This window comes from Halomicrobium sp. HM KBTZ05 (assembly GCF_041530035.1).
Taxonomy (GTDB): domain Archaea; phylum Halobacteriota; class Halobacteria; order Halobacteriales; family Haloarculaceae; genus Halomicrobium.
Genome location: NZ_CP168057.1, coordinates 1994261 through 2105824, shown reverse-complemented (window position 1 = coordinate 2105824; position 111564 = coordinate 1994261). Strand labels below are relative to the sequence as shown.

Sequence of the window (111564 nt, the reverse complement as noted above, 5' to 3'; positions counted from 1 at the left end):
CGTCGAAGTGGAAGATCGAGGCCGCGAGCCCGGCGTCGGCACCGGCCTCGGTGAACACCTCGTACATGTCCTCGGGACTGCCACAGCCCGAGGAGGCGATCACCGGCGTGGAGACGGCGTCACAGACGGCGCTGGTCAGCGGGATGTCGTAGCCGTCCTTGGTGCCGTCGGCGTCGATCGAGTTGACGAACAGCTCCCCTGCGCCGCGGTCCTCGGCCTCGGTGGCCCACTCGACCACGTCGAGGCCGGTGCCTTCGCGGCCGCCCTTGACGGTACACTCGAACCAGCAGGACTCGCCGTCGACGTCCGCGTAGTGTTCGCCCTGCTCGTCGAATCGTCGCCGCGCGTCGACCGAGATGACGATACACTGGCTACCAAACGCCGCCGCGCCTTCCCCGATCAACTCTGGCCGCTCGATTGCACCGGAGTTGATCGAGACCTTGTCCGCGCCGGCCCGCAGCGTCTCTTTGATGTCTTCGCGGGTGCGGATTCCGCCGCCGACGGTCAGGGGGATGAACACCTCGTCTGCGACCTGCGAGACCGTGTCGAGCATCGTCTCGCGCCCCTCTGCGCTGGCGGTGATGTCGAGAAAGACGAACTCGTCGGCCCCCGACTCGTTGTACTTCTTGGCCATCTCGACGGGATCGCCGGTGTAAGCCAGGTCCTCGAAGTTGACGCCCGTGTACACCGCGGCGTTGCCGTCCTCGTCGAGGTCCACGTCGATACAGGGGATGATCCGCTTCGTGAGAGTCATTTACTACCTGTCCGTTCGTCGCTCCGGGCTTTGTCGGTTTCGGCTGGCGCAGCCGGGACGAGATTCCGACAGGAATAGGTACCACCGCGGGGAACGACCTGACATGAGCGACGACCACGGGCACGACGAGGACCGTCCAGACTACGACCCAGCACACGTCGAACTGCCATCGCGCGAACCGCCGCTTCGCGAGACCGCACCCCAGAGTGACTTCACGATGGGACAGGTCGCCCGCGGGGGCGCGGTCGCCGCCGTCGGACTACTCCTGATCTTCGGACTGGCGCTCGTCCTGGTCTGAGACTGTCGCCGTCACTGCTTGCGATCACCAGCAACAGAAGAGAGCGTGTGCGCCCGCCGTCGACGAATGGGGGCGTCCAGCGGACAGCCGACGACGGCGTCATACGACTCATTGTAGCGGTTCACCGCTGACCGTCTCCGCCGCGGTGCCGATCGTCGGGAAGCATCTACGATAAACCGTATCAGGCCAGTTCGTCGGCGATGATCGACCGAAGGTCGGCGATCGCCTCGGCGTCGTAGCGCAGCGACTCGCCGCCGATCGTCAGATCCAGCCGTCCGCTGTCGTCCGCGGAACCCAGCTCGTAGACTGGTGCGACACCGTCGAAGGCCTCGCGTACCGCGCGGGCGTCCGTCGTCTCGATCACGACGCGTCCCGGCTGTTCGCCGAACAGCAACTCGACTCCAGTGCCCTTGTTCGTGGCGTCGATCTCGACGCTCGCGCCCCCATCCTCGTGGACCATCTCTGCCAGTCCGACGGCGAGGCCGCCGTGGCTCAGGTCGTGGGTCGCGAGCGTCGCCGCGTCGTCGGCTACGTCGGCGAGCGTGTCGACGAATGCGTCGGGGTGGTCCAGCAGCGTCGGGAATCGGTCGCTCCCGCCGAACTGCCCGAGATACTCCGAGCCGCCGAGACGTGGCTCCGCGTCGCCCTCTAGTGCCCGCGCTCCCACGAGCAGGAGGTCGCCCTCGCCCGACAGCGACAGCGGCGGCGCGTCGTACCCGTCCTTGGTGCCGACCATCGCCAGCGTCGGCGTCGGCGGGATCGGACCGCTGACGGAGTCGTTGTACAGCGAGACGTTGCCGCCGACGACCGGCACGTCGAGCGTCGAGCACATGTCGGCGAGCCCGTCGACGATCCCCTTGAACGCGCCGTACACGTCGGGCTTCTCGGGGTTGCCGCCGTTGAGACAGTCGACCGCCGCCAGCGGCGTCGTCCCCTTGGCGGCGAGGTTGGTGGCGTTCTCCAGCGCGACGGCGCGTGCGCCCTCGTAGGGTGCCGTGTCCGTCCAGTTGGGGTCTGCACCGGCCGTGTAGGCCAGCCCGACGCCGCTCTCGCTGTCGTCGTCGCTCGCCTCTGCGCCAGCCTCTCGGATGGCAAGTACCGCCGCGTCGTCGCCGGGCGGAGTCGCCGTCCGGACCTGCACCTCGTGGTCGTACTGGCGGTAGATCCAGCGCTTCGAGGCCGTGTTCGGGCTGGCGACGACTGCCTCGAAGGCTTCTTCCAGGGCGACCTCGGGGAGGTCTCGCTCGGGCTGGGTCGGCTCTTCGGCCGGCAGGTCGTTGAACGGCGCGCCCTCGCCGAGGAACTCGGCGTCGCAGTCGACGACCGTCTCGCCCTCGAACGTACAGACGTAGTCGCCCGTGTCGGTGACCTCGCCGATGACGGAGGCACCGAGGTCGAAGCGCTCGGCGATGGCCTTCACGCGGTCGACGTTCTCCGGCGCGACCTCGTAGCACATCCGCTCCTGGCTCTCGGCGAGCAGGTACTCCATGGCGTTCATGTTGGGCTCGCGCTCGTGGACTTCGGTGAGCTCGATCTCCGCGCCCAGCCCGCCCTTCGCGACCAGTTCGGAGCTCGCACCGCCGAGGCCGGCCGCGCCGAGGTCGCGGGCCGACTCGATCAGTCCCTCGTCGATGAGCTGTTCGTTGGCCTCGATCAGCAGCTTCTCGGTGTAGGGGTCGCCGACCTGAACGGCCGGGCGATCCTCCGTCTCGGCGTCCTCTGCGAGGTCCTCGCTGGCGAAGGAGGCCCCGCCGAGACCGTCCCGTCCGGTGGAGTTGCCCACCAGGACGAGCTTGTTGCCCGGCTGCTGGGCCTCGGCGGTGATCATCCGCTCTTCGTCGACCAGGCCGATACAGGAGACGTTGACCAGCGGGTTCCCCTCGTAGTCCTCGTGGAAGGCCGCGCTCCCGGTGACGGTCGGGACGCCGATACAGTTGCCGTAGTGGCTGATCCCCTCGACGACCCCTTCGAGCAGATAGCGGGAGTGTTCGCGGTCGAAGTCGCCGAAGTACAGCGAGTCAGCCAGCGCGATGGGGTAGGCACCCATCGACAGCGTGTCCCGGACGATCCCGCCGACGCCCGTGGCCGCGCCGTCGAACGGGTCGACGTAGGAGGGGTGGTTGTGGCTCTCGATCCCCATCGTGATGTAGGTGCCGTCGCCCCCGGGCAGTGCCACGACGGCGGCGTCGTCGCCCGGACCGACGACGACCTGATCGCCCTCTGAGTCGAACGCGCCCAGCAGCGGTCGTGACGATCGATACGCACAGTGCTCGCTCCAGAGGTTCTCGAAGAGGGCCGCCTCGGCCTGAGTCGGTTCCCGGCCGAGCTCCTCGACCACGAGATCGTGGTCAGCATCGGAGAGGCTCATTACCTCCTCGTGGCTTCCGGCCGGCTAAATCGCTTTCCATGCGCGCCCGACGCGATCCACTCTGTCCACCCATACCGTCGGCCCCTGCATACTCAGGGGGGTTTTCACCTGGTGGGAATCCCCTTGCTCGGCTATAAGGGAGTACTACCTACGCCAAAGTGTAATGACTGATCGCATCGGAGCCCCCGGAACGAGTATGAGTCGCCGAGAGTTCGTCGCTGCAACGGGCCTGAGCGGTTCGCTGGCACTTGCCGGCTGTCAGGCACCCACGTCGTCCTCGAAGGTCTCGACGACGAGCGAGACGGCGACGGAGACCTCGATGGCGAGTCAGTCCGAGTCGCTGCCGACGACCTCGCCCCCGGAGATCGTCAACGTCGACGAGCAGGGCGGCGAGGTCACGATCTCGACCGTCGCCTCGAAGCACATGGTCCACCCCGAGGAGACGATGGGTGGTCCCGTCGAGCTGCCGAAGGTGTGGGCGTTCCAGGCCGACGACGGCGAGCCCAGCGTCCCCGGTCCGATCCTCCGGACGACCGAAGGTGAGGACATGAAGGTGACGCTCGACAACACCGACGCCAACATGCCTCACACGCTGCACTTCCACGGCGTCCGCAAGACCTGGGAGAACGACGGCGTGCCGACGACGACGGGCATCACGGTCAACCCCGGCGAGAAGCACACTTACGAGATTCCGGCCAACGTCCCCGGGACGCACCTCTATCACTGCCACTACCAGACCCAGCGTCACATCGACATGGGGATGTACGGCATCTTCCGCGTCGACCCGAAGGGGTACGAGGAGGCCGACCAGGAGCTGTTCATGACGTTGAAAGACTGGGACTCGACCCTGAACAAGCAGATGGCCGGCATGGACGCCACCTACAGCCCGCGGGACCGCAATCCCGACGTGTTCACGATCAACGGCAAGAGCGCGCCCCGGACGCTCCACCCAGAAGACGGCTCGCCGGTCATCGTCTCGCAGGGTGACACGGTCCGCATCCACCTCACCAACAACGGGTACATGAGCCACCCGATGCACACGCACAACCACCGCTTCCGCGTGGTCGAGAAGGACGGCTCGGAGGTCCCCGAGGCAGCGCAGTACGAACAGGACATCATCAACGTCGCTCCCGCGGAGCGAAAGACCATCGAGTTCGACGCCGACGCCGACCCCGGCATCTACCTCATGCACTGCCACAAGGTCAGCCACGCGATGAACGGCAACACCTACCCCGGCGGGATGGTCGGCGGGATCGTCTACAAGGAGGCGATGGACTCGGACATCTTCGGCGAGCTGATGGACTACGCCGGCTACGAAGGCTAACCGCCGGCCACGTCGGGCATCACGCGGATCGCAGTCTACGTTCGGGCACGCGGCGTCGCTGTCGGTCTGCCGTCTCCAGCCGCTGACACTGTCGGCGGGCACACTTTCGCATTCTGAAGCTGTGGTAGATGGATTATACTGCTAGCACCGGAACCATCGGGTATGGATTGGTCTCACTCGAACTCGGACGACGACTCGAACCCACAGACGTCGACGCGACGCCGCGTTCTCGCCACGGTCACTGTCGGCGCGGCGACGGCGCTCGCGGGCTGTACGATCTCGGGACAATCGGAACGGGACACGACGGACGTGGAGTACAGCGTCGCCGACGTCGACGCGGTGGCCGTCGACGGCGACGACGGCGAGACGACTGTCGAGCCGTGGGACGGCGACGAAGTCCAGATTCAGGCGACGAAGTACGCCATCGGCGGGACGGAGCTGAGCGACGTCCAGGTCACCAGAAACGTCGACGACGGACAGCTCTCGGTCGGCGTGAAAGACACGACGGGGGTCGCGATCGGGACCGTCGGGGGCGGACTCGAATCGCTCACGGTCAAGGTGCCGTCCGGCGTCCGGGTCACCGAACTCACCGTCGACGACGGTGACGCGACGGTCGGCGACGTGGCCGGGGACCTCGCGCTCTCGGTCGACGACGGCACCGCCGAGGTCGGTCCGCTCGACGGGGGCGTCCAGATCGACGGCGACGACGGCGAGATCGAGATCGGCGCAGTCGACAGCGTCGCGGGGACGGTCGACGACGGCGAGATCTCGGTGACCGAAGCGACCACGATCGGCGACGTCGAGGCCGACGACGGGATCATCGACCTCGCCGTCGAGAACGTCGACGGCCCGGCGACCGTCAGGGCCGACGACGGTGACGTGACGCTCCGACTGTCGCCGTCGCTGGATCTCTCGGTCACCGCCCGCAGCGACGACGGGACAGTCACGGTCTCGGACGGTGTCCTCGACGAGGTCGAGACCAGCGAGGACGAGACGCGCGGACGGGTCGGCGAGGGTGGCGACACGCTGACGGTCGCGGTCGACGACGGATCGATCACGCTCCAATCGCTGTAGTGCGCCGGCCACGAAAAGCCGTCTCAGACCACGTAGGACTGCAGTTCACCGCGAGACTGTACGTCGACGAACCGGTAGCGTCGCCCGTCGTCGAGGTCGCCAGCGAAGTCCGGTCCGTCGACGCCGTCCAGCTCGTAGACCTCGTCGGCCCCGCGACAGTCGTGGGCCAGGATCGACTGCTCGACGGGTTCGGGCAGGCTCTCGCCGGGCGGGACCTCGACGACGAACAGCCGGTCGGTGAAGCTCTTTGCCGTCCAGGCGTCCTGGACGCCGTCGCGGTCGGCGATCTCCTCGGCCAGCGCGCGCAGCTGTGTGGCCCGGTCGCTCATACCCAACGGACGGAGCGTGAGAACGAGTGCTCGGTGCCGAAGGTGTTCGCCCGTCTCAGTCGTCGCTGCTCGCTCGCTCTTCCTCGCCACCGTCGGACCGCAGCTCCGGCGAGGCTCCGCTCACTTCGTTCTCGGAGCCGCCGTCGGTCAGCGCGGGCAGTCGCTCGGACGCGAACCACTCGAACTCGCGGGCTCGCATGCCGTCGCGGCCGAGGTCCCACGGGTCGCTGCTGGTCACTCGCGCCCCCTCCATCCAGGAGGTGACGACGTTCCACAGGAAGAGGAGCTGGCCGACGACGAGCAGGACGACGCCAAGCGTCGCGATCTGGTGGAGCAGCGTGAACAGGTCGATCGGACCGACGGCCACGTCGTAGGTGGCGTACCGGCGGGGCATCCCGGCGTAGCCAAGCAGGATCATCGGGAAGAAGGTGATGTTGGTCCCGATCATCGTGAGCCAGAAGTGGGCTTTGGCGAGCGTGCGCTGGTACCAGCGGCCGGTGTAGATGGGGAACCAGTAGTAGATCCCGGCGAACACCGCGAAGGCGATCCCGCCCATGATGACGTAGTGGAAGTGGGCGACGACCTGGTAGGTGTCGTGCAACAGGAGGTCGACGGGGATCGCCGCCTCGAAGACGCCGGTCATCCCGCCGATGACGAAGTTGGCGATGAAGCCGACACAGAAGAGGAACGGTGCGGTCAGCCGCAGGCGGCCGTTCCACATCGTCGCCATCCAGTTGAACGTCTTGACCGCGCTGGGGATCGCGATCGAGATCGTGATCGCCATGAACGCGCCCCGAAGCCGCGGGTCCATCCCGGTCGCGAACATGTGGTGTGCCCAGACGCCAAAGGAGAGGACCCCGAGCGCCAGCGTGGAGTAGACGACGAACTTGAAGCCGAACAGCTTCCGACCGCAGAACTTCGGGAGGATGTAGCTGATCAGTCCCATCGGCGGGAGCACGAGGATGTACACCTCCGGGTGGCCGAAGAACCAGAACAGGTGTTGCCACAGCAGCGTCCCGCCGCCGTCGCCGATCGCGAAGAAGGTCGTCCCCACGTTGCGATCGAGCAGTAGCATCACGAGGGCGCTCCCCAGCAGCGGGAACGCAAAGAGGATCTGGCCGGACTGGACCAGGACGGTCCAGCTGAAGATGTCGAGGTTGGCCCAGTCGATGTCCTCGCCCTGTTCCGTGAAGATGGTCGCGATGAAGTTGATCGCACCCATCGTCGCGGAGACGCCGGTCAGATGCAGCCCCAGAATCATCAGGTCGATCGCGGGACTGGGCTGGTCCAGCGACAGCGGCGTGTACATCGTCCAGGCCGTCTGTGCGGGTGCGATGCCGGGGATGAAGAAACCGGCCCAGATCAGGACCGCCCCGAAGGGCAACAGCCAGAACGCGATCGCGTTGATCCGCGGGAACGCCATGTCGTCGGCCCCGATCAGGATCGGGACGAAGTAGTTCGAGAACGCCGCCAGAATCGGCGTCCCGAACAGGAACAGCATCGTGATCCCGTGACTCGTCAGTAGCGCGTTGTACATCGCCGGTTCGAGGAAGTTCGAGGTCGGGGTGACCAGCTCGAACCGCATCAACACGACCGCCACGCCGCCCCAGGCGAAGGCCAGCACGGCGAAGGTCCCGTAGAGCAGTCCGATGTCTTTGTGGTCGACCGTCGTGAGCCAGCGGGTCAGTCCACCGGGCTTCTCGCCGTGGTGGACCGTCTCGTCGGCCGTCCCGCCGCCGCCGACGGCCGGCGTGTACGAGCGCCAGTTCTCTAGCCTCGTTACGACCGCGGCCGCACCGGCCACCAGTGCGACCATCACCGTTGTCAGGACGAGCTGCGTTGCTGCCATTGCAGGCCGGTTTCGCCGCTCTCCACATCGGCGTTACTCCGAACACGTTCGTGCGGGCCTTGATGGTCGTTCCCACGACTCACCCTCGCGCCACCTAGAACGGGGTGTCGAACCCGCCTTCGTCGGCCACGTCGTCGCCAGCCGTGGCGTCGCCCGCGTCGATATCGGAGGGGATCTCGCCGGTCTCTCGGAACACCGATTCGAGCTCTCGCAGCTTCGCGTTGATGGTCTCGCTCTGGTGGTGCATCGGGTCGACCCGGACCCGCACGAGGTCGTACTCGTGGGACTCGCGACAGCCGTTCCAGGCCCGGAACGCGCCGACGGTCAGCGTGTCGCTCTGTGGACAGAACTCGGTCGTCGGCGTGAACTCGGCCCGGAGGACGCGCTCGCCGTCGGTCTCGGTCTCGCGGGCGTACCGGAATCCCGATTCGGGATGTCGCCGGTCGAGGTTCAGCCGCGCGAGGTTGTAGCCGAAGGTCATGTCGATGACGCCCCGCCGCTCGAAGAGCGTCCGCGTCGCCCGGTGGAAGGCGGCGTGTTCGCGGCCGGTCAACACCGCGCCGTCGAGGAACGGTCCCGGTTCCGGGAGGTGTTCGGGAGCGAACTCGTCGTAGTCGTCGTACTCGGGACCCTCACCGTCGCGAGCGAAGCCGGAGAGGAGGCTCATACGTCAGCGTTGGGCCGCCAGCCCGCTGTGGTTGCTGGCGAACACGTTCGGGCAAACCCAGACCGCCGTCCCGGCCGACGCTTCGGTCGTGACCGCAACGTCGATCGACGCCGAACGACGCTACGACGACGCACAGTTCTCCGCACAGACGATTCACGAGACCGAGCGCCAGAAGGTCGTCCTGGGATACTTCGAGCCGGGACAGTTCATCCCCGTCCACGCGCCCGACAGCGACGTGGCGATCACGGTCGTGTCGGGCTCGGGCGTGATCCGCGACGGCGAGACCGACCACGCGGTCGAGCCCGGGAGCGTCGTCGCCGTGCCCGCAGGAACGGAACGCGGGGTGAAAGCCGACGACGGCGAGCGACTGGCGGCGACGCTCGTCACCGCGCCACCGCCGACCGACGCCGAACACGAGCCGGTGCGTCGGGGCCTCCAGACGGGACAGTTCGATCCGGACTGACACCGTCGCCACGTGCCGAACACGTTCGGCCAAAGTCCCTCCCGATCGTGGCCACTACCGTCGACTGATGCCAGCCGAAACACTCGATCTGCGCGAGGTACCGCCGCCACAGCGCCACCCCATGATCCACGAGGCGTTCCAGACCCTCGACAGCGGCGAGGCCCTGGAGATCGTCAACGACCACGAGCCAAAGCCGCTGTTCTACGAGTTCCAGGCAGAGGTCGAGGCCTTCGACGCGGAGGGGTACTCCTGTGAGGAACGGGACGACGGCAACTACGTCGCACGGCTCCCGAAAGCATGAGCGACACCGAACTGGTCTCGCTGGACGACCTCGACGACGACGGCCGGGCGACGCTGTTCGAGCACGAACCCCACACGGTCCGGCTCAGCCTCGCGGCCGACGAGGGCGTCCCGGCCCACCAGCATCCAGACCGCCAGATCGTCTTTCACCAGCTCTCGGGGGAGCTGGACCTCCACCTCGGCGACGAGGTGGTGTCGCTGACGGCCGGCGACGTGGTCCGGTTCGACGGCGATCAGGACATCTCCCCCCAGGCCCGGACCGACAGCGAGGCGCTGCTGGTCCTCGCGCCCGCGGCCTGACCTCTCGGTTCGATCGTCCCCGGCTTCATCCCCCGTTCTCGCCGCGAACGCACTCACCGACTGCCAGAGAACAGCTCCAGAGCGGCCGCCAGCGTCTCGTCGTCGCCGTCGCTCGCGGCCCGTTCGAGTTGCGCTTCCGGGACCGCCAGGAGCCGCTCGACGAGGCGGTCGCCGAGTCGCTCGACGGCGTCGCGCTCGTGTTCCGACAGCTCCAGCTCCGACAGCGCTCGCTCGACCTGACGGTCACGGACGGACTCGCCGCGCTCTCTGATCCGTTCGATCGCCACGTTCTCTGCCGACCGCGTGGCGTCGCTCGCTCGCTCTCCCTCCGCTTTGCGTGTCCCGCTCTCTGGCTCGGTCACGCAGTCGGTCATGCCTTCCAGATCGTCGTCACGGTCACGTCCTCGCCCTCGACGGTGTCGTAGGCGAAGCCGCGGTCGTCGAGCTTCGGGTACAGGAACTCCGGCGCGCGATCGTTGAACTGGACGACGACCTCGTCGTCGTCGATCTCCGCCAGCGTTTCGAGGGTGTTTTGCAGTGGCTTCGGCGGGCCCAGCGAACGCACGTCGAGTTCGCGGGTCGGTGCGTCGTCGGGTGCGTCGGTCGTCTGCAGGGCCTCGGTCGCGTCCATACACGAACGGAGGGTCGCCCCCGGAGCAACCGTTGCCCCGAACGTGTTCGGCCACACCGACAGCACGCTGGCGGACGAACGGACGGGTATGAGCGTCATTCCGGCCGCCGTCGACGAGTCGAGCGGTCCGCCGACTGCGATCCCGCTCGCGCACTTCCTCGTGGCACTGGCGTACCTGGTCGCGGGAGTGGCGACTGCCGCGGTGACGACCGGCTGGGCGGGGCAGGTCGCTCACGTCCACCTGTTCGTCGCGGGCTGGATCTGTCTGACCATCCTCGGGGCGATGACGCAGTTCGTCCCGGTCTGGTCGGGCGTCTCGCTGCACTCCAGACGGCTGGCGATCCTCCAGTTGCCCCTCGCGGGGCTCGGATTCGCCGGCCTCGCGGCTGGCTTTCTCACGGGCGCGCTCGGACTGCTCCCGATCGCTGGCGTGCTCGCGGTCGGCGGTGTCTGGCTCTTCGCCTACAACCTCGCCCGGACGCTCGCCGGGGCCCGTCCCTTCGACGCGACGGAGTCACACTTCGCCGTCGCCGTCGGCTGGTTCGTCGTCGTGACCACGCTGGGGATGATGATGGCGGTCGACTTCGCCGCGAGCGCGTTACCCGTCGCGGGCCTCACCCACGCGACCGTCCGCTCGGCCCACGCGACGGCGGCGATCTTCGGTGCCGTGCTCACGACGGTGCTCGGGGCGCTCTATCAGCTGGCGACGATGTTCACCCAGACCGAGCTCGGCCCCGTCGAGCGCCGTTTCCAGCGGGTCGAAACGCTCGCGTACCCGGTCGGCGTGGCGGCGCTCGTCGTGGGCCGGCTGTTCGGCGTCGCCCCGATTGCCCGCGCTGGCGGGGTGGTCGTCGCCCTCTCCGTGCTCGGCATCGCCGTCGTCGTCGCCAACAGGCTCCGCCAGACCCGCGTCGAGTGGACGCCGATGCTCACCCGCTACGGACTCGCGGCCGCGGGGCTGGGCGTGTGGGCGGTCCCGGCGCTGGTCGGCTGGTCGCGGAACGCACTCGGGCCGGCCGTCACCTTCGGCGGTCCGGCGACGGGCTCGCTGTTACTGGCCGGCGGTCTGGCCTTCGTCGTCCTCGGAACGCTGTACCACATCGTCCCGTTCCTCGTGTGGGTCGACCGCTACAGCGATCAGGTCGGCCTCGAACCGGTGCCGATGGTCGACGATCTCTACCTCGACCGGCTGGCGGTCGTCGACGGCGTCGCCTACACCGCCGGGATCGCGCTGGTCGTCCTCGGCTCGGTCGCGCCGACGCTGCTCCCGTCGCCCGCGATCACTGCGGGCTGGGGACTGGCGGCCCTGGGCGCACTCGCCTTCGCGGCGAACCTGCTGCTGGTCGTCGTCGAACACGGCGACTACTCCGTCGGGACCCTCGTCAGTGCGTGATACTACCGGCTGTCCATCTGTGACCGATTTCGCCACCCCGGGGTGGCGAAGCTCTTCACGAAGTGATAGCCGGCAGTATGAGTGGGGTCGCGTCCGCCAGCAGTGTCGTCAATCGACGTACAGCGAGTAGAGGATGATGGCGAAGGCGACCGTCGTCAGCAGACTCTGGACGAAGACACTGACCACGAGCCAGTCCTGGAAGCCGCTCTCGGGGAGCCACGAGAGACGGGCCAGGATCCTGGGGACGAAGATGTCGATGACGCCCCCTATCAGCGCCCCAAATGTCATTATCCCGAACCCCCACGAGAGGGCCTGTAACTCTCTGGCGCTCGTTCGCTGATAGGCCCGGTAGGAGTAGTACGTAATCAGCCCACCGAGGATGAGCGTGAGCGTCTTCGTCGCGACGATACCGACCTGTGAACTGGGGACATGTGGGCTCATGTTTCTTTTCTGACCTCCGACCAGAGGTTTTCGAGGCGTTCGTCCGGCGTCCGAGGCCGGTGAGAGATCTCGACTTCGAACGTCCGGTCGTCGTCCAGCGAGATGACGACGTCTTCGAAGCTGATCGCGTAGCGGCTGGCGTGTTGTCCGTCGGGACGCACCTCGACGCCCTCGTGAAGCAGCGACGCCTCCGTCAGTAGTTCGAGCTTTCGGTAGGTCGTCGACAGCGGCACGCCGCTCTCCTCCGCGATTTCGCTGGCTGTCATCGGCTCTTCCAGGACGCTGACGATCGCCCGACAGTCCTCGTCGTCCAGCGCGTCGAGCACGTCCTCTAGCGCTGGCGACAACTCGTCTTCGAACGGGTCCCGGACCATCCGTGACAGAGTCTCACCTGTCGAGGTGTAAAACAGCACCGACACGGATCGGCGAGTTCGGCCGCCATACTGCGGCTCTTGTCGCTACCGTCGCCGCTCGCGCTGGCGACGAACATGTTCGCCCCGTCGCCCGGTGCTGAGAACCCGAAGCGGATTGATGTAGGGAGTCGGCCAATCGTCACCTGTATGCAAGTACAACGTGCGACGATCGCGAAGATCATCGCGGTGGTCTTCGTGTTCAATCTGATCGTCATGGGCGGTGGTGCGTGGCTCGCGTACCAGTCGGCACCGCCGATCCCCGACGAAGTCGTCGGACCCGACGGCGACACGATCGTGACCGGACAGGAGATCAGAGACGGCAAGAAGGCGTTCCAGAAGGACGGGCTGATGAACCACGGCTCGATCCTGGGCAACGGTGCGTACTACGGACAGGATTACACTGCGGACACGCTGGACCTGAAAGTCCAGCACATGCGGGACTACTACGCCCAGGAGCGCCACGGCAGCGCGTACGACGCCCTCGAAAGCGACGAACAGGCCGCCGTCGCCGACGTGGTCGAACGGGACCTCGACGGCGAGTACGGCGGCGGACCGATCGAGTACTCCGCGGCGGAGGCCTACGCTCACGAGCAGGTCCGCCAGGAGTACGTCGAGCGCTACCACGAGGGCGACCACGAACGGGGCGTACCCGTCGACATGATCGACAGCGAGGAGGAAGCCCGCCAGTTCGCGGACTTCGCGCTGTGGACGGCGTGGTTCTCCCACACCGACCGACCGGGCGGGGATCACTCCTACACGAACGACTGGCCCTTCCAGCCCGGTGCCGGTAACGACGCCACGGCGGCCGCGATGACCTGGAGCGTCATCGCGATGGTCCTGCTGGTCGCCGGAGCCGGCTTCGGCGTCTGGCTGTACAAGTCGATCTCGCTCCCCGAACCGTCCGCGAAGGGCATTTCCGTCCCCGAACCCGGCGACGTGAAGGTGTTCCCCAGCCAGCGGGCCGCCTTGCGCTTCGTGCCCGTCGCCGCCGGACTCTTCCTGGCACAGGTGTTGTTGGGCGGGTTACTGGCGCACTTCTACATCGAACGCGCCGGTTTCTTCGGCATCGAGGAGATCTTCGGCGTCCACATCCTCCAGTTGCTCCCCTTCGCCATCGCCAAGACCTGGCACATCGACCTGGGGATCCTCTGGATCGCCGCGACGTGGCTTGGAGCCGGACTGTTCCTCCCGCCGCTGTTGACGGGCCACGAGCCCGATCGCCAGTCGACGTACGTCAACGGGCTGTTGGCGGCGATCGTCGTGGTCGTCGTCGGCGGTCTCGGTGGGATCTGGCTCGGCTCCAAGGGGTACATCGACGGGAGCCTCTGGTGGATCCTCGGCAACGAGGGCCTGGAGTACCTCGAAGTCGGGAAGCTCTGGCAGTTCGGCATCCTCGCGGGGTTCCTCATCTGGGCCGTCCTCTCGGTGCGCGGTCTGAAGCCGCTGCTGGACAGAGAACCCAGCTACGGGCTCGCACACATGATCCTCTATGCCGGCGGCTCGATCGCCCTCCTCTTTACCGCGGGCTTCCTCTTTACCCCGGACACCAACATCGCCGTCACGGAGTTCTGGCGCTGGTGGGTCGTCCACATGTGGGTCGAAGGGGCCTTCGAGTTCTTCATCGTCGCCATCATCGGGCTGACGCTGGTGTCGATGAACCTCCTGAAGCGTCGCAGCGCCGAGAAGGCGGTCATGCTCCAGGCGCTGCTGGTGATGTCGACCGGGGTCATCGGCGTCTCGCATCACTACTGGTGGATCGGGATGCCCGACATCTGGGTGCCCATCGGGAGCGTCTTCTCGACGCTGGAGCTGATCCCGCTGGTGTTCATCCTCTACGAGGCGCTGGGCCAGTACCGCGCCATGACCGGGGCCGGCGAGAGCTTCCCCTACCGGCTCCCGTTCATGTTCATCATCGCCAGCGGCGTCTGGAACTTCGTCGGTGCCGGGGTGCTTGGCTTCTTCATCAACCTCCCGTTGATCAACTACTACGAGCACGGCACCTACCTCACCGTGGGCCACGCCCACGCCGCGATGTTCGGGGCCTTCGGCTTCCTCGCGCTGGGCATGGTCACGTACATGCTCCAGATCGCCATCGAGCCCGACCGCTGGGACGGCACCTGGCTGCGCTATGCCTTCTGGTGCTGGAACGTCGGGCTGGCGCTGATGGTGTTCGTCTCCGTGCTGCCGGTGGGCTTCCTCCAGCTGGAGGCGATCTTCACCGGGAGCTACGCGGCGGGTCGGAGCCTGGCGTTCTACAACCAGCCGCTGATTCAGGACCTCTTCTGGGCGCGTCTGCCCGGTGACACCCTGATGATCCTGGGGACGGTCATCTACGCGGCCGACATCGTCCGCAAGCGGTTCGTCCTCCGAAAGACCGCGGCGGACCCGGACATCGACGACGTCGCCGTCGCGAAAGGCGTCCTCGACGACGACTAACCGCGCGTTACCGCCGCTCTTTCGCGTGTTACTGCCGGCAGGCATCTCGACGGGTTCTCCTCGGTATGGTCTCTCTGACGAGAGGATAGGCAAGGGTTAAGCGGATCGAAAGCATACGGTTGCTAACCCTTCGATGACCACCGACGACCTCGGGGCCGTTCCCGAGTCGCCCGCCGCACTGCTTGCCGACCCTCGCATTCGCTCCGATCACTTCCGGCTCCTCGAAGACCCGGACGGAGCCGTCCTCCTGATCGGCGTCGTCCACGACCACCCTGCCAGCGTCTACCGGGTCGACAGCGTGATCCGGGCGCTCGACCCCGACACGGTCGCGGTCGAACTCCCGCCACTGGCACTGCCGCTGTTCGAAGCGGACGGCGAGGGAGAGATGAGCGCCGCACTCGCCGCGACCGACGCCGACAGTGTTGCGATCGACGCCCACGGCCCCCGGTTCCTGGCGGCGCTGGCCGACGAGATCCGCGACCGCTCGCCAGGCCGTCAGACGATCGGTCGAATCGCCTCCAACGCGCTCACGGTCGGCCGGCAGGCACTGTCCTGTCGCCTCGCGAGCGTCTTCGGTCGCGATCGGTTCTCGACGCCACTGGCCGACGGGGGGATCGATCTCGACATCGAGCGGCCGACCGATTCCACGGCCGTGGCCGCACACGAACGCCGACACCTCTCGCGGAGCTTCTCTGTCCTGCGGGCGTTCGAGCGCCCGGCGGCTGACGAGATCGTCGACGCCGCTCGCGAGCGCACGATGGCGCGGACGCTGGCCGGAACCAACGGGACCGCGGTCGCCGTCGTCGGCTTCGAGCACCTCGACGGAGTCGCCACGGAGCTACGGGAACGCGGGGCGACGGCACTGCCGGTCGACGCTGGGAGCCTGCGCGAGTACGCGGAAAAATAGACGGTCCGGAACACGACCGGGGTCGGTACGGGGCTTACTGGTGATTCGTGGTCGAGTCCGGACGGTCGTCGGTCTCAGAGGTTCTGTTCGAGGTGCACCTCCTCGTCCGATATCTGGGCGACTGCCGAGTGCGAGAGCTCGTACACGTCTTCGCCCTCTGTCGTCCAGCCCAGCTTGGTGCGGACGCTCTGGTCCAGCGAGGACGACGGCTTGACGTGTGCGTTGCTCCCCTCGATGTTCTCGATCGTTCCGATCATATCGCCGTCGGCTGTCAGTACGTTCTTTCCTCTGTCTTCGGCCATGAAGTCTCGTGGCATGGTGAACTGCCGTCCCGGGATCGCCGGGCGGCAGACGAGGTGTGAGACCAGTCGGCATTAAGTATACGTCCGTTATATTCTCGCGACCGGATCTGGATGTCCGTTCGCTTTCGTTACCACTCCGTCTGACCGCTCTCCGCCGGGCTACCGTTCGTAGGGTCGGCTTTTCGCCGCTGTCTCCCCGAACCGGTACGTCCCGTTCCCAGCCGATGGGAACGCGCTCCCCCGGTTTTGTGGGTCAGGACGTAACCGTCGGGTATGCCAGACGATCCCCTCTCTGTCACCGTCGACGAACCGCGCGAGGCCGTCACCCGCGAGTGGGAGCTGTTCGTCCGCGAGTCGTCCGAGGACACCCTGACGCACGCGGGCAGCGTCAGCGCACCGTCGGCCGACATCGCCCGCGAACAGGCTCGACAGCTGTTCGAGTGGACCGCCGGGGCGCTGTGGCTCTGTCCGGCCGACGAGGTCGAACGCGTCCAGACCGAGGCCGCGTCGCCGGTCGCCGCCACGGAGGTCGACGAGGCGTGATCTCCGTCAGCAAACTCCTCTGTGACCTCGACGCAGAGGGCGACGGCCTGCGCTACGACGCGGCCGAGGAGTCTCGCAAGGAACAGATCCGCGACCGCAAACAGCGCCGTCCGGTCGTCGTCTGGAACGTCACCAAGCAGTGCAACCTCTACTGTGACCACTGCTACGCCGCCGCCGACACCGAGGTCGCGGACGGCGAGCTGTCGACGGCCGAAGGGAAGGCGATGCTCGACGGACTGGCCGACTACGGCGTGCCGGTGGTCCTCTTCTCGGGCGGCGAGCCTCTGGTCAGAGACGACCTCGAAGAACTGATCGCCTACGCCGACGAGCGCGGCGTCCGCCCGGTCCTCTCGACCAACGGGACCCTCATCACCGAGGAGCGCGCCCGGTCGCTGCGCGACGCCGGGCTGAAGTACGCCGGGGTCTCCGTCGACGGGCTCCCCGAGCGCAACGACGCCTTCCGCGGGAAAGAGGGCGCGTTCGACGCCGCCGTCCGGGGGATCCAGAACTCTCTGAACGCCGGGCTGAAGACCGGCCTGCGGTACACGATCACCGAACGCAACGCGCCGGACCTCACGGGCGTCGTCGACCTGCTCAGCGACAAGGGGCTCGATCGGTTCTGCTTCTATCACCTCGACTACGGCGGTCGGGGGACGGAGATCCTCGACGCCGACCTGACGCCCGACCAGCGCCGCGACGCCGTCGAGACGGTCTGTGACATGACCCGGTCGTACCACGAGCGCGGCGAGGAGATCGAGACGCTGCTGGTCGGCAACTACGCCGACGCCGCCTACATCGTCGAGTACGCGCGCGACCACTACGGCGAGGCGAAGGCCCGCACCGTCTACGAGTACCTCCGGACCAACGGCGGCGATCCAACGGGCGAACGGGTCGCCGACGTGGACTACCAGGGCAACGTCCACCTCACGCAGTTCTGGCAGAACTACTCGCTTGGCAACGTCCGTGACCGTCCCTTCGGCGCGATCTGGGAGGACGAGTCGAATCCCCTGCTCTCGGCGCTGCGGGACCGCGAGTCCCGCCTGACCGGGAAGTGCGCCGACTGCGCGTACAAGGCGGTCTGTCGCGGGGGCTCCCGCCTGCGCGCGCTGACCGTCGAGGACGACCTCTTCGCGCCCGACCCGCAGTGTTACCTCACCGACGAGGAGATCCAGACGCCACCGCCGTCGCGGCCCGACACGGGGACGGCGGACTGACAGCGAGAGGCCGTCGCGCGACGACGCGCCGCTGGCCGCGACCGAGGCGCTTTTGCCGACCGCTACAGTACGTTCGCCCGTGCTAACGGTCGAGCTCCACTCCCACTCTGCGCTGTCCTACGACGGCCGCGATCCGGTCGAGCTCCTGCTCGAACAGGCCGAGGCGGTCGGCCTGGACGCGCTGGCCGTCACCGACCACGACGAGATCGACGCGAGCCTCGAAGCCGCCCGGCTCGCGCCCGAGTACGGACTGATCGGCATTCCGGGGGCGGAGATCTCTAGCCAGGCCGGCCACGTCCTGGGGCTGGGCATCGAGGAGCTCGTCCCGGCCGGGCTCTCCTTCTCCGAGACGCTCGACCGCATCCACGAGCAGGGCGGGGTCGCCGTCGTCCCCCATCCCTTCCAGGAGTCTCGCAGCGGCGTCCTGGACAAGATCTCGAAAGACGAGCTGACGGCGGCCGACGCCATCGAGGTGTACAACTCCCGGCTGTTGACCGGGCGCTCGAACCGACAGGCCCACCAGTTCGCCAGTCGCCGCGGGCTGCCGATGACCGCCGGCAGCGACGCCCACATCAGCGAGATGGTCGGGCAGGCGGTGACACACGTCGACACCGACGAGCGAAGCGTCGCGGCGATTCTCGACGCCATCCGGGAAGGACAGACGACGGTCGAGGGCAAGCGCACCCCCTGGCACATCAGCTTCCGCCAGGCCGCTGGCGGGGCCAAGCGCCGGGTGAAGAACCGCTTCTCGCAGCTGATCGAATGATCCGGGGTGCCGACGCGTCGCTCGTCCGGCGAGCGATCCGGGACCGCGATCCACTGCCGGGAACACGGGGGTTCGCCGGACGAGTGTCGGTCGAGGGCCAGCCCACGCTCGTCAGGGACGTGCTCGGCCGGGTCCCGCTGTTCGTCGAGCGCGGGGCCGCCGATCCGACCGCCGACGGCGCGTGGGCGTTCGAACCGACGACGCTCGACGACCCGGTGTCGGTGTCTGCGGGCCACTGTCTGACGGCCGACGAGGACGACGCTCGCTGGACGCTCCCCGAGGGCGACCGGAGCGACGACGACACCGCAGTCGCTGCCGTCCGACGGGCGATCCGGACCGCGACTGACGCCGTCGACGCGGCGTCGACCGCCGTCGCCTTCTCTGGCGGCGTCGACTCCGCGCTCCTGGCCGCGCGCCTCGACGCCCCGCTGTACGTCGCCGGCTTCGAGGGGAGCCACGACATCGAAGCCGCGCGCTCGGCCGCGGCGGCTCTCGACCGCGAGCTGACCGTCGTCGAGTTCACGCACGACGATCTGGTGAGCGCGGTCCCCCGGATCGCCCGCGCGACGGGACGGACGAACGCCATGGACGTACAGATCGCGCTCCCCCTCTTTCTGACCGCTGGGCGCGTCGCCGCCGACGGCTACGACCGCCTCGTCGTCGGACAGGGTGCCGACGAACTGTTCGGTGGCTACGCGAAGGTGGCAAACGCCCCCGACGATCACCGGATCGAGGCCGACACGGTCCGTGGCGCTCAGCGGGAGGTGATCGCCACGCTGCCCGAGCAACTGGAACGGGACGTGCTCGCACTGCGAGGGGCGGGCGTCGAGCCGGTCGCACCGCTGCTCGACGATCGTGTCGTCGCGACGGCGCTGGGGCTGGCCGGCGAGCAGCTGGTCCGGGGCGAGGACGACCGCAAGTGGGCGCTGCGACGGGCCGCCAGCGAGTGGCTCCCCGAGGAGATCGCGCGGCGAGACAAGAAGGCGGTCCAGTACGGCACGTACGCCGCCCGCGAACTCGACCGACTGGCTCGCCAGGACGGCTTCAAGCGCCGGATGGACGATCACGTCACCAAGTACGTCGAGTCGCTACTGTGAGTCCGCGTCATCCGGCGTTCGACACCCCACAGTGCTGCCAACATGTCTAGTCGTGCATACGGCGCTGGTCGCAAAAGTGCGATGCCGACCGATCTGTGAGACGCCACGGCAAGGTCGGGGCTGTCGACAGCGCCAGTTTCGTCAGGCGTCGTCGAGGTCGGCGTAGGTCCGAACCAGTCCACACTCGGGACAGAGTCGCCCCTCGACGGAGTGGTTCTCCGTCATCCCCAGCGAGCCCAGCAACCCCTCGCGGCGCTCGTCGGTGTTGATCTGGAGTTTGAACCCCTCGCCAGTTCGGAGCTCGACCGGTTCCATCGTCACGCCACAGTCCGGACAGCGTCGGTCCATAGCGGCGCTTGTACGACCGCGCCGTTAGGCGTTGTGCTCGCTCTCGACCGTCTCGATCGCTCGCTGGCCGACCTCGGCCACGTCGGCGGGCAGGTCGTCGCGGTTTCGCAACTCGGCCGCAGTGAACCACTCCCAGTCTCCGGCGGGCTGTTCGCCGGGCGCTGGATCGATCTCTCGATGGGGGGCCTCACCGTAGAAGATGAAGTCGACGTGCTGGTGGCCGACGCCCTCGTCGGTGACGTTGATGTCTTCGAGCAGGAAATGCTGTGGCTGCGGGATCGAACGGGCCGTCTCGCTCTCCAGATCGCCCTCGGGTGCGAGCAGGGCCACGTCGAAGCCCAGTTCCTCGCTGGTCTCACGCAGCGCCGCCTCGTGGGGGAGTTCGTCGCGGTCGATGTGGCCGCCGGGCGGGAGCCACATGTCGAGCTTGTCGTGTTCGTGCAGCGCGACGGCACCGCTCTCGACGACGTAGACGGTCGCGACGAAGTGGCGCGTAGTCTCCATACCGCCACAGAAGAGAGAGGGGACCGTCGGCGTTTCGCTCTACACCTGCTGGATCTCTTCTTCGGCTTCCAGCAGCTCGTGGTAGCGGTTGCGGATCGTCACCTCGGAGATGTTCGCGACTTCGCTGACCTGGCTCTGGGTGACCTTCTCGTTGGTCAGCAGTGAGGCGGCGTACACGCCGGCCGCCGCGAGGCCGACCGGGGACTTGCCGGAGTGGACGCCCTGCTCTTTGGCGTTCTGGAGCAACTGGCGGGCGCGTCGCTCGACCTCGTCCGAGAGGTCGAGATCGGAGGCGAAACGCGGCACGTAGCTCTCGGGATCTGCCGGCTGGATCTCCAGGCCGAGTTCGCGGACGACGTAGCGGTAGGTCCGGGCGATCTCGTCTTTCTCGACGCGAGAGACGGCGCTGGTCTCGTCGAGCGAGCGCGGCGTGCCGGCCTGACGGGCGGCGGCGTACAGCGACGAGGTGGCGACGCCCTCGATGGAGCGGCCGGGCAGGAGGTCCTCGTCCAGCGCACGGCGATAGATGACGCTGGCGGTCTCGCGGACGTTCTCGGGCAGGCCCAGCGCCGAGGCCATGCGGTCGATCTCGCCCAGCGCCTGCTTGAGGTTGCGCTCCTTGGAGTCGCGGGTGCGGAACCGCTCGTTCCAGGTGCGCAGGCGCTGCATCTTCTCGCGCTGGCGCGAGGACAGGGAGTTGCCGTACGCGTCCTTGTCCTGCCAGCCGATGTTGGTCGACAGCCCCTTGTCGTGCATCATGTTGGTCGTCGGTGCGCCGACGCGGGACTTTTCGTCTTTCTCGCTGGCGTCGAACGCACGCCACTCGGGACCGGGGTCGATCTCGTCTTCCTCGACGACCAGTCCACACTCTTCACAGACGGTCTCGCCGCGTTCGCTATCGGCGACCAGATCGCCCCCACACTCTGGACAGACGTGCTCTGACTCGTCTTCGGTCTCCTCTGTGTGCTCGTTCTCGTCCGTAAATCGTCGGATGGTGGTATCGGTCATTGGTTGGAGTGACAGCCGGGTCAGGTACCCGAGAAACCTTCTAGCGATTACACTGTTGTTGTTGCGTCGACTTAAAAGTTTTGGCTATCGGCGAATTCAGATTTTCCGAATCACAAAACAAGCTTTGCTGGTGCGATATCGGTTCCGTGGCGGACGGTCGTCGAACTGCGTTCCGAGCGGGCGTTCCCAGGGTATCGAAACCCTTACCGCCGGGCCACCGCTCCGGGGATGTATGAGCGAATCCGTCGTCGATCCAGACGAGGTCCGTCACGTCGCGGATCTCGCCCGTGTCGACCTCGACGACGACGAGGTCGAACGGTTCACCGAACAGTTCGCGGACATCCTCTCTTACTTCGAGACGCTGGACGAGGTTCCCGAAGTCGAGCGGGAGGCCGAACTGACCAACGTCATGCGTCCGGACGAGAGCCACGAGGGGCTCAGCCAGGCCGAGGCGCTCGAAAACGCGCCGGACAGCGAGGCCGGCCACTTCAAGGGGCCGAAGGTGTCGTAAGATGGCGACCGAGTACAACGCCTACATCAGCGACGAGACGATCGAGGGCGCGGACGAGGGGCCGCTGGCCGGGAAGACCGTCGCGGTCAAAGACAACATCTCGACGAAGGGCGTCCAGACCACCTGTGGCTCGTCGATGCTCGCGGGGTACGTCCCGCCCTACGACGCGACGGTCGTCGAACGACTCACGGCGGCCGGCGCGACCGTTCCCGGCAAGACCAACATGGACGAGTTCGGGATGGGGACGACGACCGAGACCTCGGCCTACGGCCCGGTCGAGAACCCCGCCGCTCCGGGCCACGTCCCCGGGGGCTCCTCGGGTGGCTCCGCCGCCGTCGTCGCTGGGGGCGACGCCGACATGGCTCTGGGGACCGACACCGGCGGTTCGATCCGCTGTCCCGCCGCGTTCTGTGGCGTCGTCGGCATCAAGCCCACCTACGGGCTGGTCTCCCGGTACGGGCTCGTCGCCTACGCCAACAGCCTCGAACAGATCGGTCCGATCGCGACGACCGTCGAGGAGGCCGCGGAGCTGCTCGAAGTGATCGCCGGCCCGGACGAACACGACGCGACGACCCGAGACCACGAGGGCGCGACCGAGGGGCTCGCCGACGCCGCCGACGGCGACGTCGACGGACTCTCGATCGGCGTGCCGACGGAACTCGTCGAAGGCGCGGACGAGGCAGTCGTCGAGACGTTCTGGGACGCCATCGACGAACTCGAAGTACAGGGCGCGAGCTACCACGAGGTCGACCTCCCGAGCGTCGAACACGCCGTCGAGGCCTACTACGTGATCGCGATGTCGGAAGCCTCCTCGAACCTCGCGCGCTTCGACGGCGTCCGCTACGGGGTCTCCGCGAGCGAAGGCTACGAGGGCAACTGGAACGAGACCTTCGCCAACGCCCGCGAGGAGGGCTTCGGCGAGGAAGTCAAGCGCCGAGTCCTGCTCGGGACGTACGCGCTCTCGGCGGGCTACCACGACAAGTACTACAAGAAGGCCCAGGACGCCCGCGCGTGGGTCAAGCAGGACTTCGACGAGGCCCTCTCGGAGGCCGACGTGCTGGCCTCGCCGACGATGCCGATCCCGCCCATGGAGATGGGCGAGAGCCTCGACGATCCACTGACGATGTATCTGGCCGACGCCAACACGACGCCGGTCAACCTGGCGAATCTCCCGGCAATCTCCGTGCCTGCCGGCGAGACCGACGACGGACTCCCGGTCGGGCTGCAACTGGTCGGTCCCGCGTTCGGCGAGAAACAGCTGATCCGAGCCGGTAGCGCGCTGGCGTAGGCCGCCACTCGAACGCGGTTCTACGAAGCACGAACGACCGCTGCCCGTTCTCTCATCCTCACCGATACTTTTTCACTGCGGCCGCGCCAAGATTCGGACGATGCCCTCCCACAACGCCCTCGGTATGCGGTTTCGGCTGGCGGCGCTGGTCGCGTTGCTGGTCGCCTTCGATGCGGTCTTCGTCGTCGCCGTCTACTGGCTGGGCCACCTGGCAGTCGGCCTGTTCTCGTGGGCCATCACCTACGAGTCCGTCGGGCTGGTGGCCGACGCGTTGCAGTTCCGGACGCTCCCGTCGCCGCTGGTCGTCGCCGTCGGGACCGCGGCGACGCTGGCGGGCCAGTCGGTGTTTGGCTACCGGATGAGCGCCAACACCGTCCCTGGCGAGCGACAGACGTTCCGGGACCTCTTCGCGCCGGTCACCGAACCGATCGAACCCGGACGGCCTTTCGGCGGCCTGCTGGCCGACCGCTCGCACGCGGTCTCCGAGGACGGTGACGACGAGCGCGATCCACGCGTCGTGCCGACGTTCGACTACGGCGAGTACCGCGAGCGCGTCGCGGCCCGGCTCGCCGGGCTGGCACAGCTCTCGGACACACCGATCCCGGACGTGCGGGTCGTCGACAGCGAGACGCCCAACAGCTACGTCGCCGGCCGGCCCGGCGAGCAGATCCTCGTCGTCACGACGGGGCTGCTTCGCAGGCTCGACGACGAGGCACTCGACGCCGTCCTGGCTCACGAACTCGCCCACCTCAAGCACGGCGACGCGTTCGTGATGACGGCCGCTGGCTTCCTGCCGACGGTCACGGCCCGCGTCAACGGGGGAACGATCGAGTTCCTCCGCCGATCCGGACTCGGGTACCTCCCCGGCGTCGAGCAGCCCGAGGACAGCGACACGGTCGCGTTCGGCCAGTTCCACATCGCGATGCTCGCGCTCTCGCCGATCGTCCTCGCGCTCTCTTCGGCGCTGTGGCTCGCGAGCACGGCCTGTTACCGATCGCTCTCGCGAGTGCGCGAGTTCCACGCCGACGCCGGGGCGGCCGCGATCAGGGGGTCGCCGGCCGCTCTCGTCGGCGCACTGGAGACGCTCGACGACCTGCGTCCGTCCGAGGACCTGCGGACCGCCCAGACCGGCGTCCGCGAACTGTGCGTGTTGCCCGACGCGATCGACGACGGTGACGGGATCGACGGCGACGACGCCGTCGCTCGGACGCGGCGTCGATGGCGCTCGGTGGCCGCTCGCGTCCTCCCCTCCTCGCACCCGCCGATCGAATCACGGGTCGCCGCGCTCCGAGAGCGGGAACGATCGGAGCGGTGAGACGCGGATAGCGCTTTCGCTCTAGAAGAAAAAGAGGCGCTCGGCGGCGTCCTCGGTCAGCGGCGCACCGTACTCGGAGATCTCGACGGCCTCGGCGTGGTCGACCGCGGCACCGGCGTCCTCGCCGTAGCGATCTTTCAGCTCGGCACGGAAGCGGTCGGCGACGTTGATCTCGGTGTTGGCCGAGAGGTGATCGACTCCCGCCTCGGTGAGCCACTCGCGGCGTGCGTCAGCGTCCTCGGGGACGTTCTCCAGTTCGCCGAAGGTGTAGGGGAGCCACTCGTACATCTGGGAGACGTGGCAGTCCATCGCGTCGATCTTCCGTTCTGCCACGTCGCTCACGTCGAGGACCACGTCGGGCTCGAAGGCTTCGGGCTTCTGGAAGTGATCGGCGACGTAGCCGATGACCGGGTTCGACGCCATGGGCTGGGTGTCGGGGACGATGTTGGGGACGATCAGCGAGTACGCGGCGTCCCGGAGCAACTGCGCGGTGTAGCGGTGGTCGGGGTGGTAGTCGTTGGGCCGGGGTCCGAGCACCAGATCGGGGTCGACCCGGCGGATGTAGCGGATGAGTTTCTTGCGGTTGGCGAGCGTCGGTTCGAGCAGGCCGTCGGCGATGTCGAACACGTCGTAGTCGATGCCCAGCGTCTCCGCGACGGCCTCGGTCTCGCGCTTGCGTCGCGCAGCGAGCTTCTTGCGGTTCATCTCGTGGTGGCCGGCACTCCCGTCGGTGACCGAGAGGAAGGTCACGTCGTGGCCCGCTTCCACGTACTTTGCCGCGATACCGCCCGCCTTGATCGAGCAGTCGTCCGGATGTGCACCGATCACGAGGAGGTGCTGTGTCTCGCTCATATCCGTCTCTCGTCGGGGGTGAACGAAACGTTTTGGATATTTCCCGGCGAGAGAACCGTGAGCGTTCCGACGACGAGCGTGTCAGCTGACCTGTTCGTAGATGTCCGCCAGTCGTTCTACGGAGTGCTCGACGCTCGTCTCCTCGCGGCGGTCCAGGCAGCGCTCTCGGAGCCGCTCGGACTCGTCGAGCGCCCGCTCGATCCCGTCGCGGAAGGCGTCGGTGTCGCCCTCGGGGTACTTGTAGCCGGTGACGCCGTCGTCGATCGTGCCACTCAGCGCGCCGCTGTCGACCCCGACGACCGGCGTCCCACAGGCGTTTGCCTCCAGTGCGACCAGTCCCTGGGTCTCGACCGGGCTGGGGAACGCGAACACGTCGAGCGCGGCGTACAGCTCGGGCAGCTCCGCTCGGTCGAGGAACCCCAGGAAGTGGGCATCGACGGCTGCCGCCTCGGCCGTCGCTTCGAGGTCCTCGCGGGCGGGCCCGTCGCCGCCGAAGACCAGCGTCACGTCCAGTCCCTCTGCGGCGGCGACGATGTCGTCGAGGCACTTCTCGTAGCCGTGCCTCCCGGTGTATCCCACCAGCGGGCCGTCTGGGAGGTCGTGGCGCTCGCGAAACGCCGCCGTCTCACTCGGCGCGAAGAAGTCGGTGTCGACGCCGTTGGCGAGCACTTCCACCGTCGTCGAGACGCCGACGGTCTCGCGGAGGTGTCGAGCGGTCCGTTCGCTGGGCGTGATGACGACGTCGGCACCGTTCAGGAACCACCGCTCGTAGCGCGTCGCGCAGTTGCGAATCAGTCGCTCGATGGTGCCGTTGAGTGAGACGTACTCGGCGTACTCGCTGGTCGGTGTGTGGTAAGACGCCACCAGGGGCGCGTCGTTGCTCCGGGCGAAGCGCTTTGCGGCCAGCCCGAGACTGAACGGGGTGTGTGCGTGGACCACGTCGGCCGCCTCGACGGCCGTCGGGATCTGCGGTGCCGCGACGCGAAACCCCTCGTAGAACGGGAACGGGAGGCTCGACACCGGGTGTTCCCCGGCCGTCGCCTGGTGTTCGCTCCGGGGATAGATCACGTCCATCTCGCTGTCGCGGCGGCTCCACTGCTCGCGCCAGGTCTTGACAGTGTAGGTGACGCCGTTGACCGTCGGGAGATATGTGTCGGTGAACGCAGCCACGCGCGGCAGTGCCATCGGCGACGTTTGATCGACCACGCCTTAAACCGTTGCTATCTCTCGCCGACAGCCTCGGGCACGTTCCCGTCGAGGACCTGCCCGTAGATGTCCGTCAGCTGTTCGCCGACCCGGTCGAGTCCGTGCTCGCGAGCGGTCGCTTTCGCGTTCTCGCCCAGCCGTTCCCGGAGGTCGGGGTTCGCTTCCAGCCGTTCGAGCGCGTCGACGAACTCCCGTTCGGACGAGCAGATCAGGCAGTCGTGGCCGTCCTCGTAGTACTCTGCGAAGGCCGGGATGTCCGAAATCACGCAGGCTTTCCCGCAGGCCATCGCTTCGAGCACGACGATCCCCTGGTTCTCGACCTTCGCGGGGAACATGAACACGTCGCCGGCCCCGTAGGCCCCGCGGATGTCGTCGACCCATCCCGAGAACGTGACGTTGTCCGGTGGATCTCCGGTCCACTTGCGCACCGCCGCGGACGCGCTCGGCCCGGTCTCGTAGGTGCCGAACCAGGTGAAGTCGTAGTCGGTCCGCTGGGCGACCCGACAGAAGGTCGAGAGCCCTTTGCGCTCGAAGACGTTGCCGACGGCGAAGACACTCATCCCGTCGATGTCGTAGCGCTCGCGGTACTCCTCGCGGTACTCCTCGTACCCCCTCAGCCGGTCGAGGTCGATCCCGTTCGTGATCGGCCGGATCGGCGCGTCGATCGGATACGACTGCAACACCCCTCTCGTGTACTCGCTGGGACACAGCACGAGGTCGGCCTGCGAGTAGAACCACTTGAGGTACTTCCCCAGGACCGGCGCGACGACGTTGGCCCCGCGGAAGCTGTCCCGGAAGTCCTCGCGAGTGACGTGCGAGTGGAGGATCACCGGCGTGTCGGTCCGCTGGGCGTGCTTGATCGTCGCGGCCGTTCCCGGCCCGATCATGTTGCAGTGGACGAGATCCACGTCGGTGAACGCGCGCCCGCCGGTGAGCTTCGACCGGACGGCGTCGACCGGGTGGTCACCCTCCCACGGCGAGGTAACGACCTCGACGTCTCTGTCGGCGAGCGCCGCTCGCTGGTGCTCGACCGACGTACCGATCCCGCTGCGGTCCAGCCAGCCCGCGACCTCCAGGTAGTTCAGCGTGCGCACAGCGATCTGTCCTCCAGTATCCGACAAAAGGCTGTCGGTCCGATACGAAACGTATTCCCGTCGGGTCGGCGGAGGTGTGGTCGATGACGCCCGGTGAGTCAGAGATCGCTCGCGAGCGGATTCGACGGCTCCACGACCTCGCTCGCGAGGCGGCCGGCGACGGCAACGACGAGCGTGCCCGCGAGTACGTTCGCCGCGCTCGCCGCGTCGCCGAGCGCAACCGTCTCGGGCTCCCGCGGCGGTTCAAGCGGTTCACCTGTGACGCCTGCGACGCCTACCTCCGTCCGAGCGTCAACGCGCGGGTCCGCCTCCAGGACGGCCACGTCGTCGTCACCTGCGACTGTGGGACCCAGGCACGCTATCCCTACGAGTGACGGCCGATTGCCTGCGTTCTCGTTCGGCCCGTTGGCCAAGTGTTTAAGTCCTCAACAGTAAAATCGGGACAGTATGAGTAACAAAGACCGCCGACAGCGGATTCACGAACTCGACGCCACGCTCCGTGTCGGCAAGCAAGGTATCGATCCGGTCGCCGACGAACTCTCGAACCAGCTCGACGACCGCGACCTCGTGAAAGTGAAGTTCCTCCGGTCTGCGCTGGGCGGGACGACGACCGAGGACGAGGCCGACGAACTCGCCGACCTCGCCGGTGGGACCGTCGTCCAGACGAGGGGTCACACCGCCGTGTTCGAACGATGACGCAGGGGACGCCGGTCGTCGACGACGACCCGACGCCACTGGCCCAGCTCCTCGCCGACTTTGGGGTCCCCTACGCGGAGTCGATCGGCCAGGCCATGACCTTCGTGGTCGTCTTCCTCGTGATCTACCTGTTCGGCCGCGCCGTGATCCTCCCGGTGGTCAACCGCGCGCTCAAAGCGCGGGACCTCGACGCCCACGCCCGCAAGCCGCTGAAGAAGATCGTCAGCATCGCCGTCGTCTTCGTCGGGATCTCCGTGGCGTTCGGCATGGCCGACTACGGCGACTTCCTCCAGTCGCTGGCGACGATCGCTGCCGCCGCGACGCTGGCGATCGGCTTCGCGATGCAGGACGTGCTCTCGAACTTCGTGGCGGGCATCTTCATCTTCACCGACAAACCGTTCCGCATCGGCGACTGGATCGAGTGGGACGACCACGCCGGTGTCGTCGAGGACATCTCGTTGCGTGTCACCCGTATCCGGACCTTCGACAACGAGCTGTTGACGGTGCCCAACTCCCAGTTGACCGACGACGTCATCAAGAACCCCGTCGCCAAGGAGCAACTGCGCCTGAAGTTCGTCTTCGGCATCGGCTACGACGACGACATCGACAGAGCGACCGAGATCATCCTCGAAGAGGCCGACGAGCACGAGGGCATCCTCGCCGACCCCGAACCGTCGGTGCGCCTGATCGAACTGGGCGACTCCTCCGTGGGACTCCAGTCTCGCATCTGGATCGCGAACCCCTCGCGGGCCGACTTCGTCAAGATCCGCGGCGAGTACGTCAAAGCCGTCAAGCAACGCTTCGACGAGGCAGGCATCGACATCCCCTACCCGAACCGCACCATCGGCGGCGGTCTCGAACTGGCCAACGTCGACGGCCTCGTGGAACCGACCGACGACGACTGACCACCGTTCCATCCGTTCGTCTTCGCAGTCTCTCGTCGTCGCAGTGATGAACGTTTAACTGCGCCGGCTGTTCGAGTTCGACGAATAGCGCCACTGACTGCACTTTTTGGCACGTAGTGCGCCCAGCGCACCCGCTGTGGAAGGGAGAACGGCGTATGAATGGGATGGACAGCGAGATTGCCCGGCGTTCGGGCGCAGGTAGTCCCGTTTGCCTCCTCCACCCCGCGATCCGACGAGCGACAGGTGTACGAGGGTCCGCTGCTCACTTCCGTGCCTGGCGGAGTGCCCTCGTCTAACCACAGGCGAACGCCCCTGCAGGCGCAGCCGTGTGGACCGCTGTCCCCGTTGGACGAGGCTTCGACGTTAGCTCACGGGGCCTGCGTCCGGCAGACCGGACGCCCCCGAGTTCGGTCCCCGCTCAAGACCGTAGTGCGGGCGAGGAGGGGGGCCTAACCCCTCGACCTAGTCCACTCGGAAATCCGCCGCCACAACTTAAGGACCTTTCGGAAAGACGGGACGGCGTGGTGGTCGTCGCCACGCGGTCGGCTAGATGAGCCGCTGGGTGCGTGCGTACCACGCTGCGGCGGCGGTGACACAGAGCGCGGTGACCACGAGCGCCCCGCGGTGATACCCCAGCACGTCTGCCGTCGTGAGCTGTGTCACCATGCTCTGGGGAACCGTAATGGCCCAGACCGCAGCCAGGACCGTCATGAACAGACCCAGGACGAGCGTCGCCCCGGCGACCAGATCGGGTGGCGACCGGCCCTGTCGACCCGCGGCGAAGACGATGATCGCCACGCTCGCGAAGAGGCCGACGACGAGCGGACTGATGGCCCCGGCGGCGAAGTACGTGCCCACGGCGCTGCTCTGCTCGACGACCGCGTACGGTGCCGCGAGGACCGCGAGGACGGCCAGCGATGCGACGATGCCGACGGTCGGTGCGAGCCGCAACTGCTCCATACTCGGTGGTGGATCTCCCCCGGTCTTATACTGTCGGTTCGTGGCAGGCGCGGCTTCTTTCCACACGTGGTGTCCGGGAGCCGAAAGGGCCACAAGGGTGACTCACGATAGCTCGGCCATGGGACTCGGAAGCACGGCCAAGAAGGTCCAGAAGCTCGCGGATCTGGCCGAGAAGATGTACAAGCGGATCAACCACATGGTCGAGCAGCTTCAGGACCTTCGGGGGACGGTCGACGAGACGGGGGCACGCGTCGAGGAGATCGAACGGGAGCTCGAACAGCACCGCACGCTGCTGGAGGCGATCGCCGAGGAGCACGACATCGACGTCGACAGCGCCGTCACCGACGCCGTCATTCAGGACGCCGAGGGAGCGGACCCGAGCGGCGACGCGGCATCGCCGGACGACCCGGACACTGCCGGAGCGCCGTCGGAGACGACCGAAGACGCCGACGGACAGAGCCCCTAGCTGGACCGTCGTGTCACGGATTCACCGCAGCCGCTCGTGCTCGACTTTGAGACACCGATCCTGGACGACCTGTAGCCCCGCGTTCTCGGCTCGCTTCGCGGCGTCGTCGTCACGGATTCCCAGCTGGGTCCACAGCACGCGCACGTCCTCGCGGTCGAGCGTCTCGTCGACGATACCGGCCACCTCCTCGCTCGGCCGGAACACGTCGACGATGTCGATCGTCGCTTCCACGTCGGACAGCGAATCGGACGCACGTTCTCCGAGGATCTCGTCGGCGAAGGGGTTGACCGGAACGATACGGTAGCCCTGCGATTGCAGGTAGGCCGGCACGTCGTGGGCCGCTTTCCCGCTCGTCGTCGAACAGCCGACGACGGCGATCGTGTCGTAGTCGAGGATCTCCCGGAGCGTGTCGTCAGAGTCGACGGGCATACGGACACCTACCGGCGGCGTCGGCAAAAGCGTGCTGTCGATCCCGTCGGCGTGCCTCCGCTGCCAGCGGTGGCTGTCCTACGGGTTCGCCGACTCGGCCTCGGTCGGGAGATCGACCGCGACGATGCCGCTCTCGTCGAGTTCGACCGTGCCGTCGAACAACTGCTCGATCGTGTGCAGCGTCTGTTCGTCGTGAGCGGTGGACTCGATGACGTGGACGCCGACCGCGTCGACGTCGTCGACACGGCTCGTGATCGCGTGCATGAACTCGAAGACCGTCTGTAGCGTCGCGTACATCAGCAGCGTCGACAGCGAATCGACCATCACGCGGTTGCGCTCTCGGCCGAGGTCGCCGTAGAAGTACTCGATGAAGTTCGAGAACCCCAGCCCGATCCCCGTCATGTCGACCGGCGACGTCGCGTACTTGACCGTCAGCGTGTCGGTCGTCGACCGCCCGACGTGCTCGGTGACACAGTCGACGATCCCGATCGCTCGCGCTTCGTCCTCGTCGTCGAACCCGAACTGCCTGGCGACCCGGCGGGCGCTGTCACGCGTCGTGATCACGATCGCTCCCTGGTCGGCGTCGAGCCCGTGGGCGAGAATCTGACGAGCCAGGCGGCGCTTTCCCGTCAACGGCGGCCCCTTCACGAGGATGTTCGTCCCCGGTGCAACCATCCGTCCGTCCAGTTGTTCCCCCAGATCGTACATCGTAGTCGTCCGTGTGCGACGCTAGCCAGGCGTGCACAGATACGGTACACCATGCTTCCCGTTCAACAGTTATTGCTTTTCGGGATTCGGCAGCAATCGTGGGACGCGAACACGTAACCCGGTGCCCGCGAACCGGGGGGTTTAAACCGGGACGCCCTCATAGCAATCAGTACAGGGCGCTTAGCTCAGCCTGGACAGAGTACGTGGCTTCGGACCACGTTGCCGGGGGTTCAAATCCCTCAGCGCTCGTGATCTTGTGACGAGCAGATACGAGAAACAAACCACGTACAGCTGAGGGTTTGAGCAGGCGAGACGAGCGAAGCGAGTCTCGACGTGGTTCAAATCCCTCAGTGCTCGTCGCTTTTCGCGAACGGACGTGAGTGAAAGCGGAGCGACTGGTCATTTGAGCGGCGGACACGGTAAGTCTCGTCGAGGTTCGAATCTCTCGGTGTTCCTGATCTTTTCGACGAGCGAAGCTGATACTGCCGGCTGTCATTTCGTGAGGATCTTCGCCACTCCGGGGTGGCGAAATCGTTCACAGATGTACAGCTGGTAGTATGAGAGAGTCACACCGAATGTATCGATCGTCCGCTGTGAGCGTGTCCCTCACAGACCGACAAATGCCACACAGTAACATTGTCCATACACCGAAAAATAGCGGCCATTATTATCGAAGCTGAATATTTGGCCCCGATACTTTTATCCGGATAGACGTAGCCAGTGGTATGGTCGACATTTCGGTGTTCGCTCCGATGGAAGTCGTCGGGCTCCTGGTTGCGGTTATCGGGCTGATCCCCGTCCTCACTCAGTACAGAGAGGAGACACGCTGGTTCACGGCCGGGTACTGTCTGCTCGTCGTCGGAATGGTGGCGACGAACCTCGAAGCGGTCGTCCTCGGCGAGGTGCTGAACTTCGTCGAGCACGGGATCGGTATCGGCGTCGCGGGCCTCACCTTCTTCGCGGCGGCGTACCTTCGGCGAAAGAACCGGATCGAAACGGGGAGCTAACCATGGTCGGAATCGCACCTATCTTCGACGGACTCGGCGCACTCGGATTCGTCGGTGCGACGGTACTGGGCTGGCTCAACTACCGTGACACCGACGCCGAATCTGCCTTCTGGCTGACGTTCAGCTTCGCGTCGACGCTGGGGACCGTCTGGACGGTCAGCCTCATGTTCGAGAAGGCGGGCATCTACGAGGAGGTGTTCAACCTCGCGACCGGTCCGTTGATGACGTCGACGGTCGCGGTCTTCGCGATCGGCGGGACGGCGACGCTCTCGCTCGTCACGGAGATGCAGGAACTGGTCGAATCGGCCGAAGCCAAACAGCGGGAGGCCGAGCAAGCGAAAGAGCAGGCGAACGAGCAGCGCGAGCAAGCCAAAGACGCACAGCGTGAGGCCGAACGCGCTCGCGAGGAGATCGAAGAGCGGGAAGCGGAACTCGAAGAGTTGACTGCGGACCTCGAAGCGAAAGCCGGTTCCTACGCGGAAACGATGGAACGGGCAGCAGCCGGTGATCTGACGGTTCGGATGGACCCGGACAGCCAGAGCGACGCGATGGCCAAGATCGGTGCGGCGTTCAACGCGATGATGGACGATCTCGAATCGGTGGTCGCCGACATTCAATCGTTCGCAGACCGAGTCGACACCGAGAGTTCGGAGGTCACTGCCGGCGCGTCGGAGATCCGATCTGCCAGCGCGGAAGTCGCCGAGAGCACCGAGGACATCTCCGCCGGGACCGAAAAACAGAGCGACAAGGTCAACGCAGCGAGTGCAGAGATGAGTGATCTCTCCGCGACGATCGAAGAGATCGCCTCGTCTTCACAGGAAGTCGCCAGCCAGTCACAGCAGGCGGCGGAACTCGGTCAGGACGGCGAGCAGGCGGCCGCCGAGGCGGTCGAGAAGATGGCGTCGCTGGAGTCTCGAACCAACGAGACCGTCGCAGAGGTCACGGATCTCCAGGAGGCAGTCGAGCGGATCGAAGAGGTCGTGAAGCTGATCAACGACATCGCAGAGCAGACGAACATGCTCGCGCTCAACGCCTCTATCGAAGCAGCCAGAGCCGGCGAAGCAGGGGAAGGGTTCGCCGTCGTGGCATCAGAGATCAAGTCACTGGCCGGTGAGACGGCCGACGCGACACAGGAAGTCGAGTCGCTGATCGAGGGGATCGAAGACTCGGCCGACAGCGTCGCAGCCGACATCTACGACACACAGTCGGAAGTCGAAGAGAGTCGCCAGACGATCGACCAGACGGCAGACAAACTGAACGAGATCGTCACGCAGGTCGAGGAGGCGAACACCGCCATCCAGTCGATCAGTGAGGCGACCGACCAACAGGCCGACTCCGGGCAGGAGGTCGTCTCGATGCTCGACGAGGTCACGTCGATCAGCGACCAGACGGCCGACAAAGCACAGGCCGTGTCGGCAGCGACAGAAGAGCAGACCGCCACGATTCAGGAAATCGCGACCAGCGCTGACTCGCTGTCGGACAGCGCCGAGCAGCTCCAGTCGATGGTCTCACAGTTCGACGTGACACAGCGCCAGGATCGGTCGGCCGAGGGGAGCGAACCGGTGACGACTGACTGATCGATTTCGTCGGGTGCCGGCCACGGCAGGGACCTGCCCGACGCCGACTCGCCGTGTTCTCCGCCTGCTCTTTCCGACCCGTTCCCCGACGGATCGAACGCAAGCGCTTTCAGTCGGTCCCGTGATGTCGCTCTCACGACCATTGAGATGGTGGACCGAACCGAACCACCGGAGCCGGCACGGCTCGTCGAGATCGTCGAAACGGAACCAGTCGACCGGGTGCGGGACGCACTGACGGCACTCGCTGCCGCCCCCCCGTCCGTTCGGAAGGACGCGGTACAGGCGCTCGGCGACCTCGCGGACGACGCTCCGTCGCGTTTCGACGGGCTGGCTCCCGTCGTCGCCTCGTTTCTCACAGACGAGGAACGCGCGATACGGCTCACGACCGCGAAGCTGTTCGTCGCCGTCGCCGAGGCCGACCCCGACGCCGTTCTCGGTTCCGTCGACGCCCTCGGTGCTCGCCTCGGCGACGAGGACGAGTTCTACTACGTCCGTGCTCGTTCGGCCGAAGCGCTGGGGTACGTCGCTCTCGAACACCCCGACGCCGTCGCAGCGCCCTCGGTGCTCGCCGATCTGCGCGTCGGCCTCGCGTTCGACGAGCCCGAGGTCACGGCGAAACTCGCCAAGGCGCTGGCGTTCGTCGCGCTCGGCGACCCCGACCGACTCCGGCACCTCGTCGAACACCTCGGCGACCACCTCGACGCCGAGAGCGAACTCGTCAGGTACCACGTCTGTACGGCGCTGGTCGCGACCGGCTGCGAGCACCCGGAGCGCCTGACCGACGTTCGGGGGGCGCTCGCTGCGCGCCTGGACGACCCGAACCCCTACGTCCGGGGTCGTGCGGCGGAAGCGTTCGGCACCGCCGGGGCCGACGTGTTCGAAGACTACCCGACCGCTCGACTGCGGGCACTGACCGACGACGAGGAGTCGTTCGTCACAGAGCGTGGAGCGTTCGCGCTCGCGGCCGAGCGTGGCCGATCAGGCGATCGGCGCTCGGAGGAAAGCGATCTCGGAACGATCGCGTCGCTTCGCCGGACGACCGATTCGGTGATCGAGGAGTTGACGACCGCCGACGCCGTCGACGACTGTCCCCACTGTGGGGCTGCACTGCCCGAGTCGGGGCCGCCGATGTGTCCCCAGTGTGGCGCGCCGCGGTAGTTTCGGCTCGCCTAAAATCCACAACGCATATATGTCTTTTAGGCGAGCCAAATCCTATGGCGCGCAACTCGAACGACGCGAACAGTGCGACCCGACGAGAGTACGTGTTGTCCGGTGGTTCGCTGGTGCTCGCTGGCCTGGTCGCAGGCTGTAGCGGTACCAGCAGCGATCGGTCGACCGAGACAGCCACCCAGACGGACGCACAAACCGAGTCGAGCGACGGGGACGCGTACTCCGTCTCGATGGCCCCCGCTGGCGAAGTGACCTTCGACGCCGTCCCGGAGACGTGGGTTCCCTACGGCGGCGACTTCGCCGACATGGGCGTCGCGCTGGGCCAGGCCGACGGGATGGTCGGGATCGGGCAGTCCGGCGAGTATCACACTGGCGTCTACGACGAGCTCCCTGGCGTCAGTGTCGACTTCGAGCGGATCGCCGCCAACGATCTCGTCGAGGCCGACATGTCCAGGGAACTGTTCTACGAACTCGACAGCGACGTCCACGTCATCGACACGGGCATGCTGCGAAACTGGTTCGACTGGAGCGACGACGACATCGCCGAAATCCGGGAGAACGTCGGCCCGTTCTTCGGAAACATGATCTTCCGGCGGTCCGACGAGTGGCACGACTACCGGTACTACACGCTCTATCAGGCCTTCGAGAAGATGGCCGCGATGTTCCAGGAGCGGGCCCGTTTCGAGGCCTTCGAGACGCTCCACGATGAGTTCCTGGCCGAGCTCCAGTCTCAGCTGCCGCCGGCAGACGAGCGTCCGAGCGTCTTTCTCACCTACGAGGGAACGGACGAGCCGGAGACGTTCTCGCCGTACCGACTCAACGACGACGGCACGAGCAAGAAGCAGTGGAACGACCTCGGTGTCAGCGACGCACTCGCCGGAACGGGTGTCGAGAACCTGAGTACCGAGAACCGGGGCGAACTCGACTACGAGAACCTGCTCACGATCGATCCGGACGTGTTGCTGATTCGCGGCCACGAGGAGAAGTCGGCGACCGAGTTCCGCGAGACCGTCCTGGGCTTCCTCCGTGAACATCCCGTCGGCGGGAAACTGACGGCGGTCGAGAACGGTCGCGTCTACCGCGGTGGGCCGCTCCGACAGGGCCCGATTCAGAATCTGTTCCTCACCGAGCGGGCCGCCAAGCAACTGTACCCGGAGACGTTCGGGCGCGTCACCGACGATGCGGAGCTCTTCGACCGCCAGCGGGTCGCAGACATCGTCACCGGAGAGTTCTGACGATGGGCGAGACGACGCCTGCGAACGGAGCGACCGACCACGAGGTCGTGATCGTCGGCGGCGGCCCCGCGGGCTGTTCGGCCGGCGTGTTTACCGCCCGGTACGGCCTCGATACGGTCGTGTTCGACCGTGGACGGTCGTCGCTCCGGCGGTGCGCTCACCTCGAAAACTACCTCGGCTTCCCCGCCGGCATCGACATCGAGACGCTCTACGAGCTGTGCCACGACCACGTCCGAGCGGCCGGCTGTGAGCTCCGTGCGGACCTCGTCGAGTCGGTCCAGCGCCGTGACGACGGCGGCTTCATCGTGGCACTCCAGTCCGGCGACCCGGTCACGACCGACCGAGTCGTCGCTGCGACGCGGTACGGCGGGGAGTATCTCCTGTCGCTGGACGAGGCGGCGATGGTGACGACCCGCGAGCACGACGGCGAGGTCCACGAGACCTTCGACGACTCCTATCCCGCGGCGGACGGGACGACGCCGATCGACGGGCTGTACGTCGCCTCGCCCTCCGAGGCGTCCCGGCAGGCGATCGTCGCTGCTGGACGGGGCGCGCGGACGGCGCTGAGCGTCGTCGAGGACGTTCGACGCGACCGCGGCGTTCCCGAGCCGGTGGTCGACCACTACGACTGGGTCCGTCGGCGCGCGGAACTCGACGAGGAGTGGGACGATCGGGACCGGTGGCGCGAGTGGTTCGCCCAGCAGCTTCCGGACGACCTCGACCCCGAATCGCCGGCACTGGCGTCCGTTCGCGAGTCCGAGATCGACCGGGTGTTCGAGAGCTACGTCGACGAGTCCGAGATCGAGCGACGGCGCGAACGCGGCCAGGAACGCCTCCTCGATCACGTCGACGACGATCTGATCGTCGAACGGGCCCGCGCCATCGAGGACCGAACCACGGCAGCACACGTCGACGACAACCCACGGTGAGAGACAGATGATCGGGACGACACTCGCAGAGCTTCGAGAACGCGTGGAACGACTCGCCACGGACGACGGCTCGTACCGCGTCGTCTGTGGTCGGACTGGCGAGCGACCGGTCCCCGTCGCGACACTACGCTTCGACAGTCGCTCGACGGCCCGCCTCGCGGTCCGTGCGACCGAACAGTACCGGAGCACGCTTCGCACGTACGATCCCCGGACGCCGCGATACGACCTGATCGTCTGCGAGGAGTCGGACCCGTTCGGCGACCGGGCGCTTTCTGGGGGTCCGCGTCCGGACACCGACGCCGCGGTGTCGCCGGTGTCCGACGACCGCGATTCGAACGAGGGCAAGCAACGGCGCATCGAGTTCTGTCACCGGGTCGCCGCCGCCGTCTTCGAGGCGCTGTCCGACGGCCCGTACGACGATCTGGAGACCGCCGTCGTGGACGCGTACTTCGAACTCGCAGAGACCGTCGACGACCCGGACGACCTCTGTCTGTGCTTGCTGGAGTCACTCGCCGCCGAGTTCGACGCGCGACTGAGCCCCGACCAGCAGGCGGCACTGTTGACCGACGCGGCGTCGCAACTGACCCCCGTCGATCGGAGCGGGCAGCCGGTCGCCACGGCACTGGCGGCGCTCCAGCGTCGCGGCCTCGTCGGGGAGTTCAGCTGTCGCTCGACGTCGATCGACCGGGCGAACCGACGACGGACCGTCCAGGTGACTCTCTCTGCGTACGCACTGTCGGTCCGAGACGGTCGACTGCCGGTGCTCCCGGTGGCGGTCGAGCTGTCGCGCCACCAGCCCGAGTGGTCACTGTCGGGGTTCCGCGTCGTCGACGCGGAGCGTGGCTGGCGTCTCGTCGTCGAACTCGGCGGCAGCGAGCCGATGTCGCTCTCGACCGTGCCAGTCCAGTCGCCGTAGCGTCCCGGACGGTCACCCGCTCCGCATCGACTGCGATCTGGCGTCGTTCTCAGTCGGCAGGAACGCCACGCTCGCTTGAAGGGATCTCACACGGTAGTTACACGTAGATAGGTCGGCGTCCCCGTTGTGCCCCACAGGACGCAGAAACGCAGCAGCCAAACCCACACCAATGTTACCGAACGCCACTACCACGGTCATGGTCATCGTCCTCGTGATCAGCACGGTCGTCTTCGGCGGGCTCATCGCGTATCTCGCACACCGCGCCGCCCGCCGATCACACTCCCGGCCGATGCAGTTGTTCAGCGTCGGGTTCGCCATTCTGACGGCCGGCCTGGCGACCAGCGGCGTGCTCGCAGTGCTCTTTCGGCTCGACGCGAAGGAGGGACTGCTGATTCAGGGCGTGTTCGTCCTCGTCGGTCTCGGTGTCCTCCTCCGGTCGATCTACATGCGCCGCCCGAACGTCGGCGTCTGATGCCGTCGCCCGTCGCTGGCGACGCCCGACCTCGGGCGAACGAACGTCATCGGGTGAAGCTATAGCCCCGTTCACACCCTACAGTCACCTATGGCCCACGAGTACCAGACGGACGCCGACAGACGCCTCGACGCCCGCGAGATCGACGGCGAACCGTTCGCCGACATCATGAATGCGATCGAGTCGCTACCCGCGGACGAGACACTGCTGCTCGTGAACAGTTTCGAACCCGTACCGCTGTACGACGTCCTCGAAGAACGCGGCTTCGAATACACGCCCCACAATCCGTCGTCGGATCTGTGGGAGATAGAGATAACACCTGCATAAACGTTCTGTCTAGTTCGAGGGCTGCGGACTACTCTCTTCTTTATAGACAGCTGTCTGATTTCCTATTTATATTGGCCACATTTGGCAGTCTATTCTCCTCGCTACCGTCGGCCCGACTCGGAGACGAAGCCGTTCGGGACAACCACTTCCTCGAACGGCACAAATTGTCCGACCGATGACCGAAGACTACGACGACCTGCCGCTGGTGTACTCGTGCTCTGGGTGTTCGAGTGCGGCCCAGATGGCCAACGACCTCGCCGTGCGACTCGACCGCGAGCGCGTGGCGGAGATGTCCTGCATCGCGGGCGTGGGTGCAGACGTCGACCCGCTCGTGGAGACGGCGATCGCCGGGCGACCGATGGTCGTGATCGACGGCTGTCCGCTGGAGTGTGCGCGCAACAGCCTCGAACGCCACGACGTGACTCCCGACCGTCACGTCAACCTCGCCAAACGCGGCGTGGCCAAAGAGTACCACACGGACTACGACGACGATCAGGCCGAGCGGCTGTTCGAAGACCTCCGCGCGACGGTCGAAGAACTCACCACGACGGCCTGAGCTACTGGCCAGCAGTGTCGAGTGCGCTTCGAGCCCGGCCGGTGCTCTGCCTCGATCCCGGTGCGTTGAAGCCGTCCCAGTCCTGGGTCCCGATATGCAGAGTCCCGAAGAGTGGACGGCGGCGGACGTACGCGAGTTGCACGACGACCTCGTCTCGCTGTACGAACCGGTCGCACAGACCGAGGCACACGGTGCCGACGCCGACGCGGAGCCGGGCGAGGGCGTCCGACAGCTGGTGACGACGATCCTCTCGCAGAACGTCGCCGACGAGAACACGCGGCGGGCCTCGGAGTCGCTGTTCGAAACCTACGACGACTTCGCGGCCATCGAAGCGGCCGACCACGACGAGCTGGCCGAGACGATCCGCGTCGCCGGCCTCCCGGACCAGAAGGCGGCCCGCATCCAGCGTGCGCTGGCGGCGATCCGCGAGGAGACCGGCGGGGCCTACTCGCTTGCCTTCCTCGACGCGCTGGCGACAGCGGAGGCGAAGGCGTGGCTCACGGACATCAAAGGGGTGGGTCCCAAGACCGCCAGCGTCGTGCTGAACTTCCACTTCGGGAAGCCGACGATGGCCGTCGACACGCACGTCGAGCGCGTGTCCAAGCGATTCGGGCTCGTCCCCGAGGACGCGAGCAACGAGCGCGCCCACGACGTGCTTGACGCGGTCGTGCCGGACGAACTCACGTATCCGCTCCACGTCCTGCTCATCCGCCACGGGCGCACGCACTGCTCGGCACGGAACCCGGACTGTGACAACCCGGTCTGTGAGCGGTACTGCGACTGTGAGGGCTGTGGGAGCGACTGACGGCCGTCGCCTCTCGACCGCCGGGAACAGGGGTCGCCGTTTATGACGTGTGGGTGTGTCTGTCGGAGTGGGAACACTATGTACGACACCGTTCTGGTCCCGACAGACGGCAGCGACCACGCGGAACGGGCCGGTGCCCACGCCGCGTTCCTCGCGCGGGCGTTCGACGCGTCGATCCACCTCCTTAACGTCGTCGACCTCCAGGCAGCGGCCGGCCCGATGAACGCCGGTGGCGTCGACGAGGCCTACGTCGAGCGACTCGAATCCGAGGGCGAGGCGACGATCGGGGCGCTCGAACCGGTCGTCGACGGCCTCTCGGTCGAGACGGCCGTCGTCCGGGGACGGCCCAGCGAGGCGATCCTCGACTACGCCGCGGAACACGACGTGGATCTGCTGGCGATGGGGACCCACGGCCGGACCGGTCTCGAACGGTACATCGCCGGGAGCGTCGTCGAACACGTCGTTCGTCACGCGACCGTCCCGGTCCTGACGACCCGGGCGGTCGAGACCAGCACCGTCGACGACGGCTACGACGAGATCGTGATCCCGACCGACGGGAGCGAGCCGTCGACGGCGGCGGTCGAGCACGGTCTGGCCATCGCCGAGCGGGCCGACGCCCGTGTCCACGCGATCAACGTCGTCAACGTCGCGACGCTGGCTTCGGGCCCGGACCACACCGCACCGACGGAACTGCTAGAGGAACTCACTGCCCGTGGCGAGCGCGTCACCGAGGAGATCGCGACGGCCGCGGCCGAGCGCGGGCTCGACGCCACGACGACGGTCCGCGAGGGATTCCCGGCCCGGGACATCCTCGACTACGTCGAAGCGAACGACGCCGATCTGGTCGCCATGGGGACGGCGGGGCGAAGCGGCCTGAACCGCTTCCTCCTGGGCAGCACCACCGAGCGCGTCGTCCGCCACTCCCCGGTGCCGGTCTGTGCGGTCAACGCTCGGGACACGGAGTAAGCACCGACCCGCCCGACGCTCGATCACAGGGCGTAGGCGAGGCGTTCGCCCACGTCCAGACCGTTGCGCAGCGCCGCGTGGAGCCGTGCCTCTCCGGCGACCCAGTCGCCGACCGGATAGAGCCCGTGCTCGTTGGCCGAGGCGACCGGGCCCGACTGGACGCCCGCGTCCGGGAGCGCGTAGCGCCACCCCTGGTGGTCGGTCCAGTCCGGCTCTGTGAGTCGGTCGTCGCCGACGACGGCCGCGGTCAGTTCGGCCAGCTCGGCGACGTTGTCGGCCGGATCGGCGTCGTAGTTGTCGACCGACCACTCTGGGCTGGCCTGGACGACGAGCAGACTCTCCCCGTCGGGGACGTGGCCGCGCTTGCACTCCTCGCGAGCGATCCAGCCCACGTCGTGGTCGTCGTCGGTGTTGATGAGCGCGTAGTAGGGCCGGTCGAGTTCGAAATCGTAGTGCAGCACGGCCGTCCAGATCGTCCGGTAGGACACGTCTTTCGCGGCTGCGGCCAGCCGTCCACGCACGGGGTGGTCCCACTCCGCGTCGTCGAGCAGCGCCGCGGTCTGGGGTGCCGGCGGGTTCAGCGCCAGCGCGTCGAAGGGGCCCCACTGTCGGCCGTCGGCGTCCGTCAGCTCCCACTGGTCGGTCTCCGTGAGCCGGCGAACGGCCTCGACCCGCGTCCGGCGGTGGACGGTCGCGTCGGTCTCGGCGAACAACCGCTTCGCGATCTGGGTGAGGCCGGACTCGTAGCTCCACCGTTGTTCGTCGGTGTCTCGTCCCTCGGAGACCGTTCCGTCCCCGTCGAAGGTGTCAATCGGCTCGGTCACGTCGACCCGTCCCGCCTCGCCCAGCGTCTCGCGGACGAGGTCCGCGACGCGCTCGTCGTCGGACTTCAGGTAGTTCGCGCCGTAGTCGTAGGTCAGTGAGCCGTGCCGCCGGGTCGCGGCCCGCCCGCAGACGCCGCCGGACTTTTCGAGGACCGTCAGATCCGCCGACGGGTGGGCTCCGTCGACCACGTAACTGAGTGCCGCTGCGCCAGCGCCCGCGCCGACCACGCCAACATCGACCATACGGGTAGCAGGGCCACCAGGCAGATAAAACGGCGACCAACACAGTTGGATCGGTCGCGTTCGCGGCGGCATCGCGACGCCCGATCCGGCCGAAACCGGTGGTAGGATCGGCTTATACTGCCGGCTGTAACTTCGTGAAGATCTTCGCCACCTCGGGGTGGCGAAATCGTTCACAGATTTACAGCCGGTAGTATTACTCGCGTACGAACAGCCGCTGTACGGCGGTGACGAGCCGGGAGGCGGAGTTAGACTCGCTGTGGCCGTCCGCGCTCGTGTCCCCAGTCACCTGCCTGACCGTGTTGCGAACGTCGCGGACGAACGGGCCGGGATCGTCGGTCGAGAGGTAGTCGAAGCGGGGCTGCCCGAGTAGCGACGCCGCGATCTCGCCGGCACGGACCGGGAACGAGGGGCGTTCGACCAGCGGGTACTCCTCGGTCAGGACGCTGTGGAGGTGCAGCGCTTCGCCCCGGAGGAGGTGCCCCCCGATCCCGACCTCGTAGTCGGGTGGGCCGTCGATGGGGCGATCCGTCGCCTGCGCCCAGGCGAGCAGGGGGAAGTCGACGCCGGCCTGAACCGTGAAGGGCAGCGACGACCAGAACCGGGGGTTGATCTCCATCAGCTTGAACGCCCCCGTACGCGGGTCTCGCAGGAACTCCACCATGGCGACGCCGTGCCAGTCGAGTTCGTCCAGCAGCGCCCGCCCGGCCCGCTCCAGGGCCGGGATGTCGACGGACTCGCGGAACGCGCTCGGGCCGCCACAGTACTTCCACCCGCGACGCTGGCGGTGCTGAAACGTCGCGACGGGGCTGCCGTGGTCGTACTGGGCGAAGAAGCCGTACTCCTCGATCGTCGGGACGTACTCCTGGACCAGGGGCACGTGGCCCATCTCCTCGACGATCGCCTCGCCGTCGGGTCGCTCGCCCGGTTCGAGGTACGTGGTCGAACTCCACTGTGTCTCGGGGTCGGCGAAGCGGTCGGCGTACTCGGGCGCGCGGAAGGTGTAGCGTGGCTTGACGATGCACTCTGCTTCCCAGTCGCTCCACTCAGAGAGCGTCCGCGTCCGGGGCGTGGCGACGCCGGCCCGGTCGGCGGCCTCGAACAGCGCCACCCGATCTTGCACCTGTCGCAGGGTCCCAAGCGTCGGCCACGGCGTCCCGACGTGCTCGCGAAACTGGTCGCGGTTGCGCGCCAGAGCGTACACGTCCGGTTCGCGAAACGGGAGGATCGTCGCCACGTCGTCGCGTCGGGCCAGTTCCAGCAGCGCCGTCTCGTAGCCCGGAAAGTCCACCGCCGGATCGGGGACGGTGACCGATTCCTCGCAGTACGCCGACGCGGCGGCCGGTGGGGTGTCGTGCTCGGAGGCGACGATCGCCGGGATCGATCGACGACCGAGCGACCGGACCGCCGCGGTGCTGCTTGCCGTATCGATTCCGGGCACGACCACGCCCTCCCGGCGACCGTCTCGCGTACCTGCCATACGCCACCCGTCGGTGGCCTGTAGTTTTGTTACGGAGTTCCTGTCGGCGCGGGCAGATCTACGCAGCGAGTGCCGACGATCCCGCCGGAGTAAGAGTGCCGTCTGCGGCGAGTAACCGCCGCCTACGACCACTGTAAGCTCCCCGTACCCGAGCGGTGACCGACTCCGCGTCCGAACGCCGCTCCGACTTCGAAACGGCCGTTCTTACCGGTAGCCGCAACCAACCTGCCGGTAACAGCCGTCTATCGCGATCGTATCCGGCGGCTATCGGTGGGCAAAACAGTCAGAACGCTTAGGTGTGTAATCACTCGCTACTCGTACATGGCTGATGAACAGTCTGACCGTACCGACAGTAAGACGACGCTACTGGACCGCCGCGACGCGCTGAAAGTGCTCGGGGGCACCGCGCTCGTCGGGATGGGCGTCGGGTCCGCGACCGGACAGAGCGAGACCGAGTCGTTCGTCATCGACGCCAGCGAGGCGACGTGGAGCTACGTGATCGAGACGACCGGCGACGTGACACGCGTCCCGACCGACGGCGAGGTCGACGACAGCATCTCCGACGGGACGATCCAGGGCACCGTCTCCTCGGGTCTCGCCGCCTACGAGCTGACGGGCGACGTGACGGCGCTGACGATGGACGGCCCGTCGACGTTCTCCTTCGGCCCCGACGCCGGGGGCCAGCTCAAGGAGCGCCACGAGATCGCGATCTCCTCGCCGACGGAAGTCGCCTACGAGCTGACGACCACCGGCGAGATCACGAAGCTCACGGACGTGGGCAAACTGTCCGCCGAGACCGAGAACGACGTGATCACCCAGAACGACGACGGGACGTACACCGTCACCGGCTACACGGGCAACGGCTACGGCGACTCCTACGAGTTCCTGGGCAGCGTCGTCGCTTTCTCGCCGAAAGACGCCGACGCGAACGTCACGCTCGACGGGGACTCGATCTCCCCGTACGATCTCGTCGGCGAGGACGAGCCCAGCCAGACGCTGGCGGTCGTCTCACAGACGGAGGTCTCCTACGAGTTCACCGTCGACGGCTCCGTCGAGAAGGTCCTCGACGCCGGCCGGAACTCCGCCGAGACGGAGAACGACGTGATCGCCGAGAACGACGACGGCACGTACGCCGTCGCCGGCTACACGGGCAACGGCTACGGTGACTCCTACGAGATCACGGGCGAGGTGAGCGACTTCGCCCCGGTCGATGGCGACTACACGCTGTACCTCGACGGTGACCAGATCGCGCTCTCGGAGCTGACCGGCCAGGAGTCGACGGACGAGTCCACGGACTCGACCGAGGACGGCTCCGACGACTCGACGGAATCGACGAGTCCGGTGATCGGCGGCGGTGACGGCTACGCGGACGCCGTCGAGCCGACGCAGGCGACCGTCACCGTCGACTCGGTGTCAGAGCTGGTCGACGCACTGGGCAGTGCCGCCAGTGGTGACGTGGTCTACGTCGACGGGAGCGCCGAACTCGACCTCGGTTCGCGGGACATCACCGTCCCGGCCGGCGTCACGCTGGCGAGTGACCGGGGGGTCGACGGGGCTGCCGGTGGCCACCTCTACACCACGTCGGTCATGTGGCCCCTGGTCTACGTCTCGGGGGGCGCTCGCGTCACCGGACTGCGCGTCAGCGGCCCGAGCTACTCCTACCGCGAGTACGACGCCGACGCGGTCGACATGGGTCTGCGGGTCACTGGCAGCGGCGTCGAGATCGACAACAACGAGATCTGGGGGTTCACCCACGCGGCGGTCCGGCCGGCCGGCGACACGCACGTCCACCACAACCACATCCACCACAATCCGATGGACGGCCTGGGCTACGGGGTCAGCACCACGTCGGGCCAGCCGCTCATCGAGTACAACGAGTTCAACTACAACCGCCACAGCATCGCCAGCGGCGGCGGCAACGGCTACGTCGCCCGCTACAACTACTTCGGGTCCGCGGCCGTCGACCACGTGATGGACATGCACCGACCCGGCGGCACGACCATCGAGATCCACCACAACACCGTCGAGGCCGTCACGCACGTTCAGGACAGCGGCCGCACCGAGGCCGTCGCGATTCGGGGGACGCCGAGCGACGTGGCCGACATCCACGGCAACTGGTTCTACAACCCCAACGAGCCCAAGCCGACGCCGGAGGGGTGGGACGGCAGCGCGATCACGCAGGTTCACACCAGCAGCTGGCAGAACGTCGAGTTCCGGAACAACCACTACGGCAGCGATGAGCCGGCACCGGACATCGGCTGTCCGCGATAGCGAGTCGCTCGCTTCGCGCTGACGGCTCTCTTTTCGGGGAACGCCGGAGACACCCAGCCGAACCGGTACCCGTCCCTTACCAGTTCGTAAGAACTACCATTACAATGACGCCGGGCGGTCACGCTCCGCCCGTGTCACGAGATTCCCAGCCCCGCCGCTCTCGCCGTGCCTTCCTCGCGCTCACAGCGGCAGCCGTCGGCTCGCTCGCCGGCTGTCCGGGTGGTGGTCCAGCGACGGAGACGCCGGTGCCGCCCGACGACGGGACCCGGACGCCGGGGGAGACGCCGGTCCAGACGACCGAGAGACAGTCCCGGTTCGACGAGGTGATCGACATCACCGAGGTCGGCGGTGCGGCCGACGGCTCGGAACCGATCACCGATCTGCTGGCCGAACACGCGGCCGACGATACGCTGATCGAGTTTCCGGCCGGGACCTACGCGGTCGATCACGTCTCGCTGACCGGGCTCCGCAACGTCGGGCTCCGTGCGGTCGACGGAGCCGACGTGTCGCTCGTTCCGACCGCTCCCGCCAGCGAGCTGGGCACGACGCTCCTGCGACTGGTCGATCTCAAGCGGTTCCTCTTCGAGGGGATCGACCTCGACTTCCGAGCCGAGGGGTACGGCGGCATGATGTACGTACTGGGGACCGACGACTTCGCCGTCCGCGATGTCACGGTCAGGGGCCAGTACCCGACCGACGTGTCCGGGTTCCGGTTTGAGGCGGTCACGCCAGACAGCACCGCCCTCGTCGAGAACGTCCATCTCTCCGGTGGCTCGACCGACGACTCAGACTCCGTCGGGATCTACGTCGGCCACAACCACGCCGGGACCCTGACCGTCCGGGACTGCGTGGTGGAGAACTTCCCGAACAACGGCATCTACGCGTCGTCGCCGGGCCGACAGGACGGGCTCTCGGGCTCGAACGGACCCGTCCACGTCCGGGGCGGGCGCTACCGGAACAACAACATCGCCAACGTCAGACTCGGCTCGACCGGCTCGTCGGTCAAGCGCGCGACCGTCGTCGTCGACGAGGTGCCGCCGCGTCACACCAACGGGCTCGATCCCCGCGGGATCCGGATGCGGGCCCGCGAAGGACAGGTCGTCGAGGACTGCGAGGTCCGCATCGAGGGGCAGGTCCCGACGAGCTCCGGCGGGATCGTGCTCCACTCGGAGGCGGGCCAGGCGACGATCAGAGACTCGACGGTGACCGTCGACACCGACGGCGTTCCGGCGATCAACGCCCTCCGTCCCGCCGACAGCCAGCGGGGGCCGGTCGTCGAGAACGTCACCATCAGCGGCCGCGCGGCGACCGAACACGCGATCGACATCACCAGGCGAAACGGCACACGCATCCGGGGCTCGCGGATCGAACAGACGGGGCCACGCCGCTCCGGGATCCGGTTCGAACAGTCGCGTGACTGTCTCATCGCCGACACGAACTTCGACGTGACGGGCGATCCGATCACCGCAATCGACTCCGAAGTCGTGCGACAGAACGTCTCGCTCGAACCGCCGGAAAAGCGATTCGAGTAGCACGGCCCGGCGGCACTTCTCCGAGGCCGACACGCCCGAGAGCGGCGGCTGTCGTCGCGATCTTCGATCGCCGAAAAGAGTGTAGCCGCGTCACCCGATCCGGACGCGCAGCCAGCGAACTGCGTTCTCTCGGGACGGTTCTGCCGGTGGCTCCCCTTCGTAGAGGAGGTAGGTCAGTTCGAGCGGGCGGTCGCCGCGTTCGAGATCGAGTTCGTACGTCGCCGTCCCGGTCCCGCTGTCGCCGAGCGTGAGCGACGTGCGACCGAGGGTCCGCTCCTCGACGAGGCCGCGGTCGGTTGCGATGCCGGTCCGGGCGACGACGGTGTAGTTCGCGCCGGGACGTGCCGGGCTCTCGACGACCAGCTCGTGGACCGACTCGTTGCCGATCGTCTCGGCGGTCGCCATCACCTGTTCCCCGTCGGGCCCGTCGGTAGTGAGGTAGAACTCCGTGACCCCCTGACCGCTGTCGTCCGTCGCGACGACGCCCCCGGCACCGACGGCGGCGACGCTCAACAGGACGGCGACGATCAGGAACACCTGCGTCTTCGGCCGTTCGGTCGTCCCCGCCAGCGCCCGGCGCAGCGGGGTCGTCACCTCGAACCGCTCTCCGGCCGGCAACCGCTCGCGTCGGACGAGCGCGATCACGCTCGCGGCGATCGTCACCGCGGCGACGGTGTCCAGGACGGGGACGAGCGTCAGCGACCAGACGGCGTCGACGGCGACCCCGACCAGCGGGACGACGAACAGGCTCAGTCCGACCGCGAGCGCGCCGCGCTCGATCGCCGTCGGGCTGTCCACGGCCGTCCCGTTCTCTCGATGGGCCGCGGGATAGAGGGCCGCGACGACGGCGTACCCCGGTACGAACAGCAAGAGCGGGACCGCGAGGACGCCCCTCGCGGCGACTGGGAGCCCGAGCGGGAGCGAGAACAGGATCGCCCCCACGAGGGCCAGCAACACGACCGCTGCGACGTCGATCGACGACGCCAGTCGCGGCAGCGCGACCGGCGACGACTGGACAGTTCTGTCTGACATTGGGCTGGATTCCGAATCTCCGCGCATAGTTATGCTCCGTCTATCCCGTCGATACCGGTACAGACGGTGACGTTGCTGTTCGCGTAGAGGCGGTGCATGTCCTCGCGACACACCTCCGAGGGGGCGAGCCGCCGAGTCTGTGACTCGTTGCCGACGAGGACCACCGGTGCGCCGGTCGACTGGTACTGTCGGTAGACGACGGTGTCGTGGACGATCTCGCCGTCCTCGACGGCCAGCATGTTGGCCGGCGTCGCGCCGCTGCGCTCGAACACCGTCCGATAGGGGTGGTCGGTGTAGATCGGATCGGCCACTTCGGGCCGCGTCGCTCCGACCGTCTCGACGGCCGACAGCTCCGTCTCGTCGTAGGCGTAGGTCGGGAACTCCTGGTCGAAGACCGGGCTGTCCGGGGTCCCCTTGTGGTTGATCGCCATCGCACCGGGGACCACCAGCGCGAACACGAGCAGGCCGGTCATCGCCATCCGTGGCGAGAGCCGGCGCACCGCGAACCGGCAGCCAAGCGCCGCGAGCAGCGCCATCGGGACGTACATGAACGCGTACCAGCGGCCGGGCAGGAAGGTCGTGAAGCCAAACAGCGGGAGCCCGAAGGTAAACGTCGCCAGCACCACCGCGGCCACGGCGTAGGTCACCGTCGCCGGAGTGGCGTTGCGTCGGCGGAAGACCGCGACGGTCCCGATCACGACCGCGAAAAACAGCGCGAAGAAGCCGAGCGCGTCCGCGAAGGCGATGTCGATCGGGACGCCCGCAGCGCTGCTGGCACCGCCCGCGCCGCTGGGATCCGGACCGGCGAGGTTGAGGAAGCCGACGGAGGTCGCGATCGCCCGGTCGACGGTGTCGAGCAGTTCCAGGGCGAACACGCTGTCTCGGTACGGCGTGATCGACCAGAGCGCGGCCACGAAAGCGGTGACGAGCGCGAAGACGGGCCACAGCGACCCCGCGCGGTCGAAGTCGCCGGGCAGGACCGATCCCAGCGATCCCACCACGGCACCGACGCCCAGCACCACCAGCAGGATGAACGCCGAGATCTGGTGGGTCAGCGCGGTCGCGATCCCGAACGCCACGACGATCGCGTACGTGGCGCGTCTGGTGTCGCCAGCGAGGAGCCGCGTCGCTCCGGCCAGCGCTCCGAGGAAGAAGACCAGCCCCATGCTGGTCGGGATGATGTGGACGCCCCACCGGATCACGTGATCGGCCATCACGAACAGGCCCGCTGCCAGCAGCGCCCAGCGGCGGTCGAACAGCAGCGTCCCGATCGCGTACAACAGCAGCGTCGACAGCGGGAGCGCGAGCCCCATCGAGACGTACGTGGCCGCCCGCAGGCCGACACCGATGGCGTCGGCAGCGATCACTACCAGGACGTGAAAGAGCGGCGCGGTCCGGTACTTCACGTCGGCGATCGCCGACAGCGAGTCCGTCGCCTGGATGGCCGCCGCGTAGTCCGTGAGGTGCGTCCAGCTGTCGACGCCGATCAGTCCGGGCGTCGAGAGCAACGCGGTGAACCTGACGACGAGCGCCAGCGCGAGCAACTGGCCCAGCACGAGTCCGGGGCCGAGCGCGTCGTCGTCGAGAAACAGGATCTGTGCGAGGATCGCGGTCCCGACGAGCCCGCTGGCGAGCAGGAACGTCGTCGTCCGACCGCCGGCAGTCGCGCCAAACAGTGCGAGCCCGCCGATCCCCAGCGCCGTGAGGCCCGCGACGACACGCCCGTCGACGCCGACGCGTCGACGCTCGATCGCGCGCTCGTACTCGCCAGCACGGACGCGTCCGACGAGATACACCAGGCTCCCGAGGCCCAGCACCGGCGGGAGGACCTGGATGAACAGCTGTCCGGAGAGGAATCGAAGCGGGAAGAGGACGACCGCGACTGCGAGGCCGGCCAGCCCCACGAGGAGATCCGGCTCCGCCGGGAGGCGCTCGCGAGGCGTCGCGCTAGCCATCGACGGTCACCCCCTGTGCGCCGGCTCGTCGATACACCGACGCGATGTTGCGGGCCATCTCCGACAACCCGAGGGTTGCGACTTGCTCGCGGCCCTCAGAGACCGGTGCGGCCCGGAGCGTCGCGACGAGTCGCTCGACGAGTTCGTCGTCGTCGGCACAGACTCCCGAGTAGTCGAGGGCCTCGACGTAGTTGGACACGTCTCCCACGTCGGTCGAGACGACGGGGCAGTCACAGGCCAGTGCTTCCTTCACCGTGTTCGGTGACCCCTCGCGTCGAGAGGTCAGGAGCATCACGTCTGTTGCGTTCATGTATCGTGGTATCTCTCCGTGGTCGACGCCGCTCACCGTCCGGAGCGCGACGTGTGCATCGAGGCGTGACGCCGCCTCGTCGACGACCGCGCGGGCCCGTGGGAAGTCCTTGATCGGGCGCTCGGGGTTGTAGGGAAACAGGACGATCCGGGCGTTCTGATCCCACCCGAGTTCGTCGCGGGCGCTCGCCTGTGCGGTGGGGCTGAACCGTTCCATGTCGACGCCGTGGGGAATGACGTAGGCGTCTCGATCGAGTTCGGTCGCCATCCCGTCGGACATGACGATCACTTCGTCACACCGGTTGGCACACCACGTCGACAGCCGTCCGTAGGCCCCCAGCAGGTCCGACCCCCACAGCGAGAGGACGACCGGGCGACGCCGCTGGGCGAGGGCGGCCGGCGCTGTCAGCCCGTAGTTGGCGTGGACGACGTCGTACTCGGACAGCGACTTGCGAAGCGTCGTCCCGTAGAAGCGCGCGTAGTGGCGCAACCGCCGGGTTCCGTCATCGCTGTTGGGGACTGCCACCGTATCACAGTTCAGCCCCAACTCTTCGAGGGCGTCGACCTGTTGTCTGTAGAACGACGCGTCTTCGTTGGTCACCAGCATGAGCACGTCACCCATCGGCGATCACCTCGACGACCCGCTCGGCCGCGTCACCGTCGCCGTAGGGGTGGCCCCTGTCGGTGGCGTCGACCGGCGTCGCCAGCGCGTCGCGGATCGCCGTCGTCCGTGCGCCGACGAGCCTGTTCCAGCCCTCCGAGACCGTCTCGTCCCACTCGGTCTCCTCGCGCAACGTCACGCAGGGCGTTTCGAGGAAGAACGCCTCTTTCTGGACGCCCCCGGAGTCGGTGACCACCCGGTCGGCGGCGTCGAGCAGGCGGACGAAATCGAGGTAGCCGACCGGGTCGATACAGTGCAGTTCGGACTGGATCGCCTCGAACAACTCCTGATCTCGGAGCGCGGCCGCCGTACGCGGGTGGACCGGAAAGACGACCGGCGCGGGGTGGGTCACCAGCGCCTCCACGATCGCGGTGAGGCGGTCGGGATCGTCCGTGTTGCGGGGCCGGTGTACCGTCGCGAGGACGAACGACTCGTCGAGTCCGAGCCGATCGAGGACGGTCGACTCGTCGCGCGCGATCCGCTCGGCCCAGCGGAGCGCGTCGTACATCACGTCGCCGGTCTCGTGGACCCGATCACCCAGGCCCTCCCGTTCGAGCGTCTCGGTCGCCGCCCGGCAGGGCGTACAGAGCACGTCGGCGACGTGATCCGTGACGATCCGGTTGGTCTCTTCGGGCATCGATCGCGTCCCGCTTCGCAGTCCAGCCTCGACGTGAGCGACCGTCACGTCGCGGTTGGCCCCGACGAGCGCTCCGGCGACCGTCGAGTTCGTGTCGCCGTACAGGAGGACCACGTCGGGCGCTTCCCTGGCGACGATGGGGTCCAGTCGTTCCATGATCCGTGCGGTCTGGACCGCGTGGGTGTGCGAGCCCACCCCGAGGTTGTAGTCGGGCTCGTCCAGATCCAGGTCGTCGAAGAACACCCCCGACAGCTCTTCGTCGTAGTGCTGGCCGGTGTGGACGAGCACCTCCTCGTGGTCGGGTGCGAGCGCACGCGAGACGGGGAAGGACTTGACGAACTGCGGACGCGCCCCGACGACGGTGAGGACCTTCATGTTCCCACCGCCACGAGCACGTCCCGGACGAACGAGGCCACGTCGATGGTCTCTGCGACGAACTCGCCCCGGCGGCGGTCCCAGTCGCCGTCGTCGTCCGCGAGCAGCGTCTCGATTCGGTCGTGGGCCTCCGACTCGTCGTCGGTCGAGAACACGAGCCCGTAGTCTGCGAGTCGCCGAAAGTTCGCCATGTCGTCGTCGCCCGCAAAGGAGTTACAGCGCACGGCCGGCGTCCCGAGCAACGCGGCCTCCGTCGCCATCGTCTGGGAGTCGCCGACGTACAGCCGGGCGAACGCCAGCAGGTGGTGGAGGTCGGCCGGCGCGACCGGGAGTCGGTACTGGTCGAACGGCGCGTCGAGCGGCTCTTCGGACGTGATGTACACCTCGCCGGCCTCGGCGAGTGTCTCGACGATCGCCTCCTTGCCGGCCCGCGAGAGGCCCCCCTCGCCCACGTCGTGCTGTGCGCCCCAGGAGACGAACCGGACCAGCGAGTAGTCGGCCGACGGGTCCACCCCGGCCGCCCTGACTACCTCCCGGTCGGGCTCGAACCGCTCGGGGTGGAGGTAGGCCAGTTCGTGGAGCCCCTCGTAGCGCACGTGGCGCGCGTCGATCTCCCCGTCGTACCACGCTGGCGTACAGACCACGTCGGCGAAGGGGAAGGCGAGGCGATTGGTCAGCGCCGCCGGCTCGCTGTCGGTCAGGACGACGCTCTTGGCTCCGAGAGCAGTCGCGACGTGGGCCGCCGCGACGCCGCCGATCGCGGTGACCACGTCGGGCTGGAAACGGCGCGCCGCCGCCAGCAAGCGCAGCTCGTACAGCGCCTGCACGCCGATCCGCTCCAGCGTCGACTGGCCCGAACCGGCGAGCACGCTGTGCTCGATGTCGAAGGCGGTCAGCAACTCGGTGGCAACGTCTTTCTCGCGCGTACAGACGCGCACCTCGTGCCCGTCGGCGGTCAACTCCTCGATGACGGGGCGATAGAAGTGGACGTGAGCGGGATGCTGAATCGTGATCAGGACCCGAAGCCGCTCGGTCTGTTCTGCTGGTGGCGTCCCCACCCCGTTCTGGTCGGGCGGGACGGTAGCGTTCTGTGGCGTGTCTGTGGCTGTCGCGGCCGAGGCGTGTCTCCGACGCATCACTCGGTGGTGACCGGGTGAGTGTTTTGTTATGGCCGACCTAAGCACCCAGTCCCCAGCAGCCGCCCACTACAGCGTTCGCGGGGACCTCGCCAGTTCTTCGGCGTCGTCGCCTCCGATCGCCGCTCCACTCCATGCGAGCGCGGGCGCGCGATGGGGAGCCAAGGACTGCCGTCGTCGGTCCGTCGTAGCTCGCCGTCGACGAGCGCGGAAAATGGAAGCGGGGAAAGGGGAGTGGGGTGGGGTGGGGGGTGGGCAAGTGGCGACGAGTCGGGGGGACGGAGACAGCCACTGTGTGGGGGATTCGCTCCCCAGATACCACGTATCGGCCCAGGGGTATTGTTAGTCGATTCGTACCTCTCGGGCGTCGATGGGGGAGCGTCGACTACTCGTGGTAAGACCGGTGAAACACTCGTCCGTGCGAAATCGTGACAGTAAGATAATACATAACCTTCCGTATCCGGCCGCCACCTCTCACCGATGACCGAACACGAATCGCTGCCGACCGACGCCTCGGACGACAAGCCAGACCACGTGCTCCGACTGCTCGCCTCGGAGACGCGGCGTGCAGCACTCCGGGAACTCCGTTCGGAGCCGTCTCGATCGCTCGACGCCCTCGCGGACGCCGTCGCCGACAGCGAGGAAGTCTCGGTCGAGTCCACGGAACGACTCTGTCACCGCCTCCATCACTGTCATCTCCCTCGCCTCGAAACGGCCGGCATCTGTCGGTACGATCCCGACGAGTCGCGGGTCGACTACGTCGGCGACGAGACCGTCGAAGCCGTGCTCTCGCTGCTGGAGGAGTGATCGCTCGGCCGTCGGGAGACATCGGCTGTCACGCGAGGGTCCACAAGAGTTACGTCTGTACAATCCAACCTCCTGTCACGTATGCAGTTCGCTCTCGTCTCTTCGCCTGCACGTCTGTGTCGTCCGGACGCGACATCGCCGTCCAGTTCGAGCAGCCGGGCATCGTGCGACAACGTCTCGTTGCGACACCGCGCCCTCCGCCGCGTCCCGCCTGCCAGAGCAGCTACCGCCACCGTCGACGGTTCGAGGACGGTGAGACAAAACAGATGAACGGCGACCTCGTCGTCGAGTACGACGAAGAGTTCGATCGCCACGTCGTCGAGGTCGACGCCGACGACGATCGGTCGACCAGCGAAGTGGTCGTCTACGCGATGTCGGAAGTGTCGGGTGAGGAACCGACAGCACTGCGACCGCTGGGGACGGTGATCGATCCGGACGCGCTGGACACGATCTTCGATAGATGTCCCGACGACGATCGGGGAGACGCCCACATCTCCTTCGAGTACGAGGGGTACGAGGTGACGGTGTTCAGCCACGGCCGCATGACGATCACCGAGCCCCGGTCCTGATCTGTCCGAGATTCCCGATACGGGCTCGCTCGTGTGTGTCACTCGCCAAATCACGAAGAGTACTTACGGGGCCGACGGCTACCATCTGTGCGTATCAGATGCGGTTCTCTTCAACTGACGGCCGGGGCGTGTCGGCCGATACTGTCCGTACCGGTGGGTACCGTGATGGGACGACGAGGCATGACAGCGAACACTGACGACGCCAGGCGGCGGGCGATCGACAAGCTCGAAGGCCTCGGGCTGAGTGCGTACGCCGCACGCACGTTCGTCGCGCTCGTCGAACTCGGGAGCGGCACGGCGAAGTCGATCAGCGCCACCGTGGATGTCCCGCGCACGCGGGTGTACGACGCCGCCGACGAACTGTCCGAGTGGGGGCTCGTCGAGATCGAGTCGGCGACCCCGCGCCGATTTCACGCGGTCTCGATCGAGCACGCGCTGTTCGTGCTGGGGACCGAGTACACCGACCGGACCGACGGCGTGACGGCGGCACTGGAGGCGGTCGGCTCGACGGAGTCGTCGCTGTCGCGAGACGACCTCTGGCTGTCGAGCGATCCGGCGGCGATCACGGAGCGAACGAGTGCGGTCGTTGCCGACGCCCAGGAGTCGGTGTTGCTGGCGACGACCGACGACCGGCGGGCCGAGCCACTCGCGGACGCCCTCGTCACAGCTGCAAAGCGCGGCGTCGAGGTCCGTGCGATCGGTGTCGACGACCGATTCGACGAGAGCCCGGTCACCGTCGTGGACGACGACCGACCGTGGAATCCGGCCGTGTTGCCCCTCTCGACGGTGCTGCTCGCCGACGGCGAGGACGCCGTGGTGACGTTCCAGTCAGAGGAGTCACTGGCCTTCTGGAGCCGCGGCGAGTCGAACAATCTGCTCGTCCTCCTGCGGGCGTTGCTGGGGATCGAGTAGCGAGGACAGTCACCGGCTTACTCCGCGAAGGCCCACAATAACCAAACCCCTCCTCACGGACAGCGTGAACGAACCATGCCGTCAGTGACCGAGCGGACGACTGCGGGGACGGAGTACAGGGCGATCGTCGAACGATACGACGCGCGGCCGAACCAGTGTACGATCTTCCGGGCGACAGACGAGCACGCGGCCGCCTGGATCACGGCCGACGAAGCGACCTACGTCGATCTGGCCCTGGTTCGGTAGCGCGCCTTCTCGCGGACCGTCGCCGTACCCGAGCACCGTGCGTTCGGCGTTCGTACTGTCACTGCTTTTGCGACGCCTGAATCGCGAGATTCGTCCTCGACGGACAGCCGCCAGTCACAGTCGTTCGCGCAGAAAACCGAGCCCGGTCCCGCAGATCGGCTGTTCTAGACCGTGCTCTGCTCGTCGGTCTGTCGGTCGACGTACTCGTTGGCGATCGCACAGCAGGCGAACGCGACGAGCACGACCGGGACGACGACGCCGACGCTGACGGCCGGGACGATCAGTGCGAGTCCGTACAGGGCCGTGCCGCCGGCAGCGAGCCCCGCGTAGTACCGGGGCCAGGGACGGCCCTCGTCGTCGCCGATGTCGAGGAACTCTTCGAGCTGGTCGGCGTTCAGTCCGAGACTGATCGTCCCCCGGTTCTGATCGAACGCCACGACGTTCATGTCGTCCATCTTGGGCAGATGGCACTGATAGAGGCCGACGTAGACGCGCTTGCGCTCGCTCGACGAGATCGCCTGGACGGTCGTGTCGTTCTCGATGGCGGCGATGTGTTCGGCGAGATCGCTCAGCGATACCGTCTCGTCGTCGGCCGTTTCGAGGTACCGCAACACCTCGCGGCGACGCTGGTTTTTCAGTAGCTCGAACACCCGATCGACCGGTAAGGGTGCCGGCTCGTCTGCCATCACCTCACCCCCTTCCTGCTGGGCTGACTCCGTCATCTCGTTCGTGTCGCCGACCGATCCACCCTCCGTCTGTGTTGACTCATCGCGCGTTGCACTCATAGTAGTCTCCCAGTGTTCGCTGATTCATGTTCGTGACCTCAGTTGATCGTCCATTACCGGCTTGTGTCTGTGTCTGTTTCCTCGGTGACCCCGTACCGGTGACGCGACGCCAGCACCCACCACGGATCCTGGCCTCGGTCCAGTGGACATATACTCACACCAGCGGGAGGCTTTTAATTGTTTCCTATACTTAACTTCTATTCTGAATGTTACTCCAGCTGTAATATTTGTCAAACAGACTATTATAACCAGCAGCCGGTGGTTACTCCGGCTGATCGTACGTATAATCCGATTTTTCGGCCGAAATACAGACAGCTGAAATCATCTTGTTATTTTCGGAAAAATAATAAATGCCGTTCTTCGAATTGCGCTGTTGGCCGTCACCGCCTCGCCGTCCGTACGTCCCGTGGTCGCGAAGGGTACCGGGGACGGCCGACAGTATCAGTCGGAGGTCGCGGGCCCGCTCCCGATCGTGTACACCTCGCCGGCCGTCGCCGGGTCCGTCAGTGCGTCTCTACCGTCGACCACGACCGGATCGGCGAGTCGGTCCCAGGGCACGTCGTCGAACGCGTCGTGGGCCGTCACCAGCACGAGCGCGTCCGGGTCGATCGCCGGGAGGTCCGACAGCGTCGCCGGCCGCCCCGGGAAGGCCGCGAGGTCGCTGCACACCGGATCGACGGTGTACACGTCGGCACCGGCCGCCGACAGCGCGGCGGTGATCGTCCAGGCCGGCGACGCCCGCGTCTCGTCGATCCCCGGCCGGTAGGTGACACCGAGGACGGCGACGCTCGCGTCTCCGATCTCCGTCCCGGCGTCGACGAGCTGTTCGACGGTCTTGTGGACGGTGAACTCCTCCATCCGCTCGTTGACCCGGCGGGCCGTCTCCAGCAGCGGTGTCGGCGTCTCGACGGTGTCGATGACGAAGTGGGGGTAGTAGGGGATACAGTGCCCGCCGACGCCGGCACCGGGATCGTGGATCTCACAGTACGGCTGGGTGTTGGCCGCCTCGATCGCTTCGCGCACGTCGATCGCGAGCTCGTCGGCCAGCCGTCCCAGCTCGTTGGCCAGCGCGATGTTGACGTCCCGGTAGAGCCCTTCGAACAGCTTGACGCACTCGGCAGTCGTCGGATCGCTCACGGGGATGACCTCGTTGCTCGTGAGCTCGCCGTACACCAGTTTCGCGACGCGCGTGCTCTCTTCGTCGACGCCACCGACGATCTTCGGGTAGCTGCCGGTGATGTCTTCGAGCGCGCGCCCGCTGGCCGTCCGCTCCGGACAGAACGCGAGCGCGAACTCGTCGGGGGCCAGCCCGCTCTTCTCGACGAGCCGTGGCTGTAGCACGTCGACGCACGTGCGCGGGGGGAGCGTCGATTCGAGGAACACCGCGTCGCCCGGTGCCAGTCCGGCAGCCACGTCGTCGACGACCGACTCGACCGCGGACAGATCTGGAGTGTCCGTGTCGTCGAGCAGCGTCGGGACGATGACGACGTGTAGCGCCGCCGACTCGGCGGCGTCGACCCCGTCGGTGGTGGCACGCAGCGACTCCGTTTCGACGGCCGTCTCGACGGCGGTGTCCAGTCCCGGTTCGTCCTCGACCGGGGACCGGCCGTCGTTGATCGCGTTCACGACGGCGCTGTCGATGTCGACACCGGTCACGTTCCCCGACCGGTCGGCGAACACCGCCGCGAGGGGGAGTCCCATCTTGCCGAGACCGTAGACTGCGACCGGAACAGCGCCGTCTCTGAAGGCCCGTCGCTGCTCGTCGGCCGGACGGTCACTGCCGTACAGCCGACTCAGTGTCGTGCTCATCCGTCGATTCCTCCGTCCGGCGTGGCTGGTCCGTGATCTGTCGTCACCATCTGGTTTGCCCGTCCGACGTGAGCGACATTGTTACGAACACCATTGCCCGGACGTACGACCGCGTTATGGCTCGCGTGATCGGTCCCCTCGTCGTGGCGGCGTGGCTCGCTCGAACGTGACGCATCCGGGAGCATTTCCGGCGCGGTTCGTCGCCGGGTGGCAGCTCCGCGCCCGTCGTGTCGGCTGTCTGGAACTGCGATCCCACCGCGTCGCCGATCGGTAATCCGATCGTAGCGACTGTCCAGCCGGCGAGTTCACCGAGTAACCTCACTGTTACTAAACTATGGGCGAGGGTCATATGTGCTGTATCGATTGTATATGCCGGACGCTGCGGGACAATCCGAAAACGTTCGATGTTCAGCAACAACGATGAACTCTCACAAGACACGGTGTTCGACGTGCTTAGCAGCGCGCGGCGGCGGGAAACGATCGCGATCTTACGGGAGGAGGAGACCCCGATCGAACTGACGAGGTTGGCGGAGATCGTGGCCGCCCGAGAGAACGACACGACCGTCGAGGAGCTCTCCTCCCAGGACCGCAAGCGCGTGTACGTCTCCCTCTACCAGACTCACGTGCCGAAGCTCGTCGACGTCGGGATCGTCGAACACGACACCGACACGGGCGAGGTGTGGCTCACGTCGCGGGCCAGCGCGATCGAGCCGTACTTACACAACCCAGAACAGTCCAGACGGTGGCACCGGTATTACCTGGTCGTGGCGGTCGTCGGTGGACTGGCGTTTCTGGCGACGTCGTTCGGCGTGCTCCCGTTTGTCTCCGGAGCACTCCTCGGCCAGATACTCGTTCTCGCGTTCGTGCTCCTCGCGGGTGCGCAGTTTCTCCTCGCGTGGCAGCACCGCCTCTGACCCGCCGTCTGGGACCGTCCGTTGCGCGTCGTACCGCCGGCCGTCTCGTCGTGTCGCAGTTTCCAGGCCGGTGTCCCGGCGCTCACCGACCGACGGCCGACAGCGTCGCCGGCTCGACGCTGCGGCTGGCGGTCGCTGTCAGTCGTGTGAAATCGGGTATGAGAATGAAGGTGGTCAGTCGTCGGTGCCCGAGTCTGGTAGCAGCTGTTCCGGTGTCCGTTCGTAGACCGGCGTCTCTGCGAACTCTGTGATCCGTTCCATTTCGCGCTCCGAGATGTGCTGAACCATCGCCAGTGTCTGGGTCGTACGATCCTATAGTAATTGAGTCCGTAGCGAGTTCCCCGCCGACGGAAGCGACGAGTTACCGCACGGAAGTCCCAGCGTTCTCGGGCCGTCGGGGGCGACCAGCGCCTTCGAGACGGTTCTGACACTGTCGACTCTCCTGATACTACCGGCTGTAAATCTGTGAACGATTTCGCCACTCCGGGGTGGCGAAGATCCTCACGAAGTTACAGCCGGCAGTATGAGAGACCGGCGCGACCTTCGGGGTCGCGGATAGCCCGAGCCAGTCCACACGGTAGCGCTGCTGCCCGTGGCTCGTCGGCGAGCGCCGACGGGCGCTACACCATGTTCTCGGCTTCGATCGTCTGCCAGACCCGGTCGCCTTCCTCCGTGAGGCCGTAGACGCGCCCCTTCTTGCGCTCGTCGGAGACGAGCAGATCGACCAGCTCGTTCTCTCGGAGCTCCTGGAGCGCCCGCGAGACGTGGGCCAGACCCACGCTGGCGTCGTCGGCGATGTTCGACGGTGTCGACGGTCCCTCGTCGAGGCGACGCATCGCGGCGACCCTGTAGCGCGAGCTGATGACGAAACTCACGTCGTCCCAGTCGGGGTCGGTCATGACCGTCTCGCCCCCGATCGGTCCGTCGCGCCACTGGGTGACGGCACGCGACAGCGTCCGGTAGTACTGTGGAGTATCACTGTCGCTATAAGCGAGTCGAGTCGGACATAAAGACAGTCGGTCGTTAATCCCGTTCACGCTCAGTAAGCGGGTCTTTCTCGCGTGGTCTCCTCTACCGACGGTCAGCAGGCGGTCCGTATGCAGTGGTCGGTCGGCCAACGACCGCCTTCGCATATGGCGTCCATAACAATACCACTCGGTTTCCGACCATCGGTCGTGACTTCCAGACGTGTTCGAACCCGTTCAGAGATCGTTATCGACCGTGCGGGGCGTATCGAGGCCGGAGTACGAGCGACGCGACGAACGACCGACGCCACCTGATGTGGCCCTGGGAACACCTCGCCTGTGGCTACGTCGCCCTCTCGGTGCTGTCTCGTCTCCTCGACGGCGATCGGCCCACGGGCCCACAGACCGTCGCCGTCGCGCTCGGGACGCAGTTTCCGGACCTGGTCGACAAACCGCTGGGCTGGGGGACGACGCTGTTACCCTCGGGGATCTCGCTGGCGCACTCGCTGCTGGTCGCCGTCCCGCTGTCGGCCGTCGTCGTCGCCGTCGCGCGCCAGACCGGCCACGGACGGGTCGGCTGGGCGTTTGCGATCGGCTACCTCGCTCACCTGCCCGGCGACGTCGTCTATCCGATGGCACTGGGCGGGCCGCCCCGACTGGCCTTCCTGCTGTGGCCGCTCACGGAGACCGTCGCGTCCGCGCCGGTCTCGATCACCGGCCACGTCTGGGAGCTCCTCGCCCAGTTCGTCGCCCTGCTGGCCACGCCCGCGGGACGAGTGTACGTCGTCCTCGAACTCCTCCTGGTGGGCGGAGCGGTTCTCGTCTGGCTGCGGGACGGAACGCCCATCCTACCCGACGCCCGGTAGCAGCGGTCAACCGACGAGTGTCACCGGTGTCGTTCGACGCGAACTGGCCAGTACACCGAAAGAACCCACAAAAGCGCACGGGAGATACTGTATAGCATGGGTGCCGAGCATCACGACGACCAGTTAGCTGCTGTGGAGTTCGACGACGAGCCGTCGTCGTCGGTGACCGAGACGACGGTCTCCGTCGACGACCTCTTCGACGTCCTCGCACGCCCCGCGAACCGGTACGTCTTGACGTATCTCCTGCGGGACGAGGGGCCGGTCTACGCACACGAACTGGTCGAATACATCATCGACGAGACCGATCCGCCCGAGGGCCTCTCGGAGCGGGAGTATCGTGGCCAGATCGACTCGCGACTGCTCCACGTCTCGCTGCCCAAACTCGAAGACGTGGGACTGGTCGAGTTCGACGGTCGCCGCCAGCGAATCTCCGAGACCGACGAGACGCCGGCCGTACTGCCGTACCTCCGCTTTGCGCTCGTCCAGCAGCGAAGTCACGACGACTAATACGGATCGCTGTCCCCGTTTTTCCGGTCGACCTGGACCGGTGCAACTGTTCGCACGGGACTGTCTGTGCGGACCCTGGCGGCGACAGGATCGCGGCCGCCTCCAACAGCGATTGCCGACGACACGAGCGACGAGGCGTCTCCTCTCGGGGCCGACGACGACGCTCTCTCCGAGACAGGTGCTCCCTTACGGATTCATCGCGCGGCTAACCAGAGCCCTTCCTTCCTATCATCTCTATAACAAAGGCGTCTGTCGCGGAGTGACCTGACGAACACTGGCCCTCAGTGTGGATACTATGACAAATGCGAGAATCGGTGACGGGAGTTACGTAGCACCGGAGGCCGTCGTGGGTCGCGACGAGGACGCGGAGACGACCGCACGACTCGGCGAGAACGCAACGATTCGCTCGGGCACCGTGATATACGGCGACGTGACGATCGGCGACGACTTCTCGACCGGACACAACGCACTCGTCCGGGACGGGACGGTCGCGGGCGACGACGTGCTCGTCGGGACCAACACGGTCGTCGACGGCGACGTGACGATCGGCTCGCACGTCAGCCTCCAGACCGGCGTGTACGTCCCGCCGGAGACGACGATCGGCGACGAGGTCTTCCTGGGCCCGCACGCGACGGTCACGAACGACAACTACCCGATCCGCTCGGCGAGCGAACTCGACGGCGTCACGATCGAGGAGCACGTCTCGGTCGGAGCCAACGCGACTCTCCTGCCCGGCGTGACGATCGGTGCGGGATCGTTCGTCGCCGCCGGGGCCGTCGTCACGGCCGACGTTCCGCCCGAGACGCTCGTCGTCGGTGCGCCCGGCCGACACGAGGAACTGCCCGCCTCGCTCCAGGGAGGGAACCGGATCGAATGAGTTCTCAGATCAACCTCGACGGGGTCTCGCTGGCCGACCCGGTCGTCGAGGACCGCGAACAGCGCCGCGTCCGATCGGTCCTCGAAAGCGGGCACCTCGCGGCCGGCAGCGAGGTCGCGGCCTTCGAATCGGCCTTCGCGGACTACTGTGGGACCGACCACGCCGTCGCCACCAGCAACGGGACGACCGCGCTCCACGCGGCGCTCGCGGCGCTCGACATCGGTGAGGGCGACCGCGTGCTCACCACGCCCCTCTCCTTCGTCGCGACGGCCAACGCAATCCGGCTGGTCGGCGCAGAGCCGGTCTTCGCCGACGTGGATCCCGACTCGTACAACCTCGATCCCGAGGCCGCCAGCGAGCGCGTCGACGCCCTCGACGGCGACGTCGACGCCATCATGCCGGTCCACCTCTACGGGCTCCCCGCCGAGATGGACCGGTTCAGAGCGCTGGCCGACGCCTGCGACGCGACGCTCGTCGAGGACGCCGCCCAGGCCCACGGAGCCACCTACCGCGGCGAGCCGGCCGGATCGCTGGGTGACGCGGGCTGTTTCTCCTTCTATCCGACCAAGAACATGACGACCGGCGAGGGCGGGATGGTCGTCACCGACGACGACGCGGTCGCTCGTCGGCTCCGCTCGTTCATCAACCACGGGCGCGATCCCGAGGACGGCTCCGTCCACCACTCGGTCGGCCACAACTTCCGGATGACCGACATCGCGGCCGCCATCGGACGGGCACAGCTGGAGCGGCTACCCGACTTCGTCGAGTCCCGGCGTGCGAACGCTCGGCGACTCTCCGCGGGGATCGACGCGCCCTCGATCACGACGCCGACGGAGGCGGCGTACAAGCGCCACTCGTACCACCAGTACACCGTCAGATCGACCGACCGGGACGCGCTGGCGTCCGACCTCGAACGAGTCGGGATCGACACCGGCGTCTACTACCCGACGCCGATCCACGAACAGCCCGCTTACGACGACGTGGAGTCGTCGTTCCCCGTCGCAGAGCGACTGACACGGGAGGTCCTCTCCGTGCCCGTCCACCCCTCGCTGGCGACCGAGACGGTCGAAACGATCGCGACTGCGATCAACACGGTGGTCGCCGATGAGTGAGAACGGGTGTCTCAGGACCGGCGTCGTCGGCGTAGGAAACATGGGTCGCCACCACGCCCGCGTCTACGCGCAGAACCGCGCCGTCTCGCTGGTCGGTATCGCCGACGCCGACGCGGCGACGGCCCGCGAGGTGGCCGACGACTACGACACGAACGTCATGTCGACCGACGAACTGCTCGACGCCGTCGACGCCGTCACCATCGCCGTCCCGACCCGGTACCACGACGACCTCGTCGAGCGGGCGCTGGACGCTGGCGTCCACGTCCTGGTCGAGAAGCCGTTCGTGAAGGACCTCGCCGACGGCGAGGCGCTGGTCGAACGCGCCGCCGCCGAGAACCTCGTCCTCCAGGTCGGCCACGTCGAGCGGTTCAACCCCGCCATCCGAACCCTGACGGAGGTCCTGGCCGACCACGAGGTGCTCGCGGTCGAGGCCCGGCGGCTCGGTCCGCCGGTCGACCGGGACACGACCGACACGGTCACGATGGACCTGATGGTCCACGACCTCGACGTGACTCTCTCCTTGCTCGACAGCGGCGTCAGGACCGTCGACGCGGTCGGCACCTGCAACGGGCAACACGTCACCGCACAGCTCTCTTTCGAGGACGACACGGTCGCCCAGTTCAGTGCCAGCCGGGTGACCCAGCAGAAGGTCCGGCAGCTGGCGGTGACGACCCGCGATGCGCGGATCACCGTCGACTACGCCGACCAGGACGTGCGAATCCACCGCCACTCCGTGCCGGCCTACGTCGAGAACGACGGCGACGTTCGATACCGCCACGAGAGCGTCATCGAGCAGCCGACCGTCGCCAACGGCGAGCCGCTGGTGACGGAACTGGACGCGTTCGTCGAGGCGGTCGTGACCGACAGCGAGCCGGTCGTCTCCGGCACGGACGGGCTGCGTGCCCTCGAAATCGTCAACGAGATCGACGCACAGGTGTCGACCGAACTGGACGCTACTGCCCAGCAGTCCCGCTAACCGAGTGTGAGACGACTATGATACTGTTCTGCCAGTGCGTCGGTTCCGGTCCACCGAGAGCGGCCCGCACGGAGGTGAGCGGATGGGCTCGGTCGTGATCTCCGTCGACGCGGAGCTCGGCTGGGGCTTTCACGACGTGGCGAACTACTCGGAGCGACTGGCGGCCGCCCGCGTCGGCTGGAAGCGACTCGCCGGGCTCTGCTCGGAGTACGAGATCCCCGCGACGTGGGCGGTCGTCGGCCACCTGTTGCTCGCCGACTGCGACGGCCGCCACGAGAACCACCCTCGCGGCCCGGAGTGGTTCCGGTGTGAACGCGACCGCTGGGCTGACCGTCCGAGCCTGCGGTACGGCCCCCACCTCGTCGCCGACGTGGCGGCGGACCCGGTCGGCCACGAGATCGGCTGCCACACGTTCTCACACGTCCTCTTCGGAGCGGACGACACGACGGCCGCGACCGCTCGCGCCGAGATCGAGGCGTGTCTCGACGCGACCAGCGCGACCGACTACTCGCTTCGCTCGTTCGTCTTTCCGCGCAACAGCGTGGGCCACCGCGACCTGCTCGCCGAGTACGACTTCGACTGCTATCGCGGTGTCGCTCCGGAGGAACGGACGCCGCTGAACAAACTCCGCGAAGCGACCGTCGGCGAGCCCGAGCCACGCCTCGTCACACCCACCGTCGACGAGCACGGGCTGGTCGACATCCCGGCGTCGCTGTACCTCTTCTCCTTCGAGGGCCGACCCCGGCGACTCCTGACGACGGTCTTCGAGGACCCGATCGTCCAGTACGCCCGTCGCGGGATCGACGCCGCGGCCAGTCGGGACGGCGTCTTCCACATGTGGCTCCACCCGAACAACCTCGTCGGCCGGCCGGAGATCGCTCGCATGCGTGCGATCTTCGACTACCTCGACGAGCGTCGCGCCGACCTCGCGATCGAGACGATGGGCGAGGTCGCCGCCCGAGTCGGCCGCACGGATCCGCCGACGGCGGGCCACTCCCCCGACGGCGTTTAACTCAGCAAACACTATAGGGCGGGCATAACAAACCCGACACGAGTGGAGTTCCTTTCCATGTCTGAACCCAACCTCAGCGACAGATCGGTGCTGGTCACGGGCGGTGCCGGCTTCGTCGGCGGCCAGCTCGTCCAGACGCTCGCCCCGGACAACGACGTGACCGTCCTCGACGACCTCTCGACGGGCGAACGCGACCGCGTTCCCGACGACGTGACCTTCGTCCACGGCGACGTACGCGACCAGCGCAAGCTCAAACAGGAGATCGAGGCGGCAGACGTCGTCTTCCACGAGGCGGCCGTCGTCGGCGTCCCGGCCTCGCTGCGGGATCCGCCCCGGAGCAACCACGTCAACACCGGCGCGACCGTCCAGTTGCTCGATTACGCTCGCCAGTACGACACCCGGGTCGTCCTCGCCTCCAGCGCCGCGATCTACGGCGAGCCCGAGTCGGTCCCGATCGGGGAGGATCACCCCCTCGAACCGACCTCGCCGTACGGCGTCGACAAGCTCGCAGTCGATCACTACGCCCGCGTGTTCGCCCAGCAGTACGATCTCCCGGTCGTCCCGCTGCGCTACTTCAACATCTACGGGCCGCGGACTGGCCCTAACCCCTACAGTGCCGTGGTCGACGTCTTCCTCGAACAGGCTCGAAACGGCGAGCCGATCACGGTCCACGGCACCGGCGAGCAGACCCGCGACTTCGTCCACGTCGACGACGTGGTCCAGTCGAACCTCCGGGCCGCGACCACCGACGAGGTCGGCGTGGCCTACAACGTCGGCACCGGCTCGTCGGTCTCGATCGCGGAACTCGCCGAGCTGATCCGGTCGGCGACGGACAGCGACTCCCCGATCACACACACCGACGAGCGGCCGGGCGACATCAGCGACAGCGAGGCGGACATCTCCCGCGCACGCGAACGACTCGGCTACGAGCCGACGGTCGATCTCCGCTCGGGCATCGACCGGCTCGTCGACGCGGCCACCCCGGCCGATCCTCCTTCCTCGTCGTAGCACATCCATAACAAACCCGTCTCCTCGGGAAGAGAGTGGTACCGATTGCTGCACGGACTTTCAGCAGACATGTTCAACGGACACTCTCTCAGCGTCGTCGTACCGGCATACAACGAGGAAGCACACGTCGGCGAAGTCATCGACACGCTCCCGGACTGTGTCGACCGGGCGTACGTCGTCGACGACTGCTCGACGGACGACACCTGGTCAGTCATCCAGTCACATGTTCCCGCCCGCGAACGGTCTCGGTCGCGGGCACGCGCGGACGGCGGCGAGGCGGCACAGACGGTCGTCCCGATCCGCCACGAGCGAAATCGCGGCGTCGGTGGCGCGATCAAGACCGGCTACCTCGCGGCGATCCGGGACGGTACGGACATCGTCGCCGTGATGGGCGGCGACGGGCAGATGGACCCGGACCTGCTGCCCGACATCGTCGCGCCGGTGGCCGACGGCCGAGCCGCCTACGCGAAGGGGAATCGGCTGTGCTCGTCGTCGGACCGTTCGTCGATGCCGACCTTCCGGCAGGCGGGCAACCGCATGCTCTCGGCGCTGACGCGACTCGCGTCGGGGTACTGGGGGATCGGCGACCCACAGAACGGGTACACCGCCGCCTCCACGGCGGCGCTCGAACGCAGCGGGGTCGACGAGATGTACGAGTTCTACGGCTACTGCAACGACCTGCTGGTCAAGCTCAACGTCGCGGACTGTCGGGTCGCCGACGTGCCGATGCCAGCCGAGTACGGCGACGAGACCAGCCACATCGACCTCCGGACGTACGTGCCTCGCGTCTCCGGTATGCTGGCTCGGAACTTCTTCTGGCGGCTCCGCCGATACGCCAGCGACGTCAGTCCGGCGATCCCGGCGGGCTATCTGGGCGGGATCGCGCTTTCCGTCCCCAGCCTGGCGGGCGTCCTGTTCGCGTTGCTGGCGGGTAACAGCAGCTTACTCGCTCTCTCGTCGGTGGTCCTCCTCGTCGCGACCGTGGCTCTCGTGGCCGGCGTCGCGCTCGACCGCAGGCACAACGACGAGCTGGCTATCGTCGCCGATAACTGAGCCCTACCGTTCGGGAGCGTCGGTAACCACTCCTTTCGGTGTCCCTTCGGAAGACGCAACCACACCGCCACCGACTGGTAGGCAAGTCAGTCCACTTCGACGGAACGGTTTTGTCGGTATGTACGGATTACCAGGTGTTGATGGCTCCGACACCCACCTACCTGGCTCTCCGCGACGTGGACAGTGCGTCTGCTACTGTCGGCTGTACATCTGTGACCGATCTCGTCACCCCGAGGTGGCGGATCTCGTTACAACGTGACAGCCAACAGTGTGAGCGACGCCGATGGAGGACCAGACGATGACGAACGAGACGGACAACACCGACGGTGACCCGCTCGCAGACGCCGCCGCGACGTTCGCGGGGACGCCCTGGGAGGGCCGGCCGGTCGATCCGGACCTGCACAGCGATCTGGGGTACGAACTGGTCGACTGGGAAGTCGTGCCCAACGCTCGCGACGACAAACAGGTGTTCCTCCCGATCGAGGAGTCGATGCTCCGTGACGAGGCGTTCATCGTCGCCGAACCGGACGCCTGCTGTGACCTCGGCACGAAGCTGTAACCGAGCCCTCGCACGGAACGTCGTCCGTCGGTTCCGGTGAGTGGCTCCCCGCTCGACGCTCACCGGGACATCGCTACAGCCGTCTGTCTCACTCGACGGTCACGCTCTTGGCGAGGTTCCGGGGCTTGTCGATCGGGCGGTCGAGGCCCGCGGCGACGTGGTAGGCAAGCAACTGGAGCTGCACGTTCGCGAGCACGCCCGTCAGTGCCGGATCGGTGTCGGGCACCGGCAAGTGGGCGTCCGCTCGGTCGGCCAGCGGGCTGTCGGCCGGGCCCACCGCGACGATCGGCCCGCCGCGTGATCGAATTTCCTCGGCGTTGCTGGCGACCTTCTCGGTGTTGCGCCCCGTGTCGATCGCGAACACGGGCGTCTGATCGGTCACGAGTGCGAGCGGACCGTGTTTGAGTTCGCCGGCGGCGAAGCCCTCGGCGTGTTCGTAGGTGATCTCTTTGAGCTTGAGCGCCCCCTCCAGTGCGACCGGGTGGCCGGTCCCGCGACCGACGAAGAAGTACGCGTCGCTGTCTCGAAACTGCCGAGCCACGGACCGAACGTCGTCCGACTCGACGACCGTGCGGACGGCATCGGGCAGGGCCGCGAGCGCGCGTCGGAAGGGGCGGCCCCGCTCGGTCCCCTCGCGAGCGGCCAGTCGCTCGGCCAGCAACGCCAGCGTCGCGACCTGCGAGGAGAAGGTCTTGGTTGCTGCGACGCCGATCTCGGGACCGGCCCGGATGAACAGCGCGTCGTCGCACTCTCTGGCGGCCGTGGAACCGACCGTGTTCGTGACCGCAAGCGTGGGCTGATCCTGTGAGTGCGCTTCCCGGAGCGCCGCCAGGGTGTCTGCCGTCTCCCCGCTTTGGGTCACGCCGACGACGATCGTCCCCGGCCGCGCCGGTGGCGGTGCCGTGACGTACTCGCTGGCCAGGTGTGCGCTCGCGGGGACGCCACGCTCGGTCAGCAGCCGCGCCCCGTACAGCGACGCGTGGTAGGAGGTTCCACAGGCGACGAAGGCCACGCGTTCGACGCCGTCGAGAGTGTCGTCCGCGAGGTCGTCGAGCGCGACGCCGTCGCCGAGTCGCCCCTGGAGGGTCTGCTCTAGAGCCCGTGGCTGCTCGTGGATCTCCTTGTGCATGTAGTGGTCGTAGCGCCCCTTCTCGGCGTCCTCCGCGGTCCACTCGACGGTACGGACGGGTCGATCACGGACGCGACCGTCCGCGCCGGTCACTTCGTAGTGGTTCGGTCCGACCGCGACGATGTCGCCGTCGTCGAGGTAGACCACGCTGTCGGTGCGTTCGATGAACGCGGGCACGTCGCTGGCGAGGTAGTTCGCGTCCTCGCCCAGACCCAGAACCAGCGGCGAGCCGTTCCGGGCGGCGTAGACCTGATCGCTGTCGGCGACGACCATCGCGATCGCGTAGCTCCCGTCGATGTCGCCCAGCGTCGCCCGGAGCGCGTCGACCGGCGCTGCGCCCGCGGCCAGGTACTCCTCGACGAGGTGTGGCACCACTTCGGTGTCTGTCTCGCTCTCGAGGACGTGGCCACTCGCCCGGAGCTGATCGCGCAACGACGCGTAGTTCTCGACGATCCCGTTGTGGACGACGGCGACGCTGTCCGTGCAGTCGGTGTGTGGGTGGGCGTTCTCGTCGCTCGGTTCGCCGTGCGTGCTCCAGCGGGTGTGGCCGATCCCGACCGTCCCGCCGGGGCGGTCACGACGGACGCGCCGGGCCAGCTCGGCGACCTCGCCGGAGCGTTTGACGACCTCCAGGGACGCACCGTCCGGCACGGCGATCCCGGCGGAGTCGTACCCCCGGTATTCGAGGTTGTCCAGTCCCGAGAGCAGCGTCGAGACTGCCTCGTCACACCCCACGCAGGCGGTGATCCCACACATCAGCGGCCATCCTCCGTGGCGAGACGTGGGCGTCGCTGTCGGTCGACTGCGCGTCCGAAGGGCGGTCTTGGCATACACACCCGCTACCCCGCTCGCCACCTTTGTTATGCGACGGCTGTCAGTCGCCTCCGGCGGACCCGCCGGGCTGCTCAGAGACTGCCCACAGACTTCACCTCGCCCCGCTCTGTGGCAGCCAGGGGATCGCTCGCGAGTTCGGCCAGCCCCGTCAGATACGAGTGGACCGTCATGTCGACTTCCTCGAACTGGCTCGGGACGACTCCCGTGAGTTCGCCGTCGACGTACGTCGCCAGACAGATCCGCGGGAGCTTGACGCAGTCGAACGTCTCGTCGGTGACGAACGATTCACAGTGCGTCTGTTCGAAGGGAAGTTCGACCTCGGGGTAGCCGTCTGCCCAGCGTTCGAACTCCTCGATCTTGTTGTGCAGGTATCGCCCGACCGGCGACTGGGAACAGCGTTCCCCCGTGTAGAGACGATCGCCCCACACCTGGACGGTGAACCGATCGATCCTCTCTCGCTCCTCCAGTCCGTCGAGGCGTTCGAGAACGGCCGACTGCGTCGTCTGGGAGGGCGTCGGTGCCCCCAGCGACCGCACGAACACGTCGATGCGAACGTCGTCACTCGCTTCGACGCGCTCGCTGTGATTCGACCACCACTCACTGTACGGTGTCTCTGACATCGTGTTCTTCTTGTTGGGTCCGTACCGGCCGACATAAGCGGGTTCGACCGTTCACAGAACTGGTTCGAGATAACCCGCCACTGTCGCCGATATGGCGGGATTTCTCCGAGCGGGAGTCCCGGCGCTTCTGCCCGAATGCGAGTCGCGTACCATCCACTTGCGGCGGACCGTCCCGGCCTTACCGGGTGAACGACCGTTCATCGGGCCGGTATCGAGACGAGAGCGTTCGGTAGCCCGGCCATAACAATGGACGGGCCAGCGGTCCGTCGGGACAAGGAATGGTGATCGGTGTATGAGTTGCCGAGGGCAGGCCGCGAGCGGGTACAGCAGCGACACAGCGTCCGTTTCCGCCCTCTCCGTGGTCGTCGTGACCTACAACGAGGCCGATCGTATCGAGGCGTGTCTCGATGCGATCTTCGAGGCGTGTCGCCAGTTCGAACGGACCGAAGTCGTCCTCGTCGATTCGCACTCGACCGACGAGACCGTCGCACTGGCCGCCGACTATCCGGTCCGCGTCTACCGTCTCCCCGCGTCTGTGGATCGGACGCCCGGTGCCGGTCGATACGTCGGGACACGGGTCACGTCGGCCGACGCCGTGCTGTTCGTCGACGGCGACATGATCGTCGAGTCCTCGTGGATCGCGGCCGCCGCGGCGCGGCTTCGGTCCGAGCCCGCGGTCGCCGGGGTCGACGGCTGTCTCAACGACGCCTCCGGGCGGACCGAACGCCGCGTCGACACGCTGCGTGGCGTCGTACTGTACGACCGGTCGATCCTGGCGTCGGTCGGCGGCTTCGACCCGCACCTGCAGGCCCTCGAAGACGTGGAGCTCGGCTTCCGTCTCAGGAACGCGGGGTACCACCTGGTGCGGCTCCCGATCGTCGCCGCAACCCACCCCTTCGGCGACGGGCTGCCAGAGCTGCGTCGCCGGTGGCGCAGCGGCTACTACTTCGGCCGCGGACAGGTCTTGCGCAAATGGTCTCGATCCCCGCGGATGGTCGCGCGGGTGTGTCACTACTCTCGACTCTACGCGGCGATGGGTGGCTGGACGGCGCTCGGAATTCTCGCGACCGGTTCGCTGGGTCCGGCTGGACTCCTGTCGTGGTGCTGTGTGACGGCGGCGCTGATCGGCGTCTGTCTCCGACTCAAGGGCCGGACCTGGGTCGAAAACAAGTCGATCTCGCTCGTTCCCGTCTGGGCGGGCGCACTCGTCGGCTTCCTCGGCCCGCACCCGCCGCCGTCTGCCTATCCGGTCGGACAGGTCGAGCTGGTCGCGACGCCGACCGGGCGGAGTTCCGGAGCGGTCGGAGGGATTCGATGACCGACGCGGCCACGCTGGGGGGAGGTTCGTGGATCGGTCGCTAACCGAGGCGTTCAGCGCACTGTTCAGTGCCAAGCTGGCGACTTCGGTGATCAGTATCGTCTCCTTACCGATCGTCGTCCGGGAACTGGGGACGACCGGGTACGGAGACTACGCCTTCCTCATCTCCTCGTTCAGCCTCTACATGATCCTCGTTAGCTCCGGTGTCACGGAAGGCGTCCAGAAGTTCGTCGCCGAAGAGCGCCCGGACGACCGCTGGCACGAACACGTCGTCGGCTTCTACCTCCGACTGACTCTCGGACTCGGGGCGGTCGGTGCCGTCGTCGTCGGCGCGGCCAGCGCGAGCGGGTTGCCGGATCGCCTGCTCGGTGCTCCGTTCTCCTACTACTTCGCGTTGCTGGCGGTGCTGGTCGTCGCTGCACAGCTCCGGGCGTTTACCCGCCGGACGCTGATGGGGCTCGGTCTGGAGCGCTACTCCGAGCCCCTGCGGGTCGCGACGAAGCTCACCTGGGTCGGACTCGGACTCGGGCTGGCCGCCCTCGGGTTCGGCGTCGATGCCTTCCTCATCTCGAACATCGCCGGTGCGACGCTGCTCGCCGTCGTCGGTCTCGCGGTGATCGCCCGCCGACTGTCGGTGTCTGCCATCCTCCGCGGGCCCCCGGACGACTTCCCCACCAGAGAACTACTCTCGTTCAACGGGCTCAACATCGTCCTCGTGCTCCTCTTGCTGTCGCTGTTCCACGTCGACGTGGTGATGATGCGGCTCCTGACCGACGGCGGACAGACGGGACAGTACAGGGCCGCCCTGGCGATCGCAGAGTACGTCTGGTTCGTTCCGCTCTCTCTCCAGACGCTGCTCTTGCACTCCAGTTCCCGACTGTGGGCCGAGCGTCAGTTCGAGCGTCTCACCGACATCGCCTCCCGAATCACGCGCTACGTCTGGCTGCTCGTGTCGCTGATGGCGATCGGTCTGTTCGTCCTGGCCGACGCGGCGATTCCGCTGTACTTCGGTCCCGAGTTCACCGACACCGTCGGGCCGCTGCTCGTCCTGTTGCCCGGGACGATCGGCTTCGCGCTGGCCCGCCCGCTGTACGCCATCAACCAGGGGAGCGGTCGCCTCCGAATCCCGATCGTCGCCACGGGCGGGGCTGCCGGCATCAACGTCGTCCTCAACGCGGCGCTGATTCCGGCCTACGGGATGATCGGCGCTGCGGCCGCCACCAGCGTCGGCTACGGTTCGATGTTCGCCTTCCACGTCGCCTGTGCGCGGTATCTGGGGTATCGACCGCTGGACGATCTCCGGCTCCCGTCGCTGGTCGGGACCGTGGTCGTCGCCGCACCCGTCATCTACGCCGTCGACGCCGTTCTCGTCGGCGACTACCTCTCTCTCGCGGTGGTCCCGGTCGTCGGTGCAGTCGTCTACACGATCGCCGCCGTGGCGTTCGGTGCGGTGACCGTCGACGAACTCCGGTCGGTCACCGGTGCGCTGCCCGCACCGGTCGGTCCTCGGCTCCGGGGGCTCTTGCCGGGATCGGACCGGTGAGGTGTCGCGTCACTTGGCAAATTAATTCCCGAATTTCAAGTGAAGAAATGTAAACTGGTGGCCCATACCATCAACAGGGTGTGACGTTCGACCGGCCGCCGCGACGTATCCGACCTCCAGTTTCGTCTGGAAATATATCGAACACAACAGCCGCCATCATCAATACTTTTCTGGTGTCGTGTCGCCGATCGAGAGGGCTGGTGCCGTGCGCTACGTGATCGTCTTGCAGGTGACGATGCGACCGCCGACGCCGGTACCCCTGCTCTGTGCCTGTCTCGCGGCCGCACGTGAAATCGAACTGTTCGGTCGTGGGGTCGTCTCGCTCCGGACACGCCCGCGCAATCTCGACGTGTACCGGAGGTCAGTCCGACGTCGCACGATCCGGGCCACGGATTCGAGCATATCAGCGAGAGACGACTACTCAATTTCGATACTGCATCTCAAACTGGTGGTTCGTTTCTCGTTCCGAGCAAGTGTACGCAGCCGTATACGTTCTCGGTGAGCTTGTGCTTCCGGCCAGTCGTCGCCGTGCGTCCTCCCGAACGTGTCACTCTCAGTACACCGTTTCCGACCCGCGATTTCCCCGCTCGACCTCGATAGTGCTATCACTGGTACCACCGTTATTTCCTCCTCGTGAACACCTGTGCCGGCTCCCGGACAGCGACCAGTCAGTTTCGAAAGAGTTTCTCCCCGACGGCGACAGTCCTTACATCTGTCATACCAGAATCTACAAATAGGAGCGCGCCGTGGGCTGCCATATGGACTCCGGAACGCTGACCGTCGAGAATATCGGCGGCATCGAGCACACGACAGCAGAGATACCGCCCGGCGTAACTGTCCTCGCGAGCCCGAACGCCTCGAACAAGACATCGTTTCTCCGATCGGTGATGGCCGCGCTCGGTAGCGATCAGGTCTCGCTCAAAGGCGACGCAGACGAAGGGTCGGTAAGTCTCGAAATCGACGGGACGACGTACGAACGAACGTTCGAACGAACGGGTGCGACCGTCCGCTCGGACGGCACCCCCTACCTCGACGACTCTGCCGTCGCGGATCTCTTTGCCTTCCTGTTGAAGTCCAACGAGGCCAGGCGTGCCGTCCAGTCGACCGTCGATCTGCGGGAACTCATCATGCGACCGGTCGACACCGAAGCGATCCAGTCCGAGATCGAGCGTTGTCAGCGCGAACGCGATCAAATCGACGAGCAACTGGACGAGATCGACTCGCTCAAGCAGCGACTTCCCGACCTCGAAGAGCGAAAGCGCGAGCTGCAAGAGGAGGTCGAGGCGAAGCGTTCGGAGCTGGAGTCACTCGAAGCGGATATCGAAGAGGCCGACGCCTCCGTCGAAAATCAGCGCGAGGAACGCGACGAACTCGAAGCGGCGCTGGAAGAGCTTCGAGACGTTCGATCGACACTCGAAGACGTTCGCTACGAGATCGAGGCAAAGCGCAAGCGCCACTCCTCGCTCAAGGAGGAGCGAAACGAGCTCGAAACCGAGATCGACGAACTGGCCGACGTTCCCGAAGACGAACTGGCCAACATCGAGAGCCACGTCGACGACCTTCGCTCCCGGAAGCAGCAACTCGACGCCGAAATCAGCGAACTCCAGAAGACGATCCAGTTCAACGAGAAGATGATCGACGAGGCGACGAGCGGAAGTCACCCGGCCGTCGACATCGCGACCGACGGCGGGGACGGTGCCACCGTCACCGACCAACTACTCGACCAGCGCCAGGAGACGGTCTGTTGGACCTGTGGCTCGGAGGTCGAGATCGACCAGATCGAGGACACGGTCGCCAACCTCCGTGACGTGCGCCGCGAGAAACTCGACACGATCGACGACATCGAGTCGGAACTCGACGAGTACAAGCGCCAGAAGAAGTCCTACGAGTCCCAGCAACGCGAACGCGATCAGGCACAGCGCCGCCTCGCGCGCGTGGAGAACGATATCGAATCCACTGACAGCGCGCTCGAACGACTGACCGAACGCAAAGACGAACTCACTGACGAGGTCGAAGACCTCGAAGCGCGCGTCGAGGACCTCGAATCCGGCAGCTACGACGAGGTCCTGGAACTCCACCGGACCGCCAACGACATGGAGTACGAACTCGGGCGACTGGAGACAGAACGCGACGAAGTCGAGAGCGAGATCGAGGACATCGAGTCCCGCGTCGCCGAGGCAGACGACCTGCGCGCACAGCGCGAGCAACTCCAGGAAGAACTGACGGACCTCCGCACTCGCATCGACCAGATCGAGGCCGACGCCGTCGAGCAGTTCAACGACCACATGGAACAGCTCCTCGGCATCCTCGACTACGACAACATCGAACGGATCTGGATCGAGATCGTCGAGGAGGAGGTCAGAAAGGGACGACGCAAGACCACCGAACGGACCTTCGAACTCCACGTCATCCGTAGCAGCGACAGCGGCGTCGCCTACGAAGACACCGTCGACCACCTCAGCGACTCCGAGCGGGAGGTGACTGGACTGGTGTTCGCCCTGGCCGGCTACCTGGTCCACGACGTTCACGAGGACGTGCCGGTGATGATCATGGACGCACTCGAACCGATCGACTCCGAGCGTATCGCTGCACTCGTCGAGTACTTCGAGTCGTACGTCGACTACCTCGTCGTCGCACTGCTGCCCGAAGACGCCGACGCTCTGGAGATCGACCACCACCGAATCACCGATATCGGCGCGTAACGACCGCTGGTGGCTTTCGACGGCCTCCAACGTGACTGCTGCGACTGACGGGTCAGCTCTCCTCGCTTTCACACTCACAACCGCCCTCGTCGAGCAACGACGCCACGGTCCTCTGTGTCTCGCAGTCCCGACAGTACACCTGAAAGTCGATGATGAGCCGGAAGTCGCCGAGCGATATCCGGCCGGTGTCGCGCAGCCGCGTCAGCTTCTCTTCGGTGACCGACGTCGCCCGACTGACGAGACGCTGGATCGTCGTCTTTTGCTTCTCGATGTGCTCTTCGTCGCTTGGCGTCTCGTACTCCGCGTCCCGGACGTCTTTGACGTAGGACCTGATCGCCTGGTACGTGACGAAGTCGCTCTGTAGCTGCTCGATGTCGACTCCTTCCCGTTCGAGCCGCGTCTCGATGGTTGCACGGTCTGTCTCGGCGTCGTCGTTCGCCAGGGCCTCGTAGATCGCCTTCCCGTCGCTGTCGAAGTGCGTGATACCTTCACTCTCCAGTCGCGCGTCGACCAGCGCGACGTTGAACTCGGTCGCGAGCTGGCGGAGGCTCTTCCGATCGTCGCCGTCGGCCGTCCAACTGGCGACGAGTTCGTCTCCCAGGCCACCCAGCCCGTACTCGTCCAGCAATCGTTCGACTTTGCTTCGCCGCTGTCTGTTCATACGTGGTTCCAACGCGCTCCCGGGTTATGTAAATTGCTTCCGCCTTCCACACCGACCGTCCACTACGGTGAAATAACGCGGGTATCGGCGTTACGTTTCGCCGCGTCCTCTCGTGGCTGTCGTGTCGGATACTGCCACAGCTACACTTCGAATGCTAGGCCAATCGTGAACTCTTCACCGAATAGCGAGGATATAGTAGAGTAGGCGACAGTATAGGGATACTATGGGAAATACGGAAGTATATATAGGCATACATATCTAATATTGGGAAATACATACAGAAACACCTCGACACTCTGTGCAAAATGGGAAAAATATCTATAGAACACTCTCCCTAAGCGAATAATCGGGGTGATACAGATGCGCCTTCGACGGTCTTCCGGAAACGTGGGATGGTCCTCCTGTTTGTGTTCGCTGGCGATTCACTGTGGTCGTCGCCTCCGCTGCAAGACTCACACTGTTGGCCGTCATCGTCACACGGTACTCGCTACCCGGTGGGCAAGACATCCCACGCAGATAGCTCGCTGCCTGTGTCGGGTTGATCGTCTGGCTGTCCGCTGTCACTGTGGTTGCCGTGTGCCCGTGGCGGAGCCGTCGTCGTTCGGGGACTTCCAGCGTCGATTCCGTCCGTCCCCTCTGTCTCGCTTATATCCCCTCGGTCAGTTCACACGACGGCGCGGACCACCACACGTGAGCCGTGTGCTGCCATCACAGGGCGGCTTCGAGACGTGCGATTTATATGTACCCCTCCCATCGGGTGTAATACGAAGGTCGCGCCGGGTCGCCCGGCAAGGCCGGGGCGGCAAACCGCCGTGGTTTGTCGGCCACGAAGAGTGAGAGTGTGCCCACCTCGCCGCTCCGCGGCGAGTGGCCCTCTCGCGAAGGATGAGGATCTCACCCCTGCGGTCCGCCGTCAAGATGAGATCTGATGTGAGCCCTGACGGACCCAACACGATGTAGCTGGGGAGGGATACCCCAGCATTTGCTTCCGACGGAGTGATACCTTTCCGCCGCTGACTATGTCAGCACATTCCGGTTGATCCTGCCGGAGGCCATTGCTATCGGAGTCCGATTTAGCCATGCTAGTCGCACGGGCTTAGACCCGTGGCGTATAGCTCAGTAACACGTGGCCAAACTACCCTATAGACCATGATAACCTCGGGAAACTGAGGCTAATCGTGGATATCGCATTCACGCTTGAACTGCCGAATGCGAGAAACGTTCCGGCGCTATAGGATGTGGCTGCGGCCGATTAGGTAGACGGTGGGGTAACGGCCCACCGTGCCAGTAATCGGTACGGGTGGTGACAGCCAGAACCCGGAGACGGTATCTGAGACAAGATACCGGGCCCTACGGGGCGCAGCAGGCGCGAAACCTTTACACTGCACGACAGTGCGATAGGGGGACTCCGAGTGCGAGGGCATATAGCCCTCGCTTTTCTCGACCGTAAGGTGGTCGACGAATAAGGACTGGGCAAGACCGGTGCCAGCCGCCGCGGTAATACCGGCAGTCCGAGTGATGGCCGCTGTTATTGGGCCTAAAGCGTCCGTAGCTTGCCGTGAAAGTCTATCGGGAAATCGACGTGCTCAACGCGTCGGCTTCCGGTGGAAACTACACGGCTTGGGGCCGGAAGACTCAGCGGGTACGTCCGGGGTAGGAGTGAAATCCTGTAATCCTGGACGGACCACCAATGGCGAAAGCACGCTGAGAAGCCGGACCCGACAGTGAGGGACGAAAGCCAGGGTCTCGAACCGGATTAGATACCCGGGTAGTCCTGGCCGTAAACGATGCTCGTTAGGTCTGCCGTGCACTACGAGTGCACGGTGAGCCGAAGTGAAGACGATAAACGAGCCGCCTGGGAAGTACGTCCGCAAGGATGAAACTTAAAGGAATTGGCGGGGGAGCACCACAACCGGAGGAGCCTGCGGTTTAATTGGACTCAACGCCGGACATCTCACCAGTCCCGACAGCAATAACGACGGTCAGCTTGACGAGCTTACCCGAGTTGCTGAGAGGAGGTGCATGGCCGCCGTCAGCTCGTACCGTGAGGCATCCTGTTAAGTCAGGTAACGAGCGAGACCCGCATCCGTAGTTGCCAGCGATACCCTGAGGTAGTCGGGTACACTACGGAGACCGCCGACGCTAAGTCGGAGGAAGGAACGGGCAACGGTAGGTCAGTATGCCCCGAATGGACTGGGCAACACGCGGGCTACAATGGTCGAGACAATGGGTCGCGATACCGAGAGGTAGAGCTAATCTCCCAAACTCGGTCGTAGTTCGGATTGTGGGCTGAAACTCGCCCACATGAAGCTGGATTCGGTAGTAATCGCGTGTCAGAAGCGCGCGGTGAATACGTCCCTGCTCCTTGCACACACCGCCCGTCAAAGCACCCGAGTGAGGTCCGGATGAGGCCATCATGCGATGGTCAAATCTGGGCTTCGCAAGGGGGCTTAAGTCGTAACAAGGTAGCCGTAGAGGAATCTGCGGCTGGATCACCTCCTACTGAACGGGACCAGGCCGACGTGCCTGGCCCACCTGCTGTTACCGTTGGTCGAGCGCGACCAACAATTTGGTCGGAAGACCGTGTTGGGCCGTCAGGGCTCACAAGACCTATCCGAGGCGGATCTCCCCTCCGGGGAGGCTGGGTGCAACTCCCAGCGGGTCCGTACCTCGTAGCAGTTCCGAACCGAGCCCCTTAAGTGTGGGACGGCGCTCGGATCTGGTACGAAGACCAGTGCACTACCCCGTGCAAGCGTGGGTAGGAAGGGTCGATGTACAGACCGGGTCGCACCGGCTGTACTGATGACACCGCGTGTACGTGCGATCCAGGCGTCCACTGGACTCGTGCAATTTCATCGAGTCACAACCAAATTTGACGTTGGCTACTGTGCCGCCTGGTGGATAGCTCGGCTCGGAAGCCGATGACGGACGTGCCAAGCTGCGAAAAGCCATGGGGAGCCGCACGGAGGCAAAGAACCATGGATCTCCGAATGGGAATCCCTCTAACAATTGCTTCGCGCAATGGGGAACCTCGAGAATTGAAACATCTTAGTATCGAGAGGAATAGAAAGCGCAATGCGATGTCGTTACTAACCGCGAGTGAACGCGACACAGCCCAAACCGAAGCCTTCACGGGCAATGTGGTGTACGGACTACCTTTCATCGGCCGACCATCTTCACGAAGTCTTCTGGAACGAAGCGTGATACAGGGTGACAACCCCGTAGTGAAGATCAGTACGTCGTGCGGTAGCTCCAGAGTAGCGGGGGTTGGAAATCCCTCGTCAAGACGGCAGGCATCGACTGCCAAGGCTAAATACTCTCCGAGACCGATAGTGAACAAGTAGCGTGAGCGAACGCTGAAAAGCACCCTCAGACGGGGGTTGCAATAGGGCTTGAAATCAGGTGGCGATCGAGCGACGGGGCTTGAAAGGTCCTGTAACAAACGAAAGCGGCGCGAGCCGTGTGTAGGACTTACAGGAAGCCGAAGTTCCGTCGTGCGTTTTGAAAAACGAGCCAGAGAGTGTGCCTGTTTGGCGAGTCTAACTCGATAATCGAGGAAGGCATAGGGAAACCGACATGGCCGCAGCATTGCGAGGGCCGCCGTCTTCAAGGGCGGGGAGTCAAACGGGCACGACCCGAAACCGGGTGATCTACGCGTGGGCAGGGTGAAGCGTGCCGAAAGGCACGTGGAGGCCCGTTAGGGATGGTGTCCTACAATACCCTCCCGTGACCTACGTGTAGGGGTGAAAGGCCCATCGAACCCGGAAACAGCTGGTTCCAACCAAAACATGTCGAAGCATGACGTCCGCCGAGGTAGTTCGTGGGGTAGAGCGACCGATTGAGGTGCTTCACTTCGAGAGAAGTGAACACTTCTGTCAAACTCCGAACCTACGAACGCCGTCGACGCGGGCAGTCCGGTATGCGGGGTAAGCCTGTGTACCGTAAGGGAGACAACCCAGCGCCGGGTTAAGGTCCCAAAGTGTGGATTAAGTGTGATCGAAAGTGGTCTCAAGCCCTAGACAGCCGGGAGGTGAGCTTAGAAGCAGCTACCCTCTAAGAATAGCGTAACAGCTTACCGGCCGAGGTTTGAGGCGCTGAAAATGATCGGGACTCAAATCCACCACCGAGACCTGGCCGCTCCCGTGAAAGGGAGATCGAGTAGGTTGGCGCTCCGATTGGATGGAAGCAGGGGTGAGAACTCCTGTGGACCGATCGGTGACGACAATTCTGGCCATAGTAGCAGCGATAGTCGGGTGAGAATTCCGACGGCCGAACGAGCAAGGGTTCCTCAGCACTGTTCGTCAACTGAGGGTTAGCCGGTCCTAAGTCCCCCCGTAATTCGAAGGGGACGACATGGGAAGCTGGTTAATATTCCAGCGCTCATATGCAGTGAAACCGACGCCTCGGGGTCGACCAAGCCGGGCCTTCGCCCGGTCGAACCGTCCAAATCCGTGGAAGCCGTAATGGCAGGAAGCGGACGAACGGCGGGATAGTGAAAATTGGTTCAACCTGGGGCCCGTGAAAAGGGAGCATATGATCCGTACCGAGATCCGACACAGGTGCTCGTGGCGGCGAAAGCCAAGGCCTGTCGGGAACAACCGACGTTAGGGAATTCGGCAAGTTAGTCCCGTACCTTCGGAATAAGGGATGCCTGCTCCTGACAGGAGCAGGTCGCAGTGACTCGGACGCTCCGACTGTCTAGTAACAACATAGGTGACCGCAAATCCGCAAGGACTCGTACGGTCACTGAATCCTGCCCAGTGCGGGTATCTGAACACCTAGTACAATAGGACGAAGGACCCGTCAACGGCGGGGGTAACTATGACCCTCTTAAGGTAGCGTAGTACCTTGCCGCTTCAGTAGCGGCTTGCATGAATGGATTAACGAGAGCGTCACTGTCCCAACGTTGGGCCCGGTGAACTGTACGTTCCAGTGCGGAGTCTGGAGACCCCCAAGGGGAAGCGAAGACCCTATGGAGCTTTACTGCAGGCTGTTGCTGGGACATGGTCGCTACTGTGCAGAGTAGGTAGGAGCCATTACACAGGTATCCGCGCTAGCGGACCACCGAGGCAGACATGAAACACTACCCGGTAGTGACTGTGACCCTCACTCCTGGCGGAGGACACCAATAGCCGGGCAGTTTGACTGGGGCGGTACGCGCTCGAAAGAATATCGAGCGCGCCCTAAGGCTATCTCAGCCGTGACAGAGACGCGGCGAAGAGCGCAAGAGCAAAAGATAGCTTGACAGTGTCACTACCAACACGGTGACGCTGACGCGAAAGCGTGGTCTAGCGAACGGATGCGCCTGCTTGATGCGGGCCGATCTACGACAGAAAAGCTACCCTAGGGATAACAGAGTCGTCACCGGCAAGAGCACATATCGACCCGGTGGCTTGCTACCTCGATGTCGGTTCCCTCCATCCTGCCCGTGCAGCAGCGGGCAAGGGTGAGGTTGTTCGCCTATTAAAGGAGGTCGTGAGCTGGGTTTAGACCGTCGTGAGACAGGTCGGCTGCTATCTATTGGGGGTGTAAAGGTATCTGACGGGAACGATCGTATAGTACGAGAGGAACTCCGATTGGTGGCCACTGGTGTACCGGTTGTCCGAGAGGGCACGTGCCGGGCAGCCACGCCACACGGGGTAAGAGCTGAATGCATCTAAGCTCGAAACCCACCTGGAAAAGAGATACCGCAGAGGTCACTCGTAGAAGACGAGATAGATAGACTCGGGGTGTACGCGTCGAGGCAACGAGACGTTGAGCCCGCGAGCACTAATCGACCGAAGCCACACACTCATTGCACTGTGACTCAATTTGCACGAGTCCAGGCGTTTACTGGATCGCACGTATTGCGCGGAGACCGAGAGTGGTAGTTTCACGGTTCGATTCCGTGACTCGGCGTAAAGGCGGCCATAGCGGCAGGGAAACACCCGTACCCATCCCGAACACGGCGGTTAAGCCTGCCAGCGTTCCGGTGAGTACTGGGGTGTGCGAACCCCTGGGAAAGCCGGTTCGCCGCCTGCTATTCATACTACAGAGCCCGCAGCCGTGGTGGCTGCGGGCTTTTTTCATATCGATCGGGGAGCGGTGGTGCCCGATCTCTCTGTGCCGAGCGACCGCTGTAGCAAGCGTTTTTCCCTTCGCCCGTGTGCTGGCCGTATGGACACAGACGAGATCGAGCGACTCATCGAGGCTGGGATCGACGACGCAGACGCGACAGTGACGATATCGCACGGGACTGCGGAAGACGACCACTACGCGGCGCGGGTCGTCGCGCCGGCCTTCGAAGGCGAGTCCCTCGTCGACCGTCACCAGCGGGTGTACGACGCCCTCAACGGGCATATGACGACGGACATTCATGCGATCGAAATCGAGACGTACACGCCCGGCGAGACGGACTAGCACAAGCCATTTGCGCACGGAGAGCGAGGACACGTGTATGACGTTCAATCCGAACGAGGGACTGCCACAGGAGGAGGTCACGGAGCGCGTCGACGAGGCAATCGAGAACAACGAGGTCGTCCTGTTCATGAAGGGCACAGAGATGATGCCTCAGTGTGGGTACTCGGACAAGGCACTCACGCTGATCGGACAGTGTCGCGACGACTTCGAGACGGTCGACGTACTCGAATCCCTCGACGAGTATCGGGCGGCACTGGAAGAACACAGCGGCCGTGAGACGATTCCACAGACGTTCGTCGACGGGGAGTTCGTCGGAGGTAGCGATATCCTAGAGCAGTACGCCGAGCGGGGCGAACTCGAAGCGACGCTGCAGGCCTAGACGAACCGGAACGTTTCGAGGTTCTTCGGGTTGTAGGTCCGCATGTTGAATTTCTGGTAGAGTGCCGACGACAGCTGATTCGTCGACTGTTCGTCGCCGTGGACGCAGATGACTTTCTCGGGCCGGGGATGCATCGTCTCGACGAAGGTCTCCAGTCCCTGTCGGTCGGCGTGGCCGGAGAAGCCGTCGACGGTTTCGACTTCCATCTTCAGCGAGACGCGTTCGGCGCGGGGCCCGCTGCCGTCCGACAGCGTGATCTCGTCCTGTCCGCGCTGGATCTGTCGGCCGAGGGTACCCTCTGCCTGGTAGCCGACGAACATCATCATGTTGTCCGGGTCGCTACCGAGCAGGCGGAGCCACGACATCACGGGACCGCCAGTAACCATCCCGGAGGTCGTGAGGACGATACAGGGTTCGTCGTCGGCGATGTCTTGGCGCATCTCTTGGCCGCCGTCGACCTGCTGGAACTGCTCGGCCAGGAAGGGATTCTCGTCTTCGTAGAGAATCCGTTGGCGGAGGTCGTCGCGGAGGTACTCGGGATAGGCAGTGTGAATCGCCGTCGCTTCGCGGATCATCCCGTCGAGATGGACGGGCATGGTCGGAATGTCGCCGCTTCGCATTGCCTCTTCGAGGACGAGCATGAGTTCCTGTGACCGGCCGACGGCGAAGGCCGGAATGAGGATCTTCCCGCCTCGATCGTAGGCTTCGTTGATGGCTTTCTTCAGGACGCGCTCGGAGTCGGCCTGATCTGTCTGGTAGTCGTTTTTCCCGCCGTAGGTCGATTCGAGCACGAGGGTCTCGACGCGCGGGAAGTCGTTGACCGCGCCGTCGAGCAGGCGGGTATCGCGGTAGTGGATGTCTCCGGAGAAGGCGACGTTGTAGTGACCGTCGCCGATGTGGAAGTGCGACACGGCGGAGCCGAGGATGTGTCCGGCGTTGTGCATCGTCAGCTTCACGTCGGGCGCGATGTCGGTGACGTTGCCGTACTCGACGGGAATCGTGTGTTTGAGTGCGTCCCGGACCTGCTGGCTCTCGTAGGGGGGTGCGCGTCCCTCTTTGGCGGCGACGTCGAGGTAGTCGAGCTGGAGGAGCCCCATCAGGTCCCGGGTCGGTGCAGTGGTGTAGATCGGGCCGTCGTAGCCGTACTTGAACAGGATCGGGATGAGCGCGGAGTGGTCGAGGTGGGCGTGCGTGAGTACGACCGCGTCGATCGACTGTGGACCGGCGGCGAGGGCCTCCGGTGCCTGGAGGTACGGCACCTCTCCTTCCGCGCCGGGCTTGTCGCCACAGTCGATGAGGATGCGCGACTCGGGCGTCGAGAGGATGAACGCGGCGCGTCCGACCTCGCGACAGCAGCCGAGCGTCGTCAGGCGCACCCAGTCGGTGTCGTCCGTCGTCGGACGGTTGATCTGGCGACCGACGCGTTCGAGGATGTCACGTCGTTCGGTCCGTTCCTGTTTGAGGAAGTTCCGGACGTTCGAGACGGTCGAGGACTCCATCGGTGGTGTTCGGACGACTTCCGGTGTCCAGCCGACCGACGCCGAGATTTCGTCGAGGGTCTCGCCGTGGCGGCCGATGACGAGGCCGGGCTTTTCGGCTTCGATGAACACTTCGCCGGTGTCGTGGTCGAAGTCGAGGTTCTGGACGCCCGCAGCGTCCGGGATCGTCGACGAGATCTCATCGCGGGCCCGTTGCTCGTCGACGAGTGCGCCCTGCGTCGGGCGAACGTTGATGCGCTTCTGGAGGGTCTGGGCGAGGTTCGGTACGAGCCGGTCCCTGTTGGCGACCTTCCGTGCGTCGGGCGTGTAGATGACGAGTTCTGGCCCTTCGAACGTCACCGAGGCGATCTCGATGTCGTCCGGCGTTTCCTGCTCGACCGTTGTTCGAATCTTCTCAAGTGTCTCGTCTGCGGAACTCATGGGTTGAAATCAACGATTAGTGGCCGTCAGCGGCTGCGAAAACGACGGCAACGGGGGTTCGATAGATGCGGCTATGCTGGGGAGTGGCAAGAACCTTTGCTTCTCGATCCACGCACTCGGAGGCCCAGAGTTGGGTCCGGTCGCACGACGATCTGGCGTCGGGGCCGGCTACTCGGTAGTCTCTCGGACTACGCGTCCGATCCGATCGATCGCCGCGTCGATGTCGGCGCGGTCCACGTCGAGGTTGGTACAGAGCCGCGTCGTGTACTCTGAGACGCTCCCACAGCGGACGCCACGCGCCACACAGGCCTCGACGAAGGCCTCGCTGGTGATCCCGGCTGGTTCGCTGTCGACGACGACGATGTTGGTCTCCGGTGTCGGCACGCGGAGGCCGTCTATCGCGTCGAGACCGGTCGCCAGTCGCCGTGCGTTCTCGTGGTCGTCGGCGAGCCGGTCGACGTTGTCGAGCGCTTCGAGGCCGGGTGCCGCGATCATGCCCGCCTGCCTCATTCCGCCGCCGAACAGCTTGCGGAGGCGACGGGCCTCGTCGACGAACGACTCGGTGCCCGCGAGGACCGAGCCGACGGGTGCGCCCAGTCCCTTGGAGAGACAGGCCATCACCGAGTCGGCTTCCCGGGCGAGCGCGGCCGGCGTGGTGTCCAGTGCGACCGCAGCGTTCCACAGCCGCGCGCCGTCGAGGTGGACCGGCACGTCGAGAGCGTGTGCCGCGTCACACGCAGCGTCGACGTGGGCTTCGGGGACCGCGACGCCGCCGCGGTAGTTGTGCGTGTTCTCCAGTGTCACCAGACCGGTCCCCGGTCGGTGCAGGTCCTCGGCGACGAACGCCTCGTTGATCTGTTCGGGGGTCGGGACGCAGCGCTCTTCGGCGTCGACCGTGCGACACTGGAGCTGTGCGTGCTGGGCGGTCCCGCCGAGTTCCCAGCGATAGATGTGTGACTCACGGTCCAGCAGGAGTTCCTGTCCACGTTCGGTGTGGGCTCGGACGGCGATCTGGTTGCCCATGGTGCCGCTGGGAACGAAGAGCGCGTCGGCTTTCCCGAGCAGATCGGCGGCACGGGACTCCAGTTCGGCGACGGTGGGATCTTCCCCGTACACGTCGTCGCCGACCGGGGCGTTGCGGGCGGCCTCTCGCATGGCTGTCGAGGGCCTGGTCACCGTGTCCGAGCGGAGGTCGATCGTGTCGGCGTGTCCGGACATGGATCAGGCCTGCTGGGCGGCGTCGTCACTCGGTTCCGTCAGGTGAGCTTTCCCCCACTCGGCCATCGCATCGATCACCGGTTCGAGCGACGAGCCCCGTTCTGTCAGGGAGTACTGGACCCGAAACGGCTGTTCGCTGATGACCTCGCGGTCGACCAGGCCGTGTTCTTGGAGGTCTTCGAGACTGTCCGAGAGGACTTTGCTGGAGATCCCGTCGACGCTCTCTTTCAGTTCGTTGAACCCGGACGGGCCGTGTTCGAGCAGGCGGTGGACCAGTACCGGGTGCCACTTCTTCCCGATCACCGACGCCGTCGTCGTGATCGGACACCACTCCTCGCCGGCACACCACACTTCCAGGGGCTCGCTGGCGTCTGTCATCGTCGCACGGCTACGTGGTCCCCACGGTTATAGTTACGTGTCGTAAGTGGGTTCGGGATGGAAACTCCGACGGTCGAGGCTCTCGCGTCGCTGGCGGATCGATCGACGAAGAGAGACCGCAGCGGCCCGAACTCCTACGGTGAGACTGTCGACGCTCGGTAGACCTTCTTGCGGGCGTCGGGCAGAAAGACCTCTTCGGTGACGAGATCGGCTTCCGAGAGGGTTTCGAGCGCGGCGCGTACGGTTCGTTTCGGGAGCAGCGTCTCCTCGGCCAGCTGTGCCTGCGTCATCGCGCCCTCGCTGTCGAGCACCCAGTGGACGAACTTGGCACTCGGCGGTGCGTCTTCGAGCTGGTGGCGCGGCAGTGACTCACCGGTATCGGACTGTGTCGTTGCGGTCATCCAGTGACCATCCATTGTGGCTTCTGCATTAATAGCTCTTGGTTACCGCCAGCATACCCGGTCTGACCGACGTGTGGCGCGACGTGCGCTCAGCCTTCGCGTTGTTCGCTGGCGGCGGCCGCCAGCGCGTCGATCGTCGCCGGATTCTCGATGCTGCTGGTGTCGCCGATCGTCTCGCCGGTGTAGGCACCCGCGACGGCCCGGCGGACGATCTTGCCGCTCTGGGTCTTGGGGAAGCCGTCGACGAAGACCACGTCTCGGGGCCGGAACGGCTTGCCGAGTTCGCGACCGACCTGCGAGCGCAGGTCTGTCCGGAGGTCCTCGTCGGCCTCGACGCCGTCTTCGAGGACGACGAACGCGACGACGGCGGTGCCCGTCGTGTCGTCTGGCACTCCGACGGCGGCGGCCTGATTGACGGCGTCGTGTGCGATCAGTGCCCCCTCGACCTCCGCGGGGCCGACCTTCCGACCGGCGACGTTGAGTGCGTCGTCGGCTCGACCGTGGAGGTACCAGAGTCCGTCCTCGTCTTTCTGGGCCCAGTCGCCGTGGTCCCAGCAGTCCTCCCACGTCGACCAGTACGCTTCGAGGTAGCGCTCGTCGCCGCTCCACAGGGACTTTGTCGTGCTGGGACAGGAGTCCCGTGCCACGAGAAAGCCCCGCTCGTGGTCGTCCGCGACGGACTCGCCGGTGCTGTCGACGATGTCGACGTCCATCCCCAGCCCCGGCCCGCCCAGCGTGCAGGGCTTGAGGGGCTGAATCGGCATCGGCATGAGGAAGCACCCGCAGATCTCGGTGCCGCCGGAGATGTTGATGATCGGAGTCTCGCCGCCGCCGACGTGCTCGTAGAACCACCGCCAGGACTCGTCGTCCCAGGGTTCGCCCGTCGATCCCAGCAGCCGTAGCGACGAGAGGTCGTGGGCCTCGACGGGGTCGGTGCCGTGTTTGCGAAGCGCACGGATCGCGGTCGGACTGATGCCGAACTGGGTCAGTCCGTGGCGTTCGATCATGTCCCAGAAGCGGTCCGGGCCGGGATAGTCGGGCGCGCCCTCGTACATGAAGACGGTGCCGCCGAACGTGTGGGTCCCGATCAGCGTCCAGGGCCCCATCATCCAGCCGATGTCGGAGACCCAGAAGAACCGGTCTGCGGGCTGCAAGTCGAACCCGAAGTGTAGTTCCTTCGCCGTCTGCACCTGGACCCCGGCGTGCGTGTGGACGATCCCCTTGGGTTCGCCGGTGGTCCCCGAAGAGTACAGCAGCATCGACTCGTCGTTCGCGTCGAGGCGTTCGGTCTCGAAGGTCGCGTCGGCGGTTCCGACGGCGTCGGCCCACCGCTCGTCGCGATCGGTCCAGGGGATCTCGTCGACCACACCCAGGCGGTCGAAGACGACCGCGTCCGTGACGCCGCCGGCCTGATCGATGGCCTCGTCGAGGGTGTCTTTCAGCCGGATCTCGTCGCCGCGCCGGTAGAATCCGTCGGCGGTAAAGAGCACGTTACAGTCGCTGTCCGCGATCCGGGTCGCGGTCGCGTCGACGCCGAACCCGGAGAAGATCGGGACGGCGATCGCTCCCAGTTTGAAACAGCCGTACAGGATCGAGACGACCTCGGGGACCATCGGCATGTACAGGCCGACCGTGTCCCCCCGCTCGATGCCTCGCTCGCGGAGCGCGTTGGCCACGCGGTTGGCCTGTCGGTGGAGGTCGTGGTACGTGACGTGGCGCTGGTCGCCGGGCTCGCCCTCCCAGATGCAGGCCACGCGGTTGCGTGCCTCGCTGTCGAGGGCGGCGTGGCGATCCAGGACGTTGTGCGCGAGATTGATCGTGCCGCCGGGATACCACCGGGTGAACTGCGGGCCGTCCGTGTCGTCCCGGATCTGGTCGTACGGTTCGTAGAACTCGATGTCGAGGTAGTCGACGATCTCGTCCCAGAACCAGTCGATCCCGGAGGCGGGCTCTCCATCTACGTGTCCGGTGGTGCGTGCGATCAGTTCCTCGTAGTCGGCGATGTCGTAGGTCCGCATGAACTGGGCGACGTTTGTCTCCTCGACGAACGACTCGTCGGGGACGTGGACGAACTCACCCATCGCACTCACCGCCGTCGCGGTCGGCTGTGGAACCCGCCGTCTGGCGAGTGACTCGCTGGCACATATCTATTCGTTTGACATTCATCGACAATGATTGCTTGGTGAATTGTAGGGTAAACTACACTACCGAACTGGCGAACGGTTCTGCCGTGATGGCAACGCATATTAGGCCGACATTGGTACATCTGCACATGGACGACATTTTTGTCGGACGACTGATGACATCCGACCCGGTAACGGTCTCACCAGACACGCTCGTCGAGGACGCGGCACAGCTGATGATCGACGAATCGATCGGTTCGCTGATCGTCACCGACGACGACAACGACATCCGAGGGATCCTCACGTCGACCGACTTCGTGGAGATCGTCAAGGAGAGCGATCCGAAGGCTCAGACGACCGTCGAGCGCTACATGAGTACGGACGTGCTGACGACGACCGCACAGGAGCAGATTCAGGCGGTCGCAGACCTGATGCTCGAAGCGGGCATCCACCACGTTCCCGTCGTCGACGAGACCGAGGGCGTCATCGGAATCATCTCCACGACGGACCTCACCGCGTACGTCTCGACGGTCCAGACGCCGAGTCCGGCCTGACGCGCTCTCTTTCCTGCGGACTCGAATCGCCGGACACCTTCTCGGGCTGGCGATCGCCCGCCCGCGAACGCCGCCGCCCCCAGTGGCGACCGCGACACGGCGACAGCCAGCCGTATCAGTCGTCCGTGTCGGCTCGTTCGCTCGCGGTCGGTTCCCAGGCCCTCGCCTCCGAGCGCTGCTCGACGAACGCTGCGAGCGCGCCGTAGAGACCGATGTCGTCGCCCAGCCGGCTGATTCGGATCTCGGGTCGCTCGACGAACAGGTAGTCGTCGAGGTACCGATCGATCCCGTCCAACACGACGCGCTCGTTGTTCATCGCGACGCCGCCCCCGACGGTGATGAGTCCCGGATTGAGAGCGTTACAGATGGCTCCGATCCCGGCCGCGTTGTACCGCGCGACGCGATCGAGACAGGACTGGGCGAACGCGTCCCCCTCCGATGCGGCCCTGAACACGTCCTGGGCCGTCATTTCGGCATCGAGGGTCGTCTCCGGTTCCTCTGTGCCGATCCGTCTGGACACGTTCCGGGCGATCCCACGTCCCGAGCAGAACGCCTCCCACGCGCCCGTGACGCCCGTACTCTCCACGTCGCTGTCGGGTGCGACCGGGAGCAGACCGAACTCGCCAGCCTGGGCCGACTCGCCCCGGACGAGCCGGCCGCCGTCGACGACGCCGCCGCCGATACCGGTGCCGAACGTGACGTGGACGAGGGTGTCGACGTCGTCGCGAGAGCCGTAGTGCCACTCGCCCAGCACGGCGGCGTTGCAGTCGTTTTCGACGACGACCGGGAGCCCGTGGGCCTCGTGGATCGCCCGGCCGGCTTCGATCCGATCGACGGTGTCGCCGTCGGTCGTATCCAGCTCGTCGATCTGGGCTCTGTTTCTGTCGACGAGCCCGGTACAGGAGATGGCGACCCCGGAGAGCGGTTCCGTCGCCGCCGCGGTCAGGTCCGCGACGGCGTCGACGAGCTGGCGCTCCAGGTCGTACGGTCGAGTCGGTTCGACGGTCACGTCCGTGATAATATCCCCGCTCGGGACCGCGACTCCGTACCGAAAGTTCGTGCTTCCGATCCCGAACACGGCGACCTGATCCATACACCATCCCATCCGTTCAGTCAACTTAAGTATCCTTCCGTTAGCGGCCGCCCGGCCTCGGTGGCGACCGGCAGGCGTCGCCTACGCCGTCTCGACAGGGGACTCTCCCCCTGAACGAGTCTTCTGACCGACACGTGTCAGTTGCGACCACTTCGAGACACAGGTGCCCTGCGGGTAGCCGCCCTATACCGAAGATTGCGGAACCGTACTGCATCTTTAAGTATCACGTTGACGATATTCATTATAGATATGGCAAGTTCCAGTACGGAGGACGGGGCCCTGCTCAAGTGGTATCGTAACCGCATCGCCGAGCCGACGACCGACGACGAAGTGTACGGTTACTGGTTGTTCGTCTTCGGTGTCGTGATCGGTCTGTTCGGCGTGTTACTCGCTGGCTCGACTGCCGGACAGACCAGCGGGTCGTTCCAGCGACTGGCCGGGATCGCCCTGGGCGGCCTCGGACTGCTGTTCGTCCTGATCGGGCCGATCATCCGGCTTCCGCTAGAACGGCGGGCGACGAGGGTCGCCTACGTCGGGGCGGCCATCAGCATCCTCGCGATCGTCTGGCTCGTCCTCTCGTTCGACGGCGGGCGTGGCCAGCGTTCGATCGTCTTCGGGACCTACGGCATCGGGATGGCCGTCATCGCGCTGGGCGCGATCCTCGTGCCGATGATGAACGAGACCGACGGCGAGACCGCCGTCTCGGCCGCGGAGTCGGCGGCCCAACGGGCGCAGGCGGACGCAGATAGTGCCCGTACAGAGGCCGCGGAACACCGAGCAGACGCCGACGACCTTCGCGATCAGGTCGCCGCTCGGACCGACGAACTGGCAGTGCTCCACGACAGCGCGGCGACGTTCGAGCTGTACGAGGACAGGGGCGGCAAGTACCGCTGGCGGCTCCGCCACCGCAACAGCAACATCATCGCCGACAGCGCACAGGGGTACTCCCGTCGCGTCGACGCCCAGAACGGGATCGAGAGCGTTCGCCGCAACGCACTGGGCGGCGCGCTCGTGGAACTCGAAACCGAGATCGACGACTCGACCGACGAGGCCGAGACGGGCGTCGTCGCCTACCCGCCGGGCGAGAGCAAGGCGACGTTCGAGCTGTACGAGGACAACGCGGGCGGATACCGCTGGCGACTCCAGCACGCCAACGGCAACATCATCGCCGACAGCGGCGAGGGCTACACCGAGCGCCGCGAGGCCGAGGCGGCCATCGAGCGCGTGAGCGAGCGGGCCGGACCGGCACAGTACCTCCGTGCCGATCCGACGGCCTTCGAGGTGTACCAGGACGCCGCCGAAGAGTGGCGCTGGCGGCTGATTCACAAGAACGGCAAGATCCTCGCCGACAGCGGTGAGGGGTACGCCTCCCGCAGCAGGGCTCGCGACGCCGTCGATCGGGTCCGGTCGGGGCTGGAAGACGACGACTACGAGTTCGAGATCTACGAGGACATGGCCGGCAAGTACCGCTGGCGGCTCGAAGCGGACAACGGCGAGATCGTCGCCGACAGCGGGCAGGGCTTCAGCGAGGAGCGGGGCGCACGCGAGAGCATCGATCGCGTCGAGGGACACGCGCCCGACGCCGCGGCGCTGGACATCGGACTGGCGGCTTTCGAGGTCTTCGAGGACAACGCCGGACAGTATCGCTGGCGACTCCGCCACCGCAACGGGAACATCCTCGCGGACGGCGGCCAGGGGTACAGCTCGCGGACGAAGGCCTTCGACGGCATCGACAGCGTCAAGCGAAACGCGCCCAACGCCGAGACCACCGACGCCTGACGGCTCAGTCGTCGTACTCGACGATCTCGAAAGCCGCGTCGCCGTTTCTCAGCGTGTCGGTCAGTCCGGCGAGATCGTCCGCCACCGCCAGCAGACACACGTCGAGCCCCTTCGTCGCGGCCTCCGCGACGGCGGCCGCCGTCGCGAACTGGATGTCGACGTCGAGGTCGGCGGCGTGGGCCGTCGCGACGGCCTCCGTCCCCGAGACCGCGAGCAAGTCGTGGTCGCGCGCTTCTGCGGCGACGGCCGCGTGATCCACGTCGCCACTCCCGCCGTCGCGGATCGGCGGGATCGAGACGATCGTCACCGTCCCGAGGTCGTACTCCAGGACGCCGTCGAAGTCGGTGATACCCACGTCCCGGCCCGCCTCGGCCGCCGAGACGGCGACCGCGGTCGCCGTCCCGGCCTCGCCCGGTGTCGCGTGCAACACGCCCTCTCGCATCGTCAGCGAGACCGCCTGCCCGTCCTCGATGGCGGTGGTCGCGATGGCGGTCTCGATCTCGACTTCGCCGATCACGTCGTCAGAGACGTGGTCGACGAACTCCCGGAGGTCGGTCGTCTGCGTGATGAGCCAGTCGACCCCCTCCTTGGTGACCTCGTAGCGCCCTCGTCCGTGCTTCTGGACGAACTCGTTCTCGACGAGATCCTGGAGGTAGTTCGAGACCGCCTGCGAGGTGATGCCGATGCTGTCGGCGATCTCCTGTTGACTGACTGCCGGCTGGCGCTCGGCGATCTCGATGAGGATCTGGTACTGAGTCGCCGACCGCTTGCTCTGGAGGACCGTGGTGCCGTCGTGTGCCCCGTCCGTCATTGTCGATGCTGAGGGCGGCCGGGACAAGTATGTTTGCCCTTTCTCCCCACAGGACCGGCGCTGGGGCGCTCACGATCGTCTAAAGGAAAGTCGAGTTGCCACCGGGCAAGCCACGTTGTGGTCGGTCCCAGCGTGGTTGTGCCAGGAAAACCGATGATATTTCACCCCACTGGACGGAGTGGCGACCATGACGGACGACGAACTCCCCGACATCCCCGTGATCTGTACGGACTGTGACACCCGGACCAAGGTCGCGTTCGACGAGGTCGAGGCGGCGGTCGAGCGCCACAACGAACAGCTCCACGACGGTGAGACAGTCGCGCAGGTCGATCCCGAGGTCATGGAGGTCCTCGCCGACCGCGTCGCCGAAGATCTGGGACTGCTGTAGGCCGTCAGCGGACGTTTTCGACCCCTGTTCTGACGCGTCGCCCGATGCCGGCGGCGACGCCCCGGAGCGTGTGGCCCGCCCAGTAGAACTCGCTGCCCGCCCAGCACAGACCGACGAGCACGAACAGCGTGGCGAAGGCTAGGTCGGTAAAGAGGACCCACGGCGGTGCGGTGTAGAGGATCCCGTTCGTGACCAGCGACGGCGTCACGTCTTTCAGGGTGAGCCAGAACCGGTCGGTGGGGGTCCGATCGCCGCTGGTCTCGACCGACGCTCCGACCGAGGGCGGCGTCGCCGTCCCGTTCGCCGCCCCCTCCGGCTGGGTCCGGGGTTCGATCGGTGCCCGTCCCCTGAGCCGTGCGGCCGGTCCGCCCTCGCTCTCGTCGCCGGTTCCGATCCGCTCGACGTCGTAGGGCATCCCGACGTTGGCCGACCAGACGATCTCGTCGTCGGCGTTCACCTCGACGAGTCGGTTGCCGTTTGAGTCGACCAGCAGCGTGTTGCCGTTAGGGAGTCGGTCGGCGTCCCGTGGCCACTTGAGACGCACGTCCTGCCAGGACCAGCTCTGGACCCACTCGCCGTCGACGCGCTGGTACTCGACGACGCGGGCGTTCTCGGAGTCCGCGACGACGACGGCGGGGCCGCCGTACGCTCGCGGGATGTAGTCGGCGTTGTGTTGCTCGTAGAGGATCGAGTGGTTGCCGTCCTCGCCGAGAGTCCAGTCTTCGTCGACGGCGTACCCGCCGCCGTCGGTCCGGTCGAGGAAGATCACCTCGTCCATGTTGCGCGGACTGAGCATGATCCGGCCGTCGGCCAGCACTTCCACGTCGTTGACGTGCGTCCAGTCCCCGCCCTGACCGCCGGCCTCGGGGCTGTAGTGTTCGTCGAAGCGCCACTCCCAGACGATCGAGTCGTCGCGCGTGTCCACGACGAACACTGAGTCTTCGACGATGTCGGCGACGATCAGGTGGGTGTCGTTGAGCCGATCAACGTCGTGCCAGCGGCCGGACGCGACCTGGGGCGTCATCTCGGCGTACACGGTCTCGTGGTCGCCCGTGGTGAGGTTGACGCGGTTGACGACGTTTCGCGTACACTGGTCGCCGTGGAACTGTTCGCACTCTGTCCCCTCGAAGTGTTTCGCGGCGACGTACTCGACGGTGTAGCGCTCGCCCTCGACGGGATCCACGTCGAAGTAGACCCGGTAGGTGTCGTTGAAGTAGACGACGCTACCGTCGGGCGTCAGCGCGGCCAACTCTGCCGTCTGGCCGCTCACGTAGAACCCCTGTGTCGCGACGACGGTCAGACCCCGATCGCCGCTGGCCGCCCGGACCTGCCGGGTCGACCAGTTCTCGCCGGGCAGTGTCTCGGACTTCGCCCGGTCGAACCGTGATTCTACGTCGATCTCCGTCAGACCAGTCGACGCCGGTGTCGCCGTGGGCGTCGCGTCACCGCCGGCCGATCCGTCGTCCGCCGTCTCGTTCGCGCCGCTCGATTCCGGCGTCGCAGTCGCCGTCTCGGTGACGGTCCCACCGGTCTCGCTCTCGGCACCGGCAGTCGACTGGAGAAACGACTGGCCGACCGCCGCGGCCGAGAGGATCATGACCGTCAGAAAGAGGACTCGCAGCGCCGATCGTGTGCGCGCTCTCATCGGTTGAACGGGCGGAGAATCGACCGACTGCGGTTAAGTCTTTGTGAACGCTCAACGTCGCTTTGAGCGATCGGGTCGCTCAGCGCTCGTCCCACGCGCTCAGACAGGACTCGTCACAGAAGTGCGCTTCCTGGACGGTGTCGTCTTCGATCCAGGTCACTTCGCGGTGGGTCGGTTCGTTCACGATCGCGTCGCCACAGTGCTCGCAGTCGGGCGCTTCGGACTCGTCTAAGTCCTCGTGATGGTCCGATGTGGGATCTACCATTAGCCGAACCGTCGGTGTCGCGGTATTTAATCCCAAAGATATCTCACGCGCCGTGTGCCCCTCGCTTGACTGCTCGTCCGGAATCGCTGCCCTCGGCGTCACGGACGGACAGTCACACTGCCGGCTTACCGATCCCGCGTGACCGACTCGCCCGGCGTCGTGCTGGCCCCGCTCGACAGGGTGACGCCGGGATTGATGCTCGTGTTGACCGCGGTCTTGACGCCGTCTCCGGCGACGACGCCGTACTTTCGTCGGCCGGTCGAGACGCGGTCGCCCTTGACGGTCTGTCTGACCGGCTCCCCGTCGTGACGGAGGTTCGCCACCTGCGTGCCGGCTCCGAAGTTCACGTCCTCGCCGAGGACGCTGTCGCCGACGTAGGTGACGTGGGGGACGGCCGAGCCCGCACCGATCACGCTGTTTTTGATCTCGACGCCGTGGCCGACGTGGGTGTCCTCGGCAAGGAGCGTCGCTCCGCGCACGTAGGCGTTGGGTCCGACTTCCGCGCCGGAACGGATCAGCGCCGGCCCCTCGACGACGACGCCGGGCTCGACGGTCGCGCCGGCCTCGACGACGACGGTTCCGCGAAGCGTCGCGTCACCGCGGACTTCGCCGTCGATCCGCCGATCGAGTTCGCCCAGCTTCCACTCGTTTGCCGCCAGCAACTCCCAGGGTCGCCCCACGTCGAGCCAGCGGTCGACCTCGACGGCGGAGACGGCTCCGGTCTCGATCGCCCGCGCGACCACGTCGGTGATCTCGTACTCGCCGCGCTCGCTTTCCTCGACGTCGAGCCACTCGCGGGCGTCGGCCGGGAACACGTACGCGCCGGCGTTCGCGAGCTCCGTCGGCGGGTCGTCGGGCTTCTCGACGATCCCGGTCACGGTGCTCCGGTCGGTCGAGAGGACGCCGTAGGCCGTCGGATCGTCGACGCGAGACGCCGCGATGGCCGGGCCGGCGTCGAACAGCGCGGCGATCGACGACTGATCGTAGAGGTTGTCGCCGTTGAGGACGGCGAAGGGACCGGCGAGGTGCTCGCGGGCGGCCCTGACGGCGTCCGCGGTGCCGCGTTGCTCGGCCTGGACCGCGAACTCCACCGGGACGCCGCGATACTCCTCGCCGAAGTACGACCTGACCGCGTCGGCTTCGTAGCCGACGACCAGTATCAGCTCGCTCGCCCCCGCCTCGACCGCCGCGTCGGCGGTGTGTGCCACCAGGGGCCGGTCTGCGACCGGCAACATCGGTTTCGGCGTGTCCGCCGTGAGCGGTCGCATTCGCGTCCCCTCACCTGCCGCGAGGATGACTACTTGCATACGTGCCGAGACTCACGGTATCCATTTGATACTGCCGGCTGTCCCTTCGTGAATATCTCCGCCACCCCGGGGTGGCGAAATCGGTCACAGATGTACAGCCGGTCGTATGAGATGGCTCTCGCTCACGAAACTGTTCGCGAGAGAAATGCTCGCTCAGGGATTTGAACAGGTGCGAGACGTGCTCGTGTCACTGCGCGCGACTCGCGTGCTCAAATCCTGTTGATACTACCGGCTGTAAATCTGTGACCGATTTCGCCACCCCGAGGTGGCGAAGATCTTCACGAAGTTACAGCCGGCAGTATGAGATGGCTCTCGCTCACGACGTTGTTCGCGAGAGAAATGCTCGCTCAGGGATTTGAACCCTGGTCATTGGCTCGAAAGGCCAATATGATTGGCCGGACTACACCAAGCGAGCGACGCATATAGGGAGATAGGCTCGTGGTATTTAAAATCGTCTTTCTGCAGGCAGTTTGCGAACCACTCACTCGAATTCGACGCCGGAGACGGTGACCCGGAGGCCCCCGCTCTCGCTCTCGGACAGCGAGAGCTGCCAGCCGTGGGCCGTCACGATCTGCTCGACGATCGTGAGGCCGTAGCCGGTGCCGTGGTCGGTCGTCGTGTACCCGTACTCCAGTACGTCGTCGCGCTCGCTGGGCTCGATTCCGGGGCCGTCGTCGGCGACGAAGAGCCCGTCTTCGGTCCGGTCGACGGTGACAGTCACGCCGGGACCCGTGTGACTGGCGACGTTCTCGAAGAGGTTCTCGAACACCTCCAGCAGTCGGTTCTCGTCGGAGAGCACCGTCCCGAGGTCGTCGCTGGCCGAGAGCGAGCCGTCCTCCGGTCCGGCGGTCGTCCAGGCTCGGTGGACGATCCGTTCCACGTCGACGGGTTCGGGTTCCGTGATCCGATTGCCGTCCCGAGCCAGCGTCAACACGTCCTCGATGAGCGCCTCGATCCGTTCGAGTGACTGCTCGATGTGGTCGAGGTGGGCCGTATCGGCCGTCTCGCGGGCCAGCTGGAGCCGTCCCATGGCGACGTTCAGCGGATTGCGGAGGTCGTGGCTGACGACGCTGGCGAACTGTTCGAGTCGCTCGTCCTGCCGCCGGAGCTTCTCCCAGCCCTCGACGCGTTCGCTGATGTCTGCGATGGTCCCGACGTTGTAGCGGGTCCCGTCGACCTCGATGGCCGTGGTGTGGGTCTCGACGGGGACCTCGGTGCCGTCGAAGCGACTGTGTCTCGCCTCGCGCTGTCGCGTCTCTCCGACCTCGAACGACTCCCAGTACTCCTCGAATCGCGCTCTGTCGATCGCCGGGTTCACCTCCCACAACCCCGTCCCGTGTAGCGACTCGCGATCGGTGCCCAGCAGATCGGCGTACGCCTGGTTCACGTAGGCGAATCGTCCGTCCGCCCCGTAGACGCCGACAGCGACGCCGACGCGCTCCACGACGGCGTTGAAAAATCCCGGCTCGAAGCCGCCGTCGGTCCGTCCGTCCGTCCTCGATCGCTGGTCCGCGACACCTCGTCGCCGGCCGTCGCTGGCAGGCTCGCTCTGTGCACCGTCCCGGTCGCCGTGTCTGCTGTGTTCCCCCGTCATGTTCGCACCCACAGCGCGTACCTGACGCTGATACTCCCTCTTCTGAGCCCAGCATCAAAAACCCCTTCCGTGGTAGCACGACACATCCACCACAGGAGGGCGAATCGATCGGTCCCGTTCAGGGAGTCTCGACGCTCGACTGGTAGGGAGGGGATCGATCGCGAACGACGGTCGACGGGCCTACTTGCCCTGGAAGTCCGGGTCGCCGTCGCCCATGAACGCCGTGATGCCCTCCATCACGTCGTCGGTGCCGATGAGGTGGCCGAAGGCCTGGGCCTCGACCTCCAGTCCGGCGTCGGTGTCGTCGCGCCCGGCCAGCATCGCCTTCTTGGTCAGCTCCTGGGCGACGGGCGGTCCGGCGGCCAGATCGGCGGCCAGTTCGAGCGCCCGCTCGTCGATCTCGTCGTTGGGGACGACCTCGTTGACGAAGCCGTAGTCGGCCATCTCCGCGGCGTCGTAGCGCTCGGCCGTGAAGATGATCTCCTTGGCGCGGCCCTCGCCGACGATGTTGCTCAGGCGCTGGGTGCCGCCCCAGCCCGGCAGCAGGCCGAGGTCGTGCTCGGGCTGGCCGAGTTCGGAGCGCTCGCTGGCGACGCGCATGTCCGCACAGGTGGCCAGTTCCATCCCGCCGCCCAGCGCGTAGCCGTCGATGCCGGCGACGACCGGCATCGGACAGGATTCGAGCTTGCCGAACGTCTGCTGGCCCTTCCGGGAGAGCTCGATCGCCTCCAGCGGCGTCGCGTTGCTCGCCATCGACTGTACGTCCGCGCCCGCGGAGAAGGCCCGGTCGCCCGCGCCGGTCAGCAGGATCGCACGCACCTCGTCGTCCTCCTCGAGGTGGTCGACGGCGTCGGCGATCTCGTCCATCATGTCCGGACTGACCGTGTTCATGCGGTGTGGACGATCGAGTTCGATCTGGGCGACGTACTCTGCGGGGTAGGAAAGCGAGATCGAGTCGTAGTCGGCCGACGCTTCCTCGTCGTCGTCGTAGAAGCCACCCTCCTCGGCGGCCGCTTCGAGGCCGGCCGAGAGTTCGTAGCGGGCTGCACCGGTCTCCTCGTGGGCCGTTTCGAGCGCGTCGACGAGCGCCTCCAGGCCCGTCTCGTCTGCGAGCTTCGCCGGCCCGTCCGGGAAGCCGCCGCCGAGCATCACGGCCTCGTCGATGTCGCTGACGGGCGCGACGTCGTTCTCGACCAGCTTCCCGACCTCGTTGGCCATCACGGCGAGCAGACGATGCTCGACGTCTTCGCGGCCGGCGTCCGTCGGGATGTCGACGCCGCCGTTTTCGTAGTCGTAGAACCCTTCGCCTGACTTCTTGCCCAGCCGCTCGTCTTCGACCGTCTCTTCGAGGAGCGGACACGGTGCGTACTGCTCACCGAGCACCTCGTGCATGTATTCGAGGACGTGGAGGCCGACGTCGTTGCCGACCTGGTCGGAGAGCTCGAACGAACCCATCGGCAGGCCCATGTCGAACTTCGTCGTCGAGTCGACCTCGGCGATCGTCGCCACGTCGTCGTGGACGAGCCAGCAGGCCTCGTTCATCAGCGGGACGAGGATGCGGTTGACGATGAATCCGGGCGAGTCCTTCCGCACTCGGACGGGCGTCTTGTCGAAGGCGTCGGCGAGTGCTTCGATCGCGTCGAGCGTCTCGTCGTCGGTGTGTTCCCCCGAGATGACTTCGACGAGGGGCATCCGGACCGGGGGGTTGAAAAAGTGCATCCCGCAGAACTGCTCTGGACGCTCCGTGACTTCGGACAGCTCCGTGATCGAGAGGCTCGACGTGTTCGTCGCGAAGATCGCGTCCTCGGGAGCGTGGGCTTCCACGTCGCCGTAGACGTCTTTCTTGATCTCCATTTTCTCCGGGACGGCCTCGACGATCACGTCGGCGTCGCCGACGGCCGCCTCCATGTCGACCAGCGGTGTCACGCGTTCCAGCGCCGCGTCGGCTTCGTCCTGGCTGAGCTGTTCTTTTTCCGCGAGTTTGTCGAGGGACCACTCGATGTTGTCGTAGCCGTCCTGGACGAACTCCTCTTTGATGTCGCGCATCTGCACGTCGTAGCCCGCGATGGCGGCGACCTCGGCGATTCCGTGACCCATGTTCCCTGCGCCAAGCACCGCCACAGTCTCAATGTCCTCAAAATCCATGACAGGCGTATCCACTCTCGCCCAGGGTTTCAACGTTTCTCTCGCACAACAACCACGTTGCCGTTTATTTCTGTACGAAATCATTATCTGTGATACCAGTTAACACTGGTAATATGGACTTCGACCTCACAGACGAGCAACGGCAGGTCCGAGACGAGGTGCGACGGTTCGCCGAAAACGAGATCAAACCCAACGCGACCGAGTACGACACCGAGGAGAAGTTTCCTCGTGAGATCGTCGAGCAGGCGGCCGAGATCGGACTCACGGGCGCGAACATTCCCATCGAGTACGGCGGCGTCGGCTACGACACGCTGACCAACGCGATCATCGCCGAAGAGCTGTTCGCGGCCGATCCCGGCATCGGACTCTGCATCCAGTCGACCGCCTTCGGGGCGGACGCACTCGTCGGCTTTGGCACCGAGGAACAGAAAGCGGAGTTCCTCGAACCGGTCGCGACCGGCGACGCCATCATGGGGGCGGCGATCTCCGAGCCCGACGTGGGCTCGGACGTGTCGTCGGTGTCGACGCGGGCAGAGAAAGACGGCGACGAGTGGGTGATCAACGGCAACAAGATGTGGATTACCAACGGTTCGATCGGGGACTACTTCGTCGTACTCTGTAAAACGGACCCGGAGGCGGAGGGTCGGTACAACGGCTTCTCCCAGATCGTCGTCGAGGCCGATCGCGACGGGTTCGAAGCCGACAAGATCACCGGCAAACTCGGCATCCGCGCGTCCGACACCGCCGAGCTGATCCTCGACGACGTGCGCGTCCCCGAAGAGAATCTCGTCGGGACCCGCGGCGCGGGCTTCCTCCAGCTCATGCAGTTCTTCGACGAGACCCGGACGGGCGTCGCCGCACAGGCCGTCGGGATCGCGAAGGGAGCCGCCGAGCGCGCGCTCGATTACGCCGAGGACCGCGAGCAGTTCTCCAAACCAATCAGCGAGTTCCAGGCGATCCAGCACAAGCTCTCCGAGATGCACACGCAGGTCGAGGCCGCCCGGATGCTCACCTACAAGTCCGCCTGGAGCGTCGACAACGAGGGCGACCAGCTGACGATGCTGGCCTCGATGGCCAAAGAGTTCGCCTCACGGGTCGCCGTCGAAGTCGCCGACGAGGCCGTCCAGATCCACGGTGGGGCCGGCTACGTCAACGACTTCGACGTCGAGCGGTTCTACCGCGACGCCAAGATCACCCAGATCTACGAGGGGACCTCGGAGATCCAGAAGAACATCATCGCGCGCGAGCTGCTCGGCAAAGGGATGACCTAAGCCGCGACGCGCAACGCTTCGTCGAGGCTGTCGACCGTCTCGATGTCGACGCCGGGGATCTCCCCGATCTTGCTCTTGAGTGCCATCTTCTTGATGTCGTCTGATACGATAATCCAGTTCGTGATTCCGTACTCGGTGCCGGCCTCTGCGGCCTCCTGTGCCTTCTCGAAGACCTCCCCGTTGAGGGCCGACTCCATTTTCAGGACCGAGACGTGCGTGTCGATGGCGGGGTCGGTCGCCAGCTCTTCGAACCGCTCGTTGACGGCCGCGAAGACTTCCTCTTTCGTCTCGATGTCCGCACCGAACTCGGCGATCAGCGCGTTCTCCTCTACATATAGGCTCCAGTCGTCTGTCGTCACGCTCACCGTTCTGTCCCCGCAGAACATAACTACGTTCCCGTGATTATCACCAGAGATATTCGCCCCCGTCCTCGCTCCGACGCTCGACCGCAACGTTCTCGACGCTCTCGTCCCATCGTCCCTCCGTGAGCGATCCACACGACCGACTCCGCGAGGATCCCGACCTGGGACCGCTCGTCGAGACCCACGGCGAACTGACGATCTCACCGGCCGAGGACTTCTTCGCGCGAATCCTGACCTCGATCGTCCGCCAACAGGTGTCGATGGCGTCGGCGGCTGCCACCCGCGAGCGACTGTTCGACGCCGTCGCGGTGACGCCGTCTGGCGTTCTGGCGGCCGACGACGAGACACTGCGTGACGCCGGCCTCTCTCGACAGAAGACGCGTTACGTCAACAACGTCGCGAGAGCCTTCGAGGAACGCGGACTCTCACGGACGTACTTCGAGGACGTGGACGACGATGCGGTCGTCGACGAACTCACGTCTATCACCGGCGTCGGCGAGTGGACGGCGAACATGCAACTCATCTTCTCGCTGGGCCGCGAGGACGTGTTCCCCGTCGGCGACCTCGGCGTCCGGAAGGGCATGGCGTCGCTCGTCGATCCGGAGCTGACTCGCGCCGAGATGTCCGCGTACGCCGAGCGGTGGGCTCCCTATCGGAGTTACGCCAGCCTCTACCTCTGGCGCGTCGAAGAAGACGTCGAAGAGAGTGTCGACGAGGTCGAATCGCTGTGACCGGCGCGTGTCCCACCGTCGGTGGCCGAAAGGCGGCGGCCAGGAGGGCCGAACTGTCGTCCGGGACCCGGTGCATCAGGATCGAATCACGTCGCCGCCACTCGCCATCTCCCGTGCGAGTATCACAATACGACTGACAAGAGCCTGTCGAAAGAAACCCGTGTGCGGGGCGGCCGCGGCACTTACTCCCCGTCCATCTCGAAGTCCTCGATCGAGTGGCCCTGCCGGACGATCCGCTCGCTGATCAACAGTTTCTCCGTCCGGTCGAGCGCCTCCCAGTCGAGGTGGTCCGGGGGCGACGACTCCAGGGACTCGAACTGTTCGATCACGCGACCGTTGACGAATCGCGAGAACTCCTCGCAGTTCGGGCAGGTCACGGAGAGGTGAGAAACGTCGAAGTCGCGTGTCACGGTGTGCTCTCGGCAGTTCGAGCACCGGTACGTACGCTCGGTCATACCCGTCGAAGGGGTTCGACGGGGTTGAGCACTGTGGTCCGTCGCTACCAGTCGAACGCCTCGTGGACGGCCAGTCCCGCCTCGTGACATACCGGGCCGGTCACGTCGGTGACGCCGTCGAGAATCGCTCCCGAGCGAACCATCGGCTCGCCGCCGGTGAACCGGTGGATCTCGTCGCCGCCGACGCTGTAGACGATCCGCCCCAGTCCGACCGAGCGGAGGCCGCCGGCACACATCGGGCACGGTTCCGTGCTCGTGTACATCACTGTCCGGGCGCGTTCTTCCGGCGTGTACGACCGTTTGGCTTCCAGCGCGAGGTCGAGCTCCGGATGGCGTCGCAGGTCGTCCTCCGTGACGACGCGGTTCGACGCCGCCGCGATCTGCTCGTCGTCCCGGACGAGGACGGAACCGAACGGTCGGTCGCCGCGGTCGGCGGCCCCACGGGCGAGGTCGATGGCCGACTGTACGTGTCGCTCGTGATCGAAGTCCTCGAAATCGGGGTCTGCCATACCGCCACTCTGGCGTGCCCCACAAAGAAAGGTCGGGTCCTCTTGACGGTCTCGCGGGGCAGTAGCGACGGGGTTTAAGAGGCTGGCTCTGCGAACGTAGAGTATGCTTCGCGGGCACGCTCGCGACCGATCGGTCGTCCCACGAACGTACGCTCTCGCCGGCCGTTGTCGGTGAGCGTCCCGCTCTTCTCGTTACCGCGCATCGCTCTCTCACCACGCCTGACACTCCAACAATGTTCGACCGCATCGCAGACGACATCCGATTCGCCAAGGCCAACGATCCGGCCGCAACGAGCACCCTCGTGGTGCTGTTGACCTATCCGGGACTGCACGCCGTCTGGTGGCACCGCCTCGCACACGCCTGTCACCGCCGCGGTCTCGACCTCGCTGCCGCCCTGCTGGCGTACGTCGGTCGATTTCTCACCGGCATCGAGATCCATCCCGGCGCGACCGTCGGCGAGCGGCTGTTCATCGATCACGGTATGGGGACCGTCGTCGGCGAGACCGCCGAGATCGGCGACGAGGTCGTGATGTACCACGGCGTGACGCTGGGCGGGAAGTCCAGCGAGCCGGTCAAACGCCACCCGACGATCGAGGACCGCGCGCTGATCGGTGCCGACGCGACGCTGATCGGCGACATCACGATCGGGGAGGACGCGACCGTCGGTGCCGGGTCCGTCGTCGTCGACGACGTACCCCCCGACACGACCGTCGTCGGCAACCCCGCCCGCCCGATCGACGCTCCCGAAGACGAGGCGGGCGTCCCAGACGCGGACGACGGAGTCCACCCGGACTGTGCCCCCGGCGTCGAACCCCGCTGGCGGGAAGTCCAGTCGTAGGCGTGTCGTTCGGGGGCCACTCGTCTACTCCGGCACTCTCCTGTTACCACGTCCGACTCGACGATCGCCCGTGAGCGACGTGTCACGCAGAACGTGAACTACCGATCATGTTTGCCGGGAGCGCGCGTACGTTGTAGTAACTTCTATTTGTCCCCGCTCCAAGTGCTGGGTGTATGAGTCAGTCTTACAATCGCGGCACCGTCGAGGACTTCGGACGGTGGCGGGACTTCTCGGCCGGGATGTGGGCGTGGATCTTCCACAAGTTCACCGGCTGGGTACTCGTCGGCTACCTCTTTACCCACATCGCCGTGCTGAGCACGGCGATCCAGGGGGAGGCACTGTACAACGGCACCCTGCAGGGACTCGAAGCCCTGCTCGTCGTTCGCTTCCTCGAGGTTGGCCTGCTCGCCGTCGCCGTCTTCCACATCCTCAACGGGCTCCGACTGCTGTTCGTCGATCTGGGTATCGGACTCGAAGCACAGGACAAGAGCTTCTACGCGTCGATGGTGCTGACGGGCGCGATCGTCGTCGCCAGCATCCCGACGTTCCTCGGGGGGAAACTCGTCTAATGGCCGAACACTACTCCTCTTTCGAACGCAAAGGATCGCGGTGGCTGTTACAGCGGGTCACGGCCGTGTTCCTCGTGGGCGTGCTGGCCTTCCACTTCATGCTGCTGCACTTCGTCAACCACGCGGCCGAAGTGACGCTGGCCGGTACTGGCGCGCGAATGAGCGTCGAGCCGTACTTCGTCACGATGATGCTGTTCCTGGTCACCGCGACCTTCCACGGCGTCAACGGCGTCTACAACGCCCTGGTCAACCAGGGGCTCACGGGCACCCGCAAGCGGGCCGTCAAGTGGGTGCTGATCGCTGCAGGCGTGCTCCTGGTCGCCCAGGGCACCCGCGTCGCAGTCGCCATGGCAACCGCACCCGCAACCTGATCTAATCATGAGCACGATCGAACAGGAGACAGAGACAGAGGAGACGACCGACGAGTCGGCCGAGCCGACCGTCGAATCACCGGGAGAGCGCCGCCGGGCAGAGAAACGCGAGCGGACCCAGTCCCGAGAGGACCAGCGCGTCGACGAGGAGATCGACTCCTCGGAGGAGACGGTCACGCTCAAAGTCTTCCGCTACGACCCCGAAGTCGAGGGGAAAGAAGAGCCGCGGTTCGACGACTTCACCGTCCCCTTCCACAAGGGGATGACCGTCCTCGACGCGCTCATCTACTCGCGAGACCACTACGACTCGTCGCTGACCTTCCGACACTCGTGTCGGCAGGCCGTCTGTGGTTCCGACGCCCTCTTCATCAACGGCCGCCAGCGGCTGGCCTGCAAGACCCAGATCGCCGATCTCGACGCCGGGACGATCCGGATCGAGCCCCTGCCCCACCAGGAGGTCGTCAAGGACCTGGTCGTCGACATGGAGCACTTCTACGACCAGATGGAGGCCGTCGAGCCGTACTTCGACGCCGACGAGCTGCCTGACGACGAGCTCGAAGAGCAGCGCCAGGACCGCGAGAACCGCGAGAAGATCAAAATGTCCACGCGCTGTATCTGGTGTGGCGCGTGTATGTCCTCGTGTAACATCGCGGCCGGCGACAACGAGTATCTCGGGCCGGCGGCGATCAACAAGGCCTACCGCTTCGCGATGGACGAACGCGAGGGCGAGCAGCGCAAGCAGGAACGGCTCCGCATCATCGAGCAAGAACACGGCGTCTGGCGGTGCCAGACGCAGTTCTCCTGTACCGAGGTGTGCCCGAAGGACATCCCACTGACCGAGCACATCCAGGAGCTCAAACGGGAAGCAGTCAAGAACAACCTCAAGTTCTGGTAATCCTAAGGGAGACTAACAATGCACGAACACGACGTGATCGTGGTCGGTGCCGGCGGTGCCGGCCTCCGAGCAGCGATCGCAGCCGACGAAGAGGGTGCCGACGTGGCACTCGTCACGAAGCTCCACCCCGTCCGGAGCCACACGGGCGCGGCCGAGGGTGGCATCAACGCAGCACTGCGGGAGGGCGACGACTGGGAACTCCACGCTTACGACACGATGAAGGGGTCGGACTATCTCGGGGACGCCCCCGCGATCGACACCTTCGCCCAGGACGCCCCCGAAGAGGTCGTCCAGATCGAGCACTGGGGGATGCCGTTCTCCCGCGAGGACGACGGCCGCGTCTCGCAGCGTCCGTTCGGCGGGATGTCGTTCCCGCGGACGACCTACGCCGGTGCGGAGACGGGCCATCACCTGCTGCACACGATGTACGAACAGGTCGTCAAACGAGGCATCGAGGTGTACGACGAGTGGTACGTCACCAACCTCGCCGTCACCGACCACGACGACCCGGAGGATCGCCACTGTCACGGGGCCGTCGCCTACGAGATCGCGACCGGCAACGTCGAGGGCTTCTGGGCCCGCGACGGCGTCATCCTCGCGACCGGCGGTCTCGGACAGGCCTTCGATCACACAACGAACGCCGTCGCCAACACCGGCGACGGCTGTGCGATGGCCTACCGCGCGGGCGTCCCGCTCGAAGACATGGAGATGATCCAGTTCCACCCGACGACGCTGCCGTCGACGGGCGTGCTCATCTCCGAGGGGGTCCGTGGCGAAGGCGGGATCCTCTACAACGACGACGAAGAGCGGTTCATGTTCGAACACGGCTACGCGAACAACGACGGGGAACTCGCCTCTCGTGACGTGGTCTCGCGGGCCGAACTCACCGAGGTCAACGCGGGTCGTGGCATCGAGGACGAGTACGTCGACCTCGACATGCGCCACCTCGGCGAGGAGCGCATCCTCGATCGCCTGGAGAACATCCTCCACCTCGCGGAGGACTTCGAGGGCGTCGACGGCCTCGACGAACCGATGCCGGTCAAGCCCGGCCAGCACTACGCCATGGGTGGCATCGAGACCGACGAGAACGGCGAGACCTGTATCAGCGGGCTCTACGCCGCCGGTGAGACAGCCTGTGTCTCGCTGCACGGTGCCAACCGTCTCGGCGGCAACGCGCTGCCGGAACTGCTCGTGTTCGGCGCACGCGCCGGACACCACGCCGCCGGCAAGGACATGAAGACCGCCGAGATCGAGACCGGTCGCTCTGCCAAGAGCGAGGACGGCGACGTGTCGCCGCCAGTCCAGCCGGGTGCGATCCAGACTGGAGACGGGGACGTGGCCGCAGACGGCGGTGAGCGATCCGACGGATCGCGATCCTCGTCAGACCTCCGGGCTGACGGCGCGATGGTCGAGCCCAAGGAGACCCTGGAGCACACGGTCCAGCAGGAGCGAGAGCGAATCGAGACGCTGCTGGAAGCAGACGGCATCAACCACGCCGAGGTCCGCTCGAACGTTCAGGAGACGATGACCGAGAACGTCAACGTCTTCCGCGAAGAAGAGAGCCTCAACGACGCGCTGCGTGACCTCCGTCGCGCACGCGAGCGCTACGAGGACGTCGCCGTCGCCGACCCGTCGCGCACCTACAACACGGACCTGATCCACACCATCGAGACGCGCAACATTCTGGACGTCGCCGAAGCGATCACGCTCGGCGCGCTGGCCCGCGAAGAGTTCCGCGGCGCTCACTGGCGCGCGGAGTACCAGGAACGACGCGACGAGGAGTGGATCAAGCACACGATGCTGGCCTGGGACGACGGGACGCCGGAGTTGTACTACAAGCCGGTCCTGCTCGAGAGCCAGTGGAAAGAGTACGAACCCAAAGAGCGGTCGTACTGACCACGGCGTCGACCGCGATCGCCGCTGTCGACGCGACCCGCGACCTGATCGCCGGTCGTCCGTGGAGTCGACGCGTTTTCTCGACCCCAACCGCTTAGGCAGTGGCACACTTCCCTCGTGGTGATGCGACTCACCGGGACCGTCGTCGCCGACAGCGACACCGTCTACGAGGACGGCGCGGTCGTCACGAGCGGCGACGAAATCGTCGCCGTCGGCGATCGCCAGCGCCTGGTCCAGCAGTACCCGGACCACGACAGTCGGTCGTTCGACATCGTCGCGCCGGGGCTGGTCGGCTCGCACGTTCACTCGGTACAGAGCCTCGGACGGGGGATCGCAGACGACGAAGCGCTGCTGGACTGGCTCTTCGACCACGTCCTCCCGATGGAGGCCGCCATGGACGCCGAACAGATGCGGACCGCGGCGACGCTTGGCTACATGGAGTGTCTGGCCAGCGGCGTCACGACCGTCGTCGACCACCTCTCGGTCGCCCACGCCGACCAGGCCTTCGAGGCGGCCGGCGAGATCGGGATCCGTGGCCTGCTCGGCAAGGTGTTGATGGACCACGACGCCGGGGCACTCCAGGAGAACACCGACGCGGCACTGGCCGAGTCCGAGCGCCTCATCGAACGGTATCACGGGGCCTTCGATGACCGGATTCGCTACGCCGTCACGCCGCGCTTTGCCGTCTCCTGTACCGAGCGCTGTCTCAGGGGTGCCCGCGAGCTCGCCGACGCCTACGACGACGTGCGCATCCACACGCACGCCAGTGAGAACCGCGACGAGATCCAGACGGTCGAAGACCGGACGGGCATGCGCAACGTCGAGTGGCTCGACGAGGTCGGTCTGACGGGGCCAGACGTGACGCTGGCCCACTGCGTCTGGACGGACGAGACCGAGCGGGCGATCCTCGCCG

At 66.1% G+C, this 111564-nt stretch carries 110 protein-coding genes, 2 tRNA genes, 3 rRNA genes and 1 other RNA gene (2 of these 116 only partly in view); 67 read left to right on the top strand and 49 right to left on the bottom strand.

Going from position 1 to position 111564, the window contains the following annotated elements:
• On the bottom strand, nt 1-754 hold the 5' portion of the coding sequence (gene hisF / locus ACAH01_RS10965) for an imidazole glycerol phosphate synthase subunit HisF (protein ID WP_153553108.1). The gene continues 62 nt to the left of window position 1, outside the view; only the first 754 of its 816 coding nucleotides appear in the window; the start codon lies at nt 752-754; its stop codon lies beyond the left edge, outside the window.
• 103 nt (nt 755-857) lie between these two features.
• On the opposite strand from hisF, the gene ACAH01_RS10960 reads away from it, so the two are divergent.
• Nucleotides 858-1052 (top strand): hypothetical protein, encoded by a 195-nt coding sequence (locus ACAH01_RS10960; protein ID WP_372479198.1) that lies wholly within the window; start codon nt 858-860, stop codon nt 1050-1052.
• Between the two features lie 181 nt (nt 1053-1233).
• Here ACAH01_RS10960 and purL read toward each other — a convergent pair whose 3' ends face one another.
• Nucleotides 1234-3420, bottom strand: coding sequence for a phosphoribosylformylglycinamidine synthase subunit PurL (purL, locus tag ACAH01_RS10955; RefSeq protein WP_372479197.1), 2187 nt, complete (start codon nt 3418-3420; stop codon nt 1234-1236).
• A 163-nt stretch (nt 3421-3583) separates the two neighbouring features.
• Here purL and ACAH01_RS10950 point away from each other — a divergent pair, with 163 nt between their 5' ends.
• Together ACAH01_RS10950 and ACAH01_RS10945 are read left to right on the top strand one after the other, a co-directional pair.
• Nucleotides 3584-4744, top strand: coding sequence for a multicopper oxidase domain-containing protein (locus tag ACAH01_RS10950; protein WP_372479195.1), 1161 nt, complete (start codon nt 3584-3586; stop codon nt 4742-4744).
• A 162-nt stretch (nt 4745-4906) separates the two neighbouring features.
• Entirely contained in the window at nt 4907-5818 is a 912-nt protein-coding gene (locus ACAH01_RS10945) for a DUF4097 family beta strand repeat-containing protein (protein WP_372479194.1), read from the top strand.
• Nucleotides 5819-5841: 23 nt separating this feature from the next.
• On the opposite strand, the gene ACAH01_RS10940 is transcribed toward ACAH01_RS10945, so the two are convergent.
• The 3 genes from ACAH01_RS10940 to ACAH01_RS10930 form a co-directional block, all read right to left on the bottom strand.
• Nucleotides 5842-6147, bottom strand: coding sequence for a hypothetical protein (locus ACAH01_RS10940; RefSeq protein ID WP_208628149.1), 306 nt, complete (start codon nt 6145-6147; stop codon nt 5842-5844).
• Between the two features lie 55 nt (nt 6148-6202).
• Entirely contained in the window at nt 6203-7996 is a 1794-nt protein-coding gene (locus ACAH01_RS10935) for a cbb3-type cytochrome c oxidase subunit I (RefSeq protein WP_372479193.1), read from the bottom strand.
• 94 nt (nt 7997-8090) lie between these two features.
• The gene (locus ACAH01_RS10930; protein ID WP_372479192.1) at nt 8091-8663 is read right to left on the bottom strand and encodes a hypothetical protein; all 573 of its coding nucleotides are present in this window, start codon (nt 8661-8663) and stop codon (nt 8091-8093) included.
• Between the two features lie 88 nt (nt 8664-8751).
• On the opposite strand from ACAH01_RS10930, the gene ACAH01_RS10925 reads away from it, so the two are divergent.
• From ACAH01_RS10925 to ACAH01_RS10915, 3 genes are all read left to right on the top strand, one after another.
• Nucleotides 8752-9126 carry a cupin domain-containing protein gene (locus tag ACAH01_RS10925; RefSeq protein WP_346775241.1) on the top strand — a complete coding sequence of 125 codons (375 nt, stop codon included), beginning with the start codon at nt 8752-8754 and terminating at the stop codon, nt 9124-9126.
• Between the two features lie 67 nt (nt 9127-9193).
• Complete coding sequence (locus ACAH01_RS10920) at nt 9194-9427, top strand: DUF2249 domain-containing protein (protein ID WP_015762928.1); 234 nt, start codon at nt 9194-9196, stop codon at nt 9425-9427.
• Entirely contained in the window at nt 9424-9726 is a 303-nt protein-coding gene (locus ACAH01_RS10915) for a cupin domain-containing protein (RefSeq protein WP_153553116.1), read from the top strand. Before ACAH01_RS10920 ends, ACAH01_RS10915 begins: the two co-directional genes overlap by 4 nt.
• 53 nt (nt 9727-9779) lie before the next feature.
• Here ACAH01_RS10915 and ACAH01_RS10910 read toward each other — a convergent pair whose 3' ends face one another.
• Together ACAH01_RS10910 and ACAH01_RS10905 are read right to left on the bottom strand one after the other, a co-directional pair.
• On the bottom strand, nt 9780-10100 hold the full coding sequence (locus tag ACAH01_RS10910) for a hypothetical protein (protein ID WP_153553117.1): 321 nt from the start codon (nt 10098-10100) through the stop codon (nt 9780-9782).
• Nucleotides 10097-10357 (bottom strand): DUF2249 domain-containing protein, encoded by a 261-nt coding sequence (locus tag ACAH01_RS10905; protein WP_170093994.1) that lies wholly within the window; start codon nt 10355-10357, stop codon nt 10097-10099. Before ACAH01_RS10905 ends, ACAH01_RS10910 begins: the two co-directional genes overlap by 4 nt.
• An 88-nt stretch (nt 10358-10445) precedes the next feature.
• Between ACAH01_RS10905 and ACAH01_RS10900 the strand changes: the two genes are divergently transcribed.
• Nucleotides 10446-11750, top strand: a complete 1305-nt coding sequence (locus ACAH01_RS10900; RefSeq protein ID WP_372479190.1) for a hypothetical protein — start codon at nt 10446-10448, stop codon at nt 11748-11750.
• Nucleotides 11751-11858: 108 nt separating this feature from the next.
• Here the strand turns inward: ACAH01_RS10900 and ACAH01_RS10895 are convergent, their stop codons facing one another.
• Complete coding sequence (locus ACAH01_RS10895) at nt 11859-12191, bottom strand: hypothetical protein (protein WP_153553119.1); 333 nt, start codon at nt 12189-12191, stop codon at nt 11859-11861.
• Nucleotides 12188-12565 (bottom strand): helix-turn-helix domain-containing protein, encoded by a 378-nt coding sequence (locus ACAH01_RS10890; RefSeq protein ID WP_018258763.1) that lies wholly within the window; start codon nt 12563-12565, stop codon nt 12188-12190. The genes ACAH01_RS10895 and ACAH01_RS10890 overlap by 4 nt, the downstream gene beginning before the upstream one ends.
• Before the next feature lie 186 nt (nt 12566-12751).
• Between ACAH01_RS10890 and ACAH01_RS10885 the strand changes: the two genes are divergently transcribed.
• On the top strand, nt 12752-15040 hold the full coding sequence (locus ACAH01_RS10885) for a nitric-oxide reductase large subunit (RefSeq protein WP_170093996.1): 2289 nt from the start codon (nt 12752-12754) through the stop codon (nt 15038-15040).
• A gap of 133 nt (nt 15041-15173) precedes the next feature.
• Nucleotides 15174-15947: a hypothetical protein gene (locus tag ACAH01_RS10880; protein ID WP_372479189.1), complete on the top strand. Its 774-nt coding sequence runs from the start codon at nt 15174-15176 to the stop codon at nt 15945-15947.
• 74 nt (nt 15948-16021) lie between these two features.
• Here the strand turns inward: ACAH01_RS10880 and ACAH01_RS10875 are convergent, their stop codons facing one another.
• Nucleotides 16022-16264 carry a hypothetical protein gene (locus ACAH01_RS10875; protein WP_372479188.1) on the bottom strand — a complete coding sequence of 81 codons (243 nt, stop codon included), beginning with the start codon at nt 16262-16264 and terminating at the stop codon, nt 16022-16024.
• Between the two features lie 258 nt (nt 16265-16522).
• On the opposite strand from ACAH01_RS10875, the gene ACAH01_RS10870 reads away from it, so the two are divergent.
• The 4 genes from ACAH01_RS10870 (at nt 16523) to ACAH01_RS10855 (ending at nt 19869) form a co-directional block, all read left to right on the top strand.
• Nucleotides 16523-16792 (top strand): Htur_1727 family rSAM-partnered candidate RiPP, encoded by a 270-nt coding sequence (locus ACAH01_RS10870; RefSeq protein ID WP_170093999.1) that lies wholly within the window; start codon nt 16523-16525, stop codon nt 16790-16792.
• The gene (locus ACAH01_RS10865; protein ID WP_372479187.1) at nt 16789-18006 is read left to right on the top strand and encodes a TIGR04347 family pseudo-SAM/SPASM protein; all 1218 of its coding nucleotides are present in this window, start codon (nt 16789-16791) and stop codon (nt 18004-18006) included. The genes ACAH01_RS10870 and ACAH01_RS10865 overlap by 4 nt, the downstream gene beginning before the upstream one ends.
• A gap of 79 nt (nt 18007-18085) precedes the next feature.
• Nucleotides 18086-18772: a PHP domain-containing protein gene (locus ACAH01_RS10860; protein ID WP_170094001.1), complete on the top strand. Its 687-nt coding sequence runs from the start codon at nt 18086-18088 to the stop codon at nt 18770-18772.
• Nucleotides 18769-19869: an asparagine synthase C-terminal domain-containing protein gene (locus ACAH01_RS10855; RefSeq protein WP_372479186.1), complete on the top strand. Its 1101-nt coding sequence runs from the start codon at nt 18769-18771 to the stop codon at nt 19867-19869. The genes ACAH01_RS10860 and ACAH01_RS10855 overlap by 4 nt, the downstream gene beginning before the upstream one ends.
• A gap of 141 nt (nt 19870-20010) precedes the next feature.
• On the opposite strand, the gene ACAH01_RS10850 is transcribed toward ACAH01_RS10855, so the two are convergent.
• Genes ACAH01_RS10850 through ACAH01_RS10840 form a run of 3 tightly spaced genes read right to left on the bottom strand, consistent with a single transcriptional unit; the run spans nt 20011 to nt 21729 of the window.
• Nucleotides 20011-20217 carry a hypothetical protein gene (locus tag ACAH01_RS10850; protein ID WP_153553128.1) on the bottom strand — a complete coding sequence of 69 codons (207 nt, stop codon included), beginning with the start codon at nt 20215-20217 and terminating at the stop codon, nt 20011-20013.
• Nucleotides 20218-20241: 24 nt separating this feature from the next.
• Entirely contained in the window at nt 20242-20721 is a 480-nt protein-coding gene (locus ACAH01_RS10845) for an NUDIX hydrolase (protein WP_372479185.1), read from the bottom strand.
• Nucleotides 20722-20760: 39 nt separating this feature from the next.
• On the bottom strand, nt 20761-21729 hold the full coding sequence (locus ACAH01_RS10840; RefSeq protein WP_372479184.1) for a transcription initiation factor IIB family protein: 969 nt from the start codon (nt 21727-21729) through the stop codon (nt 20761-20763).
• Between the two features lie 232 nt (nt 21730-21961).
• On the opposite strand from ACAH01_RS10840, the gene gatC reads away from it, so the two are divergent.
• From gatC to ACAH01_RS10825, 3 genes are all read left to right on the top strand, one after another.
• The gene (gene gatC, locus ACAH01_RS10835) at nt 21962-22240 is read left to right on the top strand and encodes an Asp-tRNA(Asn)/Glu-tRNA(Gln) amidotransferase subunit GatC (protein ID WP_208628137.1); all 279 of its coding nucleotides are present in this window, start codon (nt 21962-21964) and stop codon (nt 22238-22240) included.
• A 1-nt stretch (nt 22241) separates the two neighbouring features.
• The gene (gatA, locus tag ACAH01_RS10830; protein ID WP_372479183.1) at nt 22242-23528 is read left to right on the top strand and encodes an Asp-tRNA(Asn)/Glu-tRNA(Gln) amidotransferase subunit GatA; all 1287 of its coding nucleotides are present in this window, start codon (nt 22242-22244) and stop codon (nt 23526-23528) included.
• A gap of 100 nt (nt 23529-23628) precedes the next feature.
• A complete protein-coding gene (locus ACAH01_RS10825) occupies nt 23629-24843 on the top strand; it encodes a M48 family metalloprotease (RefSeq protein WP_372479182.1) in 1215 nt (404 codons plus the stop codon).
• Between the two features lie 21 nt (nt 24844-24864).
• Here ACAH01_RS10825 and ACAH01_RS10820 read toward each other — a convergent pair whose 3' ends face one another.
• From ACAH01_RS10820 to ACAH01_RS10810, 3 genes are all read right to left on the bottom strand, one after another.
• Entirely contained in the window at nt 24865-25695 is an 831-nt protein-coding gene (locus tag ACAH01_RS10820) for a PIG-L deacetylase family protein (RefSeq protein WP_372479181.1), read from the bottom strand.
• An 81-nt stretch (nt 25696-25776) separates the two neighbouring features.
• The gene (locus tag ACAH01_RS10815) at nt 25777-26880 is read right to left on the bottom strand and encodes a glycosyltransferase (RefSeq protein WP_208628133.1); all 1104 of its coding nucleotides are present in this window, start codon (nt 26878-26880) and stop codon (nt 25777-25779) included.
• Nucleotides 26881-26915: 35 nt separating this feature from the next.
• Complete coding sequence (locus ACAH01_RS10810; RefSeq protein ID WP_372479180.1) at nt 26916-27995, bottom strand: glycosyltransferase family 4 protein; 1080 nt, start codon at nt 27993-27995, stop codon at nt 26916-26918.
• Between the two features lie 83 nt (nt 27996-28078).
• Between ACAH01_RS10810 and ACAH01_RS10805 the strand changes: the two genes are divergently transcribed.
• From ACAH01_RS10805 to ACAH01_RS10795, 3 genes are all read left to right on the top strand, one after another.
• Nucleotides 28079-28369, top strand: coding sequence for a ribonuclease P protein component 4 (locus ACAH01_RS10805; protein ID WP_153553137.1), 291 nt, complete (start codon nt 28079-28081; stop codon nt 28367-28369).
• 73 nt (nt 28370-28442) lie between these two features.
• Nucleotides 28443-28691, top strand: a complete 249-nt coding sequence (locus ACAH01_RS10800) for a YhbY family RNA-binding protein (RefSeq protein WP_153553138.1) — start codon at nt 28443-28445, stop codon at nt 28689-28691.
• Nucleotides 28688-29596, top strand: a complete 909-nt coding sequence (locus tag ACAH01_RS10795) for a mechanosensitive ion channel family protein (protein WP_372479179.1) — start codon at nt 28688-28690, stop codon at nt 29594-29596. Before ACAH01_RS10800 ends, ACAH01_RS10795 begins: the two co-directional genes overlap by 4 nt.
• A gap of 162 nt (nt 29597-29758) precedes the next feature.
• Here the strand turns inward: ACAH01_RS10795 and ffs are convergent.
• Nucleotides 29759-30069: signal recognition particle sRNA (ffs, locus tag ACAH01_RS10790), an RNA gene on the bottom strand.
• Nucleotides 30070-30142: 73 nt separating this feature from the next.
• Nucleotides 30143-30556 carry a hypothetical protein gene (locus tag ACAH01_RS10785; protein WP_372479178.1) on the bottom strand — a complete coding sequence of 138 codons (414 nt, stop codon included), beginning with the start codon at nt 30554-30556 and terminating at the stop codon, nt 30143-30145.
• A 118-nt stretch (nt 30557-30674) separates the two neighbouring features.
• Between ACAH01_RS10785 and ACAH01_RS10780 the strand changes: the two genes are divergently transcribed.
• Nucleotides 30675-31022 (top strand): DUF5798 family protein, encoded by a 348-nt coding sequence (locus ACAH01_RS10780; protein WP_372479177.1) that lies wholly within the window; start codon nt 30675-30677, stop codon nt 31020-31022.
• Between the two features lie 21 nt (nt 31023-31043).
• On the opposite strand, the gene ACAH01_RS10775 is transcribed toward ACAH01_RS10780, so the two are convergent.
• Both ACAH01_RS10775 and ACAH01_RS10770 read right to left on the bottom strand, forming a co-directional pair.
• Nucleotides 31044-31451: a CoA-binding protein gene (locus tag ACAH01_RS10775; RefSeq protein WP_170094014.1), complete on the bottom strand. Its 408-nt coding sequence runs from the start codon at nt 31449-31451 to the stop codon at nt 31044-31046.
• 78 nt (nt 31452-31529) lie between these two features.
• Nucleotides 31530-32159 carry an ATPase domain-containing protein gene (locus ACAH01_RS10770; RefSeq protein ID WP_170094015.1) on the bottom strand — a complete coding sequence of 210 codons (630 nt, stop codon included), beginning with the start codon at nt 32157-32159 and terminating at the stop codon, nt 31530-31532.
• Nucleotides 32160-32333: 174 nt separating this feature from the next.
• Between ACAH01_RS10770 and ACAH01_RS10765 the strand changes: the two genes are divergently transcribed.
• The 12 genes from ACAH01_RS10765 (at nt 32334) to ACAH01_RS10710 (ending at nt 42119) form a co-directional block, all read left to right on the top strand.
• Nucleotides 32334-32408 (top strand) — tRNA-Arg (locus ACAH01_RS10765).
• A 476-nt stretch (nt 32409-32884) separates the two neighbouring features.
• Nucleotides 32885-33166 (top strand): hypothetical protein, encoded by a 282-nt coding sequence (locus ACAH01_RS10760; protein ID WP_208628127.1) that lies wholly within the window; start codon nt 32885-32887, stop codon nt 33164-33166.
• Between the two features lie 2 nt (nt 33167-33168).
• A complete protein-coding gene (locus ACAH01_RS10755; protein ID WP_372479176.1) occupies nt 33169-34743 on the top strand; it encodes a methyl-accepting chemotaxis protein in 1575 nt (524 codons plus the stop codon).
• A gap of 147 nt (nt 34744-34890) precedes the next feature.
• Complete coding sequence (locus ACAH01_RS10750) at nt 34891-35901, top strand: HEAT repeat domain-containing protein (protein WP_372479175.1); 1011 nt, start codon at nt 34891-34893, stop codon at nt 35899-35901.
• Nucleotides 35902-35957: 56 nt separating this feature from the next.
• Entirely contained in the window at nt 35958-37148 is a 1191-nt protein-coding gene (locus ACAH01_RS10745) for an ABC transporter substrate-binding protein (RefSeq protein WP_372479174.1), read from the top strand.
• Between the two features lie 2 nt (nt 37149-37150).
• Nucleotides 37151-38077, top strand: coding sequence for an NAD(P)/FAD-dependent oxidoreductase (locus ACAH01_RS10740; protein ID WP_372479173.1), 927 nt, complete (start codon nt 37151-37153; stop codon nt 38075-38077).
• 7 nt (nt 38078-38084) lie between these two features.
• On the top strand, nt 38085-38993 hold the full coding sequence (locus ACAH01_RS10735; protein ID WP_372479172.1) for a hypothetical protein: 909 nt from the start codon (nt 38085-38087) through the stop codon (nt 38991-38993).
• 196 nt (nt 38994-39189) lie between these two features.
• A complete protein-coding gene (locus ACAH01_RS10730) occupies nt 39190-39465 on the top strand; it encodes an oxidoreductase (RefSeq protein WP_240936958.1) in 276 nt (91 codons plus the stop codon).
• A 90-nt stretch (nt 39466-39555) separates the two neighbouring features.
• Nucleotides 39556-39792, top strand: a complete 237-nt coding sequence (locus ACAH01_RS10725; RefSeq protein WP_170094023.1) for a DUF2249 domain-containing protein — start codon at nt 39556-39558, stop codon at nt 39790-39792.
• A gap of 175 nt (nt 39793-39967) precedes the next feature.
• Nucleotides 39968-40348, top strand: a complete 381-nt coding sequence (locus tag ACAH01_RS10720) for a putative zinc-binding protein (RefSeq protein ID WP_372479171.1) — start codon at nt 39968-39970, stop codon at nt 40346-40348.
• A 94-nt stretch (nt 40349-40442) separates the two neighbouring features.
• On the top strand, nt 40443-41153 hold the full coding sequence (gene nth, locus ACAH01_RS10715) for an endonuclease III (RefSeq protein ID WP_208628120.1): 711 nt from the start codon (nt 40443-40445) through the stop codon (nt 41151-41153).
• A 78-nt stretch (nt 41154-41231) separates the two neighbouring features.
• Nucleotides 41232-42119, top strand: a complete 888-nt coding sequence (locus ACAH01_RS10710) for a universal stress protein (protein ID WP_240936959.1) — start codon at nt 41232-41234, stop codon at nt 42117-42119.
• A 23-nt stretch (nt 42120-42142) separates the two neighbouring features.
• Here ACAH01_RS10710 and ACAH01_RS10705 read toward each other — a convergent pair whose 3' ends face one another.
• Nucleotides 42143-43186 (bottom strand): NAD(P)/FAD-dependent oxidoreductase, encoded by a 1044-nt coding sequence (locus tag ACAH01_RS10705; RefSeq protein ID WP_372479169.1) that lies wholly within the window; start codon nt 43184-43186, stop codon nt 42143-42145.
• Nucleotides 43187-43379: 193 nt separating this feature from the next.
• Complete coding sequence (locus ACAH01_RS10700) at nt 43380-44663, bottom strand: carboxylate--amine ligase (RefSeq protein ID WP_372479168.1); 1284 nt, start codon at nt 44661-44663, stop codon at nt 43380-43382.
• Nucleotides 44664-44984: 321 nt separating this feature from the next.
• Here ACAH01_RS10700 and ACAH01_RS10695 point away from each other — a divergent pair, with 321 nt between their 5' ends.
• Together ACAH01_RS10695 and ACAH01_RS10690 are read left to right on the top strand one after the other, a co-directional pair.
• Nucleotides 44985-46934, top strand: coding sequence for a hypothetical protein (locus ACAH01_RS10695; protein ID WP_372479167.1), 1950 nt, complete (start codon nt 44985-44987; stop codon nt 46932-46934).
• A gap of 131 nt (nt 46935-47065) precedes the next feature.
• Nucleotides 47066-48466, top strand: coding sequence for a hypothetical protein (locus ACAH01_RS10690; RefSeq protein ID WP_372479166.1), 1401 nt, complete (start codon nt 47066-47068; stop codon nt 48464-48466).
• A 90-nt stretch (nt 48467-48556) separates the two neighbouring features.
• Here ACAH01_RS10690 and ACAH01_RS10685 read toward each other — a convergent pair whose 3' ends face one another.
• From ACAH01_RS10685 to ACAH01_RS10665, 5 genes are read right to left on the bottom strand one after another with little or no spacing between them, the layout of a single operon-like run.
• Nucleotides 48557-49498, bottom strand: coding sequence for a DUF1616 domain-containing protein (locus ACAH01_RS10685; protein ID WP_372479165.1), 942 nt, complete (start codon nt 49496-49498; stop codon nt 48557-48559).
• A gap of 29 nt (nt 49499-49527) precedes the next feature.
• Nucleotides 49528-51453 (bottom strand): hypothetical protein, encoded by a 1926-nt coding sequence (locus ACAH01_RS10680; protein ID WP_372479164.1) that lies wholly within the window; start codon nt 51451-51453, stop codon nt 49528-49530.
• Nucleotides 51446-52384 carry a glycosyltransferase gene (locus tag ACAH01_RS10675; protein WP_372479163.1) on the bottom strand — a complete coding sequence of 313 codons (939 nt, stop codon included), beginning with the start codon at nt 52382-52384 and terminating at the stop codon, nt 51446-51448. The genes ACAH01_RS10680 and ACAH01_RS10675 overlap by 8 nt, the downstream gene beginning before the upstream one ends.
• Complete coding sequence (gene wecB / locus ACAH01_RS10670; protein WP_372479162.1) at nt 52377-53435, bottom strand: non-hydrolyzing UDP-N-acetylglucosamine 2-epimerase; 1059 nt, start codon at nt 53433-53435, stop codon at nt 52377-52379. The genes ACAH01_RS10675 and wecB overlap by 8 nt, the downstream gene beginning before the upstream one ends.
• Nucleotides 53432-54571 (bottom strand): DUF354 domain-containing protein, encoded by a 1140-nt coding sequence (locus tag ACAH01_RS10665; protein WP_372479161.1) that lies wholly within the window; start codon nt 54569-54571, stop codon nt 53432-53434. Before ACAH01_RS10665 ends, wecB begins: the two co-directional genes overlap by 4 nt.
• A gap of 480 nt (nt 54572-55051) precedes the next feature.
• Here ACAH01_RS10665 and ACAH01_RS10660 point away from each other — a divergent pair, with 480 nt between their 5' ends.
• The 4 genes from ACAH01_RS10660 to ACAH01_RS10645 all read left to right on the top strand — a co-directional run bounded on the left by ACAH01_RS10660 (nt 55052) and on the right by ACAH01_RS10645 (nt 57105).
• Entirely contained in the window at nt 55052-55378 is a 327-nt protein-coding gene (locus ACAH01_RS10660) for a hypothetical protein (protein WP_372479160.1), read from the top strand.
• 266 nt (nt 55379-55644) lie between these two features.
• Nucleotides 55645-55947 carry a HalOD1 output domain-containing protein gene (locus ACAH01_RS10655; RefSeq protein WP_170094037.1) on the top strand — a complete coding sequence of 101 codons (303 nt, stop codon included), beginning with the start codon at nt 55645-55647 and terminating at the stop codon, nt 55945-55947.
• A 180-nt stretch (nt 55948-56127) separates the two neighbouring features.
• Nucleotides 56128-56859, top strand: coding sequence for a TrmB family transcriptional regulator (locus tag ACAH01_RS10650; protein WP_372479159.1), 732 nt, complete (start codon nt 56128-56130; stop codon nt 56857-56859).
• 75 nt (nt 56860-56934) lie between these two features.
• Complete coding sequence (locus tag ACAH01_RS10645) at nt 56935-57105, top strand: hypothetical protein (protein WP_372479158.1); 171 nt, start codon at nt 56935-56937, stop codon at nt 57103-57105.
• Between the two features lie 164 nt (nt 57106-57269).
• Here ACAH01_RS10645 and ACAH01_RS10640 read toward each other — a convergent pair whose 3' ends face one another.
• Entirely contained in the window at nt 57270-57890 is a 621-nt protein-coding gene (locus ACAH01_RS10640) for a hypothetical protein (RefSeq protein ID WP_372479157.1), read from the bottom strand.
• A gap of 441 nt (nt 57891-58331) precedes the next feature.
• The gene (locus ACAH01_RS10635; protein WP_372479156.1) at nt 58332-59699 is read right to left on the bottom strand and encodes a nucleotide sugar dehydrogenase; all 1368 of its coding nucleotides are present in this window, start codon (nt 59697-59699) and stop codon (nt 58332-58334) included.
• Nucleotides 59700-60103: 404 nt separating this feature from the next.
• On the opposite strand from ACAH01_RS10635, the gene ACAH01_RS10630 reads away from it, so the two are divergent.
• A complete protein-coding gene (locus ACAH01_RS10630; protein ID WP_372479155.1) occupies nt 60104-60613 on the top strand; it encodes a hypothetical protein in 510 nt (169 codons plus the stop codon).
• 620 nt (nt 60614-61233) lie between these two features.
• Here ACAH01_RS10630 and ACAH01_RS10625 read toward each other — a convergent pair.
• A complete protein-coding gene (locus tag ACAH01_RS10625; protein ID WP_026190368.1) occupies nt 61234-61512 on the bottom strand; it encodes a winged helix-turn-helix domain-containing protein in 279 nt (92 codons plus the stop codon).
• 380 nt (nt 61513-61892) lie between these two features.
• Here ACAH01_RS10625 and ACAH01_RS10620 point away from each other — a divergent pair, with 380 nt between their 5' ends.
• The 9 genes from ACAH01_RS10620 to ACAH01_RS10580 all read left to right on the top strand — a co-directional run bounded on the left by ACAH01_RS10620 (nt 61893) and on the right by ACAH01_RS10580 (nt 69548).
• Nucleotides 61893-62444 (top strand): metal-dependent hydrolase, encoded by a 552-nt coding sequence (locus tag ACAH01_RS10620; RefSeq protein WP_372479154.1) that lies wholly within the window; start codon nt 61893-61895, stop codon nt 62442-62444.
• Nucleotides 62445-62540: 96 nt separating this feature from the next.
• Entirely contained in the window at nt 62541-62951 is a 411-nt protein-coding gene (locus tag ACAH01_RS10615; RefSeq protein ID WP_372479153.1) for a hypothetical protein, read from the top strand.
• A gap of 295 nt (nt 62952-63246) precedes the next feature.
• Nucleotides 63247-63828, top strand: coding sequence for an acyltransferase (locus ACAH01_RS10610; RefSeq protein WP_372479152.1), 582 nt, complete (start codon nt 63247-63249; stop codon nt 63826-63828).
• Complete coding sequence (locus ACAH01_RS10605; RefSeq protein ID WP_372479151.1) at nt 63825-64940, top strand: DegT/DnrJ/EryC1/StrS family aminotransferase; 1116 nt, start codon at nt 63825-63827, stop codon at nt 64938-64940. The genes ACAH01_RS10610 and ACAH01_RS10605 overlap by 4 nt, the downstream gene beginning before the upstream one ends.
• A complete protein-coding gene (locus ACAH01_RS10600) occupies nt 64933-65916 on the top strand; it encodes a Gfo/Idh/MocA family oxidoreductase (protein WP_372479150.1) in 984 nt (327 codons plus the stop codon). The genes ACAH01_RS10605 and ACAH01_RS10600 overlap by 8 nt, the downstream gene beginning before the upstream one ends.
• An 82-nt stretch (nt 65917-65998) precedes the next feature.
• Entirely contained in the window at nt 65999-66928 is a 930-nt protein-coding gene (locus tag ACAH01_RS10595) for a polysaccharide deacetylase family protein (protein WP_372479149.1), read from the top strand.
• 57 nt (nt 66929-66985) lie between these two features.
• A complete protein-coding gene (locus tag ACAH01_RS10590) occupies nt 66986-67936 on the top strand; it encodes an NAD-dependent epimerase/dehydratase family protein (RefSeq protein WP_372479148.1) in 951 nt (316 codons plus the stop codon).
• A gap of 69 nt (nt 67937-68005) precedes the next feature.
• Nucleotides 68006-68989: a glycosyltransferase family 2 protein gene (locus tag ACAH01_RS10585; protein ID WP_372479147.1), complete on the top strand. Its 984-nt coding sequence runs from the start codon at nt 68006-68008 to the stop codon at nt 68987-68989.
• Between the two features lie 298 nt (nt 68990-69287).
• Entirely contained in the window at nt 69288-69548 is a 261-nt protein-coding gene (locus ACAH01_RS10580; RefSeq protein WP_244257307.1) for a hypothetical protein, read from the top strand.
• An 88-nt stretch (nt 69549-69636) separates the two neighbouring features.
• Here ACAH01_RS10580 and glmS read toward each other — a convergent pair whose 3' ends face one another.
• Together glmS and ACAH01_RS10570 are read right to left on the bottom strand one after the other, a co-directional pair.
• Nucleotides 69637-71433, bottom strand: coding sequence for a glutamine--fructose-6-phosphate transaminase (isomerizing) (gene glmS / locus ACAH01_RS10575; RefSeq protein WP_372479146.1), 1797 nt, complete (start codon nt 71431-71433; stop codon nt 69637-69639).
• A gap of 149 nt (nt 71434-71582) precedes the next feature.
• Nucleotides 71583-72131 (bottom strand): HTH domain-containing protein, encoded by a 549-nt coding sequence (locus tag ACAH01_RS10570; RefSeq protein WP_372479145.1) that lies wholly within the window; start codon nt 72129-72131, stop codon nt 71583-71585.
• A gap of 292 nt (nt 72132-72423) precedes the next feature.
• Here ACAH01_RS10570 and ACAH01_RS10565 point away from each other — a divergent pair, with 292 nt between their 5' ends.
• The 3 genes from ACAH01_RS10565 to ACAH01_RS10555 all read left to right on the top strand — a co-directional run bounded on the left by ACAH01_RS10565 (nt 72424) and on the right by ACAH01_RS10555 (nt 77694).
• Nucleotides 72424-73449: a glycosyltransferase family 2 protein gene (locus tag ACAH01_RS10565; RefSeq protein WP_372479144.1), complete on the top strand. Its 1026-nt coding sequence runs from the start codon at nt 72424-72426 to the stop codon at nt 73447-73449.
• Nucleotides 73450-73477: 28 nt separating this feature from the next.
• On the top strand, nt 73478-74992 hold the full coding sequence (locus ACAH01_RS10560) for a polysaccharide biosynthesis C-terminal domain-containing protein (protein WP_372479143.1): 1515 nt from the start codon (nt 73478-73480) through the stop codon (nt 74990-74992).
• 758 nt (nt 74993-75750) lie between these two features.
• A complete protein-coding gene (locus tag ACAH01_RS10555) occupies nt 75751-77694 on the top strand; it encodes an archaea-specific SMC-related protein (protein ID WP_372479142.1) in 1944 nt (647 codons plus the stop codon).
• A gap of 52 nt (nt 77695-77746) precedes the next feature.
• Here the strand turns inward: ACAH01_RS10555 and rdfA are convergent, their stop codons facing one another.
• On the bottom strand, nt 77747-78355 hold the full coding sequence (gene rdfA / locus ACAH01_RS10550; RefSeq protein ID WP_372479141.1) for a rod-determining factor RdfA: 609 nt from the start codon (nt 78353-78355) through the stop codon (nt 77747-77749).
• 1029 nt (nt 78356-79384) lie between these two features.
• On the opposite strand from rdfA, the gene ACAH01_RS10545 reads away from it, so the two are divergent.
• From ACAH01_RS10545 to ACAH01_RS10525, 5 genes are all read left to right on the top strand, one after another.
• A 16S ribosomal RNA gene (locus tag ACAH01_RS10545) occupies nt 79385-80856 on the top strand.
• Nucleotides 80857-81228: 372 nt separating this feature from the next.
• Nucleotides 81229-84147, top strand: a 23S ribosomal RNA gene (locus tag ACAH01_RS10540).
• Nucleotides 84148-84254: 107 nt separating this feature from the next.
• Nucleotides 84255-84376: ribosomal RNA gene (gene rrf, locus ACAH01_RS10535) — 5S ribosomal RNA — on the top strand.
• The 16S, 23S and 5S rRNA genes sit together here, the layout of an rRNA operon.
• Nucleotides 84377-84511: 135 nt before the next feature.
• Nucleotides 84512-84754, top strand: a complete 243-nt coding sequence (locus ACAH01_RS10530; RefSeq protein WP_372479140.1) for a BolA family protein — start codon at nt 84512-84514, stop codon at nt 84752-84754.
• A 37-nt stretch (nt 84755-84791) separates the two neighbouring features.
• On the top strand, nt 84792-85133 hold the full coding sequence (locus ACAH01_RS10525) for a glutaredoxin family protein (RefSeq protein ID WP_372479139.1): 342 nt from the start codon (nt 84792-84794) through the stop codon (nt 85131-85133).
• Here the strand turns inward: ACAH01_RS10525 and ACAH01_RS10520 are convergent.
• The 5 genes from ACAH01_RS10520 to ACAH01_RS10500 all read right to left on the bottom strand — a co-directional run bounded on the left by ACAH01_RS10520 (nt 85130) and on the right by ACAH01_RS10500 (nt 91130).
• Nucleotides 85130-87052 (bottom strand): beta-CASP ribonuclease aCPSF1, encoded by a 1923-nt coding sequence (locus ACAH01_RS10520; protein WP_372479138.1) that lies wholly within the window; start codon nt 87050-87052, stop codon nt 85130-85132. The two genes, ACAH01_RS10525 and ACAH01_RS10520, sit on opposite strands and share 4 nt — an antisense overlap.
• A 168-nt stretch (nt 87053-87220) precedes the next feature.
• Nucleotides 87221-88270, bottom strand: coding sequence for a low specificity L-threonine aldolase (locus ACAH01_RS10515; RefSeq protein WP_372479137.1), 1050 nt, complete (start codon nt 88268-88270; stop codon nt 87221-87223).
• Nucleotides 88271-88273: 3 nt separating this feature from the next.
• Nucleotides 88274-88648, bottom strand: a complete 375-nt coding sequence (locus tag ACAH01_RS10510; protein ID WP_372479136.1) for a winged helix-turn-helix transcriptional regulator — start codon at nt 88646-88648, stop codon at nt 88274-88276.
• Nucleotides 88649-88782: 134 nt separating this feature from the next.
• Nucleotides 88783-89049, bottom strand: a complete 267-nt coding sequence (locus ACAH01_RS10505) for a MarR family transcriptional regulator (protein ID WP_018259440.1) — start codon at nt 89047-89049, stop codon at nt 88783-88785.
• Nucleotides 89050-89138: 89 nt separating this feature from the next.
• Nucleotides 89139-91130 carry an AMP-binding protein gene (locus ACAH01_RS10500; protein WP_372479135.1) on the bottom strand — a complete coding sequence of 664 codons (1992 nt, stop codon included), beginning with the start codon at nt 91128-91130 and terminating at the stop codon, nt 89139-89141.
• A 191-nt stretch (nt 91131-91321) separates the two neighbouring features.
• On the opposite strand from ACAH01_RS10500, the gene ACAH01_RS10495 reads away from it, so the two are divergent.
• Entirely contained in the window at nt 91322-91726 is a 405-nt protein-coding gene (locus ACAH01_RS10495; protein WP_015763012.1) for a CBS domain-containing protein, read from the top strand.
• Nucleotides 91727-91841: 115 nt separating this feature from the next.
• Here ACAH01_RS10495 and ACAH01_RS10490 read toward each other — a convergent pair whose 3' ends face one another.
• Entirely contained in the window at nt 91842-92819 is a 978-nt protein-coding gene (locus ACAH01_RS10490) for an ROK family protein (RefSeq protein WP_372479134.1), read from the bottom strand.
• Between the two features lie 249 nt (nt 92820-93068).
• Between ACAH01_RS10490 and ACAH01_RS10485 the strand changes: the two genes are divergently transcribed.
• Nucleotides 93069-94598, top strand: coding sequence for a YegP family protein (locus ACAH01_RS10485; RefSeq protein WP_372479133.1), 1530 nt, complete (start codon nt 93069-93071; stop codon nt 94596-94598).
• A gap of 4 nt (nt 94599-94602) precedes the next feature.
• Here ACAH01_RS10485 and ACAH01_RS10480 read toward each other — a convergent pair whose 3' ends face one another.
• Complete coding sequence (locus tag ACAH01_RS10480; RefSeq protein ID WP_372479132.1) at nt 94603-95409, bottom strand: MarR family transcriptional regulator; 807 nt, start codon at nt 95407-95409, stop codon at nt 94603-94605.
• Between the two features lie 187 nt (nt 95410-95596).
• Between ACAH01_RS10480 and ACAH01_RS10475 the strand changes: the two genes are divergently transcribed.
• Complete coding sequence (locus tag ACAH01_RS10475) at nt 95597-95797, top strand: hypothetical protein (protein ID WP_153553192.1); 201 nt, start codon at nt 95597-95599, stop codon at nt 95795-95797.
• A gap of 4 nt (nt 95798-95801) precedes the next feature.
• Here ACAH01_RS10475 and ACAH01_RS10470 read toward each other — a convergent pair whose 3' ends face one another.
• The 6 genes from ACAH01_RS10470 to ACAH01_RS10445 all read right to left on the bottom strand — a co-directional run bounded on the left by ACAH01_RS10470 (nt 95802) and on the right by ACAH01_RS10445 (nt 102753).
• On the bottom strand, nt 95802-97442 hold the full coding sequence (locus tag ACAH01_RS10470) for an aryl-sulfate sulfotransferase (RefSeq protein WP_372479131.1): 1641 nt from the start codon (nt 97440-97442) through the stop codon (nt 95802-95804).
• Between the two features lie 79 nt (nt 97443-97521).
• Nucleotides 97522-97707 (bottom strand): hypothetical protein, encoded by a 186-nt coding sequence (locus ACAH01_RS10465; protein ID WP_170094067.1) that lies wholly within the window; start codon nt 97705-97707, stop codon nt 97522-97524.
• 125 nt (nt 97708-97832) lie between these two features.
• A complete protein-coding gene (glmU, locus tag ACAH01_RS10460; RefSeq protein ID WP_372479130.1) occupies nt 97833-99014 on the bottom strand; it encodes a bifunctional sugar-1-phosphate nucleotidylyltransferase/acetyltransferase in 1182 nt (393 codons plus the stop codon).
• A 340-nt stretch (nt 99015-99354) separates the two neighbouring features.
• Nucleotides 99355-99429 (bottom strand) — tRNA-Glu (locus tag ACAH01_RS10455).
• A 66-nt stretch (nt 99430-99495) separates the two neighbouring features.
• A complete protein-coding gene (locus ACAH01_RS10450) occupies nt 99496-100608 on the bottom strand; it encodes a sensor histidine kinase (protein WP_372479129.1) in 1113 nt (370 codons plus the stop codon).
• Between the two features lie 180 nt (nt 100609-100788).
• Nucleotides 100789-102753, bottom strand: a complete 1965-nt coding sequence (locus ACAH01_RS10445) for a 3-hydroxyacyl-CoA dehydrogenase/enoyl-CoA hydratase family protein (RefSeq protein WP_170094070.1) — start codon at nt 102751-102753, stop codon at nt 100789-100791.
• A 113-nt stretch (nt 102754-102866) separates the two neighbouring features.
• Between ACAH01_RS10445 and ACAH01_RS10440 the strand changes: the two genes are divergently transcribed.
• The gene (locus tag ACAH01_RS10440) at nt 102867-104024 is read left to right on the top strand and encodes an acyl-CoA dehydrogenase family protein (RefSeq protein WP_170094071.1); all 1158 of its coding nucleotides are present in this window, start codon (nt 102867-102869) and stop codon (nt 104022-104024) included.
• Here the strand turns inward: ACAH01_RS10440 and ACAH01_RS10435 are convergent.
• Nucleotides 104021-104410 carry a hypothetical protein gene (locus tag ACAH01_RS10435; protein WP_372480805.1) on the bottom strand — a complete coding sequence of 130 codons (390 nt, stop codon included), beginning with the start codon at nt 104408-104410 and terminating at the stop codon, nt 104021-104023. The genes ACAH01_RS10440 and ACAH01_RS10435 overlap by 4 nt on opposite strands.
• 98 nt (nt 104411-104508) lie before the next feature.
• Here ACAH01_RS10435 and ACAH01_RS10430 point away from each other — a divergent pair, with 98 nt between their 5' ends.
• The gene (locus tag ACAH01_RS10430) at nt 104509-105117 is read left to right on the top strand and encodes a DNA-3-methyladenine glycosylase (protein ID WP_372479128.1); all 609 of its coding nucleotides are present in this window, start codon (nt 104509-104511) and stop codon (nt 105115-105117) included.
• Between the two features lie 182 nt (nt 105118-105299).
• Here the strand turns inward: ACAH01_RS10430 and ACAH01_RS10425 are convergent, their stop codons facing one another.
• Nucleotides 105300-105572 carry a hypothetical protein gene (locus tag ACAH01_RS10425; RefSeq protein WP_208627837.1) on the bottom strand — a complete coding sequence of 91 codons (273 nt, stop codon included), beginning with the start codon at nt 105570-105572 and terminating at the stop codon, nt 105300-105302.
• Nucleotides 105573-105616: 44 nt separating this feature from the next.
• Nucleotides 105617-106081 (bottom strand): nucleoside deaminase, encoded by a 465-nt coding sequence (locus ACAH01_RS10420; protein WP_372479127.1) that lies wholly within the window; start codon nt 106079-106081, stop codon nt 105617-105619.
• A 233-nt stretch (nt 106082-106314) separates the two neighbouring features.
• Here ACAH01_RS10420 and epsC point away from each other — a divergent pair, with 233 nt between their 5' ends.
• The 6 genes from epsC to ACAH01_RS10390 all read left to right on the top strand — a co-directional run.
• Nucleotides 106315-106920, top strand: coding sequence for a serine O-acetyltransferase EpsC (gene epsC / locus ACAH01_RS10415; RefSeq protein ID WP_372479126.1), 606 nt, complete (start codon nt 106315-106317; stop codon nt 106918-106920).
• A 173-nt stretch (nt 106921-107093) separates the two neighbouring features.
• Nucleotides 107094-107489: a succinate dehydrogenase, cytochrome b556 subunit gene (gene sdhC, locus ACAH01_RS10410; protein WP_015763031.1), complete on the top strand. Its 396-nt coding sequence runs from the start codon at nt 107094-107096 to the stop codon at nt 107487-107489.
• Nucleotides 107489-107860: a succinate dehydrogenase hydrophobic membrane anchor subunit gene (locus ACAH01_RS10405; protein ID WP_372479125.1), complete on the top strand. Its 372-nt coding sequence runs from the start codon at nt 107489-107491 to the stop codon at nt 107858-107860. Before sdhC ends, ACAH01_RS10405 begins: the two co-directional genes overlap by 1 nt.
• Nucleotides 107861-107867: 7 nt before the next feature.
• Nucleotides 107868-108755 (top strand): succinate dehydrogenase/fumarate reductase iron-sulfur subunit, encoded by an 888-nt coding sequence (locus ACAH01_RS10400; protein ID WP_170094079.1) that lies wholly within the window; start codon nt 107868-107870, stop codon nt 108753-108755.
• Nucleotides 108756-108773: 18 nt separating this feature from the next.
• On the top strand, nt 108774-110651 hold the full coding sequence (locus tag ACAH01_RS10395; RefSeq protein WP_153553208.1) for an FAD-binding protein: 1878 nt from the start codon (nt 108774-108776) through the stop codon (nt 110649-110651).
• 123 nt (nt 110652-110774) lie between these two features.
• Nucleotides 110775-111564, top strand: the 5' portion of a protein-coding gene (locus ACAH01_RS10390) for a 5'-deoxyadenosine deaminase (RefSeq protein WP_372479124.1). It continues 521 nt past the right edge of the window; 790 of the gene's 1311 nt are visible here — the first part of the coding sequence; its start codon is at nt 110775-110777; its stop codon lies beyond the right edge, outside the window.

Coding starts and splice junctions, on each gene's coding strand:
- ACAH01_RS10890 (WP_018258763.1), bottom strand. CDS start 12,565: ATGGTCCGGGACCCGTTCGAAGACGAGTTGTCGCCAGCGCTAGAGGAC.
- ACAH01_RS10745 (WP_372479174.1), top strand. CDS start 35,958: ATGGCGCGCAACTCGAACGACGCGAACAGTGCGACCCGACGAGAGTAC.
- ACAH01_RS10515 (WP_372479137.1), bottom strand. CDS start 88,270: ATGTCCGGACACGCCGACACGATCGACCTCCGCTCGGACACGGTGACC.
- ACAH01_RS10480 (WP_372479132.1), bottom strand. CDS start 95,409: ATGACGGACGGGGCACACGACGGCACCACGGTCCTCCAGAGCAAGCGG.
- sdhC (WP_015763031.1), top strand. CDS start 107,094: ATGAGTCAGTCTTACAATCGCGGCACCGTCGAGGACTTCGGACGGTGG.
- ACAH01_RS10405 (WP_372479125.1), top strand. CDS start 107,489: ATGGCCGAACACTACTCCTCTTTCGAACGCAAAGGATCGCGGTGGCTG.
- ACAH01_RS10675 (WP_372479163.1), bottom strand. CDS start 52,384: ATGGGTGACGTGCTCATGCTGGTGACCAACGAAGACGCGTCGTTCTAC.
- ACAH01_RS10610 (WP_372479152.1), top strand. CDS start 63,247: ATGACAAATGCGAGAATCGGTGACGGGAGTTACGTAGCACCGGAGGCC.
- ACAH01_RS10555 (WP_372479142.1), top strand. CDS start 75,751: ATGGACTCCGGAACGCTGACCGTCGAGAATATCGGCGGCATCGAGCAC.
- ACAH01_RS10805 (WP_153553137.1), top strand. CDS start 28,079: ATGACGCCCGGTGAGTCAGAGATCGCTCGCGAGCGGATTCGACGGCTC.
- ACAH01_RS10525 (WP_372479139.1), top strand. CDS start 84,792: ATGACGTTCAATCCGAACGAGGGACTGCCACAGGAGGAGGTCACGGAG.
- ACAH01_RS10755 (WP_372479176.1), top strand. CDS start 33,169: ATGGTCGGAATCGCACCTATCTTCGACGGACTCGGCGCACTCGGATTC.
- ACAH01_RS10625 (WP_026190368.1), bottom strand. CDS start 61,512: ATGACCGACCCCGACTGGGACGACGTGAGTTTCGTCATCAGCTCGCGC.
- ACAH01_RS10950 (WP_372479195.1), top strand. CDS start 3,584: ATGACTGATCGCATCGGAGCCCCCGGAACGAGTATGAGTCGCCGAGAG.
- ACAH01_RS10640 (WP_372479157.1), bottom strand. CDS start 57,890: ATGAGTGCAACGCGCGATGAGTCAACACAGACGGAGGGTGGATCGGTC.
- ACAH01_RS10500 (WP_372479135.1), bottom strand. CDS start 91,130: ATGGGTGAGTTCGTCCACGTCCCCGACGAGTCGTTCGTCGAGGAGACA.
- ACAH01_RS10825 (WP_372479182.1), top strand. CDS start 23,629: ATGCCCTCCCACAACGCCCTCGGTATGCGGTTTCGGCTGGCGGCGCTG.
- ACAH01_RS10780 (WP_372479177.1), top strand. CDS start 30,675: ATGGGACTCGGAAGCACGGCCAAGAAGGTCCAGAAGCTCGCGGATCTG.
- ACAH01_RS10940 (WP_208628149.1), bottom strand. CDS start 6,147: ATGAGCGACCGGGCCACACAGCTGCGCGCGCTGGCCGAGGAGATCGCC.
- gatC (WP_208628137.1), top strand. CDS start 21,962: ATGAGCGAATCCGTCGTCGATCCAGACGAGGTCCGTCACGTCGCGGAT.
- ACAH01_RS10960 (WP_372479198.1), top strand. CDS start 858: ATGAGCGACGACCACGGGCACGACGAGGACCGTCCAGACTACGACCCA.
- ACAH01_RS10620 (WP_372479154.1), top strand. CDS start 61,893: ATGTGGCCCTGGGAACACCTCGCCTGTGGCTACGTCGCCCTCTCGGTG.
- ACAH01_RS10395 (WP_153553208.1), top strand. CDS start 108,774: ATGCACGAACACGACGTGATCGTGGTCGGTGCCGGCGGTGCCGGCCTC.
- ACAH01_RS10645 (WP_372479158.1), top strand. CDS start 56,935: ATGCCGTCAGTGACCGAGCGGACGACTGCGGGGACGGAGTACAGGGCG.
- ACAH01_RS10900 (WP_372479190.1), top strand. CDS start 10,446: ATGAGCGTCATTCCGGCCGCCGTCGACGAGTCGAGCGGTCCGCCGACT.
- ACAH01_RS10700 (WP_372479168.1), bottom strand. CDS start 44,663: ATGGCAGGTACGCGAGACGGTCGCCGGGAGGGCGTGGTCGTGCCCGGA.
- ACAH01_RS10820 (WP_372479181.1), bottom strand. CDS start 25,695: ATGAGCGAGACACAGCACCTCCTCGTGATCGGTGCACATCCGGACGAC.
- ACAH01_RS10785 (WP_372479178.1), bottom strand. CDS start 30,556: ATGGAGCAGTTGCGGCTCGCACCGACCGTCGGCATCGTCGCATCGCTG.
- ACAH01_RS10680 (WP_372479164.1), bottom strand. CDS start 51,453: ATGGCTAGCGCGACGCCTCGCGAGCGCCTCCCGGCGGAGCCGGATCTC.
- ACAH01_RS10470 (WP_372479131.1), bottom strand. CDS start 97,442: ATGAGAGCGCGCACACGATCGGCGCTGCGAGTCCTCTTTCTGACGGTC.
- ACAH01_RS10710 (WP_240936959.1), top strand. CDS start 41,232: ATGTACGACACCGTTCTGGTCCCGACAGACGGCAGCGACCACGCGGAA.
- ACAH01_RS10520 (WP_372479138.1), bottom strand. CDS start 87,052: ATGAGTTCCGCAGACGAGACACTTGAGAAGATTCGAACAACGGTCGAG.
- ACAH01_RS10885 (WP_170093996.1), top strand. CDS start 12,752: ATGCAAGTACAACGTGCGACGATCGCGAAGATCATCGCGGTGGTCTTC.
- ACAH01_RS10605 (WP_372479151.1), top strand. CDS start 63,825: ATGAGTTCTCAGATCAACCTCGACGGGGTCTCGCTGGCCGACCCGGTC.
- ACAH01_RS10615 (WP_372479153.1), top strand. CDS start 62,541: ATGGGTGCCGAGCATCACGACGACCAGTTAGCTGCTGTGGAGTTCGAC.
- ACAH01_RS10705 (WP_372479169.1), bottom strand. CDS start 43,186: ATGGTCGATGTTGGCGTGGTCGGCGCGGGCGCTGGCGCAGCGGCACTC.
- ACAH01_RS10580 (WP_244257307.1), top strand. CDS start 69,288: ATGACGAACGAGACGGACAACACCGACGGTGACCCGCTCGCAGACGCC.
- ACAH01_RS10435 (WP_372480805.1), bottom strand. CDS start 104,410: ATGTTCTGCGGGGACAGAACGGTGAGCGTGACGACAGACGACTGGAGC.
- ACAH01_RS10450 (WP_372479129.1), bottom strand. CDS start 100,608: ATGACGGGGGAACACAGCAGACACGGCGACCGGGACGGTGCACAGAGC.
- ACAH01_RS10880 (WP_372479189.1), top strand. CDS start 15,174: ATGACCACCGACGACCTCGGGGCCGTTCCCGAGTCGCCCGCCGCACTG.
- epsC (WP_372479126.1), top strand. CDS start 106,315: ATGTTCGACCGCATCGCAGACGACATCCGATTCGCCAAGGCCAACGAT.
- ACAH01_RS10650 (WP_372479159.1), top strand. CDS start 56,128: ATGACAGCGAACACTGACGACGCCAGGCGGCGGGCGATCGACAAGCTC.
- purL (WP_372479197.1), bottom strand. CDS start 3,420: ATGAGCCTCTCCGATGCTGACCACGATCTCGTGGTCGAGGAGCTCGGC.
- ACAH01_RS10635 (WP_372479156.1), bottom strand. CDS start 59,699: ATGAGCACGACACTGAGTCGGCTGTACGGCAGTGACCGTCCGGCCGAC.
- ACAH01_RS10570 (WP_372479145.1), bottom strand. CDS start 72,131: ATGTCAGAGACACCGTACAGTGAGTGGTGGTCGAATCACAGCGAGCGC.
- ACAH01_RS10685 (WP_372479165.1), bottom strand. CDS start 49,498: ATGTCAGACAGAACTGTCCAGTCGTCGCCGGTCGCGCTGCCGCGACTG.
- ACAH01_RS10760 (WP_208628127.1), top strand. CDS start 32,885: ATGGTCGACATTTCGGTGTTCGCTCCGATGGAAGTCGTCGGGCTCCTG.
- ACAH01_RS10920 (WP_015762928.1), top strand. CDS start 9,194: ATGCCAGCCGAAACACTCGATCTGCGCGAGGTACCGCCGCCACAGCGC.
- ACAH01_RS10665 (WP_372479161.1), bottom strand. CDS start 54,571: ATGCGTCGGAGACACGCCTCGGCCGCGACAGCCACAGACACGCCACAG.
- ACAH01_RS10465 (WP_170094067.1), bottom strand. CDS start 97,707: ATGGTAGATCCCACATCGGACCATCACGAGGACTTAGACGAGTCCGAA.
- ACAH01_RS10935 (WP_372479193.1), bottom strand. CDS start 7,996: ATGGCAGCAACGCAGCTCGTCCTGACAACGGTGATGGTCGCACTGGTG.
- gatA (WP_372479183.1), top strand. CDS start 22,242: ATGGCGACCGAGTACAACGCCTACATCAGCGACGAGACGATCGAGGGC.
- ACAH01_RS10775 (WP_170094014.1), bottom strand. CDS start 31,451: ATGCCCGTCGACTCTGACGACACGCTCCGGGAGATCCTCGACTACGAC.
- ACAH01_RS10630 (WP_372479155.1), top strand. CDS start 60,104: ATGTTCAGCAACAACGATGAACTCTCACAAGACACGGTGTTCGACGTG.
- ACAH01_RS10475 (WP_153553192.1), top strand. CDS start 95,597: ATGACGGACGACGAACTCCCCGACATCCCCGTGATCTGTACGGACTGT.
- ACAH01_RS10795 (WP_372479179.1), top strand. CDS start 28,688: ATGACGCAGGGGACGCCGGTCGTCGACGACGACCCGACGCCACTGGCC.
- ACAH01_RS10590 (WP_372479148.1), top strand. CDS start 66,986: ATGTCTGAACCCAACCTCAGCGACAGATCGGTGCTGGTCACGGGCGGT.
- ACAH01_RS10655 (WP_170094037.1), top strand. CDS start 55,645: ATGAACGGCGACCTCGTCGTCGAGTACGACGAAGAGTTCGATCGCCAC.
- ACAH01_RS10510 (WP_372479136.1), bottom strand. CDS start 88,648: ATGACAGACGCCAGCGAGCCCCTGGAAGTGTGGTGTGCCGGCGAGGAG.
- ACAH01_RS10910 (WP_153553117.1), bottom strand. CDS start 10,100: ATGACCGACTGCGTGACCGAGCCAGAGAGCGGGACACGCAAAGCGGAG.
- ACAH01_RS10850 (WP_153553128.1), bottom strand. CDS start 20,217: ATGGACCGACGCTGTCCGGACTGTGGCGTGACGATGGAACCGGTCGAG.
- ACAH01_RS10730 (WP_240936958.1), top strand. CDS start 39,190: ATGGTCATCGTCCTCGTGATCAGCACGGTCGTCTTCGGCGGGCTCATC.
- glmU (WP_372479130.1), bottom strand. CDS start 99,014: ATGCAAGTAGTCATCCTCGCGGCAGGTGAGGGGACGCGAATGCGACCG.
- ACAH01_RS10660 (WP_372479160.1), top strand. CDS start 55,052: ATGACCGAACACGAATCGCTGCCGACCGACGCCTCGGACGACAAGCCA.
- ACAH01_RS10600 (WP_372479150.1), top strand. CDS start 64,933: ATGAGTGAGAACGGGTGTCTCAGGACCGGCGTCGTCGGCGTAGGAAAC.
- ACAH01_RS10915 (WP_153553116.1), top strand. CDS start 9,424: ATGAGCGACACCGAACTGGTCTCGCTGGACGACCTCGACGACGACGGC.
- ACAH01_RS10930 (WP_372479192.1), bottom strand. CDS start 8,663: ATGAGCCTCCTCTCCGGCTTCGCTCGCGACGGTGAGGGTCCCGAGTAC.
- rdfA (WP_372479141.1), bottom strand. CDS start 78,355: ATGAACAGACAGCGGCGAAGCAAAGTCGAACGATTGCTGGACGAGTAC.
- ACAH01_RS10770 (WP_170094015.1), bottom strand. CDS start 32,159: ATGTACGATCTGGGGGAACAACTGGACGGACGGATGGTTGCACCGGGG.
- ACAH01_RS10735 (WP_372479172.1), top strand. CDS start 38,085: ATGATCGGGACGACACTCGCAGAGCTTCGAGAACGCGTGGAACGACTC.
- ACAH01_RS10445 (WP_170094070.1), bottom strand. CDS start 102,753: ATGGATTTTGAGGACATTGAGACTGTGGCGGTGCTTGGCGCAGGGAAC.
- ACAH01_RS10695 (WP_372479167.1), top strand. CDS start 44,985: ATGGCTGATGAACAGTCTGACCGTACCGACAGTAAGACGACGCTACTG.
- ACAH01_RS10595 (WP_372479149.1), top strand. CDS start 65,999: ATGGGCTCGGTCGTGATCTCCGTCGACGCGGAGCTCGGCTGGGGCTTT.
- ACAH01_RS10840 (WP_372479184.1), bottom strand. CDS start 21,729: ATGACCGATACCACCATCCGACGATTTACGGACGAGAACGAGCACACA.
- ACAH01_RS10585 (WP_372479147.1), top strand. CDS start 68,006: ATGTTCAACGGACACTCTCTCAGCGTCGTCGTACCGGCATACAACGAG.
- ACAH01_RS10720 (WP_372479171.1), top strand. CDS start 39,968: ATGACCGAAGACTACGACGACCTGCCGCTGGTGTACTCGTGCTCTGGG.
- ACAH01_RS10875 (WP_372479188.1), bottom strand. CDS start 16,264: ATGCCACGAGACTTCATGGCCGAAGACAGAGGAAAGAACGTACTGACA.
- ACAH01_RS10945 (WP_372479194.1), top strand. CDS start 4,907: ATGGATTGGTCTCACTCGAACTCGGACGACGACTCGAACCCACAGACG.
- ACAH01_RS10905 (WP_170093994.1), bottom strand. CDS start 10,357: ATGGACGCGACCGAGGCCCTGCAGACGACCGACGCACCCGACGACGCA.
- ACAH01_RS10750 (WP_372479175.1), top strand. CDS start 34,891: ATGGTGGACCGAACCGAACCACCGGAGCCGGCACGGCTCGTCGAGATC.
- ACAH01_RS10495 (WP_015763012.1), top strand. CDS start 91,322: ATGGACGACATTTTTGTCGGACGACTGATGACATCCGACCCGGTAACG.
- wecB (WP_372479162.1), bottom strand. CDS start 53,435: ATGAAGGTCCTCACCGTCGTCGGGGCGCGTCCGCAGTTCGTCAAGTCC.
- ACAH01_RS10400 (WP_170094079.1), top strand. CDS start 107,868: ATGAGCACGATCGAACAGGAGACAGAGACAGAGGAGACGACCGACGAG.
- ACAH01_RS10800 (WP_153553138.1), top strand. CDS start 28,443: ATGAGTAACAAAGACCGCCGACAGCGGATTCACGAACTCGACGCCACG.
- ACAH01_RS10565 (WP_372479144.1), top strand. CDS start 72,424: ATGAGTTGCCGAGGGCAGGCCGCGAGCGGGTACAGCAGCGACACAGCG.
- glmS (WP_372479146.1), bottom strand. CDS start 71,433: ATGTGTGGGATCACCGCCTGCGTGGGGTGTGACGAGGCAGTCTCGACG.
- ACAH01_RS10425 (WP_208627837.1), bottom strand. CDS start 105,572: ATGACCGAGCGTACGTACCGGTGCTCGAACTGCCGAGAGCACACCGTG.
- ACAH01_RS10440 (WP_170094071.1), top strand. CDS start 102,867: ATGGACTTCGACCTCACAGACGAGCAACGGCAGGTCCGAGACGAGGTG.
- ACAH01_RS10740 (WP_372479173.1), top strand. CDS start 37,151: ATGGGCGAGACGACGCCTGCGAACGGAGCGACCGACCACGAGGTCGTG.
- ACAH01_RS10505 (WP_018259440.1), bottom strand. CDS start 89,049: ATGACCGCAACGACACAGTCCGATACCGGTGAGTCACTGCCGCGCCAC.
- ACAH01_RS10490 (WP_372479134.1), bottom strand. CDS start 92,819: ATGGATCAGGTCGCCGTGTTCGGGATCGGAAGCACGAACTTTCGGTAC.
- ACAH01_RS10725 (WP_170094023.1), top strand. CDS start 39,556: ATGGCCCACGAGTACCAGACGGACGCCGACAGACGCCTCGACGCCCGC.
- ACAH01_RS10845 (WP_372479185.1), bottom strand. CDS start 20,721: ATGGAGACTACGCGCCACTTCGTCGCGACCGTCTACGTCGTCGAGAGC.
- ACAH01_RS10895 (WP_153553119.1), bottom strand. CDS start 12,191: ATGAGCCCACATGTCCCCAGTTCACAGGTCGGTATCGTCGCGACGAAG.
- nth (WP_208628120.1), top strand. CDS start 40,443: ATGCAGAGTCCCGAAGAGTGGACGGCGGCGGACGTACGCGAGTTGCAC.
- ACAH01_RS10485 (WP_372479133.1), top strand. CDS start 93,069: ATGGCAAGTTCCAGTACGGAGGACGGGGCCCTGCTCAAGTGGTATCGT.
- ACAH01_RS10530 (WP_372479140.1), top strand. CDS start 84,512: ATGGACACAGACGAGATCGAGCGACTCATCGAGGCTGGGATCGACGAC.
- ACAH01_RS10420 (WP_372479127.1), bottom strand. CDS start 106,081: ATGGCAGACCCCGATTTCGAGGACTTCGATCACGAGCGACACGTACAG.
- ACAH01_RS10870 (WP_170093999.1), top strand. CDS start 16,523: ATGCCAGACGATCCCCTCTCTGTCACCGTCGACGAACCGCGCGAGGCC.
- ACAH01_RS10855 (WP_372479186.1), top strand. CDS start 18,769: ATGATCCGGGGTGCCGACGCGTCGCTCGTCCGGCGAGCGATCCGGGAC.
- ACAH01_RS10815 (WP_208628133.1), bottom strand. CDS start 26,880: ATGGCACTGCCGCGCGTGGCTGCGTTCACCGACACATATCTCCCGACG.